Here is an 81,523-nt window from a genome sequence, read left to right on the forward strand (position 1 = left end):
GACATACACTACGTGAAGTTTTAGACATCATTGATAGTTTAGATTTCCAAAGCAGTGACGAGCTATTTGAGTTGTCTCAAGTATACGAAAACCTGCTAAAAAGTATGGGTAGCGATGGAGGAAACTCAGGCGAGTTTTACACACCAAGAGCCATTATTAAAGCCATGGTAGAAACTACAGATATTAAAGTAGGTGATACCATTTACGATGGTGCAGTGGGTTCTGGTGGCTTTTTAGTAGAAGCTTTTGATTTTTTAACTGCTGGTGATAAAAAAGAAAAACTCTCAGCTAAAGATTGGGAAACCATACAAAACGACACCTTTTTTGGACAAGAAAAAACCAGTTTGGGTTACGTAATGGGTATGATGAACATGATACTGCATGGTATTGAAAGCCCAAACGTTTATAAAGGCAATACGCTAACCCAAAACATACGTGATTTTCAAGAAAAAGACAGACACGATGTTATTTTGGCAAACCCACCATTTGGAGGTAAAGAGAAAAAGCAAATCCAACAAAATTTTCCTGTAGAAAGTAATGCCACTGAGATCCTGTTTATGCAGCATTTTATGAAAATGTTAAAATTAGAAGGTCGTGCAGCCATCGTCGTGCCAGAAGGCGTGTTATTTCAAACCAATAACGCTTTTACCAAAGTAAAACAAACCTTACTAGAAAACTATAATGTTCATACCATCGTCAGTTTACCATCTGGTGTGTTTTTGCCCTACAGTGGTGTAAAAACCAATATTTTATATTTTGATAGAAAAGGAGCGACCAATAATATTTGGTATTACGATGTCACACCACCTTACAAGTTAACCAAAAACAAACCCATCACTTACGAGCATATTGCAGAGTTTGTGCACTTATTTCACAACCCTAAAGAGCGTAACCACACCAATACAAAATTAAAAGACGCTGTCACCTCGAGCTCAGTCGAGAGGTCTTGTAACGACTGGACCGTTAATATAAAAGACATAAAAGACAACGACCTAAGTGCCAAAAACCCACACAAAGTAGTAGAGGTAATACATCAAAGTCCAAAAGAGTTGTTAACGGCTATTAAGCAAAATGATACCGAAATAAACACTTTAATGAACCAAATTGAAAGCTTGATTGATGGGTAGTAAACAAATTTACAAACCAATTAAAGATTGTTGTTTACTAGTAACTGATGGTGCTCATAAATCACCTAAGACATTAGATGAAGGATTTCCTTATGTAACTGTAAGAGATATTGGTGATGACGGATCTATTGACACCGCTAATTGTAAAAAAATAAGTCTAAAGGATTTCAATCTTTTAGCAAATGGAAATTGCCAGCCATTATATGGAGATATACTATTTTCAAAGGATGGAACTGTTGGAAAGGTTGCACTTGTAAAAAATGAAAAAGAATTTGTTGTTTTGAGTTCTTTAACAATATTACGACCAGATAGAAAATTAATTGATTCAACATTTTTTAAATATATAATGTTGAGTCCTAATATTCAAGACGAAGCGATTGGTTTGAAAACTGGTGCTGCAATTAAAAGAGTTGTTCTCAGAACTATAAAGGAAATCAAAATCCCACTTCCAGCATTACCAGAACAACAACGTATCGTTGCCAAATTAGATGGTTTGTTTGCCAAAATAGACAAAGCTATTGGGTTGTTAGAAGAGAATATTGCACATACCCAAGCGTTGATGGGTTCTGTTTTGGATGAGGAGTTTAACAAAAGAAAAAAAATAGAATACGTCAAAGCTTCAGAAATTGGTAAAGTAATTAGAGGAAGCAGTCCAAGACCAAAGGGAGATCCGAGATATTATGGTGGCAAAGTACCGAGATTAATGGTTGCAGATGTTACTCGTGACGGAATGTATGTTACACCGAGAATTGATTTTTTAACAGAAGAAGGAAAATTAAAGAGTAGACCTTGTCCAAAGGGAACTCTAACTATTCAAGTTTCAGGTAACCCTGGAACACCATCAATTTTAAATGTTGATGCCTGTATACATGATGGTTTTGCAGCAATTATTAATATTGATGAAAATGTATGGAGTAAAAGGTTTTTATATCACTATTTAATATTAAAAAAAATAGAGTATAGTCAATTAGCAAAAGGTGCTACTTTTCAAAACATAAAAACAGATATTATTAGAGACTTCGATATTCCCTTAATAGATAAAAATGATCAAGAGAAAATTTCAGATAATATTGAAAATAAAAACAGAACTATTAAATTATTAGTAGAAACCCAAACCCAAAAACTAAATCATTTAAAGGCCTTAAAAAGTAGTTTGTTAGATCAGGCGTTTAAGGGTGAGTTGTAATATATGTAAATATGGCAAGTATTATTTCAGGTGAAGAAAATTTTTATAAGGCATTAAAAAATGGGCATATACACGGTGATGGAGATGAGATAGATTTTGAGGTAACTATTAGTTCTTCTATAGTCAATTGGAATTATAGGATAATTGAAAATTTAATTTTTAATAAGCCAGTTAGTATAAATCAAGTAGATATTAAACATGGATTGATTTTTAAACATTGCGAATTTAAATTAGGTTTGGTTTTTAATGAAGTGACTTCTTCAGATGATCAACATACTAATAACCCTTATAATTGTTCAGTTTTAATATCTAAGTGTAAGGGGCAACATATATTTTTAGGTTACAAAAATAAATTACAACGATCTTTTATTATTGACTCTAATTCAGAATTTGATAGAGTGAGTGTTAATACTGCCGTTATAGAGAGAGGTTTCAAAATAAAAGACAGCACAATAAATAACATACTAGATATTACAAGAGGTGATTTTGAATTAGAATTACGCAACACAACTATAGATGGTAACCTAAGGGTAGAAACATTAAAAGGAGATATTTCTATTTTAAGGTGTAAAATAAAAGAATGGAGCAAGTTCTGGAATGTAGAATGTCCAACAAGTTTTACTTTTAACGATAATGTTTTTAATGGAACTTTTAATATAGAGGCTTCTCGAATAAAAGGTCTTTTTATTCATAGAGATGTGTTTAATAAAAAGTTTGAACTAGAAAACAGAGATTTGCATGGTGCAAATAAGGCAAATTGTGATCAAATATTTATAACTGAAGCAAAATTTATTGAAGGAGCAGACTTTAATGGTCTTTGTCTTCCTATCGAGAAAATAACGTTGAGGTTATCGCCAAGTTTTGAAGGAATTGTAAATTTTGACAATTGGAAAGTTGATGACCTACAAGTATCTGGAATCAATCAAAATCTTAAATTATTATTTAAGAGAATGGTCTTTAGATTTGTTTTATTTAACAATTTCACAAACTATAGTGATTTAAGTTTCGATAAATGTTCTGCGACATCAAATAGTCCATTAAACCTTAGTAATAGTGACTTTGGTTCTGCAAGATTTAATGAATTTGATTTAGCATCATTTGACGTTATAAGAATTGATAATATTTCACTGGATAGGATTAAGGCTTCAAATGTTAAGTGGTTTGATAACAACAAACTTGAAATTGTTTCAAATGTATCAGAACAAGATAAACAAAGAGGCATTCGTGAGATTTCAAGACAATTAAAACATGCACTTTCTAGTTCAGGCAATCAAATAGATAGTTTATTATTTAAAGCTCGCGAAATGGAGGCTTATAGAAATGAGTTGAAGAGTAGTGGTAAAGATTATAAGCCTAGCGATAAGATAATAATGACCGTTAGTCAAACCAATAACTTTGGTCTAAGCTGGTGGAAACCAACATGGATTATTTTTCTCATTACTATAGGGTTTTACCTTGTAATGTTACCAATATTCTCAACTAAAATAAACTACACATTAGCATCAAGTTGGCAGGATGTCAGTAGTACTTTATCTGAATGGTTTAATAATTTAGATGTGTTTTGGCAATTATTTAATCCTGTTAGAAAATTTTCTTCTACTTATGGAGAGATTGATAGTGGCTGGCTTCAGTTTTTAGATTTATTTCATAGAATTATTTTAGGTGTTTTTATATATCAAATCATTAGAGGTTTTAGAAAGCTAACAAATAAATAAGGTTTTTATCTAGAAATGGTCATAAAAGAATTAGGTCAAAACTATTCTATTCTCAATCGCTTTTCGTTGTTGGGTAAAAACGAAGTGGCTTTATCTAAAGGTTTTGCATTTGTTCTAGGCAGAGAGCGTGAGGCTATGTTTTCGTTTTTAAGACATCTTGGAGTTAAATTAAAAAATACAGAAAATAACTTTAGTAAAATTAAAGTTGAGATAGAGCGTAAACGCAATAGAAACCGTACAGATATAGAAATTAGTTATCCAAATCGGTTTCACGTTATTATAGAGTGTAAGGTTAGAAAAGGAAAAGTCACAGAACAACGTACGCAATACATTAGGGATTTTAAACCAGAATGTCCACAAAATATTTTATGCTTTATTACACAGGAGCGAGACTCAACCAAACAAAAAGTTGAGAATGTAGACGTAAGTTATTTAGGTTGGTTAGAAATTATAGATTTATATACCTCAAGAAAACATTTAGCTATTCCTTTAATAAAAGAGTTTTCTCAATTTGCATTAAGAACATACAATATGAATGAACAAAAAGAAATACTAATCCAAGATCTATCAGATCCAACAGAGATGAAACGATATAAAACCTTTAGGGTATATATGAGATTCGAAACTTTCGGTATTCCTCTTTATTTCGCACCACACTTTACACGAAAAGCAAAACAAGAAGAAGGTGAAGGTATTAGTTATTTATCTAAAGTGTTGGGAACGCTTACAATGAAGCCTAAAGAAATTGTAAACGCTAGAACAGAATTATTTAAATTTACTAAAGATGAAGAGCTTTTAAAATCATGGGAAGATGGAGTAGGGTTAGATAATGATGAGAGAGTTTATACGTATTACTTTCTTGATGAACCTGTAAGACTGATTAAACCACTTCGTAAAGATCCTGGTATTAAAAAGGGTAGAGGGAAAAACTGGATTGCAGCTTCTGTACCACCAAATAGATGCGTGAGTTTTAAGGAATTTACAAGAAGAATGGCATTGCAAGAATAAACACAAAATTAATCTTAGTTTAAAAATTATGGAACTAATACTAAAAGACGTCACATTCACAGGCGATATTCTGAATCAAATTAGGATTGCTGTTAAGAATGAAAGAACCACAGTTAAAGAGCTAATAGCAGCTAGAGTAGAATCAGAGGTTAAGGCATATAATAACAAACTTCCAGAATATTTTAATGGACTTATCCAGCCTACCAATGCGGAAAAAACTTTGAATGGGTTTAAGCTTAAAGATCGTAAGAAAAAGATAGATGTTGAGAAACAAGTTTTGATTGCTTGGGATGCATTTTATAAGAATGGGTATTTTATTTTAATAGACGACCAGCAGGCAGAAGATTTAGAGCAAGAGGTGTTAGTAAGTAAAACTACCGAGATAAGCTTCGTTAAATTAACACAACTGGTTGGGGGGTAATTATTATGGGAATAAAAGATAGTTTAAAAAGTTTATTTACAAAAAAAGAAAGTGTAGAGTATACTTCGAATAAGCAATTTGAGATATTGCTTGATGAATTAATATCTGAGGGTTATTATAAGAATGAATATGGTAGTTATATTTCCACAAGTTCATTAAGTAAATTAAAAGCATATAATTCCATAAAGGCTCTTGATATCGAAATGAAAAAGGAATTGTTATTTTATTTGATTGAGCCTATAAAAAAATATGAAATCTTATCCTCAAAGCCGGGAAGCCATCAGAGTAGAGAACATGTATGGCAAAAAAGTTATACATATTCAGAGTTATTTAACTTATTAATGCGAAGTAACCTTGATTTTTCTACTGATGAAATTATTAAGATGATTAATGAGTTTATAGAGTCTGATAAAACCAAAAAAAGAAATTTCACTGACTGGCCTATTGGATTTACAGTACAACAAATAGAGCGTATTGTTAAAAAGAATGGCTTAGATGACAAACTGAAAACATTTCTTAAAGGCCTATTGGAATCTCCACAATTTAAGTTAACAAAACATTATTGGGGTGCCGATATAGAAAAGGTAAGAGTTAAAGTTGAAAAAATAGTTTTCGAAAGTGAAAATGAAGAAGGGAGAGTCGCCCCATATAACTTGTCAGATGATAGACTAGCTCAAATAGTTAATCCACAAATAACTAATTTAAAAGAAGAATTAAAAGACCAATGGTATGCATTATTTCATTTATTCATGAAGGCTACAGGTTCAAAACCGACTCAAAAATATTTAAAAACAACCAGTGAAATTATCGATGGTATTGGGTTAGCAAAATATAAGAACTCAACACATGAGTGGTTGAGTTTATGTAGCTCTTTAAAAGCTGTCGATACGCCAAGAGAAATAAAGTATCCAGGAGGTGAAGTTTATAATTATGTGAGTTCAGAATATTTACATGAAAAGAATCTTATTTTTCTAAAAGGACTTATTTGGAGTATGTCCAAATTTCATGATTCAAAAACACTTAGTGTCATTGCTAAATTAACGGAGCGTTGTTTTGAAAAAGTGCCGGGTGTTGGTCCAACGGCTGCTGGTGTTGGTAATGCTTGCATTTATACTTTGGGTAATACTCGAGGACTAGAAGGAATTAGTCATTTGTCCAGATTAAAACTTAAAATCAAACAAAATAACACAAAAAAACTTATAGAAAATTATATAGAATCGTCATCGCAGAAATTGGGCATATCTACTTCAGAAATAGAAGAGTTATCTATTCCTGATTTTGGTTTAGTTGACGGATTTAAAAGCTATGCTTTCGATGACTATACTCTAAAAATAGAAATTGAAGCATTAGGAAAAGTACAGCTATCATGGATAAAACCTGATGGGAGTATTCAAAAAACAGCACCATCATTTATTAAAGAATCTGCAAAACATAAGCAGGTCTTGAAAAAGGCTAAAGAAACTGTTGCTCAAATTAAGAAGTATTTAACTGCTCAAAGGGATAGAATTGATCGATTGTATTTGTATGATAGAATTTGGATTTATGATAATTTTTTAAAGTATTATTTAAATCATGGATTAGTAAGCTTTATAGCTAAAGATTTAATTTGGAATTTTAAAAGTGATAAAAAAGAAGTTTCAGCAACTTGGAGAGAAGGAAAATGGAAAGATGTTGAAAATAATGAATTACAATGGGTTGATAGCCAAACGGAAGTTAGATTATGGCATCCGATTAATGCTAGCGTTGATGAGGTTCTGAACTGGAGGAATAGATTAGAGACATTAGAGGTAAAGCAGGCATTAAAACAGGCTTATAGAGAAGTATATGTTCTAACGGATGCAGAAGTTAATACAAAGACTTACAGCAATAGAATGGCTGCCCATTTATTGAAGCAACATCAGTTTAAAGCGCTTACAGGTATAAGAGGCTGGCATTATTCACTAATGGGAGCTTATGATGATGGGAGAGATGGAGACATTGCTAAGATTGCATTAAAGGAATATAATTTAGAAGCCCAATTTTGGATTAATGAAATCAATGTAGATGACGCATTTAATGATGCAGGAATATGGGATTATATTGCTACGGATCAAGTGCGCTTTATTGATAGCGAAAACGAGGTAAAAGATTTAATCGAAATCCCTAAGATTATCCTTTCTGAAATTATGAGGGATGTTGATCTTTTTGTTGGTGTTGCTAGTGTAGGTAACGATCCCGAATGGAGAGATAATGGAGGATTGCCACAGTATAGAGATTATTGGACAAGTTATTCATTTGGTGAATTAACCGAAGTAGCGAAAACAAGAAAAGATATACTTGAAAAATTAGTGCCTAGATTAAAAATAGGAAAAGTAGCTTCTTTTGAAGGTAAGTTTTTGAAAATAAAAGGGAAGAAAAGAGTTTATAAGATCCATATTGGAAGTACGAATATTTTGATGGAACCTAATGATGAGTATTTATGTATTGTTCCAGCTCGTGGAAAAGCAGTGAATACAGAAAATGTGTTTCTTCCGTTTGAAGGGGATAGAGGACTTTCTTTGGTTTTAAGTAAAGCCTTTTTATTAGCTGACGATGATAAGATAACTGATACTACTATTTTGAGTCAGATTAATAGGTGATTAAAGCAATTTCATGACGTATTTATTTTATGTTAACACCTATTAATACGAATTAATTTGCATCAAATATGGCTGCATTTGCGTTTTCTTTTTTGAAAAAAATACTAGAATATTGTTTTATAAAATAATATTCTAGATTAGAAAAGGATAAAATTGTTTTTTAAAATAATTTTATGTTAAGACATTTTATCTTTTGAATCTTCAGTATAATTTTTCTTGGAAAAATATAAACTAGCTACAATTAAAACTAATGTAGAGGCTAATACTAAATAAAAGAGATGTTTATTATTTTTTGTCAATTCTTCGTTTTGAGCTATTGTGTTCGTTAATTCAAAAGTATTATCAACTACCTGAATTTCTCTAAAATCAATCATAGTTTTATAATTTGGTATAAATCTGTATTAGGGATGTTTCTAAGGGCGTAATTGTAATATGCGGGAAGTGTTCCATAATTGGTATTAGCTTGATGATTAGATGCTGTAAAATCAACTCCTTTGCCCATAAGGAAATGCATATTATGTGATTTTGTTGGATCAATTTCAAATAGTGATTTTAAAACGCTATGACTTTTACGACAAGGTCCATCAAAAAAAGCTCTTTCCTGATTTAATTTGCTTGCTTTTTTATTGTTGTATTTGATTCTATTAGCTGGTGTTGCAAATTTTTGACTTATTTTCTTTGGGATAAATTTCTCTTTTGTAAGAGGATCTGTTTTGTATTTAATTTCCATGTTATAAGCTAATTTTATTATTATTTAAGATATCATTTATGGCTTTGACTTCATACAGATAAACATCACCCAACTTAGTGTAAGGAAGAACGCCAGTTTCTCTGTATTTAATAATAGTATTTGATGAAATACCAAATAGATTTTTTAAATCAGAATTTCGATAATATTTATTCGTTTTTGAATTTAAAGGAGCCTGTGAAGTACAGTTCTTAATTGAATCCAATTTCAATAAAATCGGCTCGAGCAAACTCTCTATTGCTTTTATTGTCGGTATTGTTATTTCTTGTGAATGATCAGACATATTTTTCTGTTTTAATATGTCTCAAAGAAAAAGAGTTGTTTTAAAATAACTTTAGTTTAATAGCGAATTCGCAGCGAATTTAATATTTAAGATTAGCTTTTCTAGTCTGCAATGTTAAAACTAGCTTATCAATTAGCTTATTGTGTCTAATTTTATCCACATCCTCTAGGCGCCAACTTGCTTCTGAGTATTCTCGATTCAATTTATCAATAGCCATTCTTTCCTTTTTCTTATTTTGATAAGTGAAGTTTTTCTCAACAAAACTTTTCATTTCAGTAAGATTTTTTGAATCATTAAATTCATCAAATACAATTAGTTTTTCTTCGATTAGAATTCTAAACAAATGTGCAATATTTTTTTTATCCAGATTAAAATTACAAATCTTAACATTTCTTTGCGTTTGTTTTACCTCATTTGAATTTACTAAGTTTAAACTTTTGAAATCTGTAAATTCTACATACTGATGTAATGATTTGATATATTCAGATAGAATTGATAATGCATGTCTATAAGACTTAATTGAATAAAGTAGTAATCCTTTTTCAAAATCTAATTCGTCTTTGAAGTCATTAAATTCCTTTTTAAATAGTTCTAAAAACCAGAAGATTCGCATTTCAGATGAATTTGGTACTGGAGAATTATTAAAAAATTTTTTAAAACTACTTTTATTTGAATTGCGTGCTGGGAGAAGATAATCGTAATCTGTTTTTTTGATTGAATAGTTTTCGAAAAAAATAGGCAAATTATAGTTGTTTTCAAGCAACCAAATAATTCTCTTATTCAAAATATCTAAGAGGTTTTGTAGATATTCTTTATGATTTAAACCTGCGTTTAATTGAATGTGTAATAGATTTTTAATTCTATCTATTTGTTCATTGTGATACGAGTCAATTTTAATATTTATCCATTGATTATTAAATAAATAGCTTTTGTTTTTTTCACTAAACTCAATGTTAAATTTTGAAAATTCAATTATAGCTTGATCTGTTTTATGTGCGAAATTATAATCCATAATTTTTAAGATATGTAAACAAATATATTATATCCAATCCATAAAACTTATGAGTTTTAAGATTCTAATTGCGATTTTTAGACAAAATCGCAATTATTTTTTATCAGCTATTTATATTTCAATTTTAGTTTTTGCATATCGTCCAATACGTTTGAATCCAGTACCTTAGCATAATGTTGAGTCTGTTTTATATTTGAATGTCCCATCATAGCTGAAACATTTTCCAATCTAACTCCGTTTCCTAAGGTTACTGTTGTTGCAAAAGTGTGTCTTGCGACGTACCAAGTTAAGTTTTTAGCAATTCCACATATATCTGCAATTTCTTTTAAATAAGCATTCATTTTTTGATTGGATATTTTAGGAATTAATGTTTCTTGTTTGTACTTATATTTTTTAATAATTCTTTGAACTGGTGGTAAAACAGGGACGTTAGCTCTAATACCAGTTTTAATTCTATCAGTAATTATCCATAAATCTCCATCATTACTACAGATTAAATTTTCTGATGTTAAGCTTTCCGCATCAATAGGTGCATACCCGGTGTAGCAACTAAAAAGGAATATATCTTTTACTTTTTCCAACCGTTCAATTTTAAATACCCTTTCTTCAATTTTATTCAATTCTTCTTGTGTTAAAAATGTAGCGTCTTTTTTCTGTAATTTGCCGTCATATTTTGAAAACGGGTTTTTAACTATTAAGTCTAGTTTAATTCCGAAATTACATACGGTCTTAAAAGTTTTGAAATACTTCACTACTGAATTGTTTTGTATTCCAACTCTTCCTTTATACTCGCTTTCATACTTTAAAAAGGATTCAAGGTTATGTATAAATGCACCTGTAATTTTTTCCACAGCTATATTATCAATTTTATATTTTTTGCGTAAGAATATTTTAATTAAGTTTTTGGCTCGATCATATTTTTGTAAAGAAGCAGGAGAGCGTTCTCCATATTTCACTTTTCTTTCAAAATCTTTATTATGAATATCAAATATGTCAAGTAAACCTATTTTGGTTTTAGTTTTGACTTGCTTTTTTCCAAGAATGTCAATTTTAATTTCATTAAGATTAATAGTAGCATTGTTTTTAAGTAATAAATTGAATTTTGTTTCAAATAACATAGCCAGTGAGTCTAGAGAAGCTTTAATAACTTTTTCTTTTTGAATCCTTAAAGGTCCTCTTAAATTGCTGGTAAATTTCCAACGCTCTTTACTAATGTATTTACCAGTGCTCATGGTAATACTTTTACCTTGATAAGAAATTTTGGCGTAAATAGGGCATTCGTCATTACTATTTGACTTTTCCGATTTGATAAAATAAATAATTTTAAGCATAGCTTAGTTTTTAAATTAGTACTAATTGATTTAAAAACATTTTGATAGCCTAATGTTTTAGGCGAATTCGCTGCGAATTCTTAAAAAGTAGTTACCCTAAGTTTGGAATCGAACCTAAAATGCGATAGGGTAACCAATAGGGTAACTAAACTATGCGTTTTTATGTGCGATTTGAAAATAGTCAAAAAAAGAAAACCCTTTAAACACTGAGTTTAAAGGGTTTTTGAAATTTTATGTTTCTTTTGAAACATCGTTTCAGCGGAGAACAAGCACCTTTTCCATTACTTTTTTCACTAGAAAATCAAGAAGCAACCTCGAAGAGCTTAACATTTATGCACGCATAAACGTTAACGGTAAAAGAGCCGAAATCAGTCTAAAAAGGTGTGCAAATTCCATACAATGGGATTCCACCAAAAACAAGGGTAGGGGAAATTCAGAAAAAATAAGAGCCCTGAACGCCTATTTAGACCAAGTGTATGGTAAACTACTCCAATGCCACAAACAGCTTGTAGAAGAGGATAAAATAATAACCTCGAATGCCATAAAGTCTCGATATTTGGGAGAAGATGATAATAGTAAAACCTTAAAAGAGTTAATTGCTTATCATAATGGCAATATGATTCACGTTCTAAAAGCAGGAACGATGAAGAATTATTACACAACGGAACGATACTTGCAGAAGTTTTACGGAAGAAAAAGAGACTGAAAGATATCTATTTAAAACAATTGAATTTTAGATTTATCACAGATTTTGAACATTACCTGAGAACCTACAAAAACTACAAAAATGAATTGCTGTTATCTAATAATGGCGTGATGAAACATTTGGAGCGTTTTAAAAAAATGGTAAACCTAGCCATCAAACTAGAATGGATGAACAAAAGCCCGTTTAGCCAATTTCAATTAAAGTATAATAAATACGACAGGCAGTTTTTAAATGAAAGAGAATTGCAGCTAATAGAAGCTACCGAGTTTACAAGCAGCGACCGTTTACAAAAAATCAAAAATTGTTTATGGTGTCATGAAGGAGAAAGTCCAGTATCTTCAAAAAAAGCAATCATATAATCAAGCGTTTCAGAGTGACTGGGACTTGTTTTTTTGAATATTCTTTGAATTTTTCGATGACCTTTTTCTTTAACCGAATCGTATTAAAATCATCCATATTTTATTGAATTGTTACAATGGATCCTTTATTTTACTTGCTTCATTTTTGCGTTAAATTACAAAAAAATAAAATTCTAAAACAGGTGTATTTATTTGATTTTCAGTTAAATACTAGATAAGTAACATCGCTCTGCGTGTTACCCTCTTGCTCTTCTGGCTCTAGTGTCCAGAAAAGATCCAGGGTACATCATATCGCTAACAAAACAATGAAAAAGCAATTGCATATGTGTGCTTTGTCTGCTGTTCGACATGACCCAGAACTTAAAATCTATTATGAAAGAAAAGCCAATGAAGGAAAAAATAAAATGCTCGTACTTAACAATGTTAGAAACAAACTCGTTTTGAGAGTTTGTGCTGTTATTAAACGACAAAAACCGTATCAAAAAAGAGTCGCTTAAATATGCTGTGTTTTTATGACTTAAATTTTTCATTTTTTCTTTGGTTTTAACATAGAAATTCTCCTTAGTTTTACATTAATAGTTTTCATAGAAGTATTTATATGATATTTAGCTCTATTAATTTATAACTTCTTATCGGAGAAATACTCTCTATAATTGTTAACTATGACTAAACTGATAAGAGCGAATTACGCACTAATTTTAATAGCTAAAATAATTAGCATAATTAACTATACTATATTTACTTTGGTCTACATTTGTAGACTTAATAATTATTGTCTACATTTGTAGATGTAAAATAAAAACATGTAGTATGCAACTTCCAAAAGCCGAAGAACAAGTAATGAAATATTTGTGGAAAATCAATAAGGCATTTATGAAGGATTTGCTGAATGAGTATCCCGAGCCAAAACCTGCATCAACAACAATTTCTACGCTTATAAAAAGATTATCCAAAAAAGGTTTTATTGGCTATAAAACTATTGGCAAATCAAGAGAGTATTTCCCAAAGGTTAAAAAATCAGGCTATTCCTCGTATCAAATAAAAGAGTTAATTAAGGGTTTATTCAACGAGAGTACTTCACAGTTTGCATCATTTTTTACAAGAACAACTGATTTTTCAGAAGAGGAGTTAAACCAATTAAAAGATATTCTAGACAAACAACTAAAAAGTAAAAAGTAATGTTAATTTATATTATCAAATCAACACTATGCTTAGCCTTTTTTATTGGGTTATACTATCTTTTTTTAGAAAGAGAAAAGATGCATCAATTCAATCGGTTTTATTTGTTAAGCGCTATTTTTTTATCCCTGTTCATACCAATATTAGATATTTCTATAGATTTTGGATTATCATTTGATCAGTTGTATGTTGAATATTTTTCAAGCCAAGAAACGCTAAAACCTTTGGTGGTTAGTACTGAGTCTAGTTCTAGTTTAGTAACTTCTGGGCAAACTGAAAGAAGTATTAGTAATCTATATTTTTGGATTGGATATTTACTGGTGTTTGTTGTGTTAGTATTCCGTTTTATTAAAAATCTAGCTGCTATTTACAAAACAATTAGAGTTAATAAAAAAGTTGTTTATAAAAATTCCAATTTAGTATTGTTAGAAAGAGAAACCGAATCTCATACTTTTTTTAAGTACATTTTTTTGAATAAATCAAATTACAACAGTAAAAGAGTTGCAGATGAAGTGCTTACTCATGAATTAACCCATGTGAAACAATTACATACACTTGATGTTATTCTAATTGAATTGGTTCATTTGTTATTCTGGTTCAACCCATTATTTATAATATATAAAAAAGCAATCAAATTAAATCACGAATTTATTGCTGATAATAAGGTTGTTGAAAAACATAAGAACGTTTATTCTTATCAGAAAATGCTAATAGGAATAGCCTCAAATTATAGAGTTCATTTGGTAAACAATTTTAATTTTATTGTAACAAAAAAAAGATTGGATATGATGAATATTAGAAAAAACGAACTAAAAATAATAATAAATAAAAGTGGAATAATATTCTTAGTATTTGTATTGATCTTGGTTTTTAGCAAAAATAGTACCTCACAAAACAAAATTAATAAATCTAATTATTTGGAAAATATTACCAATGCTAAAACTGAGATTATTAAAGGTAAAATTGTAAATGAAGATGGAGAAGGCATACAGGCAATCATTATTGTGAGGGGAGTTGATAGTGGAGTTAAGTGTAATATAGATGGTGATTTCGTCATTAGAGCTTTATCAAATCAAATTCTTGATATTTCTCATAAAGGTTATCAATCACAAGAAGTAAAAATAGGTGAAAAAAAATCTTTTAATATTAACCTTATAAAAGATCTTAAAAATTAAAAAGAGTAGTCTTGTTAAAGTTTTTAAAGACACAGTCACTAATAAATATTAAGGAGTAGGTTTAACTAGTACAAATATATTTTTAAAAGGAGCAAACTAGCGGATTTCACTCAAATTAGTAACCTAATATAATTAAAATTAAAAAAATGAAGAAAATATTACTTGTAATAACCTTAGCTCTATTTAACTTTTCCTTACAATCACAAGAAAAATCAAAAATAATTGAGGTTGATGTAAAAAAGAGTACCTCCTTTAGTTTATCTCAAATTGTTGAAGAGATTACAATGGTTACTCTATCAAAACCTAATAACTTGTCGCTATATAAAATAAGTAAAATATTATTAATTGATAATTTTTTGTATGTATTATCTGGAAGTGAGGAGAATAAAGGATTTCCAGAATATGTATTGCAATTTGATTTAAAAGGTAACTTTATAAAAGAATTGGATCGCAAAAATAAAGAAACGGGAGAGCTTATGGAGGTAACAGGGCTTTTTTATAGTGATGATAAAATATATGTTCGGTATAAAAATAAACACAAAAAATATGCTGTATTTAATAGTCAAGGAGATTTTGAATATTCAAAGAATAATAACGACTCATTTATTTGTGCTTTTAATAATGGTTTATGGAATGAAAATGTATCATTTGATTTTGATAAAGGAATTGCTATTCATACGGTAGAAAAAAGAAATAGAACAACTAATAAAGTAAAAACTATATTGAAATATAAAGAAAATTTAAAGCCTAAATTTATTAAAAATAAAATTAAGGGCTCTATTCTTGCAGATTATTCAGTTACAGATAACAAACTATTTATTGCTGTTGATCATACAAAAACAGTATATATTATGGATAATGAAAATAAAATGTCTGCTTTTCAATTTAACTTAAAAAACAACTCTCCTAGCACGTTTAGTATTAAGCCGTTAAGCTGTGGTTTAAATAATTATATAAAATTTGGTTATATGAGTGGTACTACACCATATATTTATCTTTATAATATAAAGGATAACACTGGCAATAATATAAAGATATCATGGGGGAAAAACAGAAAACTAATCTCGGGAATACAAGATGATATACTAAACACAGGTTTTGTGAATTTAAGAAATACCAATGTAAAAGAACTAGGGTATTTCACAAAACGTAAGTATGATTTACCAGAAATATTTAATGAGAGTGATGATTCTGATTCTGTTGTCTTTATTGTAAAACTTAAATAAAAGGCATGAAAATTTTCTATTATTGTGCACTTGTTTTTCTAATTATTTCTTGCAATCAGGAAAAAACGAATGATTTTTTAGTAATTGATGCTCAAACAAATGACAATACATTTAATCTTTCAGAAATAGCTGACGAAATAATAGCTATTCCTTTAGAAACTAATGATGATTGTCTGATATCATTTATTAGTCGTGTAATTATGACTAAGGATTATTATTTTGTATTGTCTTCTGATCTTTATCAATTTAACAAAAAAGGAAAGTTTATAAGGCAAATTGGGGAGAGAGGTCGAGGTCCTAATGAATATAGTCGTATTAACTCAATAGCTGTGGATGGAGAAGAGCAGACTATCTTTATGGCTACAGGACAAAAGTTATTAGCTTATAATTTTGATGGAAAAATAAAACAGGGTATTAAGTTTAAAAAATTTGTTGAATTTATGTCTTTCACAGACGAAGAATTACTGATTATTTCTACAGAAATGGGAATAGAACAAGAAAATAACAAGTTTAAGAATGTAACAAAACTACACAAAGTTAGCCGCAGACTTAATGTCAAAGACAGTATTTTAGTAAAAAGTATTGATTTAAAAAAACAGTCAGGGACATTTTATTCGGGAGCCCAATATATTTCTAACTTTGGGAAACAACTATATTTATATTATCCCGTATTAATGAAAGAGTCTATTATAAGAGATACACTATATAAAATTGATGATGAAAAATTGTTGCCGTTTTTAAAGCTAAACTTTAAAAGAAAAAAAGATAAACACTTATTATTTAAAAATATATACCGTTCAAAAAACTTCCTTTTTTCAGAATATAATTATAACCGCCAACAATATTTCTTTTGTTATGATTTTAAAAGCAATAAGCAAATGAATATGAAAAGTGGGTTTGAAGATGATATTTTAAAAACAGGTGTAGCAAAGTTGATACCATTAGATAAAAAATCTGGTTTAATGCTATTTATTAAAGAAGCCCATCAAGTATCAGAAATTATAGAGGGTGTAGATGAAAATGACAACCCTATTTTAATGCTAGCGCAACTCAAAGAATAGTTAAGCATTACTAAAGTAGAATTCTTGGACTTGTTACTCTTACTCGGACATAAATTTTAAGACTGTTTAATCTATAGAATTCCTCGACACTCTGCGTTGGAGTGAATTGGAAAGCTTGAAAACCTTAAGTTTTCAGCAAACTAAAAATAAACTTTTATTCCGTTTAATACCCCAATGACTCTGCCTCGAGATTCTTTATTAAAAACCAAATATCATAGATAATGAAAAAGCAAGTACCCGGTATATCACAACTCTAAAAGCAGTTAATGACGTTATCTTCATTAATATTAATATAATTTGTACCTTTATATTAACAAAGAGAAACAAATTATATGTTTAAAGTTCTTTTTATAGTTTTAGTGTACAAATAGGTGTGCATAGTTATAGAAGACAGCGTAAATAGCTGTTTAACAGTGTTGTATGAAAAGGGGGTTAATCCTGCCCCCCCGACTTTTTAATAAATCAATTAGTAATAAAAACTTGGTAATCTCATGATTATCAAGTTTTGTCGTTTTAAGGCAATCCATTTTATTTGAATTGATTTGGTAAAATAAGTTACCTATTCGGTTACCTTGTTTTAAAATCACCTAAAAAGGTAACAGAGGCGTCTGATTTGACTTTTGTTTTTGAATGTTTAACTCTTAAAAACAAAATGTATGAAAAATGCTCACACCTTTAGTATCCTGATTTGGTTAAAACTTGCCAATACCAAAAATGAAAAAGCCCACTCTATGCCCGTATTACAGTCAATGGAAAACGAGCAGAACTTTCACTAAAAAGAAAATTAGCCGTTTCAAACTGGGATAGTACTAAAAACCGGTTGAAAGGTTTAAGTCACGAAGTATCCATTATCAATAGTTATTTAAATCAGGTATATTTAAAATTGTTTGAATGCCATCAGCAATTACAACAAGAAAATAAACTAATTAGTGCAGTATGTTTCTTTCTGAATTGAGTTACAAATTCATTATTGACTTTGGACGCTTTTTAAAGTATCAAGAGTCTATGGGAAACAATACAGTTATGAAACATATAGAACGTTTACGCAAAATGATAAACTTGGCTTTTCTATTGAAACTGTTTCTAAGCTATTAGGACATTCTAAAATTACAACCACTCAAATCTATGCGAAAGTCATTGAGAGAAAAGTAAGTCAGGACATGATACGGTTAGAAAGACGAATGTAAATTGCACATAAAATGACCATCTCGATTTGGAATTCAAGATGTGTGCCTGTGGGCACAATCTTGTCTGCTCCCCTTGGTCGCAGAGTTTTAAAGTAAATTATAAATAAGTAACATCGCGTAGCGTGTTACCCTCTTGCTTTTCCCCCTTAGTTTTGTAAACACACTTTATGTAGAGATTCTTTTATGATATTTAGTTTTCTATTTAATTGCTAACTTTTTATCTGGGAATACACTCTATAATTGTAAATAAAACTAATCAACAAAAAACCTCAAGACTTTAGTACCACCAGCAGCTTGATATAATATACTTCTATGCAACTGTGTGCATCTCTATATACATTTTAAGCGTGTCTTTGTTTTAATATATACATTTGTAAGGTGAGTCAAAGCAGATATAAGACTACATGGCATTTTCAATTAGCCATCTAGGTCATTAAAATGTTTTTATTTTAATGAGAAGGATTAAGAACCATTATATTTATGTTCATTTGTAAATATATAAATTTGGTTGACTAAATATTGACTGAAGGAAATTCCTGCTTTTTTTATAATTTTAAACTAAAAGTTGTTTCTTTATTTGGGATTGATGAAACATATAAGCTACCGCCATGAAGCTTCATAATATGTTTAGAAAGGCTTAACCCGATACCTGTTCCTTCTTCTTTGGTAGTAAAAAAGGGAATGAAAATTTGATCTTGAATTTCTAAAGGAATACCAAGCCCATTGTCTGTAACACTTACTATAACATTATTATGTTCATCTTTTTCGCCTTTTAACTGAATAAGCCCTTGATTACTAATTTTATTTATAGACTGGATGGCATTTTTAACTAAGTTCAATAAAACTTGAATGATCTGTTTTTCATCAGCGCAAATTTCTAAATTATCAGGCCTTATAGAGACTTCAAACTTTATATCTTGGAAACCCTTTTTTTGACTAGACAGAATTCGTATTTTATTAAATAGCGTTTCAACAAAGACAATCTCTTTTTCTGGTTTGGGAATTTTAGTAAGCGACCTATATGACTCAACAAAATTGGTTAAGTCTTTACCTTGATCTTTAATTACTTCTAGCCCTTTAATGGTTTTTTCAATGTCTTTTTCGTTTAATTCTGAAGGCTGTATCTCCTTACTATTCTTTGTGTATATCGTAGATAATGTTTCAGATAATGAGGTTATAGGTGCAATAGAATTCATGATCTCATGTGTTAGCACTCTAAAAAGTTTTACCCAAGCATCTGTTTCTTTTTCATCTAATTCGCTATTAATATTTTGAATAATCACTAAAATTAAATTTTCATTACCAACCATTATAGGTTTGGATCGTATGGTTAATTGTATGGTTTCACGCTCATTAGTAATAGAGGTTAGTTTTTGGTCAAAAGGTTTTAATTGAGATATTAAAGTAAATAACTTTTCATCAACACGTTTTAATTGTTCTATATGAGTCAACTGCTCATAATTCAGCAGTGTTTTTGCTGTTTTATTGGCTAATAAAATATGCCCTTTTTCATTTAAAGTGAGTAAACCTATCGCTGCTTGCTCTAAAATAGAATGATAATATTGTTCTTGCTGTTTGTTTTCTATTTTTACTTTTTGGATTAAAAAGTTAAGCTTATTTAAGCTTTTATGTAAATCTTTTACGGATTTATCTTTGGTATGAATAGGAAAATGTATAGCAGAATCATCGTTCTCTACGGCTTCAAAAAAGAAGGCTATTTTGCGATTGGTTTTATTTAAAAATTTAATTAAACCTACAACTTGAAAACATAAAATGACACCAATATAAACTCCATAATCAAGATGCTTATTAATACTAAAATACGCTAACCCGAAAGCTGTAAACGTAATACAGAGCACTCTAACAATTATTCTATAATATATATGTTTACTTGCCATAATTAAATACCATATCGTTTTATTTTATTATATAAAGTTTGTCTAGTAATTCCTAATTGATTGGCTGCTGCGCTAAAATTTTGTTCGTGTTTCACTAGTGCATTTTCAATCATAGTTTTTTCCATATCGTCTAATGTAATGTTCATTTCTTGAGTAGCAGAAAAAGCCTGTTTTTTAAAAACAAAATCGTTTGAAGTAAGGATATTGTGTTCACTTAATATTACGCTTCGTTCTATGGTATGTTGTAGTTCTCTAACATTTCCTGGCCATTGATGATTTAGTAATTTCTTTTTAGATGAAGCATTAAGTTTTAACCCAGATTTCCCATACTTACTAGAATAGCTAGTTAAAAAATATTCAGCTAATAATAAAATGTCATCATCCCGAAGTCGTAATGGAGGAACTTCAATTTGTATGGTATTAATTCTATATAACAAATCCTCTCTAAACAAGTCTTCATCTACCATTTGCTCTAAATTACAGTTTGTAGCACAAATCAATCTAATATCTACAGGTATGGGATCATTAGATCCTACTCTAAAAATCTCTCTGTTCTCTAAAACGGCTAGCAATTTAGCTTGTAAGGTTAAACTAAGATTACCAATTTCGTCGAGAAAAAGTGTTCCACCATTAGCCGTTTCAAACTTTCCTGCACGGTCTTCATGTGCATCGGTAAAAGCACCTTTAGTATGCCCAAAAAGTTCACTTTCAAAAAGGCTTTCAGTAATGGCGCCCATATCTACAGTCACTAAAACTTCATCTTTTCTTAAAGAACCGTTGTGAATTGCTTGCGCAATGAGCTCTTTACCTGTACCATTTTCACCTGTTATTAAAATATTAGCTTTAGTTTTGGCAACTTTTTGGGTAATTTTTAAAACTTGATTTATAGCTTTAGAATTCCCAATAATTGGGGTCTCGTTTTTATTGATTAGCTGCTTTAAATGTTTTGTTTTTTCTTTTAAATGGCTAACCTCTTTTCTGGATTGCTGTAACTGATATGCTGATTGTATGGTACTTAAAAGCTTATGATTGTCCCAAGGTTTTAATATAAAATCTGTAGCTCCTTCTTTTAAGGCACGAACTGCCAATTCTACACCGCCGTATGCCGTCATCATAATAATCGATGTGTTTTGAGTCAACTCATTTATACGTTTTAGCCAATAAAATCCTTCGTTTCCCGTATTTACACCTGCCGAGAAATTCATATCTAACATTATAACATTATAAGTATTTAAATCTGAAATTGAGGTAATACCATTAGGGTTAGCTAATGTGGTTATAGTTTTATATTCAGACTGCAATAATAGCTCTAAAGCACTTAGCACACTTTTTTTGTCGTCTACAATAAGAATTTTTCCTTTATTCATTAGTATAAAAATTGGAACTCAAAACTAAGCATTATAAGGTTCCACTTTTAAAAAGTGTAAAAATATTTTACACTTTTTGTAAATTAATTTTACACTTACATATTAAAAAATGATTCTAAATAAGGATTAAAGTGCTGTATTTCAATGCGTTTTGTTTTATGGCATGTAGTTGGCATATGGAATTATAGAAAATGATTAAAAACATGTGTCAAAAAATAGTGTGGTTTTTAGCTTTGCTACTAATTCCATGTAAAGGGATGTCTCAAAAAATATGGACACTAGATAATTGCATTGCTTATGCTTTAGAACATAATCTTGCACAAGAAACACAAAATTATAATGCCGAAATCAGTAAAGAGCGATGGCGACAAAGCAAACGCGATATGTTACCAATCATAAGTGTTTCATACCCAAGATATAATGTCAGTTTTGGGCGTACCTTAGATCCTGTTACTAATAGTTTCGTAGATACGCGTTTTGTATCTGGTTTAAGTGGCGGGTTATCATCATCTTTAACGCTTTTCGAGTCTTTTAAAAAATGGCACACCTTATCGTACCAAAAGTTGATATATGAATCCAGTAAATTTGATGAGCAGCAAGCACAATATGATTTGGCCTTTAGAATTATGGACTTGTTTAATAGCGTATTGTTTCAAGAGGGTACTTTAGAAATAATTAAAGAACAACAAGCTACCAATTTATTGCGTCAAAAAACTATTGCTAAAAAAGTAGAACTAGGTTTAGTTGCTAAGGCCGATTTTTATGAAATAGAAGCCGCTACCAGTGCTGATGCTTTGGAAGTATTAAAAGCTGAAAACACCCTTAAAGCAGCTAAATTAGCACTTATTCAAGAAATGAACTTAGAAGCTTCAGATATTTCTATTATTCAGGATATGCCTTCGGATAAAGCTTCAGATATTGATTCATCATTACATATAGAAACACTGTTTAATGCTTCGCAAAACATTTTACCTAGTCTTCAAAAGAGTAAAATAAATGTAGAAACTGCTAAAAAAGATTTAGCTATTGAAAAAACAGCACTATTACCTAGTATTCGTTTAGGAGCCAGTATTTTTTCAAGTTTTTCTGATAATTTTAAAGATGCTTCAGGAAGTACTATTCCATTTAATGAACAAATAAAAAACAATCAAAATAAATTTATAGGATTATCCCTTAATTATCCCATTTTTGGTAACGGTAGAATACGTAGTAGTATAAAAATTGCTAAGATAGAATTAGAAAAAGCACAAGCTGAACTAAAAATAGAGGAACAACGTACTTATAAAATTATTCAGGAATTATTACAAAAAAATGAGGCACTTATTGCCGAAGAGCAGTTTAATTTAAAAACGGTAAAAGCTAAAAAGAAAGCTTATGATATTGCTCAAAAAAAGTATGAAAAAGAATTAATAAATCTTTACGAACTACAAATGGCAAGTAATACGTATCTAACAGCAAAAATTGAACAAGTTCGATTAATGGCGCAAATGGCTATTCAAAAGCACACACTAGATTTTTACAATGGTACATTTTCATTACCAGTCATATCACCTTCTAATTAAACAACTATGGACACCAAAATAGAAAAGAAAAAAGGGATTAGGCCAAAACATATAGCTATAGTAAGTGCGGTGTTACTATTTCTTTATTTTATTGGTTATATCGCTTTTAGCGATTCAGGCTCTACACTTAAAGTAGAGAAAGATAAGCTAACCATTTCTACAACAGTTCAAGACAAGTTTAACGATTACATAAGCATTAGTGGCTTAGTGCAACCTATAAGCACGGTGTATTTAGATGCTTATGAAGGCGGTCGTGTACTCGAAATTTTAATAGAAGAAGGTAGCATGGTAAAAGAGGGGGATGTTATTTTAAAGTTAGAAAACAGAGAGTTGTATGGTCAAATTTTAAATAGTGAAACCAATTTAGCTATAAAACAAAATGACCTTAGACAAACCCAAATAAATTTTGAGTCTAAACGAATTGGTGGGCAAAAAAGCTTGTTAGAATCTGAATTCCAGTTAAAAAAGGCAAAGCGAAAGTTTGAACAATACAAAGCTCTATATACAGATGAACTCATTGCTGGTGAAGAATTTTTACAAGCAGAAGAGAGTTATGAGCTCGCACAAAAAAATCACGAGGTAAATAAGTTTCAAGTAAAACAAGATTCATTACTAAGTACCGGAAGTATAAAAGATTTGGTAAAAGATTTAGCCCGTATGAAACAAACTTTGGGTATGGCATACGAGCGTATAGAAAACTTAAATGTAAAAGCACCCATCGATGGCCAATTAGGTATGCTGGATGCGGAAATTGGTAAACAAATAGGTCGCGGACAAAGCATAGCACAAGTAAACGTGCTAACCGATTTTAAAATAGAATCTACTGTTGATGAACATTATACAGACCGTATAAAAAAAGGACTAACAGGTACGTTTGAACGTGGAGATATTTCTTTTGGTATAACATTGAAAAAGGTATATCCAGAGGTTCGAGAAGGAAAGTTTAAAATAGATATGGTATTTTCTGGAGAAAAACCAAACAATATAAGAACAGGGCAGAACTATTACATTAAATTACAATTAGGTGCACCAACCGAAGCCTTGTTGTTACCCCGTGGGGCATTTTTTCAAAGCACTGGTGGTCAATGGGTATATGTTGTTCACAGTACAGGAGAATTTGCGGTAAAACGTTCGGTAAAAATAGGAAAACAAAACCCTAAATATTATGAGATTTTAGAAGGATTACAAGAAGGAGAGCAAGTAATCACCTCGGACTATGATGCTTTTGGTGAGAGTGATAAGTTATTACTAAAATAATAGAGATACAATGGTGCTACTGAAACAAATGAAAAGTTAATAAATATGATTTTTAAAATACTAAAAGAATACATCCGTAGAATAAGTAGAAACTATAAAATCTACGCCATTTCTATTTTAGGAATGAGCATTGCTATTATTGCTTCTTTTCATATTTATCATTTTGTGTATAAGGAGTTAAGTGTTGATGGGTTTCATACGAAAAAGAAAGATATTTACAGAGTGAATTGCAAATGGGGAAATAATTCTAATTTTAGGGTGGCAATAACTCCAAATCCACTTGGGCCTCTATTAAAAGAAAAGCTTCCAGAGGTAAAAGACTATACAAGATTTCAGCATAACTCCCCAATAGAGTTTCATTTTAATAGAACATCTGAATTAAGGCAATTTGCACATGCTGATCCTTCTTTTTTTGAATTATTTAATTTCTCAATTATAGAGGGTAGTCTTAAAAAGTTTAAGGAAACTCCGAATGGTATTTTTTTGACACAAAAAATAGCTAAAGAACTATTTAAAGATGAAAACCCTATAGGTGAAGTGTTAACTATTTCTGATTATAAATCACCAAATAAAAGAACATTAGAAGTAATAGGTGTTATTGAAAACTTTTCTAAAACATCGACTATACAAGCAGAAGCTATTATAAATTTTCAAGATTATGAAAAGAATGTTGGAGGAGGATGGAGTTCATGGTCACCAAGTTTATACTTGCATATTCCTTTATTAACAGATGCTAAACAATTAGCAACTAAAATCAGTAATGAATTATTTGATGAACGAAATAGAGTTGCTAATGGATATACCGTTAAAGAAAAAACACCATTTTATTTACAACGCTTTGACAAAATATATTTTAACTCCAATAATATAAAAGATCAAGAGGAAAAAGGGTCTTTACAATTTATTAAAGTAGTTTCTTTAATAGGTATTTTAGTGTTGCTTTTTGGAGCGCTTAATTATGTAATCATGAACATTGGGCTCAATAGCTCAAGAATTAAAGAGTTTACCACAAAACGCTATTTAGGGGCTTCTAAAAAGACCATTTTAATGCAACTTATTTCAGAATCTATTTTAAATGTTTTAATAGTATTAGTAATTGCTTTTGCTTCTTATCCATTATTAAATACTTATATCTCAGAATTAATCGGGTTTGATTATTTGTTGTCTTTAACATCAGATGTATTTATTCTGTTTACATTCTTTTGTCTTGTTTTAGCTATAGGGTTAGTAATTGGTTTTATTGAGTTTTTAATATCGTACAGTACTATTATCTTAAGCATCAATACTAATTTGAAAAACGCTTTTAATCTTTCTAATAAATATATTATTGGCTTTCAGTTAGTGTTAAGTATTGCTACAATTATATCGATTTTGGCAATAAAAAAACAAGTAGATTATATTGAAAGTAAGGATATAGGCTTCGATATTCATAATATTATAAGTATTCCTACTATGAAATATTCAGATGAGATAAAAGGTTTACTTCAATCTAAAAGTTTTGTAAATTCTATTGCTAGAGGGCAAAATTTATTTAGAACAGATTTTAGAGCTTCAAATACAAAATTAGTTGAGCTTGATAAAGAAATAGATGCTATTGTTATTCAGGGCGATAACAACTATTTAAAAACCCATAAAATAGAATTATTACAAGGTAAAAACTTAAACCCATTAATTCTTTCTAATAATGTTAAAGAGCATTTTGATGGAGAAAGGAAAATGAAGCTTAGGAATAATAATTCTCTAATAGAAGTTTTGGTAAACGAAACTTTTGTTAAAAAAGCTAACCTTAAAAACCCAATTGGTACTGTTTTAACCAACGATTATGCAACTGGAAGTCTTAGAAAAGGGGTTATTGTTGGCGTATTTAAAGATGTTTATAACCTTCCATTGTATTATCCTGTTCAACCAATCATCTTTGGATTTGATTTTACTGGGTATCCGAATATTTTTCAAGTATCCTATAATCCGGAGTATAAAAATCAGTTGCAAAATGACATACTTACATTTTTTAAAAGCAAAGGGTTTGATGACAAAGTCTTATTAAGAAGATTAATTGGTTCATACAATCACAAAGACATCTACAAAAAAGAACTCCAATTAAAACGTTCATTAGAAGCTTTTACCATGATTGTGCTCTTTATTTCACTATTGGGTATGATAGCCATTAGCTTATTTATTACCGAAAGCAAAATCAAAGAAATTGGCATTCGTAAAGTAAACGGTGCTACTATTAACGAAATCATGCTAATGCTTAATAAAGATTTTATAAAATGGGTGGTTATTGCCTTTGTCATCGCTTGCCCCATTGCCTATTACGCAATAAGTAAATGGTTGGAGAACTTTGCATATAAAACAGCATTAAGCTGGTGGGTATTTGTATTGGCAGGTGTATTCATCCTAGTAATTGCATTACTAACGGTAAGTTTGCAAACGTATAGAGCAGCGACTAGGAATCCCGTAGAGAGTTTGCGGGATGAATAATACGGATTAATAAAAAGGAATAGTTAAAACAAATTATGCTTAAACATTATATAAAATTCACTTTAAGAAATTTTAGAAGTAACAAAACCATTCTGTTAGGGAGTTTGTTATCGCTGTGTTTGGGAACGCTTTGTGCATCGTTGTTATTTACATACACCTTTAATGAACTCACTATAGATAACTTTCATGAAAACAAAAAACGTATTTATTTAGAAGTTTTTAAGTTTACCCCAAATGATGAATGGTCAAATCCGCCACCAGCCATCGATATAGATTACAGTTTGTTTCCAGAATTAGAAACTGCAGTCTCCGTGCCCAAGTTAAGTAAAAAGTATAAAAACGCAGTGGTTTACCATAAAAAGGAAGCTTACTATTCTGATATTATTATAGCTGATACTGCATTTTTTAAAATATTCGATTTTAAATTAAAAACAGGTAATAAAGAAACCTTTTTTAATGATCCATACAGTGTTATTTTATCTGAAAAAATTTCTAAGCTATTATTTGGAGATAAGAATCCTGTTGGAGAAAAAATTCGAATTAAGACTAGTTTCGAAGCTACTTACACTATCAAAAACATTATACAAGTACCATCTAACAGTTCTATAACCTTTGACCTTATTTTGCCGGAACCCTCAAAAACTTTTGGTATTAATTATCATCAGGGTGGTATGAAATTTATACTTGTTAATGAAACATTTAATGAAGCTGATTTTATAAAAAAAGTAGAACGTCTAGATATCGTTTCACTTTTTAAAAAGAACTTAGGTTCCCAAATAAATTATCTTCCGTTTAACAAACTATACTATAAAGATATAGCGCTTCGGGCAGACATTTTATCGAGAAGAGGAGACTCTAAAACTTTAAAAATACTTTTTGCAATCATACTGGTGATAATCATTATTCCTGCACTTAACTTTTCCAATGCGCAAATAATCAACATGAATAATAGTGCTAAGTATATTGCTATAACAGCTATAAACGGTGCAAAAAAATCAAATACACTATATCAAAAACTTACTGAGTTCATAATACTTTATGGCATTGCTTTTTTATTCGTTAGTATTCTCTACAAACTTGTACTGCCTTTTTTTAATAATATTGTTAAAATTGAATTACAACCCTCAAATTTAACCACCTATATTATCATTGGTGCTACATTGGTTTTGACCATGATATTGGCTTTTGTATATCCATTGCTAAAAACATATAATAGTTCTGCAATAAGAGGCGTAAAACATGCAATTGCAATCAATACTAATTTAAAGCTTCGCAAAACCATTTTGGTGTTTCAATATGTTCTTACAATGGTTCTCCTTATTTGCTCCATATTGGTTTCCAAACAACTGGATTTAATGTTAGGTAAGGATTTAGGTTTTAAAACCAAAAACATTGTAAGAGTAAAGTTTTACAATAAATCACTTTTATCGCAAGCAGAGTATACGCAACAAAATAATGTAGACTTACAGAAACTTGACTTGATAAATAATGAGTTGTCCACAAACCCTTTGGTAATTAATTTTTCTCAGGGAATGTCACCAATAACATTGGCACCAATTCTTTTCAAGAAAAAAGATAGTGGTAAAGATTTTTCTGGAATGAACTTTTTATCAACCGGTATCAATTATAGAAGTGTTTTTGGGCTTACACTTCAGGAAGGACGATGGTTTGATAACAACACTAGATATTCATACAATAAAGATGAAATTATTATAAACGAAGCCGCCAAGAAATTTTTAGAAGTAGATAATATTAACAATGCTACAATTTTAAGCCCAAATGAAGTCTTTAAAGGTTATAAAATTATAGGTGTAATTAAAAATTTCAATAATGAGCATTTAGCATATAAACCTAAGCCCTTGGTACTATTTCCTTCTGTGCAGCCTGAAGATGACTATTTTATCACATTACAAGAAAATGGTGTTAATGATGCTTTAATTTCACTTGGAAACTTATTTAAAAAAGTGAATCCAAATGAAACTTTTAAATATACTTTTTTAAGTGATGAGATTGTAGCTCGTTACGATAAAGAAAAACGTCTTAGTCTTATCTATATTCTATTTACACTTATAGCTTTATTAATATCGGCTATAGGTTTATTTACCATTGCTTTGTATGACACTCAACGACGTGTTAAAGAAATAGGCATTCGTAAAGTAAACGGAGCTGCCATTAAAGAAGTTATGTTAATGCTTAATAAAGACTTTATGAAATGGGTGCTTATTGCTTTTATAATTGCATGCCCCATAGCTTATTACGCTATGAGTAAATGGTTAGAAAATTTTGCATATAAAACCAGTTTAAGTTGGTGGGTATTTGCTTTGGCAGGAGTGTTTATGTTAGTTATTGCATTACTAACGGTGAGTTGGCAAAGTTATAGAGCAGCATCTAGGAATCCTGTAGAGAGTTTAAGAGATGAGTAAAATAAAAAATAGAAATATCAATTTATTTGCTGAGGTAATCTTTGAAAAAGCAATTGTCAACGAACAAATTATCAAGTCATTAAAGATAGAACTTCGTAATAAAAACAAATAAATATTAATAACAAAAAACAAGTAACTATGATAAAAACTGAAGAACTCACAAAAATTTTTAGAACAGAAGAGATTGAAACTAAAGCCCTTAACAACGTCAACTTACACGTCAAAGAAGGTGAATTTGTAGCCATAATGGGACCTTCTGGATGTGGTAAATCAACCTTGTTAAATATTATTGGAATGTTAGACAATCCTAGCGAAGGCACATATATGTTTAACGGTAAAGAAGTTGGTAGTTTAAAAGAAAGTAAACGCACCCAAGAACGTAAAGGGAATGTTGGCTTTGTATTCCAGAGTTTTAATTTAATTGATGAGCTTAACGTTTACGAAAACGTAGAACTACCATTAATCTACTTAAAAATAAAAGCTAGCGAGCGTAAACGTATGGTTAAAGACATGTTAGAGCGCATGAAAATGGGACATAGAATCAAACATTTTCCACAGCAATTATCGGGAGGTCAGCAACAACGAGTTGCTATAGCTCGTGCCGTAGTAGCAAATCCTAAATTAATATTAGCCGATGAGCCTACGGGGAATTTAGATTCTAAAAATGGAAGAGAGGTTATGAATTTGCTCACCGAACTCAATCAGGAAGGTACTACAATTGTAATGGTAACACACTCCGACCATGATGCAAATTACTCACATAGAATTATAAATTTATTTGATGGGAAAATTGTAACCCAAACCCGTAAAGACCCTGCTTTGGTGTAATACTAATTTCTATGGAAGTAGAATTTCATGAAATAAGAGAGTAAAAATAATCGAAAACGTCATTGCGAATCACGCTTTTTTTCGTGATGTGGCAATTTTTTAGATTCAAAATAAAAAAATTACTAGCAACAAATTTAAATATGCTAAAATATTATATAAAATTCGCCTTTAGAAACTTTAGAAGTAACAAAGTCATTTTTGCAGGAAGTCTAGCGACACTTTGTTTAGGAGCATTGTGTATTTCGTTATTGTTCTCATATATACATAATGAGCTTACAATGGATGATTTCCATGAAAGAGAGAACGATATCTATATGGTGATTATGAAACAATCTCCAAAGAGTGATTGGAGTCACCCATTCAGATTTTCAGTCGAAGAATATCCTGAAATTGAAAGTGCAACAGATTTAATATTTTTTAGAGAGGATGAAACAAAACTTAAATATAACCAGGATATTTATTTACCAAAAGGAATCATTGCAGACAGTAGTTTTTTTAAAGTATTTGATTTCAAATTGTCAATTGGAGATACAAATACGGTTTTAAACGACCCTCAAACCATTATCTTAAGTGAAGACTTTAGCAAGAAACTCTTTGGTGATTCAAATCCTATAGGCCAAGTCATTGATTTTGAAATACGTATGCATCAAGGAACTCATACAGTAAATGGAATAATAAAAATACCACCCAATAGTTCCTTGAAGTTTGATTATATTATTCCTTATGCAAGGAGAACTTACGGTTACGGACGCTCAAGTATTCCCTTTTTTAAAGCTGTAAAAGGTTTTGATAAAAATAAGTTTGAAGAAAAAATAAAGAATTCTAATAATAAAGTTCCAAATTTTTATCCACAATTAACAGAGAGTATAACTTCTACAATAAGTTTTGACGAATTATATTTTAATTCTGAGTTGAGTACTTTAAAGAAGAGAACCCTATTTAGCTCAGGAAATAAAAAAAATATAGACATTCTTATAGTCATTATGCTAGTCATTCTATTGGTGTCTATACTTAATTATTCTAACCTCCAAATAATTAACACCAATGCAGTACTTAAAAATATTGCTATATCTAAAGTAAATGGGGCTTTAAAGCGTCATATTGTTGGGCAAAAAATTATTGAGACCTTAATTGTTATCACCATATCTGTTCTACTTATTACTCTAGTTTACAACTTATTACTGCCATGGTTTAACGATTTTGTTCGAGTTTCCTTAGCACCACCCATTTGGAAAATATTTTTAATTAATGCTATTATTCTTTCCTCTATAACAATTATCGGTTTAATATACCCAATGCTCATTATTAATCGTTTTTCAACCATTAATAACTTAAAGAAAACGAATTCAATCTCTCAAAAATTAAAAGGAAAACAAGTTACGGTGGTTCTACAATATGCTATGGCCTTTTTGCTATTAATATCTTCAATAATAGTAAATAATCAACTAAAATTAATGTTGGATAAAGACCTTGGATTTAACGATGATGGCATTTTAAAAGTCAAACTTTATTACGAACCACCTTTTAATACTGAAAGCCGAAATTGGACACGAGAACGCAGACTGGAAGAACGAGAAAAAGCGATGCAAACACCTAAATATATTAATAATCAGTTAGCGTCATTTTCCATTATAGAGCAATCATCTCAAGGAGGATCTCCTTTAGATGTTTTTCCCATAGACTGGAAACCTAAAGCTGGAGATTTTGAATTTGAAACACTCAATTCTTTAGTTGTAACTCCAAATCATCAGAATTTATTTAATTTTAATTTAATAGAAGGCCGCTTTTTTGAAGAAGGTGTAGACAAACAACGTGGTAAAAAAATAGTTATTAATGAAGCCGCTAAAAAGCATTGGGGTATTGAAGACATAGAAACTACGGTAATTAAAAACAGAAGCTGGGGAGAATATAAAATAATAGGTGTTGTAAAAGATTTTAATTACGAACATCTATCAGCAAAACCTAAACCTCTTATGATGGTTTATTTTGAAGATTTTGAAGCTGAATATTTCATAAGATTCCATAAGAATAAAACACAAGAAGGTATCCAGCATATCGAAGCTTTATTTAAAGAAATAAACCCGAATCAGGTTTTTAAATATTCCTTTCTAAGCGATGAAATTGCTGTACTATACCAAAAAGAAAAACGCTTAAGCATTATTTACATAGCCTTTACCATTATTGCGTTGTTAATCTCAGCAATAGGTTTATTTACCATTGCTTTGTATGATACGCAACGTAGAGTAAAAGAAGTAGGTGTTAGAAAAGTAAACGGTGCTACCATAAACGAGATTATGTACATGCTTAATAAAGACTTTATAAAATGGGTGGTTATTGCTTTTATTATTGCTTGTCCTATTGCTTATTACGCTATGAGTAAATGGTTAGAGAATTTTGCCTATAAAACGCCTTTGAGTTGGTGGGTGTTTGCTTTGGCAGGTGTGTTTACATTTATAATTGCTCTGGTAACAGTTAGCTGGCAAACATATAGTGCGGCAACTCGGAATCCTGTGGAAAGTTTAAGGGATGAATAAAAATAGAATCTAATTAAAAAAATGAACATCACATACTATTTAAAAATAGTTTACAGGAATTTCATAAACCAACGTCCTTATACTTTTTTAAACTTAATTGGGTTAAGTATTGGTTTGTGTATTTCTTTTATTGCATTGCTTTACGTAACAGAAGAAACGGGTTTTGATACGTTTCATAAAAATTCTAAGAATATTTACAGATTATCGAATAAGTATTAAGCGTCTGTTATCAAGTAATTAGGGGGAAATACAGTGATGAAGCGCATTCGAAGACTTCGAATAATAATGACGTAAACCTATAAGATAGGGTGGATAGGATAGAAAAAGATCCATTTCAAAAAGAATCCAAATTAAATTAGACTGGAAACAAAACAGGTTTAATAGAACTTATTTAGGTATTAACAAAACAGCACTTTTGGTGAGTTTTTAAAATAAATTACAAATATTTAACATTTTCTTTTGTTAATAATTTAATAGGTAAATACCTGTTTTTTGGGGGAACAACATTATTTATAATGAAGTTAAATAAAGTTTTAGTACCCTCATAACCTTGAAAAAAAGCATCTTGATCAATTAAGAAGTCAATGGTTTCATTTTTAATTAAATGCACATTTTCTTCATTTAAATCGTAACCAATTAATTTTAAATGTTTCAGTTTATGTTCTTCTACGTAATTGGCGACAACGCTAACTTTACTTGAAGGAATAAACAAGCCTTTAATTTGATGGTTGGTCAATTTTTTATGAAGTAATGTGTTAATCGTTTCTTGGTCTTTAATTTTTGGGAGTATGACTTCATGTATTTGAATAGGTGTTTTCCGAGTATTAAAATACGATTTAAAACCAGAAATTCTATCTTCAATAGTTGAGTGATGGACATTATCCCTCCTAACTTTTACTATAAGAATATCATCTTCCGTATTTATTAGTAATGACATAAGTTTTGCTGCGAGCGCTCCACTGTCGAAGGAATGTTGTCCGATATAAGAAATATTGTTTGCCCCTTCTAATTCTGCGTTAATGAACACATATGGAATCTTTCTTTGGTCTAAATATATAAGCCTCTCTTTGGCTTCATTTAAAAATATAGGAGCTAATAATACAGCATTAAAAGAATTCTCCAACAACTTATCAAATACATCCTTAAAGGAATTTAAATTTAAAGGATCAAAGTGGAAATAATTTACTGAGATCCGATGCATTTCGAATTCTTCAGATGCTTTTTCAATACCTTTTTTTGGAAGATACCAAAAATCGGATGAAGATTCAACAGTAGGCATTAAAACTGCGATATTGTATTTTTTATTTAAAGCAAGTATTCTAGCAGTTTTGTTTATTTGAAAGCCATGTTCCTGAATTATTTTCTCAATACGTTCTTTTGTTTTTTTAGAAACTCCAGATCTATTATGAATAACACGGTCTACTGTTCCAATAGAAACTTTTGCTAAGGCTGCAATATCTTTAATTGTTTTCAATATATATTTTTAAAAAAACCTTATTAACACATAAAGGAACTAATTAGTTAATTAAAGCGTAATAAACGAAAATATAAAATACTGAGCTAAATTTCTTTGTTTTTCAAAACTAAATCAAATAAAATATTTAAATTTGCGTGTACGCACACGTTTTTATAAAGTATATATATAATTATTATAGTATTAAAAAGTTAGCTCATAAAATGAATTTATTTAGCATTAAAGATAAAGTAGTACTTATAACGGGAGGTTGTGGAGTATTAGGAGGAAGTATTTCAGAATATTTATTAAAAGAAGGTGCTACAGTAGTTTTACTGGATTATAAAGAGGATCTTATAGAAAAGACAGTAACAAAATTTAAAGCCATAAGCGAACATGTAGATGGTCTTTTTTGTAATGTAACAGATGAAGAAAATTTACAAAAAGTTTCTGATACTATAATTGAAAAATACGGGCGCATAGATATTTTGTTAAATGCAGCTGGAGGAAATATGCCAGGGGCTACCATTGGACCTACACAAACCATTTTTGATGTAAATATCGATCACTTTAAAAAAGTAGTAGATTTGAATCTTTTTGGTAGTATCTTACCATCTATTGTTTTTGGAAAAGAAATGGCAAAAAAGAAGAAAGGCGTTATTTTAAATGTGTCTTCCATGACAGCAGAAAGAGCCATTACAAGGGTTGTAGGGTATTCAGCTTCAAAAGCTGCTATTGATAATTTTACAAAATGGATGTCTGTTGAATTAGCTTTGAAATTTGGTGATGGATTACGGGTAAATGCGATTGCTCCGGGATTCTTTATTGGAAATCAAAATAGAGATTTACTAATCGATAAAGAAACAGGAAATTATACAGATAGAGGAAATACAATTATTCAAAATACACCAATGAGAAGATTTGGTGATGCTGACGAATTGAACGGAGCCGTACATTATTTATGTTCTGATGCTTCAAAATTTGTTTCAGGGATTGTAGTTCCTATCGATGGCGGATTTAGTGCTTTTAGCGGTGTGTAATATAATAATTAAGAGAAAAGAAGATGAAACAAACATGGCGATGGTACGGACCTAATGATCCTGTGCAATTATCAGATATTAAACAAGCAGGAGCAACTGGCATTGTTTCCGCATTACATCAAATCCCTAATGGCGACGTTTGGACTGTTGAAGCCATAAAAGAAAGAAAGCAAATTATTGAAACTGCGGGTTTAGAATGGTCTGTTGTAGAAAGTATACCTGTACATGAAAATATAAAAACCCGTTCGGGGAATTTCAGCATATACATTGAAAACTATAAGAAAAGTATAGAAAATTTAGCGGCTTGCGGTATCAACATTGTTTGTTACAATTTTATGCCAGTTTTAGACTGGACACGAACATCTTTGGATTATGAAGTAGCCGATGGCTCTAAAGCATTACGTTTTGATGTGGTAGCTTTTGCAGCGTTCGAGTTATATTTATTAAAACGACCAGAAGCAGAAGCTATATATTCTGATGCCGAAAAAGTTGAAGCAAAAGCATATGTAGATGAATTGTCTGAAGACAGAAAGAAAGCATTGGTAAACAATATTATAGCAGGGTTACCAGGAGCAGAAGAAGGGTATACACTAGAGCAATTTCAAACAATTTTAGATACCTATGCTAATATTGATGCTAAGAAATTAAAAGAAAATCTGGTAGCCTTCTTAAAAGAAATTATCCCTATAGCAGCTCAAAATAATGTGTTAATGTGTATTCATCCAGATGATCCACCTTATGCCATTTTAGGATTACCAAGAGTGGTGAGTACCGAAGCAGATTATGCATATATTTTTGAACAAGTACCTCATATATCTAATGGCATTACGTTTTGCACAGGATCTTTAGGCGTAAGGGCAGATAACAATCTGGTACAAATTTTTAAACGCTTTGCAGAACGTGTGCACTTTTTACATTTAAGAAGCACAAAAAGAGACAAAAAAGGAAACTTTTACGAAGCCAATCATCTAGAGGGAGATGTAGATATGTATAGTATTGTAAAAGAAGTTATAGCTGAAGAAGCAAAAAGAAAAGAAGCTGGAAGAGTAGATGCTCTGATTCCGGTACGTCCGGATCATGGTCATCAAATGTTGGATGACTTACATAAAAAAACAAACCCTGGATATTCGGGAATTGGACGTTTACGAGGATTAGCAGAATTGAGGGGATTGGAATTGGGAATTTCTAGAAGCGTAGGATTATGATGTTGACAAATTCAAAGGCATTTATAACAGATAATTTTTTATTGCGATCTAAAGAAGCAGAAATTTTATATCACGATTATGCTAAAGGTATGCCTATAATAGATTATCATAATCATTTATCTGCCAAACAAATTGCCGAAAATAAACCGGTTGGAAATATTACTAAGGCCTGGTTAAGTGAAGATCATTATAAATGGCGTGGAATGAGAGCTCATGGTATAGATGAAGCCTATATTACGGGTACCGCTTCTTTAAAAGATAAGTTTACAAAATGGGGAAAAACGGTTCCATTTACCTTAAGAAATCCGTTATTTCACTGGACGCAATTAGAGTTGAAGCGTTATTTTGATATAGATACCATTCTACAACCCGATACAGCCGATGACATTTATGAAAAAGCCAATACTATTTTAGCTCAAAAGACACCGGCACAGTTGTTAGAACAAATGAAAGTAGAACTTGTTTGTACTACGGACGACCCAACAGATTCTTTAGAATATCATAAGCAAATTGCAGCGGGTAATTTTTACACGAAAGTATTACCTACGTTTCGATCAGATAATTTCTTTTTTATTGAGAATACTGTTACGTTTACAGCCTATTTAGATAAGTTAGATGCTTGTGTTAATTTTTCTATTGATAGTCTTGACAGTTTATTTAAAGCCATTGATGAAAGAATAGATTTCTTCGATGAACATGGTTGCAAATTGTCCGATTACGGTATTACAGGACCTCTCTATGTAGTAGATTATACAGAAGATGAAGTTACCGAAATCTTTAAGAAATTTTTAAGTAAAATAACGTTAACTGAAGACGAAATAGCAAAATACAGAACGTATATTTTATTTTATTTATCTCGTAAATACCATGAAAAAGGGTGGGCGCAACAATTTCATTTAGGACCTATAAGAAATAATAATAAAAGACTTGTAGAACAATGTGGTGCTGATGCGGGATGTGATTCCATAGGAGATTATTCATTCGCAGAATCGATGTCAAAATTCTTTGGGCAGTTAGATTATGAAAACAAATTAACTAAAACAATTTGTTATAATCTAAACCCAGCACATAATGAAGTATTTGCAAGCATGATGGGTAATTTCAATACAGGAGAATTACCAGGTAAGATGCAGTGGGGATCCAGTTGGTGGTATTTAGACCAAAAAGATGGTATAGAAAAACAATTAAACACGCTATCAAATATAGGTCTGTTAAGCCATTTTGTTGGTATGTTAACAGATAGCCGTAGTTTTTTATCGTTCCCGAGACATGAGTATTTCAGACGTATATTATGTGATTTAATTGCTGATGATGTACAAAAAGGATTGGTGCCTAATGATATGGCTTTTTTAGGAAAGATAGTCCAAGACATATGTTATAATAATGCTATGAATTATTTTAAATTTGATAGTAACTAAAAATACTTTATGAAGAATCCATATTTAAAATTCTTGTCAATTAAAACACTGCTTGTTTTAATGATATCATATATGCTAAGTTCATGTGATACTTTGCAAGGTAAAAAAGTTATAAAACTGGCGCACGGTTTAGATATGAGTCATCCAGTCCATAAAGCCATGGTGTTTATGGCTGAGGATTTGGAAAAACGTTCCAATGGGACTATGGGGATTCAAATTTATCCAAACCAACAACTTGGAACCGAACGTCAAGCCTTAGAATTATTGCAAATAGGAAGTTTAGATATGACCAAAGTCTCAGCTGCCGTTATGGAGAACTTTTCTCCTAATATGAAAGTATTTGGACTGCCTTTTTTATTTAGAGACCGAACACATATTTTTAATGTTCTGGATGGAGAGATAGGAAAAGAGCTTTTAGATGGTGGGCAAAAATATTGGCTTAAAGGCCTTGGTTATTATGATTCAGGAAGCCGAAGTTTTTATACAAAAGAAAAGCCTGTAAAATCACCTGAAGATTTAAAAGGGTTAAAGATTCGTGTTATGGAAAGTATTACTGCTATGAATATGGTGAGTAGTTTAGGAGGTTCTCCAACACCAATTTCATGGGGAGAATTGTATACTTCTTTACAACAAGGTGTTGTTGATGGTGCTGAAAATAATCCACCTAGCTTTTACTTGTCACGTCATTATGAAGTCTGTAAGTTTTATTCTTTAGATGAGCATACATCTATACCAGATGTACTGATTATGGGAACACATTTATGGAATGATTTGAATGATGAACAACAAAAATGGGTTCAAGCTTCTGTAAATGTATCTGTTAAGCACCAAAGAAAACTGTGGGAAGAAGCAGAGCAGGAGGCGTTAGAAGAAGTAAAAAAAGCAGGTGTTCAGGTTATTAACCCTGACAAATCAAAATTTCAGGAAAAAGTAGCAGATATGTACGAAAGCTATAAAGATGAAAATGAGATTTATAGTTTGATCAATAGAATTCAAAAAGTAAAATAACACTATAGTTTATAAAATTATGGAAATAAGAAAGAAAATAGATAAGGTTCTAGGCAATACTTTGGTTTTAATTATGGCCGTTATGGTTGTAAATGTACTTTGGCAGGTATTTACCAGATTTATAGTAGGTACGCCAAGTTCGTTTACAGATGAATTAGCCAGATATTTAATGATTTGGGTCGGTGTATTAGGAGCTGCTTATGTTTCTGGAAAGCGAATGCATGTTGCCATAGATTTAATTCCCAGAAAAATTAGTAAACCAAACCAAGTTAAGTTAAAGATTTTTGTAAACATTCTCATCATCATTTTTTGTTTGGCGGCACTTGTTATTGGGGGTGCCAGGTTAGTCTATATAACCTATGTTTTAGAACAATACTCGCCTGCACTTCAAATTCCATTGGCACTCGTTTACTTAGTGATTCCTATTAGTGGGCTCTTAATTATTTTCTATAAAGTTTCAGACATTTTTAATAAACAATTATTCTAATGGAATATATACCAGTAATCATTTTAGTTTTAAGTTTCGTTAGTTTATTGTTAATAGGTGTACCTGTTGCCTGGAGTATCGCTATTTCATCATTATTAACTATGATGGTAAGTATTCCAACGTTACCGGCATTAACAACCGTTTCTCAAAGAATAGGCACGGGACTCGATAGTTTTGCACTTCTCGCCATTCCGTTTTTTGTACTTTCAGGACAACTCATGAACAAAGGAGGCATAGCCCATCGCTTAATAGCTTTTGCTAAAACTTTAGTAGGGGCTCTTCCTGGAGGATTGGCTTTGATAAATGTTGTTTCAGCCATGCTTATGGGGGCTATTGCAGGTTCGGCTATGGCTTCTGCATCCGCAATGGGAAGTATATTAGGTCCGGAAATGGAGAAAGAAGGCTATTCTAAAGAATTTGGAGCTGCTGTAAATATTACATCTTCTACTATAGGACTTGTTATTCCTCCAAGTAATGTGTTAATTGTATATTCTCTGGCTAGTGGTGGTGTGTCTATAGCGGCATTGTTCCTCGCTGGATATATCCCTGGAATTCTAACAGGACTATTTTTAATGATAGTTGCCTCACTTTGGGCTAAAAAGAAAAAATATAAAGTTGGAAAACGTAGTTCTTTAAAGGATGTTGTGAAAACATTTATAGCAGCTTTCCCAAGTTTAATGCTTTTAGTAGTTGTTATAGGAGGTATTGTTACTGGAATTTTTACTGCGACAGAAGCTTCTGCAATTGCCGTACTATATACATTAGTTCTTGCGTTTTACTACAAAGAAATTTCAATTAAGGGCTTACCTCAGATATTTTTAGATTCTTGTGGTACAACGGCTATTGTGATGTTATTAATTGGCACATCCATGAGTATGTCCTGGATTATGAGTTATGAAAATATTCCTCAGGATATTTCTACCTTGCTTTTAGGGGTTAGTGATAATCCTATTATCGTTTTATTGATCATTAACCTATTGCTTTTATTTGTGGGTATATTTATGGATATGACACCTGCTGTTTTGATTTTTACACCTATATTTTTACCAATCATTACAGAGTTAGGCATGGATCCTGTACAGTTCGGAATCGTGATGGTGCTTAACTTATGTATTGGACTCTGTACACCTCCCGTCGGCTCGGTCTTGTTTGTCGGTGTTGGTATTGCAAATACAACCATAGAAAAAGTAGTGAAACCGTTATTGCCGCTCTTTGTTTCTATGATTGTAGCGTTATTTCTGGTAACGTATTTTCCTGAATTAAGCTTGTGGTTACCTAGGTTATTTGGGTTATAATAAAATTAGTATATAAATCTTTAGAAGATGTTATGTAGAGCAATTTTTCAATGATTATTTAAATTTGATTTTTCTAAATTAAGAGCTTCAACCTCCTTTAAAACTTTTTTGATCCATAATTGTAAAGAATAATAATACATTTATACATAGCTTCTAAACAATTTTTTTTATTAAACTTTCGTTCTCAGTAGTTTTACACCCTCACTGTACATAAAAGTATAAAACTATTGCGATTGTATTTTACAACTTGTCTTCAATACAAGCAGTGGCATTTATTTCATCTCGTATTGATTATTTTCTTCAGATTCAACAAAAAAATGTTTTTTGAACGAAATATCATATTTATTTGAACATTTTGAACCCTTTGACATACGAAAAATTGTGGGAAATTTATGAAATAGATATAGTGTGATCAATAAGCTTGAAGTTTAAGGATTTATCTGTCCTTTCTTAAAGATTAATTTTTAATCTAACAAGTTATAGTCTTTTAACCCAAAAACAGTTAAACTTACTTACAGAATGGCAAATGTTAATTTTAAAATTGCTTGTTTCTTTTTTTTAATTTTAATGTGTTTTTTCCAATCTTGTTTAAATAATAGAGACATCCCAATAAATAAAATTGATAGGTTAAGTGAGGACAACGATTATATTATAACAGATTGGCAAATAACAGGTCCTTTTTATTCAGATACACTTTTTTCAAGTGAAATTAAGAAACCTGACTATTATCCCTTGAAAAGTCGTGGGATTGTAGAAGAGTCTAAGTTGAATTCTAAGTTGATTGTGGGTTTAAATAATAGTGAGCGTGATGCCTCTTCCCATGGTTCGAATAATTATACAAATTCTAGATACCATAATGAACAAGGCTATGTCGATTTCGGAAACTATTTTAAGTTAAATAAAACGGCTGTTACGTATATGTCTTGTTTTATTAATAGTCATATTGAACAAGATGTGGTTTTTATGGTAGGTGCCGCAGACGGTTACAAAATGTTTCTAAATGGAGATTCAATATGTAATTCATATAATCTTCGCAATTTTGTTCCGTATTCGGATATAGTACATGCAAAACTAAAAAAAGGGAATAATTTATTAATCATTAAATTAATAAATACTCGCAAAACCTGGATGAAAACTGACTATAACAAGCAATGGAAATTTAATTGTAAACTAACAAACTCAGATCGTTATTATAGTTTTTATCAGAAAATTAAAAATGACTATCTTAAATTTCTTGTCGTTCCAAAATTTTATCCACTTGAATTACAAGATGTGTTTGATTCAATGAATCCTGCTCATAAAATTTCTTTGTTTGACCCTCACCGTAAACGAATAGGTTCAGATAGTTCTAATTTAGGAGTAAAAGAATTTAAATTACCATCTAGCATGAAGCCAGGGTTGTACGAGGCAGAAATCTATACTAAGAAAGATACGTTTTCACAACAGTTTTATTATGGAGATTTAAAAAATGGTATAGAAAACCTTTTAGAGCAAGCAAATAATATCATCAAAAATACTTCTGATGTAAAACTAAAAATTAATTTGCAAGCCTTAGTTAAAAGGCATCAATTAATAGAAGATCATTATACAGATCGTAAAGGAATACATATAGAAACTTCAGAGGATGGAATAAACTATAGTACATTAACAAAATCACTTATAGTGCCCACCAGGTGGTTGAATTTAAACCATAAAAATTTTTTACGATTATCACCTATTGCAGATAAAAGTAGTAAAATTTCGGAAATTAGTTTTTATACTGAGGGGCGTTCTAGCTCAAGGATAAATCCAAAACGAGTTAGCGATACGATACGTTTTTCAGAAATAACAGATAACAATGATGATACATTTACCGTACTAAGAAAGAAAGAAGCTCCCTTAGTAATTGAATTTGATAGTCATAAAAAACCTCTTTTTGCTCGTATAATACCGGATCAACAATGGCATGTATTAGAAAAAAAATACCTGTTTATATATTCTGAACTGTATGATATTTTAGATAAACTAAAAAAGGAAGAAGAACCATTTAAAGATGTATCGGGGAACCATATTAGGAGTTTTATTTCAAGAATAGACAATAAACCGCAACATTATTTTATTCAAACTCCCAAAGAAGACATTCTAAAACAAAAAAAAATGCCATTGATAGTACAATGCCGTTTTTATGAGAAACAACACTTAGATTTCTTAAAAAGTGTTTTTGTGTCTAATATAGAGGTTATTGACCTGTACTCTTATTGGTTAAATGAGAATAAGTGTATTATGGTAACACCATCTGGCAGGACGTATTCAAAAGCTATACAAACTCCTATTGCCGAGGCTGATGTATTGGCTGTTATTGAAGAGGTTAAAAAAGATTATAATATAGATGCATCACGAATATATTTATATGGAATTTGTAGTGGAAGTAAATTAGCGCTTTCACTTGCTAGCAAGTATCCCGATAAATTTGCAGCCGTTGGTATTGCTAGTGGTGCTTTTAAAACCCGAGTAGATAATAAATGGGAGCAATTTAATCTTCCTGCAACGATGACTTCAAACGTTTATAACCTTCCTGTTTATGCCTTTAATATAGAATCTGATAACCATTCACCTATAGAAATTATGAAGACGTATGTAGACGAAGCTCGAAAAAACGAAATAGAAATTGATTTTGATGTGTATAAAAATCACCATTTAAAAGCATTTCCTTTTTGGTATCGTCCAACTAACGTGCTATCAAGTTTTCAAAATAAAACATTAAGCATACCAAAAAAAATAATATATGAAACAGCATATTATAAGTATAACAAGGCATATTGGATAAGTGTATTTCCTGAAAAAACTGGTGACAAAGGAACTATTAAAGCTATTGCCAAAGGAAACAATATTACTGTTGATGCCGATAAAATAAAGAAATTTTCAATTTTAACAAATGAAGCCCCAATCGATAAAAATAAAAAGTTAATAATTAGCTTAAACGGTGAATCCAAAATTTACATGCCTCCTTATCCTAAAGAATTAACAATCTGGCTTTCAGATAAGAATTTAGATACGATTGCTCAAAAAAATGAATTTACAGAAGGGCCAATAATAGATATTTTTAGAAATCATTTTATACTTATTAAAGGAAGTCTGGGGTCAAAATCGCAACGAATTAGTGAAGATAGTCTAGCTAATAAGTTTATAAATATATGGGAGAATAGTTATTATGTAAAACCCGAACTTAAAACAGATTATGAGGTTATGGATACCGATATCCAGAGTAGTAACCTTATTCTTCTAGGAAATCAGTATACTAATAAAATTTTTAAAGCTATTTATAAACAGACACCTCTTAAAGTAGAAAAAGATTATATAGAACTTGATGGAAGAAAATTTAAAGGGAATGCTTTGGGGTATTATATGGTTTATCCTAATCCGCTTAACCCTAAAAAATATATGGTATTGATTGGAGGTAATGATCTTAGTAAAGTAACATTAGATAAGCGAAACTTGGCCGAGGACGGTTTTTTCGATTATGAAATATTTAATTATAGGTATAGAATAGCGGAAATAATCGATAAAGGTTATTTTAATCAGTATTGGAAGCTATCAAATAAGAATAAATAATTTTCCAATGACAAAAAGACTTCATCTATATATTATTTCTATAGCCCTAATAATACTATTAATTGGGTTGCCTCTTGTTAATATAAAAACGTATGCACAATCAACAATTACAAGTAAATTTATCGTGTTTGCTTATAGTTGCTTTGCTATTATAGGGATTCACCTCTTTTTTATAATCTTCTCTAAGGTAAAAGCGATTTACATTTCTAAAATAGATATTATTCTTTTGATCATTATAGGCTATTTAACATTAAATAGATATGTATTTCAAGCCGATTATAGTTTTTCTATGAGGTATCTGGAATTATTAGGGTTGAGCATTTTATACCTTGTTATAAGAGGTCTACCAATTAAAAGTTATACATGGCTTTTGTTGGCTATAATTATTTCTGGTATCATACAAGCCGTTTATGGTAACCTACAATTATTAGGATATTATCCGTCAAATCACTCAGGGTTTAAACTAACAGGAAGTTTTTTTAACCCAGGCCCCTATGCTGGATTTTTAGCTGCTGTATGGCCTGTAGCCTTAGGTATGTATTTGTTTAAGGACCAGGTTATAGTTCATGCATTCGAACAGTTTAGAAACAGATCAAAAACAGTCAATATTTTAATAGCGTATGTTTTTGAATATATACCAGTTCTGGGAATTGCTTGTATCATGCTAGTCATTCCATCAACACATTCTAGAGGAGCTTGGCTATCCATAATAATAAGTAGTATTCTTTTAATAGAGTATAGATACCTATTAATTAGCAAAGTATTAAAAAAACTTAACCATATCAAAAGAGGGATATTAATAACTCTCACCGTGTTAATAATAAGTGGTGGCTTATTTGGAGTATATCATTTCAAAAAGGGGTCTTCAGATGGGCGTTTGTTCATATGGAAAGTTACTACAGAGATTGTTAAGGATAACCCATTCTTTGGTGTTGGCTTCGATCGTTTTAAGGCACATTATATGAATTATCAAGCCAATTACTTTGTTGAGCATGGTGAAACCGCTGAGACCTTGGTAGCAGATAATAGCTATTACACCTTTAATGAGTGGTTACAATATACTGCAGAGAATGGACTTGTAGGTGGTGTGTTGCTATGTGTACTTTTATATTTATTACTTAAGATCTCTATAAGAAAAGAATATAAATACCTATATATTCTTTTGGTGTTTGGGTTATTAGCATGTGCTGTCTTTGCATTTTTTTCATATCCTTTACAAATAGTGCCTATAAAGCTTGTAGCCTTTGTGTTATTAGCATTGTTGGTGAACCTTGATATTAAAAAACACCGAGTTTTTAATACGCAAGAAAAGCCAAAGCCATTCATTCTATTAAAAGCAGGGATATGTATTCTTGGATTAATAGGGGTTGTAAAAGGGGGGCAATATACCAGTGTTTTAGAGCAAAACTTTAAAACTTGGGAAAATGCTCAAAGTAGTTATCAGTATGGCGATTACCGAGGAGCCATACAAGACTATAAAAAGGCATATTCCATTTTAAAAAAAGATGGTGATTTTTTAATGAATTATGGTAAAGCTCTTTCAATTTATAAACGAGATAAAAAAGCAGTAGAAATTCTAACACAAGCTAAAAACTATTTGAACACTACTATTATAGAAACAGCATTAGGGGATGCTTATAAAAACATGAAACAATACAAAGAAGCCGAAATAGCTTATAAGCATGCTGCTAATATGATTCCTTCTAGGTTTTATCCATTATATCTCTTAGCTAAATTATATGAAGAAAGTGGTGAAAAAGAGAAAGCGATTTTAATGGCTAAAACCATATTAAATAAAAAAGTAAAAATAGCCTCAACTGCCATAGAAGAAATAAAAGAGGAAATGAAAGATATAATCACAAATGAATAATTGTTTAACTAAAACTAATGCCAATGATGTAAAGTATATTAAATGATAACAAGGAAATCTATAAGAAAGATTTTGATAGTCTAATGTATTAGGTAATTACATATTTTAAAGTAGTATGCCTTTCCAAACTTAAATGTATAAGTATAATAATTTAAAATTTAATAAAATGAAAAAAATAATAAAATTTACATCAATACTTATGTTTGCTGTACTTTTAGTCTTTAATACTACATCCTTCATTGCTCAGATTGATAATGATGATGATTTAAAATTATCATCATTAATGAACTTAGTTAAAGCAAATGCAGAGAGTCAAAATTGTACTGAATCAGATGGTGAAGTGCTCACTTCAAATAAGGGTTTTACAAGCCCAACAACTATGTGTTATGGTGCTAATGATGTTGTTTGTGGTGTGGCTTTTGGTTGTGAAGAAGACACTGAAGCTAAAGAACTACCACCAAATCAACTAGCTACTTGTTTTGTTACTGTTTGTGCTGATTAGTTTTATTTATAACGATTAAGGAAGGTATTTTAGTACCTTCCTTAATTTAATTTAATACAATAAAATGAAATTCTATATAATAATATTTTTGATTACAATAATTTCTTGTACTAAGGAAAATAGAGAATTAGATGGTAAAGTTATTGATTTGGCAAATACTTATAATCAAAAACCTTTGAAAGTTAATTTAAGCGAAATTGCTTCAGAAATAGAGTATATTCAATTACAAACAAGTGATAAATCATTATTAAATAGAATAGATAATGAATCGAATAATATTAAATTTTTTAATAAAAAAATTTTAATTAAAGATAAGTTGAATAGTTTGTTGTTGTTTAATTTTAAAGGAGAATTTTTATCAAAGATTGGGGCTTTAGGTAAAGGTCCTGGCGAATATTTGAAAATTGACGGCTTTACCATATTGACAGAAGAAGAGTCAATAGTTATCAATTCAAGACAAGAAAAAAAAATGAGGCTATATGATTATAGTGGAATATTTAAAAATGATTTTTCTACTAAATTTCAAACTAATAATATATTTTCATTTAATAACCACTTGATATCTGTAAATAATTTTGATTTTAGAAAATATTCTGGATACAATAATTTAAGTGTTTTTTCAAAAGAAGGGGAATTAAAAAGTCAATTACTATTCAAGTCGTTTGAAAAAAGCTTAGGAAAAAAAAATAAAAACTATATACATTGGTCTTATAATTCAAGAGCAATTAATACTTATAATTTAAAAGGTAAACAGTTTTTTTGGGAATATGGACTTTATGATTCTAAGGATACAATTTGGGAAATTAATAGTGATTTTATACCTAAACCTAGTCATATTTTTCATTTTGGAGGAAAAAAGCCAGCAATGAAATCGTTTTTTAAAGATAAAAAACCATCTATTAATGAACTCTCTAAGTTGACAGGAATTATCGGCTTTATTGATACTAGTAATTCTATGTTTATAGAATTGGGTATGCTAGATAAAAAAATTAAAATCTATAGAGATAAAAAAGTAGATATGAATATTAGGGTCGGATATAAAATACCTTCAACTAATTCTATTAATTTCTCTTTTTATAATGATATAGATGAAGGGATGCCTTTTTGGCCTGATGGGATGGTTTCAGAGAATAAAATCTTTAAACTAGTCTATGGTTATGAAATTAAAAGATTTTTGAAAGAAAATATAGCAGAGGATAAAGATACTATCCATGAAAGAAAAAAAAGATTACGACAAATGGTTGAAAATGCAAAGATATATGATAATCCAATTTTAATGATTGTAACTTTAAAAGATTAAATTTAATGAAAAAAATAAGTTATATACTAATTATTATTTTATTCATTTTCAATGTTGTTTTACTTTTTAATATTAACAATAATGTAGAAGAGGACAAAAAAAACAAAGAATATTTAACCAGTTTACAATCATTTTATGATGATAAATTTATCGTAGAAAAACAAAATGAAAGCCTTAAATTAGATAAAAACCTAAAACTATTAACTATTGAGGGTGATACAATTTTGGTTAAAGATATATTTAAAAGCAATAAAATTGTTTTAAAGTATTCATTGTTTAATTGTGAAGCTTGTATTCAGGCTGAGTATAAAATTTTGGCTGAATTCAATTCAGTGATTATGGATCAAGTATGTATTATTGCTTATTATGATAGAGTAAGAGATTTAATAGGGGATTATAGTAAGTTAAAGCAAATTGGACTCGATAAAATTCCTATGTATCTAATTCAAAATGATAAATTTGGGATTCCAATAGATGAACAGAATACACCATATTACTTTCAAATCAATTCTGATTTAATGATGAGTAATTTTTTTATTCCAATAAAAGAAAAGCCTAAACTATCTGAATATTATCTAAAATTTGGATTAAAGAATTTTTTTAGCAACGACGCTTTAAAAAAGTGAAATGTATATTCATAAAAATAACCGTAATGTGCCGTAATGATTAAATTAAAACGATGTCATCATAAAAGTATAATATGACTCAAGTGTCTATTGCTAATGCAGGAGGAAGATGTTGTGGTGGGAGAGATGAATGAGTGCCACATTCCAGCTATATAGATTCTTAGGTAGTAGGATTTGCTTTGACCCTTAAGGAATAGCTTGTGGTCAGTATGCCTATTGAGAATCAGAGGAAGACAGTTTGTGTAATGCATGGCAATGTGCTGTATTTGTATAAATATAATTAAAGCACTAAAGATTAAATAAAAAGATGAAAGAATTAAGGATATTACTGGTGTCACTAATCATATTTTTTTCTTGTGAAAAAGATATTAAAACCACTAATAATACTATATCTATTGATTTGATTTCTGCTATTAGTAATAAAGAAAGAATTAATTTAAGTAGCATAGCTAAAAGCATAGACTATATCCCTTTACAAACAGATAGTCTTAATTTAATAGGTAAGATAGATAAGCCCAATATAGATGTATTGTTTATTGATAATAAAATATTAATTAATTCTGGGGAATTATTTTTATTTACTGATAAAGGGAGGCTTTTAAACAAAATAGGAACCCAAGGTAGGGGACCTGATGAATATGTTAAAATAGCTGATTTTGCGACAATAAAAAAAGAAAATAACACTTTAGTTGCTATTCATTCTGGAGCTCAACAAAAGGCAATATTATATAACCTTGAAGGAAACCATGTGAAAAGTATACCTATTGATTTTTGGCCAATGAGGATTACTTCGCTATCTGATGATATAGTATGCATTAATTTAAGAGGTGTTAGAAAAGATTCTGATTACTATGCTTTTAGTATAATATCTCCTATTAATGGGAAACTAAAGAAAAGGTTATTATATAAGGGAAATGAAAAAGAAATTGAATCAGGAAATAAAAAATTAGATGTTGAAGGTCGAATTAACTATTACAAAATAAAGGATACACTCAGTTACTGGGAATCTGGTTATGACACTATATGGAGAATTACTGATGACCTAAAGATCTTTCCAAAATATGTTTTAAATATAGGTGAAAATAAAATGCCTATAAATGAACAAATAAATGGTAACTTATTTAACTTTAATAAGATCGTTAAATATAATTCCGTACAAAAATGCTTTGAATCTCAAAAATATTTATTTTTTGAGACTTGTATTAATAAACGTCTTCATAAATTATATTATGATAAAAACAGTCAGGAGGTCAATTGTGTAGAATTTAAAAAACCTTTTGGAAAAGGTATTCATTTTTCTTTTTATAACAATATTGACGGAGGAATGCCTTTTTGGCCACAGGGAAAAATGTCTGATAATAAAATGTTTATGTTAGCTTATGGATATGAAATAAAAGATTATTTAGAACGTATAGACGGTAGTTATAATGCTATAGATGAAGCAAGAGAAAGATTATTAAAATTGGTAAAACATTCTAAAATTAGTGATAATCCTATTTTAATGGTTGTTACATTGAATAAATAGAACTATGAAAAACACAACAGTTATTATTGTTATGTCTGCTTTATTAGGGATAAGTATGATTGGAAAAAAATATTTTGAAAAAGTATCACTAGTATTAGTTTTAATGACTGTATTAACTTTTTCACATTGTAAAGAGGTCGAGTCTAAACTAGATCAAGAAAAAGGCATTGCTAAAAAACAATATCTCCCAGAAAAAAACGAAGTAAATGTCTTGATCTTAAAAAAAGATATTTTCAGAAAAGAATTAGTCAGCAATGGCCGTCTTGTAGCTTTAGAAAAAAGCGAACTAAAATTCAATGTAAGTGAAAAGTTAGAAAAGATATATGTTAAAAATGGAGATCATGTAAAAAAAGGACAGGTATTAGCAACCTTAAATGCCTTTATCTATCGTCAAAAAGTTAATAAAGCCGAAATAGATTTAAAAGAAGCCACTTTTGAGTTTAATGATTTACAAGTGCGCCGTGGTTTTAGCTCTAATACTAAAGATAGTCTTGCCAAAAAAGAATACGATATGATGGCTATTAAATCAGGCTATAAAAATGCATTACATCAATTAGAGAATGCCCGTTTCGATTTAAGGTCAACTAAATTAACAGCCCCCTTTAGTGGTAAAATTGCCAATATAAATAGCAAACAATACGAACAGATCAGCTCGGGAAAAGAATTTATAACCCTTATTAACGATGCCGTTTTTGAAGTGGAATTTTATGTGATAGAATCAGAACTTAAAGATATTAAAATAGAAGATAAGGTCACCATAGTCCCTTTTGCTATTGATAAGAAATACGAAGGCCATATAGCGACCATAAACCCACAAGTAGAGAAAGATGGTACTATTTTAATAAAGGCTCAAGTTAAAAATGATGGTGATTTATTAGAGGGGATGAATGTAAAAGTATTCATTGAAAAAGATATTCCAGATCAGTTTGTAGTACCTAAGACTGCTGTGGTATTAAGAGACAACCAAGAGGTTTTGTTTAAAGTGAAAAACGGAAAAGCCTATTGGACCTATATACAAACAACACTAGAAAATAGTAAGGAATATGCTTTGATTCCACATCCGGATAAAAGTAGTGCTTCTTTAAAACCTGGAGATACGATTATTGTTTCTGATAATTTAAACTTGGCACATGATAGTGAAATATCAATAAAGCCTAAAGATTAACTGTTATAGTAAAGCCCTATGGTCAAGTTTTTAATACATAAACCTATAGCCGTTTTAATGACGGCATTAGGCATTCTTATTTTAGGAATCTATGCTTTTGGCTTTATACCGGTGTCATTAATGCCCGATATAGACATTCCGGAAATTACGGTGCAAATGCAAGCTGATAATATGTCTGCAAGGCAATTAGAGGATGCCGTATTAAAACCACTGCGTTCTCGTTTAATGCAAGTAAGCCATTTAAAGGACATAAAAAGTGAATCTAGTAATGAATCCGGAATTATTAAATTGAGTTTTACACATGGCAGTAATATAGATTACTCCTTTATTGAGGTTAATGAAAAGATTGATAGAATTATAGGGACTTTACCTAAAACGATCAAACGTCCTAAAGTTATAAAAGCCAGCACAACAGATATTCCGGTATTTTATTTAAGTATGACAGTTCAGGAGCCTGTTAAACTCCGTAAAAGTTCTACTATTCAAAATAATAATTTGTATCCTGTTTCTCAAGAATTTATTGATTTTAATCGCTTTACGAATCAGGTGATCCGTAAACGAATAGAACAGGTAAATGAGGTAGCAATGGTAGATGTTAGCGGTTTAATTACTCCGGAAATTCTAATCATACCCCATCAAAATAAATTAGATGCTTTAGGTCTAAGTTTGGATGATTTAGAATCTTCCATAAAGAAAAATGATTTAGATATAGGAAGCCTTTTAATTAAAGATAATCAATATCAATACGATGTACGTCTGGGAACATCTTTAAAGGATATTAAAGATATTGAATCTATCTATATCCATAAAAACAATCGTATTTTTCAGTTAAAGGAGCTTGCCGAAGTTATTGAACATCCCCAAAACAGAACGGGCTTGGTGCTGTCTAACGGTAAAGAAGCCGTTACCATGGCCATTATAAAGCAAAGTGATGCGAGAATGGCCGATTTAAAAACGTCTTTAGATAATCTTTTAGTGCATCTGAAAAAAGACTATCCACATATTGATTTTTCTATTACCAGAGATCAAACCAAATTATTAGACTATGCCATTAACAACTTACTTCAGAGTTTACTATGGGGCATGTTACTAGCTTTTGGGATTATGTTTTTATTTTTAAAAAATGTAAAATCGCCTTTATTAATAGGAATTACTATTCCAACTTCAATTATTGTTTGCCTATTGTTTTTTCATCTTTTAGGCATTTCAATTAATATTATTTCTTTATCAGGATTGGTTTTAGGTATAGGGCTTATGATAGATAATTCTATCATTGTTATTGATAATATTACCCAGTACAGAGCGCAGGGGTATAAATTATCTAAAGCTTGCGTGTTGGGAACAAACGAAGTCTTAAAACCATTACTTAGTTCTGCTTTAACGACCTGTGCGGTATTTTTGCCTTTGGTATTTTTAAGCGGGATCAGTGGGGCTTTATTTTATGACCAAGCTATGGCAATAAGTATTGGCTTGTTTGTATCGCTATTAGTCTCTATTGCTTTATTGCCTGTTTTATATCGATTATTTCATTTAAAAGACACTAAAAAAATAAGCAAAATCAACCGTTTTCTTAACAAAACAAACACGTTAGATTATGGAGCTTTATACGAAAAAGGCTTTCGGTTGGTAATGAAAAAACAACATATATCCTGGGGGATATGCCTATTACTTTTAGTTATTGCGATAGGCATGTTTAGTAGCTTACCTAAATCACAAATGCCAGCTTTAACCAGTACAGAGACTTTATTTAAAATAGATTGGAATGAACAAATAAATGTTGAAGAAAATAAACGGAGAGTCTTAGAGTTACTGGAACCTATACAAGAAAAGGTAGTTAACCATACCACTTTAGTAGGAACACAACAGTTTTTATTAGATAAAGATTCGGAAGCCAAAACATCAGAAACAACTATTTATTTACAGGCTAAATCTCAAGAAGAGTTATCACATATAAAATCACATTTAAATAATTTTTTAACAAGCGAATATCCTGACATTGTTTATAAGTATAATGAAGTTGACAACATTTTTAGCCTGATTTTTTCGAATAAAGAAACACCTTTAGTCGCCAGATTACGACATGTTGAAAATTTAGGAAGCGATCAAAATGACCAATTAAAAAATATTTGGTATCAGGTACAGGCAAATTTAGAGGGGATTGAATTAAAGCCTATAGCATGGCAAGAGCACATAACACTTGTTGCCGATCAAGAAAACTTAATCACCTATAATGTCACGCCTAATGTGTTATTTAACACCCTTAAAAGTGCTTTTAATGAACGTGAAATCATATCTATTGTAGACAATCAAAATTTTGTGCCTGTGATTTTAGGAGGTGATACGAAACATATTGATGACATTTTAAGCGAAACAACTATAAAGTCTCAAGATCATGCTGTTTTTAGGGTGAAAGATTTTATTAAAGTGGTAAAAGCTAAAGATTTAAAAAGTATTGCAGGAGGTACGGAAGGGGAGTATTATCCTTTAGAATTTAATATTGAAGAAGAACATGTTGAAAGTACTATAGCCAATGTAAAACAAATAATAAGCAATAATAAATGGTACGATGTAAATTTTTCTGGAAGCTTTTTTTCAAATCAAGAATTAATGGGCGAATTAAAAATAGTGCTATTAATTTCTTTGGTATTACTCTATTTTATTTTAGCTTCTCAATTTGAGTCTTTCGTTTTACCTCTCGTTATATTGTTTGAGGTTCCTATAGATTTAGCGGGTGCTTTTTTATTTTTAAAACTTTTTGGTATGAGTATTAATCTCATGTCCATGATTGGTATCGTCGTTATGAGTGGTATCATTATTAACGATTCTATTTTAAAAATAGATACCATTATTCAATTACAACGTCAGGGATATTCCTTAATAAAAGCTTTGCTAGTAGCCGGAAAACGCCGTTTAAAACCGATACTTATGACGAGTTTAACTACCATTCTGGCCTTAGTGCCTTTATTGTTTTCAAGTGGTCTAGGAGCAGAATTACAAGCACCTTTGGCAGTCGCTTTGATAGGAGGTATGCTTTTAGGAACGCTGGTAAGTCTTTATTTTATACCCCTTTGTTATTACCATTTTACCAAGAAAATAAGATGAAATATATTAAAATAAAACAAATAAGTGTTGTAATAGGTATCGTATTAAGCTTTACAAAAATAGTGGCGCAACAAAACGATACGTTATCTAATGGTATGCAACAAAGCATTACTCTTGATGCTATTTTAAAACTTGCCAGTAAAAAATCTTTAGATGTTTTTAAAGCTAAACGAAAATATGGCGTTAATTATTGGCAATTTAGATCATTTAAATCGAGTTTGCTTCCTAAAATTGATTTTGAGACCAGACCGTTTACTTTTAATAGAGCTTTAATAGAGCGTTATGACTCCGAACAAAACATAGATGTCTTTAGGCAGCAACAAACTATAAATAGTTTTGCAAACCTTTCCATAAGTCAAAATATTCGGGCTACAGGCACTCGCGTTTTTATTAATTCCAGTTTTAACAGGCTTGAAAATTTTGGTGATCTAGAAGTAGAAAACTATAGTGCAACACCAGTTAGAATAGGTTTGTCGCAACCTATCATGGCATTTAACACCTTTAAATGGCAACAAAAAACGGAGCCCTTAGAATTTCAAAAAGCAAAACAGGATTTTCTATATGAATTACAGACTATTAATTTAAGATCGGTTGATCTATTTTTTAAATGGGCTTTGGCTAGTAAAAAGGTAGAAATAGCCAAAGAAAATAAAGCGTCTGCAGAAAAACTATTCAATATTGGTAAAAAACGTTATGATTTAATTGCTATTGAACGCGATGAGCTTCTAAACCTAGAATTAGATGTATATAATGCGAATACGAACCTAACTCGTAATTTACAAACTTTACAAAAAACAGAAGCAGAATTACAATTGTTTTTAAGAGATCAGTTACCACCACGTATTGTTCCAGAATTACCAGAATTAATTTCTAATTTGAATATAGATTTAAATAGAGCTATAGAATTAGCCTATCAAAACAATCCAGAAATACTCGATTTAAAAATTAGAAAAATTGAGGCTTTAAGAGATTTGGATCGCGCAATAAAAAATAACCGATTTGATCTATCATTAACAGCAAGTTATGGTTTAAACCAGCAGGCCAATACGTTTGTGGATGCTTACGGTAGGTTTTTAGACCAGCAGATGGTTGCTATACAACTTAATGTACCCATATTGGATTGGGGTGAGCGTAAAGGGAGGGTAAAAACAGCCAAGATGAATAAAGATGTGATAGATATAGAATTACAGCAAAATGAAGACACTTATAAGCAGGATATCACTTTAAAAGTTTTAGACTTCAATCTTCAGAAAGAATTGGTATTTGGGGCTTTACGAACCAGTGAGATCTCAAAAGAATCATATGATCTAACTCAAAAACGTTTTTTATCAGGACGTGTCGATTTTTTAAATTTAACAGCTTCCAGAAAAGCATGGCAACTAGCCAATGAGAACTATATACAAGCTTTACAAAACTATTGGACATTGTATTATAAAGTGCAACAACTAACACTTTATAATTTTATTGAAGACAGCCCTCTAATGCAAGATTTTGATACCATACTTGAAGATTAATTAATTTAGACATTAAAGTTAATTATGACCTACGCTGAAAGAAAAGAAAAAGAAACTCATTTGCTATATCTAATAGAACATGAAAGACTTTGTTCATTAAAAAAAGTAGCGAATGATTACAGTTGTAGTATAAGAACCGTAAAACGAATGCTCTCAAATTTACGAGAAGAGGGCTATTCCATCATCTATTGCAGAAAAAGCAATAAATATTTTCTTAAAAAATAGCAAAGTGACAGAATCTGTCCCTCAAACACATTTTATTTGTATGGTACAAATATAAAACCTCTGAGCTATTTAATATGTTAAAAAATATAATCACAAATTGTTTAACTAAAAATTCATGCCAATGACATAAATAAAAAATACCCAGAGGAAGTCTTTAATTTTTTAGGCTAAATAGTTTTAAGTTTAAAACTATTTGATATTCTACAAAGGTAGTATTTCCTATAGACTTTTGTTTAGTATTAAAATATTTTTCAACAATTTAAATTTAACAGAAATGAAAAGAATAATAGGGTTTTTAGGAATAGTAGTGTTTGCAATTGCTTTATCTTTTAGCATGAAGATAAATACAAGCTCAAACACTAAATTAGCTAATTTAATGACTATAAATTATGCCAACGCCGAACCAGGAGGTGCGTGGGATAAAACTAAAAGAACACCATGCGATCCAATATGGAGAACCAATACTTATAGCTATTGGGCAAATTTGGCATCTTTGACATCTATAATTTCAGAAATTGAAAGTAATGGTCAAACAGTTACAGGTACGCAATCATATAATGGGGGTTTTGTAATAACTGCGGAAGCCTATGAAGAAGTTGAACAGGAGAAAAAAGATTGTGTTCAAGGTTGGGGGTTTTGTTTCACAAAGACCCCTTGTGGTGACGTTTAACAATGCAAATAACTAAGTCAAAAAAATACCAATACGATCGTATTGGTATTTTTACATTAGAATATCTAAAGAAATGAAAAAGCTAAACACATTTATACGATTAATTCTTTTATTAACATTGGTAATAGGTTGTGATAAAAACAAGAAGAGCCCCTATAAAACCATTAAAATGGGAGCAATTAAAGACTCCATAAGTATCGAAATAGATAAAAAAATTGCTATTAAAAATTTTTGTTCATTTTTTAAAAAGCAAGAACTTATCAAACTGGAAACCACTGAAGCTTCATTAGTATCTAGCATAGCTAAAATTGTAAAGCATAAAGACAATATATACGTGTTTGATTGGCATACGGATTATAGTGTATTATGCTTTAATGGTAAGGGTAAATTTAAATTTAAGCTCAAAAAACTGGGTAAAGGTCCACATGAATATTTTGACTACAATTATGGAGATATTAATGATTATACTGGTGATATAGAATTATTAGCTAATGGACATCGTCATTTAATAGTTTATGATTCTTTAGGTAATTTTAAGGAGAAAATTAAAATACCTTACAGCTCAAATAGCTTTTGTAGCCTTAAAGACAAACGCTATTTTTATAAAGGCTATATAGAAAATAAAGAAGAAGATTTTAATTTTAGACTTTACAGTACTGATAACAAATGTAAAAATATACTAGCTAAGTATTTACCATATAAAGTATCGAAAGATCCTGAAGCAAGTTCTGGTTATGTTTATGGATTTTCTAAAGTTAAAAAAGGAGAATATCGATTTGTAGAGGCGTTTAATGATACAATATACAAGATAGACACCACTTCTTTTTCATCTTTATATAAGCTAACATTTAATGGATATGAAAGGAATAAACCCTACGATTTTATGTATAATAACAATAAATTTGGAAAAAAAAGAGAGTGGGCTAGAAAATTAAAAATACCAAACCTTAAAACATTTTATGAATTTAAAGACTACATAGCTGGTTCTTATATTACAAATTTAGAGAAGTCTGCTTATATAAAATATTTTATATACGATAAAAAAAACAAAACAACATTATATAATGGCTATGGGGTTAGTTTTTCTAATCAGATAAGTGTGAGTATTTCTGAGATATTACCAAAAATAACTTTAAATGGCATGCCCGCCACCCACATATCTCCAGATAGAATAGAACGTTCCATTAAAAACTTAGCAATAGATTTACTTTATAAGAATAAAAAAGAAGAAGTAAGAGAAACTTTAAGATCTTATTTTGACTATGATGGCAATATTACAGCAAATCCTTATATCATCACTTATAAACCTGAAAAAAATGAGGATAAATAAAAATAATATCTTAATCATAGCATTTATTTATATACTCCTATTCTTCACATCATGTAAAAAGACTGTTCAATCGAAAGAGTTACAAAATAAAAGTATGTATAGTGAAAACACGAATTTAAATTCTAAAATCCTAAAAATGTTACAGCATGATAAGGTCTTTTACAATAAAATTAAAGATTTAACTGAGGAAACATCTAAACTATTCTTTTGTTATTCTAAACATGAATGTAGCACATGTATCGATAATGCCTTTTTGGACATATATACCCTGACTAAAGATCATGCCTTTTTTAATGATGCAATAGTAATAACTCCAGAACTTGAAGAAAAAGAATTACAAAACCTAAACAGACGTTATGATAGTAAAATAGAGTTTATTAATCATAAAGATATTATTTGGGATAACAACTATTTAAATAATGCGAGTAACTTATCTCTTTTCTTTGTTATTAACCAAGAGACCAAAGTAGAAAATGCTTTTATTTACAAAAGACGAAACACTAAATTAAACACTAGGTATTTTAGGCATTTAAAAAACATCTACTAACTTTCTATTTAACAAATGAGCCTGAAAAAAAATCCCCTTTAATTATTCTTTCTTTATTTACTTTAATATTTGGAGAATTCTGGATTGCTATAGTGGTAATGTTAACCGTCATAAGTAGAAAATGCTTATGTCTTTATTATAAAAGAACAATTAGTGAACTGATTAGAACAATTTATACCCCGCAAATTGGTCTGTGAGAATATACTTTTAAACAATGAAAGTTTTATTGCTAAAAACTAGAAATATAGTTAGTCTATGTTATAATAACCAGGACAGCTATAATTAGTAGTAAGATATACAATATATGAACTTACAGAAAAACCTCTGAGTATTAAAAAATTAAAAAAGTATAATCACATATTGTTTAACTAAAAAATGAGCTTATGAAATAAACCCAAACAAACACTCAGAGGAAGAATTTTATTTCGTGCTTGACACGGAATCTATTAAATTGAATCTGAATTTTAAAGATTTATAATTCTTAAAATGACTTAAACAAATATAAGTTATTAATATGTTTTGCAAAGTAGCATATCTCTTTTATAAACTTTGTTAAAGTAAATAAATTTAAGAGGAAAACCCTCATTAACAATTTAAATTAAATAAAATGAAAAAAGTAATTGGAAGCTTTATTGTTTTAGCCTTAGCGGCTGGATTTTATATAAATACGCAAAGTGATAATTTAGAAGCAAATGGTGATTATGTGTTGGATCAATTGTTTACTAAAGCTCATGCGCAAAATGAGGGAGGAGGAGGAATTCCCCCAGGAGGAAACCCTACAGAAGGAACTTGTACTATAACTACAATAATAACGGATAGTAACGGAAAAGAAATATCCAGAACATCAAAGCCTGGTGTTTCTAATGAATGTCCATCTGGATCAAGTGTATGCGAATATTCTTGTACATGATAGCAGATTAATAATAAAGAAAAAATAGAGTATTGTTATATTTTTTTTTAATCAAACATCAACATGGATATTTAAAACATATGTTGATGTTTGATAAAATTAAAGTAAAAAGTTATTAAATAACATTTAACGATTAACACAAAAATGAAGAGTTTTCAATCAAATCTATTATATAAAAAATATAATGTAATTATTTGTATCATAGTTGCAATTATACTGTTTAATTGCAAGGAAGATAAATCTAGAATACCCAGAGAATTAAGGAATGAGCAACAACAAGATTTAACCAATGATGATTTAGATATTATACCAGTAGATTACTCATCTGTAAAAAAAATAGTAATACCAGAAAATTCTTTTTCAAAAGAATTAAAACTAGAAGGTAAAAAAATAATAGATACAGCGTGGTATGTACCTTTGCAAACAACAAGTAAAAGTTTGTTAGGTCAAATTTTAAAAATTGAAATTCATGATGATAAAATATTTGTTTTAGAAAAAACAAGATCTCGTTTATTAGTGTTTTCTAATAAAGGAAGATTTTTAAATCAAATAGGTGCTAAGGGACATGGTCCACATGAATATAATGTTATAAGAGATTTTTGTCTTGATAAAAAAAACAAAAAAGCAATTGTTTATGATGACAGAGCGTCTAAGCTCGCTTATTATAATTACGATGGGAGTTTTAGTAAGAAGGAATCTTTTCCTTTAAGATGTTGGAATTTTTCTTTACATGATGATGTTTTTTTCTTTTATATAGGTGTTAGTGATAATGAACACCTACTGTATGCCCAAGAATACAACTTAGCTATAAAACCTATTAATAGTCAGGTTATAAAAAAGTTTAGTATTCCCGTGGATCCAAATAAAGCAATTTTTGCTAATCAAAATTATTTTAATTCTAACTCAGAATCATTAACATTTTCACTCGGTATAGAAAAAAATATAATATATAAAATTAGTGAAGAAGAAGTCATTCCAGAATATAAAATAATTTTCGACAAACATCAAATTACAGAAGAGCATTTAAAAGATACTGAATTCAGGAATAATTTAGCGAAAACTTCTAAAAAACTAGGGTTAGCTATTTATAGTGGAAATCATTTATTAAGTAATAATTATATCTACCTTAGATATTCGTATAATAATAAGTTTAATCATTTGATTTATAATAAAAAATCTAAAAAAAATATTATATGGAATGAGTATACTTCTAATGATCCATATTCTTTATTCGAGATAAATCCATTATATTTAATTTATAACGAAGATATATTCGTAACAGCAATTGATTCCGATATTTTTCCAAATTTATCCCCGAAAATTGTAGAAGATAAGGACAAAAGATTTAAGAATCTTTGTGCTTCTGTTAAAGAAAGTGATAATCCAATTTTATTATTTTATAAAATAAGAGATATGGATTATGAACAATAGTGATAAAATCATTTTTGGGAGTCAAACGAAAGTAATATTCTTGTCTTTTTTAATTTTAGCCAGTTGTAATAATATTGGGGAAAGAAAAATAACAAAAGAGTTTGAACGAAAAGGTGATTCAATAAGGGGGGATTTTACACTTTCTTCTTTTAATGACTCTATAAAGTTATTTAATGATTTACCCAAGCCTAGTGTTGTTATGAGGTATTCTGAACTTAATTGCAGTGTTTGTATTGATTCAACTGTAGCTTATGTTAAAAAATTAGAACAAGATCTTGGAATTCCTGTAACTTATATTTCAAGCTATTCAAATAGAAGGGATGTCATATTGTTTAAGGAATTAAACGATATTAAAAGTAGTGTTTATAAAACTAATTTTATTTCAAAATATGATTCATTGAATGCCCCTTATTTATATGTTATTGATGATGACCTTGTACAAAAATCAGTGTTTATTCCAAAAAAAGAAGAGATGGGTGAATATATGGACTACCTTAAATACATTGTTAAACATTATTTTGAAGAATCTCTTAATACGTATAAAAGTAAATAAGTTTTTAAAAAGAATTAAATAATTTTAAAATGTATTTGTTGGTAGATAAAAGCTTAAATATCTCACAGATAAAATAGAGTCCTATTTTTTTGTGTAAATTCTAATTTAAGAGTGACTAATTTCTTGATAAACCAAAATTATCTAAAAGTTATTTAATAACTACATCTAGAAATTTACGTAGTAACAATATTATAAATTAATTTAGCCTAACTTATGATAATGAATTGATGAAAAAAAGAATAATAATTGTTCTGTTATTTATAATTGTTCTTCTAATGGACTTATTTTGGTTAGCTTTAGTTTTTATGTTATTTACGATAATATATTTTGGTGTATTAAAAGTAATAACCTCAATAAAGAGTCCTTTAATTAAAAGATTGTTAAAAGTTTTCTTTATTTTTTTACTTACTTTTTCAATAAGTATAAGTGCAAAAATATTAATTTTTGATTTTTTTCTAATACCAAGTACCTCCATGGAGGACACATTATTTACACAAGACGTTATTTTAGTAAATAAACTAAAATACGGTCCTAGATTACCACGTTCTCCTTTTGATATTCCTTGGTTAAACATTGTCTTTTATTTTAATGAGAATGCAAAAAAACGAATAAAAAAAGGCAATTGGTGGGATTATAAAAGACTTTCAGGCACTACAGCTATTAAGCAAGGTGATGTTTTTGTATTTAATTCTACATGGAAAAAACAATTTATAATGGTTAAACGCTGTGTAGCATTATCTGGTGATACACTTTATATAAATGATGGTGAAATCTTTACTAATGACAATCAATTTGTAGAACCTAATACGGTTAAAAATAAATATAGATTTAATGTTAAAAATAAAATGGCTTTATACAAGGCTTTGGATTCTTTAGCTTTAAACGACATAGTATTAAAAAATATTGGTGGAGAAATTAACGAAGCTATACTTTCAGAGTTTGAATTAAATCAACTTAAGAAATACGAGTTTGTTAGCTCTGTTTCAAAACAGATAGATACTTTTATTTCAAATAAAACATTTGTCAAATTACCCGATAAAAAATGGACATTCGATAATATGGGACCTATAATTATTCCCGAAAAAGGGATGCAAATACCATTAAATACTGAAACTTTTGAATTGTATAAAAGTGCTATTAATAGCTCTGAAGGTTTTAAAATTAAAGAGATTGATGGCGTTTATTACATTGATGGTAAAGAAGTAAATAATTATACTTTTAAACAAGATTATTATTTTATGGTTGGTGATAATAGGAAAAGAACGATGGACTCTAGAGCTTGGGGATTTGTTCCAGCATCAAACATTATAGGTAAAGTACAATGCGTATTATTTTCAAATTACCAAGATAGATTTAGGTGGGATCGATTATTAAAAAGTATAGATTAATTAAATTAGTGTAATAATAGCTTAACTAAATAATAATTTTATATAAACTCATATGAACTTTAAGTTTTCTCCATTCTCTATACGTATTGTGTTTGTATGACTATCAATTATTGGAGCTAGCCTTATATCCTTTGTTAAGTGTTAAAACAACTCCAACCAAGACATTGCCATTAATTTAGATAGCTTTTAGTTGGAAAGAAGCTTCCAATAAATTTGTTTAACAATAAGTTACGTCAAAAGTTGAAGACGTTCTTTATACGGTTAAGGATATTACCGAATACTTATTTAATTATACTTGATGGAGCAAGGAAGGCTTTATTCATTAAAAAAAGCGGCTAGCAATTATAACTGTAGTATAAGAACCGTAAAACGAATGCTCTCAAATTTACGAGAAGAGGGCTATTCCATTATCTATTGCAGAAAAAGCAATAAAAATTTTCTTAAAAAATAGCAAAGTGACAAAATTTGTCCCTTAAACGCATTTTATTTGTATGATATAAACATAAAACCTCTGAGCATTTAAATGTTAAAAAATATAATCACAAATTGTTTAACTAAAAAATGAGTCAATGAAATAAACCCAAACAAAATACCCAGAGGAAGTCTTTAATTTTAGGCTAAATAGTTTTACGAAAAAAACTATTTAATATTTTGCAAAGGTAGTATTTCCTCAAAGACTTTTGCAGAAAAGTTAATCATATAATAATTTAAAATTAAAGAAAATGAAAAAATTAATTGGATTAATAACTGCTATGACATTTGCATTGAGTGTTTTTTTTGTATCAAATACAACATCTAACGACATGGATTTAGCGTCTTTAATGAGCTTAAATTCTGCCAATGCTGAGTGTGTGGGCGTAAGCCATACCACTTTTTATGAATGCAATGCATATGATAGGTGTGTTTATATTGGTGCTATAACTAATCACGGTTGTTTATAGTAGTAGGCCACTAATAATCGGAATTTAAATTGTAAATAAGGCAGGTTTGTGGTGTTTTCTAATAAACCTGTCTATTTCATCAAAAATATTAAATAATGAAAATATATCTATCATGTTTTATTGTATTCATCTTTTTTTCATGTAGCGACCAAAAAATAAACATAAAAAATGAAAAAAGCGGACAAATGGCACCTACAATGGAGTTAAGGCAAGTGAATACAAAACCCTTTTTATTAGATACTGATACAGCACCAAAACCGCATTATATTCAGGTAATCAATGACTCATTGGAAAGCAGACAACTTACCTTTTTAAATTATTACAATAACTCTATCTATTTCTATAACTACAAGACTGAAAAATTTATAAAAAAAGTAAGCTTTGACAAAGATGGTCCAAATGCTGTTAAAGAGCCCATGGGCTATCATATTAAAAATAGAGACTCTATTTATATATTTAGCAGTCAGTTAAAGGAAGTATTATTGGCAAATAGCCAAGGTGAAATATTAAATAAAATTTCTTTAATTGGAGGTAAGAGTTCCAAAAGATCGAAAACTGCTTCTTGGTTTTATACCTACCCTAATTATTATGTAGAAACGGTGACTCCTTTTATAGAAACACCTAGAGGGTTATTGCTCACGGGACAATTTGACATAGATATGAATGATTCGATAATTAACAAGTTTAAGTTTACGGCAAATATTGATTTTAAATTTGATAAAATAAATTACACGCACACATACCCACCCTCGTTATATGGCAATGGCACAGTGTGGGGAGGGGGCTTGCTTACAGAAGTATTCCCTCAGTTACACCCAGATGGGAATAAAATAATCTATAGTTTTCCTGTATCACACCATCTGTACATAACCAATATAAATAGTAATACCTATGAAAAAGTTTATGCGGGAAGCAATTTTGCAGGCTCTATTTCTTCTTTGGAGAAAAAACATGGGCGATCAAATGAAAGGATTTTGTCTAATTTTGTCAGGCAAGATATATATGCTGCCGTTATTTATGATAAGTTCCGCAAAGTATATTATCGTTTTCTCCGGAAAGCCATACCAAATGCACCTATAGGTACATCTTGGAAAGAAAAAAATATAGCCATAATAATTATGGATGAAAATTTCAAATATCTAGGAGAGACTGTTCTTGGAATTGAAAGAGAATGTCATTGGCAAAATTCTTTTGTAACAGAAGAAGGGCTAAACATTGAATATCTTGATATAGGTGATATAGAAGAGGTAAATCTTACCTTAAAAATATTTATTCCAAAACGTATTAAAATTTAAAAATATATGAGAAATAGAACTTTAACCGTTACATTTTTCATTTTCATCATATTGTTTTCCTGTAAAAAAGAAGAAAAAACAATTGAACATGATTATTTAGAAACAATCATAGATAAGTTAGATGTAAATGATAGCATAAAGAGGGTTGTTTTATTACCGGGACTTGGCTGTCATGGGTGTATACAAGAAGGTGAAGCCTTTATGAAGCAAAATGTTACAAATAGAAATATCTTATTTATTCTAACACAAATAGAATCTTTCAAAATATTACAAAATAAATTGGAGATTACATTGGAAGAGCATCCAAACGTTTATATTGATAAAAAAAATGAGATCAACTTTCCTACAGATAATAAAGTATACCCTTGCATTGTTATGCTTGATAATGGAAATGTAAAAGGACATGAATTTCAATCTCCTAAAAACACAGCCGCACTTCAAAGGCTCAAAAAGTGTATTGAAATGGAACTATAATTGTTAGCTTGAGTTATCACTAATTTAATGTTAATTCGATGTTTTTAATTATGAGAGCTGATAAAATTTTAAAAGTTGAAAAATTATAAGTAAGTAATTACTAATTTTAAAAAAATGAGATCCCAAAAATCTATTTACAAAGTTTGTTTTTCAGACTGTTATAGCTTTTTATTGGTTTTAAATCTGCTGTTATATTCTTTTCCCGTGCTTTCCCAGGACAAGAATGTTATGGACAATCTCGCCGAACGGTTACACCTCCAAACAACAAATAAGCCAAAACTCTCCGTCTACCTTCAGACCAGCAAAGGTATTTATGAAACAGGGGAGGACCTTTGGTTTAAAGGCTATGTGCTGGATGCACAAAGGCTGCTGCCCTCGGCTTTGGACAAGACCCTGTATGTTCAATTGGAGCGGGAAGACAACAATCAGGTTGTATTACAAGAAAAATTGCAGGTAGGTAACGGTTTTGTAGATGGGCATATCCATATTCAGGATTCATTACGGGCAGGAAACTATAGGTTATCTGCATATTCTTCACGATCCTTTAACGCTGGCTCAAAAGAATTCCACGGATTCCGGAAACTTAAAATAGTCGAGCGCATTTCTACGCAACCAAAAGACACAACATTTTTAGGACAAGGTAGGGCAATAAAAAACGACAGTATACACTTCAGCGTATTTCCAGAGGGAGGCCATCTGGTATCAGGTATATTAAGTACTATTGGTTTTAAGGCGGTTGACGCCAAAGGCCTGCCAAAAGATGTTTTGGGCACCCTGTATGAAAACGACAAGCCCTTATTGACCTTTAAGAGCACGCACGCTGGTATGGGGCGTTTTTTACTAACTCCCAATAGCAATAAACGCTACCATATTAAGTTAAAGGGACCTTCACCCCAACAAGTCTATATATTGTCAGGAATAAAAACTCAAGGTAAGGTTCTGCAACTTCTTAATACCCCAAAAGAAGAACTCGTGTTTAAAGTGTCTCAATCTTCTAGTTTAAAAAAGGAAAGTGTTTATTTAAGGGTTCAGATACGTGGCTTGGTTTATACCATTGCAAAAGCCCTGTTGGATAAAGAAACCATTATAAAAATTCCGTTAAAGGACCTGCCACAAGGTATTGCGGAAGTGACGCTGTTCAATGAAAGCCTAAAACCTGTGGCGGAACGGCTAGTATATGTAAATCACGACCAAAAACTATATATAAAAGCGATATTGGATAAAGGCGAATACCTAACCAAAGAAGAATCCAAATTAAGGTTAAAGGTAACAGACCAAAATGGCGACCCCGTAGTAGCACATTTGGGCTTGAGTGTTTATGACCAGATCTACAAAACCCCAGAAGATTGTAAAACCATAGAAAGCCATTACCAGCTTTCCACACAGCTTAAAGGAACCCTCTACAATCCAGGTTATTATTTTGATGAAAAAAACGAGGACAGAAAACAAGCTTTGAACCTCTTGCTGCTTACCCAAGGCTGGAGGCGCTATGTATGGAACGAACAAAGCCTGAAAGCACAGAAACCTTTGGACAGCCTGTATGTCAAAGACCATGTTGAAGGCGAGCTTGCTTATATCAAAAAAAGAAAAAACACGACGAAACAGAGCATGGTTGTGATCTACAATCCCTTAGAGGAAGGTAACGAGACGTTTATACCATTGGATAGTCTTGGCAGGTTCGCTTTGACCGCAGACCATCTAAAAATGGGGAGGAAATTATATATTAAACATTTTGGCACAGATAGGGATAGGATACAGGTTACCGTTAAAGACCCGTTTAATGCCATCAATAAAATTAAAGAAACTAAGCATTATAGTTACCCTTTAGCCATTATAGCAGAGAAAGAAGCATACAACGAATCTGATGTTAAGGCATGGGCATCAATACAAGAGGGCGTTACTCTGGACGAAGTGGAAATTAAAGGTAAAAAGAAACGTATATATAGGGATAAATATCTAAGTAAGCTCGATAGCCTAGAGAAGTTAAAAATGGTTGAAAGGAATCTTGATTATGTGTGTAAACTAGATAATTATTTAAATTGTCCAATACACCGTAGAAGTAATAGCAGGAAACCAGTAGAAGGAGAAGTTTATTTAGAATTTATGTTTTTTAGTGATGGTGAATGGCTTAAGGGAATAGCACCAGTAGGAGTAGGATATTGGTTTAAAAGCCCACCACTCCCACCATATCATAGTGATCCTTATTTATCAAAGGCTAATCTTATGAGTAGGTATAATTTAATGTGTACTGAAGGGTATTCCCCTAAAAAAGTATTTTATGAACCTGTTTATGATACGATAGAACAAACAAATGGTTTTCCAGATTATAGAAATACTTTATTATGGAAACCAGATATCATAACCGATAAAAATGGGGAAGCCACTATTCGTTTTTATTGCTCTGATATTAATACAAAATTTATTGGTATTGTTGAGGGTGTAGGTATAAGTGACGAAGGGTTTTTAGGAACAAAATCTTTTGAGTTTTTTGTTAGGAAATAGGCTATAATCTTGATGCTATTTCTTTTGTTTATAGTTTTGAGAAGAATGTTGTTGTTCCGAATGCTATCGAAAACAAAATACATTTTGTTAGAAGATAAAAGTGAAGCTTATGAGGAGGAATCTCATCCTTTTGAGATTTCTCGCAAGTTTATACTGAGTACTTCGACTGCGCTCAGTATAAACTAAAGTAGAAAGATGTTGAAATGGTAAAAACATGTTAAATATGTGTTTGCCTAGAAAGGTTACATACATCTTTAGTTTTAATAAACAGTTATGCTTACAATACGAATGTTATTAATTATAACAGCTTATAAAATTTTTAAAACTGAGATTATTAGTGATCAACTACTTAATTTCTTTAATAGATAATTATGGGATCCCAAAAATTTGAAAGATCTATTTATAAAGTTTGTTTTTCAGACTGTTATAGCTTTTTATTGGTTTTAAATCTGCTGTTATGTTCTTTTCCCGTGCTTTCCCAGGACAAGAATGTTATGGACAATCTCGCCGAACGGTTACACCTCCAAACAACAAATAAGCCAAAACTCTCCGTCTATCTTCAAACCAGCAAAGGTATTTATGAAACAGGCGAAGATCTTTGGTTTAAAGGTTATGTGCTAGATGCACAAAGGCTATTTCCTTCGGTTTTAGACAAGATCTTGTATGTTCAATTGGAGCGGGAAGAAAACAATCAAGTTGTATTACAAGAAAAATTGCAGATAGATAACGGTTTTGTAGATGGACATCTCTATGTTCAGGATTCATTACAGGCAGGGAATTATAGGTTATCTGCATATTCTTCACATTCCTTTAATAATGGTGCAAAAGAATTTCACGGATTTCGGAAACTTAAAATAGTTGAGCGCATTTCTGCACAACCAAAAGCTACAATATCTTTAGAACAAGCTAAAGAAATAGAAAATGACAGTATTCACTTTAGTGTATTTCCAGAAGGAGGTCACCTAGTATCAGGCATATTAAGTACTATTGGTTTTAAAGCGGTTGACTCCAAAGGACGACCAAAAGACGTTTCAGGAACCTTGTATGAAAACGACGAGGTCTTATTAGCCTTTAAAAGCACACATGTTGGTATGGGGCGTTTTTTACTAACACCCAATAGCAATAAACGTTACCATATTAGATTAAAGGATTCTTTATCACAACAAGTTTTTAAACTGCCAAGTATAGAAACTAAAGGTAGAGTTCTGCAACTTCTTCGTAGCTCAAAAGAAGAACTGATCTTTAAAGTATCTCAATCTTCTAGCTTTAAAAAGGAAAGCATTTATTTAAGGGTCCAAATACGTGGCTTGGTTTATAGTATTGCTAAAGTCATGTTAGATAAAGAAATTATTATAAAAATCCCGTTAAAGGACATGCCACAAGGTATTGCGGAAGTGACGCTGTTTAATGAAAGCCTAAAACCTGTGGCAGAACGGCTCGTATATGTAAATCAAGATCAAAAATTGTATATAAAAACAATATTGGATAAAAGTGAATACCTTACTAAGGAAGCAGCTAAATTAAAAATAAAAGTAACAGACCAAAATGGTGAGCCCATAGTGGCGCATTTAGGTTTGAGTATTTATGATCAAATTTATAAAAATCCAGAAGACTCAAAAACTATAGAAAGCCATTACTTGCTTTCCACACAACTTAAAGGAACTCTTTACAATCCAGGTTATTATTTTAATAAAAAAAACGAGGACAGAAAACAAGTTTTAAACCTCTTGCTGCTTACTCAAGGCTGGAGGCGCTATGTGTGGAACGAACAAAACTTAAAAGCACAGAAACCTTTGGACAGTCTGTATGTCAAAGACCATGTTGAAGGCAAGCTTACTTATATCAAAAAAAGAAAAAACAGGATCCAACAAAGTGGGGTTATGATTTATAACCCCCTTAAAGAAGGTAATAAGACGTTTATACCATTAGATAGTCTTGGCAACTTCGTTTTAACTTCAGACCATCTAAAAATGGGAAGAAAATTGTATATCAAACATTTTGGCTCAGATAGAGATTGGATAGAGGTTACCGTTAAAAATTCATTTAATGTCATCAATAAAATGAAACAAACCAAAGATTATAGTTACCCTTTTACCATTATAGCAGAAAAAGACGCATACAACGAATCTAGTAGTAAGAGATGGACTTCTATGCAAGAGGGGCTTGTTTTGGATGAAGTAAAAATTAAAAGTAAAAAGAAACATATATATAGGGATAAATATTTAAGTAAGCTGGATAGCCTAGCTAAGCTGGAAATGACAGAAAGAACTTTTGACTTTGTGTGCGAAGACGGTATTTTAAATTGTCCAAACCGAAACCACCTTAAAAAACATAAGAAACCAATAGAAGGTGAAATTTATAAAGAATTGATGGTTCTTAAAAATGGTGTTTGGTATAGAGGAATACCACAATTAGAGGGGGTTATTTATAAAAACCCATCACTCCCACCATATCATTATCCTCATTTATCAGAGGCTAATCTTATGAACAAGTATAATTTAATGTGTACTGAAGGGTATTACCCTAAGCGCGTGTTTTATGAACCTGTTTATGATAAGATAGAACAAGAAAATGGTTTTCCAGATTATAGAAATACGTTGTTATGGAAACCAGATATCATAACCGATAAAAATGGGGAAGCCACTATTAGTTTTTATTGCTCTGATATTAATACTAAATTTATTGGTGTTATTGAGGGGGTAGGTATAAGTGACGAAGGATTTTTAGGAACAAAATCTTTTGAGTTTTTTGTTAGGAAAAGGAAATAGGCTATAATCTTGATGCTATTTCTTTTGTTTATAGTTTTGAGAAGAATGTTGTTATTCCGAATGCTATCGAAAACAAAATACATTTTGTTAGAAGATAAAAGCGAAGCTTATGAGGAGGAATCTCATCCTTTTGAGATTTCTCGCAAGTTTATCCTGAGTACTTCGACTGCGCTCAGTATAAACTAAAGTAGAAAGACTCATTTTTCATTTTGTTGAAATGGTAAAATATGATAATCAATATTTTAAATATGTGTTTGCCTAGAAAGGTTACATACATCTTTAATTTTAATAAACAGTTATGCTTACAACACGAATGTTATTAATTATAACAGCTTATAAAATTTTTAAAACTGAGATTATTAGTGATCAACTACTAATCTCTTTAATAGATAATTATGGGATCCCAAAAATTTGAAAAACCTATTTGTAAAGTTTGTTTTTCAGACTGTTATAGCTTTTTATTGGTTTTAAATCTGCTGTTATGTTCTTTTCCCGTGCTTTCCCAGGACAAGAATATTATGGACAATCTCGCCGAACGGTTACACCTCCAAACAACAAATAAGCCAAAACTCTCCGTCTACCTTCAAACCAGCAAAGGTATTTATGAAACAGGCGAGGATCTTTGGTTTAAAGGCTACGTGCTGGATGCACAGCTGTTTTTTCCATCTGTAAAAAGTAAAATATTGTTTGTTCAATTAATCGAAGATAAAACCAATAAAGCTGTTTGGGAAGAAAAATATGAGATAGAAGAAGGGTTTGTAGATGGACATCTATATTTAAACGATTCTTTACAATCAGGTTCTTATACTTTAGCAGCATATAGTACACATTCATTTTATGAAGGTACAAAAGCGTTCCATGGCATACGCAAATTAGAAATTCTTAAAAATATAAAGAATAAACCAAAACAAGAATCTGTGAAAAATGATAATATCTTAAATTTCACGACATTTCCTGAAGGAGGAGATTTGATTTCAGGAATTCAAAATAGGATTGCTTTTAAAGCTGAAAACTCAAAAGGATTACCTATTGCGGTTTCGGGAATATTATATGAGAATAATATACCAATAGTTGAGTTTAAAAGCACACATGATGGTATGGGGAGTTTTTTATTCCTCCCATTTTCTATCAATAAATACCATATTCAGCTAGAAGAACCTCTAAAAGACAAAATTTATTATTTACCACAAATCTTAACTAGTGGGAAAACATTGCAGTTATTAAGGAGCACTGAAGATCAAGTTATTTTTAAGGTTAGTCAAACTGCCGATTTAATAGAGGGAACTATTTATTTAAAAGTGAGAAACCAGAGGTGTTATTTATAGTGTTGCTATGGGTAAATTAAACAAAGAACTCATCATTAAAATTCCATTAAAAGATATTCCACATGGTATTGCTGAAGTAACACTCTTTAATGAAAGTCTAAAACCAGTAGCAGAACGTTTAATATATGTGAATTCTGGTAGAAAATTAACTATTAAGACAATACTTAATAAAAGTGAATACTCAACTAGAGAAAAGGCTGTTTTAAAGATTAAAGTAACAAACGAAAATAATGAACCTGTAATTGCGCATTTGGGCTTAAGTATTTTCGATAAATTATATCAAAACAAGCTAGACCCTAAGAATATTCTTACTCATTATTATTTGTCTACTCAGTTAAAAGGAAATATTTACAATCCTACATATTATTTTAATGAAGAGTATAAAAATAGGCATGAAGGTTTAAACTTATTATTACTCACTCAAGGTTGGAGACGGTATATAAGTAGTGAATCTGATATAAGAGAATATACTAAACAAATAAAACCACTACTTTCCGATTCAATTACTGGTAAGGTTTATTCAGAAAGAATGACTAAAAAGTCCAAAATACAAGGACAACAATTTGTAATGGTATTTACCTCAGATTCTTTAAAGGGTAAAGACATTATTATGACAGATTCAAAAGGTGTTTTTAGTATAAATTACAAACATCTAAAAGTGAGTGAAAAGGGTTATGTTTACCTAAAGCCCATGACCCCTGAAAAATCTAAATATGTTATTAATATTAAAGATACTTTATTTGATATTATAAATTTAAATAGAAAAAAAATATCAATAAACTATCCGCTTTCAAAATTAAAAGAAGAAACTCTAAAAGATAGAAGAGAACCTTTTATTATATCAAGTGAAGTTAACAAACTGGAAGAGGTAGTTGTGCTTTCTACAAAGAAAAAACAAGTGTTTAGAGATAAGTATTTGGGCGTTTTAGATAGTTTAGCTAAACTAGATTTAAATACGGATTATGTTGGAATTCCTTGTGGAACGTTAAATTGTGAAGTCCACCCAAATGATAAAAGTAAAAAACCTATAGAAGGAGAAGTGTATCAATATATGCAAGGTTTTAAGTGGAATGATAAAAGAGATGCATATACCGTTACCGGACATGGTTATACAAAATATCATTATCCTGAACTAACAGAGGCATATTTATTAGAAAAATTTAATTTACGAATGATAAAAGGTTATTATGGTAAACGAGAGTTTTACCAACCTTTTTATGATGAAGAAACTGTAAATGATCCTTTTCTAGATTATCGAAACACCCTGTATTGGAAACCAGACATAATAACCAATGAACAAGGAGAAGCTATTATAGAGTTTTATTGTTCAGATATAAACGCAAAATTTATAGGTAATATTGAAGGGGTTAGTGGTACTGGGTTAATGGGTACTGAAAATTTTACTTTTCAAGTACGTAAATCAAACTAATTATGGGATCCCAAAAATTTGAAAGATCTATTTGTAAAGTTTGTTTTTCAGACTGTTATAGCTTTTTATTGGTTTTAAATCTGCTGTTATATTCTTTTCCCGTGCTTTCCCAGGACAAGAATATTATGGACAATCTCGCCGAACGGTTACACCTCCAAACAACAAATAAGCCAAAACTCTCCGTCTACCTTCAGACCAGCAAAGGTATTTATGAAACAGGGGAGGACCTTTGGTTTAAAGGCTATGTGCTGGATGCACAAAGGCTGCTGCCCTCGGCTTTGGACAAGACCCTGTATGTTCAATTGGAGCGGGAAGACAACAATCAGGTTGTATTACAAGAAAAATTGCAGGTAGGTAACGGTTTTGTAGATGGGCATATCCATATTCAGGATTCATTACGGGCAGGAAACTATAGGTTATCTGCATATTCTTCACGATCCTTTAACGCTGGCTCAAAAGAATTCCACGGATTCCGGAAACTTAAAATAGTCGAGCGCATTTCTACGCAACCAAAAGACACAACATTTTTAGGACAAGGTAGGGCAATAAAAAACGACAGTATACACTTCAGCGTATTTCCAGAGGGAGGCCATCTGGTATCAGGTATATTAAGTACTATTGGTTTTAAGGCGGTTGACGCCAAAGGCCTGCCAAAAGATGTTTTGGGCACCCTGTATGAAAACGACAAGCCCTTATTGACCTTTAAGAGCACGCACGCTGGTATGGGGCGTTTTTTACTAACTCCCAATAGCAATAAACGCTACCATATTAAGTTAAAGGGACCTTCACCCCAACAAGTCTATATATTGTCAGGAATAAAAACTCAAGGTAAGGTTCTGCAACTTCTTAATACCCCAAAAGAAGAACTCGTGTTTAAAGTGTCTCAATCTTCTAGTTTAAAAAAGGAAAGTGTTTATTTAAGGGTTCAGATACGTGGCTTGGTTTATACCATTGCAAAAGCCCTGTTGGATAAAGAAACCATTATAAAAATTCCGTTAAAGGACCTGCCACAAGGTATTGCGGAAGTGACGCTGTTCAATGAAAGCCTAAAACCTGTGGCGGAACGGCTAGTATATGTAAATCACGACCAAAAACTATATATAAAAGCGATATTGGATAAAGGCGAATACCTAACCAAAGAAGAATCCAAATTAAGGTTAAAGGTAACAGACCAAAATGGCGACCCCGTAGTAGCACATTTGGGCTTGAGTGTTTATGACCAGATCTACAAAACCCCAGAAGATTGTAAAACCATAGAAAGCCATTACCAGCTTTCCACACAGCTTAAAGGAACCCTCTACAATCCAGGTTATTATTTTGATGAAAAAAACGAGGACAGAAAACAAGCTTTGAACCTCTTGCTGCTTACCCAAGGCTGGAGGCGCTATGTATGGAACGAACAAAGCCTGAAAGCACAGAAACCTTTGGACAGCCTGTATGTCAAAGACCATGTTGAAGGCGAGCTTGCTTATATCAAAAAAAGAAAAAACACGACGAAACAGAGCATGGTTGTGATCTACAATCCCTTAGAGGAAGGTAACGAGACGTTTATACCATTGGATAGTCTTGGCAGGTTCGCTTTGACCGCAGACCATCTAAAAATGGGGAGGAAATTATATATTAAACATTTTGGCACAGATAGGGATAGGATACAGGTTACCGTTAAAGACCCGTTTAATGCCATTAATAAAATTAAAGAAACTAAATACAACAGCTACCCTTTAGCCATTATAGCAGAGAAAGAAGCATACAACGAATCTGATGTTAAGGCATGGGCATCAATACAAGAGGGCGTTACTCTGGACGAAGTGGAAATTAAAGGTAAAAAGAAACGTATATATAGGGATAAATATCTAAGTAAGCTCGATAGTCTTGCTAATCTGGAAATGACTGAAAGGACTTCTGATTATGTATGTAAACTAGATAATTTTTTAAATTGTCCATTCCATCGTAGAAGTTCAGAAAGTAAGAAACCAGTAGAAGGAGAAGTTTATAAAGAATTTATGTTTTTAAAAAATGGTGTATGGATTACGGGTGTAGTACCAATAGGAGATTATGTGTTTAAAAACCCCCCACTCCCACCATATCATTATCCTCATTTATCGGAAGCTGATCTTATGAGCAAGTATAATTTAATGAGTACAGAAGGGTATTCCCTTAAAAAAGTATTTTATGAACCTGTTTATGATGAGATAGAACAAACTAACGGTTTTCCAGATTATAGAAATACTTTATTATGGAAACCAGATATCATAACCGATGAAAAAGGTGAAGCTACTATTCGTTTTTATTGCTCTGATATTAATACAAAATTTATTGGTATTGTTGAGGGTGTAGGTATAAGTGACGAAGGGTTTTTAGGAACAAAATCTTTTGAGTTTTTTGTTAGGAAAAGGAAATAGGCTATAATCTTGATGCTATTTCTTTTGTTTATAGTTTTGAAATTAATACAAACAAAGCCTTATAACTTTTGAACAGAACTTTATAAAGGAGAAAGAAAGTGAGAATTTAACATTGGATAAAAATACCAGGTTCCTTGATATTAAAGGAAATTTGATTTTAGCTAAAGATCTGTTTAAAACAAAAAAGATAGTATTAAGATATTCAGAATCTAATTGTGAAGACTGTATAAGTTCAGAGATCAATACAATTTTAAACAATAACAACGAATTAAAGGAGCGTATAATTTTGATAGCTTATTACAAAAACAAAAGAGACTTATTTGTCTACCATAAGGAGTTTAAAAAGAAAGGATTGGATAATATTGAAATGTATTTGTTAACAGAAAATGGCTTAAATGTTTCTATAGAAAAACTAAATATGCCGTTTTATTTTGTATAAATTCTAATTTAGTAATGAATAACTTTTTTATTCCTCAAAAAGATAAATCAAAACTATCAGAAAGGTATTTACGAATAATGTCTAGAAATTTTCTTAATTAGAATTTAGCTGATTACTTAATGCATAAAAAAATAATGTTAAGTGTATTCTTTTTATTGGTTTAATGTCTTTCCTATAATAATAGATTGGTTTTGGTTAGCACTAATGTCATTTTACTCATAATACTGTAGAAGTAATAAATTATCGATTTTTTATTGCAGGAAAAAGTAATAAATATTTCCTAAAAGATAGCAAAGTGACAAAATTTGTCCCTGTCATGGGTGTAATTTGTATGAGAATAAATAATTATACAATTTCTGGTTAAAACCTCTGAGCATCTGAAAAAAATTAAAAAAATATAATCACATATTGTTTAACTAAAAAAAGAGCTTATGATATAAACCCAAACAAATACCCAGAGGAAGAATTATATTCCGTATGTGATACGGAATCTTTTTAAATTGAATCTCTAAATTCTTATAATTATTCAATAATTGTGGCTAGTTATTATGTTCTGTAAAGTAGCATACCTCATTAGACTTTACAATAATAATCAATTTTGTATTTCATAATACAAAAAGAATTTAAATTTTAAAATAAATAAAATGAAAAAAATAATTAGAATTTTTGTTGTTATAACGATTGTAGCTGTTACTTTTTTTAATTTGTCAATGTTAGAAAATATAGATAGGGATTTAGATATGGCTAATTTGATACAATCTGCTAATGCTTTTGGAGAAAGTGGAGAGGGTGTTAAAAAAGGTATAACCCTCAACTTTGATGCTGGAACAGTAACGTAAGAAAAAAAATAGATGGAGTATGGCATGATATTGAATGTACTTATGGTGCCTATACCAGATGCGTAGGAAACGACCAATCACCTTGTACTCCAACACAGCAAGTTATAAATTGTCCAGAACCTGGAGACCCTGCATAACGTAAAGATTCTTCTTGAGAGTATATATTTACATTCTCAAGAAGAATTTGTTAGAAAATGAAATTTTTTTAAAAGAAATGATTATGAAAAGAATTTTATTTACAATTGTGCTATTATTATGCTTTAGTTCTTGTAAAAAAATAGTTAATGAATTAGATAATGTAAATTTAGAACATATAAAAGTTGATATTCAAGAAAAATATCCTGAGGGTGATTTTAAAGAATATTTTTCTTCATCCAAAATCATAGCATTAGAGACTACAGAGCGTTCCATTTTTTCAAAAATAGACAGGATAAGTTTGCATAAGGATAAAATTTTTATTTTAGATAGAAATACAGATGCCGTTTTAATTTTTAGTAATACTGGAAAATTTTTAAATAAAATACAATACATAGGTAAAGGTCCTATGGAATATATAAGTTTACATGATTTTACAATTGATGAAAATAGAGGACATATCATTTTATACACAGATAGACCCTATAAACTTATTACTTATACTATTGAAGGACAGTTTCTCAAAGAAGAAAAAATAAAAGGTTTCTATTTCAATATGGGATTTAAAGATAATAATCTTTTTCTTTTGGTTAAGGAAAAAAAAGATAAAATGTTCTTAGAATATAATTTAGAAACACAAGCAAAAAAAAGGTTTGTTGATTTAAACGAAAAAGACGAGTTTTTTTTTAATCTAGTAATAGAAAGTCCAAATATAATCAGAAGCAAAAATGTTTTTATTAGCCAGCTTTATTCGGAAACGATATATGAATATGATGGAAACGAGGTTAAACCTAAATATTTTGTGGATTATGGAGAGCAGAAAGCGCCAGATAATATTATTAATAAATTTGAAAAGAATTATCAAGGTCTTTATGAATATATAACAGAAAATAATTATGGGTTTGGAATTTCAAACTTTCGAGAAAGTAAAGATTATGTTACGTTTAACTTCTATAATAACATGATAGTAATCTATTCAAAAGTGTTAAAAAAATCTAAAGCTTTTAGTTTTTTTGAAAATGAAAATGATCAGCTTCCATTTTATAATTATTTTGCTCATGATGGCGATGACAATAAAATTATTTCCATTTATCCTGCAATTGAATTTAAAGACCAAATGAGTATCTACAAAAAAGAGATAAAACCTTGGGATAAAATACCTGACTATATTAAAGAGATAGATGAAAAATTATCTAGTAATGATAATCCTTTACTAATTGTTTACACATTTAAAGAGTAAACAGGAAGTTTCTTTTTTTTAATAAACCTTTAGTATTAAGTATTAGAATAAATAATGAATAATGTAAAATATATAGTTTTTATAGTTATACTTTTAATTTTAAATGCTGTTCTAATTTATAAACTTAATAGCTATTCTAAAGGTATAAGTAAAATTAGACCAGTATTAAACCAATATAGGGAAGGCCTTTTAAATTTTGAACAAAATTTTGTAAAAGAGTCCGAAAATGAAAATTTAATCTTGGATCAAAACACTAAATTTCTTGATATCGAAGGAAATTTGATTAAGGCTAAAGATTTGTTTAAATCTAATAGTGTGGTATTGCGATATTCGGAAACTAATTGTGAAGCTTGTATAAATGCCGAAATTAATACACTTTTAAAGAATAATAGCGATTTAAAGAATAGTATAGTTTTAATAGCTAGTTATCGAAATAGTAGAGATTTATATGTTTATTATAAAGAGTATGAAAAAAAAGGAATCAGCAATATTAAAATGTTTTTATTATTAGATAAAAGTTTAAATATTCCAATAGAAAAACTTAATAAGCCATATTATTTTTGTATAGATTCTAATTTACGAATGAGTAATTTTTTTATCCCTCAAGAAAATAAGCCGCAACTATCTGAGAGTTATTTACAAATTATACCTATAAGTTTTCTTAATTAGTTAGTTAAACTCATTATTTGATGAGGAAAAGAATAGTTTTAAATATTTTACTGGTTATAGTTTTTCTAATATTTATAGACTCATTTTGGTTAATATTGATTGTTCTTTTATTTATAGGTATATATTTTGGAGTATTAAAATTAATTTCTTTTGTTAAGAAAAGATTTTTAAGGCAAGTGATTAGGAGTCTTTTTTTGTCTTTATTTGTGCTCTCCATAGCTATTTGTGTAAAATTATTTACTATCGATATTTTTAGAATTCCAAGCTCATCAATGGAAAATACGTTATTTCCTAACGATGTAATTTTTGTAAATAAACTAATATATGGTCCTAGATTACCAAATTCCCCTTTTGAGATTCCTTGGTTAAATCTAGCATTTTATGCTAGTAATGACGCCAGAAAACGGATAAAAGAAACTTGGTGGGATTATAAAAGGCTTTCCGGGACTAGTACCATTAAACAAGGAGATGTTTTTGTTTTTAATTTAGGAACGACTAGAGATTTTTTTGTGGTTAAACGTTGCATGGGTTTAGCTGGAGATACGCTAAAAATTAAAGATGCAGAGGTTTATACCAACAGTGAGTTATTTATATCACCCGGTACAATTAAAAATAATTATAAATTTATAGTTAAAAACCGAGCAAATATATACAATGCTATAGATTCATTAGGTTTTAAAATCACATTAAATCAAAATAGAAAAAATAAATTTAAAAATAAAAGCCTTTCTAAATTAGAGTTTTTGCGACTAAAACAATTAAATGGTATAGATTCTTTACAAAAACAGATTGATACGTTTAATGTTAAAAAAAAGTTTTTTCCTAAGTTTCCTAAAAGCAAATGGACTTTAGATAATATGGGACTTATTATTGTCCCCAAAAAAGGTATGAAAATTGTGTTAGATTTTCAAACTTATTTTTTATATAAAAAAATAATTAATAAGTTTGAAAATACATCTATTACTTATAAGGAAGGGAGTTGTTATTTAAATAATAAAAAAGCAACTACTTATACATTTTCACGGGATTATTACTTTATGATGGGTGATAATAGAAAAGACTCACACGATTCAAGATATTTTGGTTTTCTCCCAGAATCAAACATTATAGGTAAAGTACAATGCGTATTATTTTCAAATTACCAAGATAGATTTAGGTGGGATCGATTATTAAAAAGTATAGATTAATTAAATTAGTGTAATAATAGCTTAACTAAATAATAATTTTATATAAACTCATATGAACTTTAAGTTTTCTTCATTTTCTATATGTATTGTGTTTGTATGTCTATCAATTATTGGAGCTAGCCTTATTTATTAAACAACTCTAACCAAGACATTGTCATTAATTGAGATAGCTTTTAGTTGGAAAGAATCTTTCTATGATTTTGTTTAACAATAAGTTGCGTCAAAAGTTGAAGACGTTCTTTATACGGTTAAAGATATTAACTGAATACTTATTTAATTATACTTGATAGAGCGAAGAAGGCTATATTCATTAAAAAAAGTAGCAAATGATTATGAATGCAGTATAAGAACCATAAAACGAATGCTATCAAATTTACGAGAAGAAGGTCATTTCATAATCTATAGCAGAAAAAGCAATAAATATTTTCTTAAAAAATAGCAAAGTGACAGAATATGTCCCTTTGTAGGCTTAAATTTGTAGTAATTAATTTAATATATAAATGTTAAAAATATAATCACAAATTGTTTAACTAAATAAAAAGCCTATGGGATAGACTAAAAATACTCGGAGGGAATATTTAAAAAGGGAAGTAAAAACTTTTTTTAAATGTTTTTAACCAATAGGTGATCTTATGGTTAAATATTAAAGTAAAGCGATATACCCTAAAATAATCAAGTTAACTTTACAAAAATAAACTTTTAGTCATTAATCTTACTCTAAAATTATATTTTTTTCTTATGAAAACAAAAAGTTACGTATTAATATTTTTTACAAGCCTCTTTATTGGTCTCAAAAATAGTTAAAACTATGCACTTTAGTGCATGTCGCTTTAGCTTCTAAAAATTTCTACCTTTGTAGTATGTCGGAACAACGATCAAATGGACACAGTGTATCTCGCTTATTAGTTCACATAGTTTGGAGCACAAAATATCGTTATCATGTTTTGAAAGGCGACATTCAAAATCGATGTCGTTCCCTTTTGATACAAATATGCGATGCGGAAGATGTACAGATCCTAAAAGGTGTAATA

At 30.2% G+C, this 81,523-nt stretch carries 66 protein-coding genes and 1 pseudogene (1 of these 67 running past the window's edge); 59 read left to right on the forward strand and 8 right to left on the reverse strand.

The genetic code is table 11. The annotated features are described in order from the left end of the window. The 6 genes in view from EM932_RS06890 to EM932_RS06915 are tightly spaced (at most 28 nt apart) and all read left to right on the forward strand, a layout consistent with a single transcriptional unit that may run on beyond the window. Positions 1 to 1,127: the 3' portion of a class I SAM-dependent DNA methyltransferase gene (locus EM932_RS06890; protein WP_135876447.1), read on the forward strand. Its footprint begins 400 nt before the window's first position; only the last 1,127 of its 1,527 coding nucleotides appear in the window; the start codon falls outside the window, past its left edge; the stop codon is at positions 1,125 to 1,127. Next, the gene (locus EM932_RS06895; protein WP_135876448.1) at positions 1,120 to 2,313 is read left to right on the forward strand and encodes a restriction endonuclease subunit S; all 1,194 of its coding nucleotides are present in this window, start codon (positions 1,120 to 1,122) and stop codon (positions 2,311 to 2,313) included. Before EM932_RS06890 ends, EM932_RS06895 begins: the two co-directional genes overlap by 8 nt. Before the next feature lie 11 nt (positions 2,314 to 2,324). After that, positions 2,325 to 4,028 carry a hypothetical protein gene (locus tag EM932_RS06900; RefSeq protein WP_135876449.1) on the forward strand — a complete coding sequence of 568 codons (1,704 nt, stop codon included), beginning with the start codon at positions 2,325 to 2,327 and terminating at the stop codon, positions 4,026 to 4,028. Between the two features lie 15 nt (positions 4,029 to 4,043). Next, complete coding sequence (locus EM932_RS06905; RefSeq protein ID WP_135876450.1) at positions 4,044 to 5,036, forward strand: PD-(D/E)XK nuclease family protein; 993 nt, start codon at positions 4,044 to 4,046, stop codon at positions 5,034 to 5,036. Between the two features lie 28 nt (positions 5,037 to 5,064). After that, positions 5,065 to 5,457, forward strand: coding sequence for a hypothetical protein (locus EM932_RS06910; protein WP_135876451.1), 393 nt, complete (start codon positions 5,065 to 5,067; stop codon positions 5,455 to 5,457). Between the two features lie 5 nt (positions 5,458 to 5,462). Next, entirely contained in the window at positions 5,463 to 8,075 is a 2,613-nt protein-coding gene (locus EM932_RS06915; RefSeq protein ID WP_135876452.1) for a DUF4132 domain-containing protein, read from the forward strand. Between the two features lie 176 nt (positions 8,076 to 8,251). Here the strand turns inward: EM932_RS06915 and EM932_RS06920 are convergent, their stop codons facing one another. The 5 genes from EM932_RS06920 to EM932_RS06940 all read right to left on the reverse strand — a co-directional run bounded on the left by EM932_RS06920 (position 8,252) and on the right by EM932_RS06940 (position 11,449). Beyond that, a complete protein-coding gene (locus EM932_RS06920) occupies positions 8,252 to 8,449 on the reverse strand; it encodes a hypothetical protein (RefSeq protein ID WP_135876453.1) in 198 nt (65 codons plus the stop codon). Continuing rightward, positions 8,446 to 8,805 carry a hypothetical protein gene (locus tag EM932_RS06925; RefSeq protein ID WP_135876454.1) on the reverse strand — a complete coding sequence of 120 codons (360 nt, stop codon included), beginning with the start codon at positions 8,803 to 8,805 and terminating at the stop codon, positions 8,446 to 8,448. Before EM932_RS06925 ends, EM932_RS06920 begins: the two co-directional genes overlap by 4 nt. A 1-nt stretch (position 8,806) precedes the next feature. After that, positions 8,807 to 9,106, reverse strand: a complete 300-nt coding sequence (locus EM932_RS06930; RefSeq protein ID WP_135876455.1) for a helix-turn-helix domain-containing protein — start codon at positions 9,104 to 9,106, stop codon at positions 8,807 to 8,809. A 79-nt stretch (positions 9,107 to 9,185) separates the two neighbouring features. Further along, the gene (locus EM932_RS06935; RefSeq protein WP_135876456.1) at positions 9,186 to 10,118 is read right to left on the reverse strand and encodes a hypothetical protein; all 933 of its coding nucleotides are present in this window, start codon (positions 10,116 to 10,118) and stop codon (positions 9,186 to 9,188) included. Between the two features lie 107 nt (positions 10,119 to 10,225). Continuing rightward, positions 10,226 to 11,449 (reverse strand): site-specific integrase, encoded by a 1,224-nt coding sequence (locus EM932_RS06940; RefSeq protein WP_135876457.1) that lies wholly within the window; start codon positions 11,447 to 11,449, stop codon positions 10,226 to 10,228. 223 nt (positions 11,450 to 11,672) lie between these two features. Here EM932_RS06940 and EM932_RS21185 point away from each other — a divergent pair, with 223 nt between their 5' ends. The 10 genes and pseudogenes from EM932_RS21185 to EM932_RS21465 form a co-directional block, all read left to right on the forward strand. After that, positions 11,673 to 12,155 carry an Arm DNA-binding domain-containing protein gene (locus EM932_RS21185; RefSeq protein WP_246040951.1) on the forward strand — a complete coding sequence of 161 codons (483 nt, stop codon included), beginning with the start codon at positions 11,673 to 11,675 and terminating at the stop codon, positions 12,153 to 12,155. Beyond that, positions 12,152 to 12,514 (forward strand): phage integrase SAM-like domain-containing protein, encoded by a 363-nt coding sequence (locus EM932_RS21190; protein ID WP_369074043.1) that lies wholly within the window; start codon positions 12,152 to 12,154, stop codon positions 12,512 to 12,514. Before EM932_RS21185 ends, EM932_RS21190 begins: the two co-directional genes overlap by 4 nt. 233 nt (positions 12,515 to 12,747) lie before the next feature. Beyond that, complete coding sequence (locus tag EM932_RS06950; protein WP_135876458.1) at positions 12,748 to 13,011, forward strand: transposase; 264 nt, start codon at positions 12,748 to 12,750, stop codon at positions 13,009 to 13,011. Between the two features lie 313 nt (positions 13,012 to 13,324). Then, a complete protein-coding gene (locus tag EM932_RS06955; protein ID WP_135876459.1) occupies positions 13,325 to 13,693 on the forward strand; it encodes a BlaI/MecI/CopY family transcriptional regulator in 369 nt (122 codons plus the stop codon). Beyond that, the gene (locus EM932_RS06960; RefSeq protein ID WP_135876460.1) at positions 13,693 to 14,868 is read left to right on the forward strand and encodes a M56 family metallopeptidase; all 1,176 of its coding nucleotides are present in this window, start codon (positions 13,693 to 13,695) and stop codon (positions 14,866 to 14,868) included. Before EM932_RS06955 ends, EM932_RS06960 begins: the two co-directional genes overlap by 1 nt. Before the next feature lie 146 nt (positions 14,869 to 15,014). Further along, positions 15,015 to 16,094, forward strand: coding sequence for a hypothetical protein (locus EM932_RS06965; RefSeq protein WP_135876461.1), 1,080 nt, complete (start codon positions 15,015 to 15,017; stop codon positions 16,092 to 16,094). 5 nt (positions 16,095 to 16,099) lie between these two features. Beyond that, positions 16,100 to 17,155 carry a 6-bladed beta-propeller gene (locus tag EM932_RS06970; RefSeq protein ID WP_135876462.1) on the forward strand — a complete coding sequence of 352 codons (1,056 nt, stop codon included), beginning with the start codon at positions 16,100 to 16,102 and terminating at the stop codon, positions 17,153 to 17,155. A gap of 739 nt (positions 17,156 to 17,894) precedes the next feature. Then, on the forward strand, positions 17,895 to 18,110 hold the full coding sequence (locus EM932_RS21400) for an Arm DNA-binding domain-containing protein (RefSeq protein WP_135876513.1): 216 nt from the start codon (positions 17,895 to 17,897) through the stop codon (positions 18,108 to 18,110). Beyond that, the gene (locus tag EM932_RS21405) at positions 18,092 to 18,250 is read left to right on the forward strand and encodes a phage integrase SAM-like domain-containing protein (RefSeq protein ID WP_170179748.1); all 159 of its coding nucleotides are present in this window, start codon (positions 18,092 to 18,094) and stop codon (positions 18,248 to 18,250) included. Before EM932_RS21400 ends, EM932_RS21405 begins: the two co-directional genes overlap by 19 nt. After that, positions 18,217 to 18,342, forward strand: a pseudogene (locus EM932_RS21465) (site-specific integrase); the annotation flags it as partial. The gene EM932_RS21405 and the pseudogene EM932_RS21465, both read left to right, overlap by 34 nt. A 545-nt stretch (positions 18,343 to 18,887) precedes the next feature. Here the strand turns inward: EM932_RS21465 and EM932_RS06980 are convergent. Both EM932_RS06980 and EM932_RS06985 read right to left on the reverse strand, forming a co-directional pair. After that, positions 18,888 to 20,240, reverse strand: coding sequence for a sensor histidine kinase (locus tag EM932_RS06980; RefSeq protein ID WP_135876463.1), 1,353 nt, complete (start codon positions 20,238 to 20,240; stop codon positions 18,888 to 18,890). A 2-nt stretch (positions 20,241 to 20,242) separates the two neighbouring features. Continuing rightward, the gene (locus EM932_RS06985) at positions 20,243 to 21,607 is read right to left on the reverse strand and encodes a sigma-54-dependent transcriptional regulator (RefSeq protein ID WP_135876464.1); all 1,365 of its coding nucleotides are present in this window, start codon (positions 21,605 to 21,607) and stop codon (positions 20,243 to 20,245) included. 203 nt (positions 21,608 to 21,810) lie between these two features. Here EM932_RS06985 and EM932_RS06990 point away from each other — a divergent pair, with 203 nt between their 5' ends. From EM932_RS06990 to EM932_RS07020, 7 genes are all read left to right on the forward strand, one after another. After that, positions 21,811 to 23,169, forward strand: a complete 1,359-nt coding sequence (locus EM932_RS06990) for a TolC family protein (protein WP_170179749.1) — start codon at positions 21,811 to 21,813, stop codon at positions 23,167 to 23,169. Positions 23,170 to 23,175: 6 nt separating this feature from the next. Continuing rightward, entirely contained in the window at positions 23,176 to 24,426 is a 1,251-nt protein-coding gene (locus tag EM932_RS06995) for an efflux RND transporter periplasmic adaptor subunit (protein WP_135876466.1), read from the forward strand. A 45-nt stretch (positions 24,427 to 24,471) separates the two neighbouring features. Then, positions 24,472 to 26,907, forward strand: a complete 2,436-nt coding sequence (locus EM932_RS07000; protein WP_135876467.1) for an ABC transporter permease — start codon at positions 24,472 to 24,474, stop codon at positions 26,905 to 26,907. 35 nt (positions 26,908 to 26,942) lie between these two features. Further along, positions 26,943 to 29,330, forward strand: coding sequence for an FtsX-like permease family protein (locus EM932_RS07005; RefSeq protein ID WP_135876468.1), 2,388 nt, complete (start codon positions 26,943 to 26,945; stop codon positions 29,328 to 29,330). Positions 29,331 to 29,468: 138 nt separating this feature from the next. Then, complete coding sequence (locus EM932_RS07010) at positions 29,469 to 30,158, forward strand: ABC transporter ATP-binding protein (protein WP_135876469.1); 690 nt, start codon at positions 29,469 to 29,471, stop codon at positions 30,156 to 30,158. 140 nt (positions 30,159 to 30,298) lie between these two features. Continuing rightward, positions 30,299 to 32,692, forward strand: a complete 2,394-nt coding sequence (locus EM932_RS07015; protein ID WP_170179750.1) for an ABC transporter permease — start codon at positions 30,299 to 30,301, stop codon at positions 32,690 to 32,692. A 21-nt stretch (positions 32,693 to 32,713) separates the two neighbouring features. Continuing rightward, positions 32,714 to 32,911, forward strand: a complete 198-nt coding sequence (locus EM932_RS07020) for a hypothetical protein (protein WP_135876471.1) — start codon at positions 32,714 to 32,716, stop codon at positions 32,909 to 32,911. 217 nt (positions 32,912 to 33,128) lie between these two features. On the opposite strand, the gene EM932_RS07025 is transcribed toward EM932_RS07020, so the two are convergent. Beyond that, on the reverse strand, positions 33,129 to 34,166 hold the full coding sequence (locus tag EM932_RS07025; RefSeq protein WP_135876472.1) for a LacI family DNA-binding transcriptional regulator: 1,038 nt from the start codon (positions 34,164 to 34,166) through the stop codon (positions 33,129 to 33,131). A 203-nt stretch (positions 34,167 to 34,369) separates the two neighbouring features. On the opposite strand from EM932_RS07025, the gene EM932_RS07030 reads away from it, so the two are divergent. The 36 genes from EM932_RS07030 to EM932_RS07205 all read left to right on the forward strand — a co-directional run. After that, a complete protein-coding gene (locus tag EM932_RS07030) occupies positions 34,370 to 35,185 on the forward strand; it encodes an SDR family oxidoreductase (protein ID WP_135876473.1) in 816 nt (271 codons plus the stop codon). Between the two features lie 23 nt (positions 35,186 to 35,208). After that, entirely contained in the window at positions 35,209 to 36,390 is a 1,182-nt protein-coding gene (gene uxuA / locus EM932_RS07035) for a mannonate dehydratase (RefSeq protein WP_135876474.1), read from the forward strand. After that, on the forward strand, positions 36,387 to 37,808 hold the full coding sequence (uxaC, locus tag EM932_RS07040; RefSeq protein WP_135876475.1) for a glucuronate isomerase: 1,422 nt from the start codon (positions 36,387 to 36,389) through the stop codon (positions 37,806 to 37,808). Before uxuA ends, uxaC begins: the two co-directional genes overlap by 4 nt. Positions 37,809 to 37,817: 9 nt before the next feature. Further along, entirely contained in the window at positions 37,818 to 38,816 is a 999-nt protein-coding gene (locus EM932_RS07045; RefSeq protein ID WP_170179751.1) for a TRAP transporter substrate-binding protein, read from the forward strand. A 19-nt stretch (positions 38,817 to 38,835) separates the two neighbouring features. Next, on the forward strand, positions 38,836 to 39,303 hold the full coding sequence (locus tag EM932_RS07050) for a TRAP transporter small permease (protein ID WP_135876476.1): 468 nt from the start codon (positions 38,836 to 38,838) through the stop codon (positions 39,301 to 39,303). Beyond that, positions 39,303 to 40,598 (forward strand): TRAP transporter large permease, encoded by a 1,296-nt coding sequence (locus EM932_RS07055; protein ID WP_135876477.1) that lies wholly within the window; start codon positions 39,303 to 39,305, stop codon positions 40,596 to 40,598. The genes EM932_RS07050 and EM932_RS07055 overlap by 1 nt, the downstream gene beginning before the upstream one ends. 519 nt (positions 40,599 to 41,117) lie before the next feature. Further along, positions 41,118 to 44,189: a PHB depolymerase family esterase gene (locus tag EM932_RS07060; protein WP_135876478.1), complete on the forward strand. Its 3,072-nt coding sequence runs from the start codon at positions 41,118 to 41,120 to the stop codon at positions 44,187 to 44,189. Positions 44,190 to 44,196: 7 nt separating this feature from the next. Next, positions 44,197 to 46,059: an O-antigen ligase family protein gene (locus tag EM932_RS07065; RefSeq protein WP_135876479.1), complete on the forward strand. Its 1,863-nt coding sequence runs from the start codon at positions 44,197 to 44,199 to the stop codon at positions 46,057 to 46,059. Between the two features lie 166 nt (positions 46,060 to 46,225). Then, entirely contained in the window at positions 46,226 to 46,561 is a 336-nt protein-coding gene (locus EM932_RS07070; protein ID WP_135876480.1) for a hypothetical protein, read from the forward strand. Positions 46,562 to 46,625: 64 nt separating this feature from the next. Continuing rightward, the gene (locus EM932_RS07075; protein ID WP_135876481.1) at positions 46,626 to 47,861 is read left to right on the forward strand and encodes a 6-bladed beta-propeller; all 1,236 of its coding nucleotides are present in this window, start codon (positions 46,626 to 46,628) and stop codon (positions 47,859 to 47,861) included. Positions 47,862 to 47,866: 5 nt separating this feature from the next. Further along, entirely contained in the window at positions 47,867 to 48,487 is a 621-nt protein-coding gene (locus EM932_RS07080) for a hypothetical protein (RefSeq protein ID WP_135876482.1), read from the forward strand. Positions 48,488 to 48,794: 307 nt separating this feature from the next. Continuing rightward, positions 48,795 to 50,012 carry a 6-bladed beta-propeller gene (locus EM932_RS07085; protein WP_135876483.1) on the forward strand — a complete coding sequence of 406 codons (1,218 nt, stop codon included), beginning with the start codon at positions 48,795 to 48,797 and terminating at the stop codon, positions 50,010 to 50,012. A 4-nt stretch (positions 50,013 to 50,016) separates the two neighbouring features. Then, a complete protein-coding gene (locus tag EM932_RS07090; RefSeq protein ID WP_135876484.1) occupies positions 50,017 to 51,177 on the forward strand; it encodes an efflux RND transporter periplasmic adaptor subunit in 1,161 nt (386 codons plus the stop codon). 18 nt (positions 51,178 to 51,195) lie between these two features. Then, on the forward strand, positions 51,196 to 54,279 hold the full coding sequence (locus EM932_RS07095; protein ID WP_135876485.1) for an efflux RND transporter permease subunit: 3,084 nt from the start codon (positions 51,196 to 51,198) through the stop codon (positions 54,277 to 54,279). Continuing rightward, complete coding sequence (locus tag EM932_RS07100) at positions 54,276 to 55,793, forward strand: TolC family protein (protein WP_135876486.1); 1,518 nt, start codon at positions 54,276 to 54,278, stop codon at positions 55,791 to 55,793. The genes EM932_RS07095 and EM932_RS07100 overlap by 4 nt, the downstream gene beginning before the upstream one ends. A 499-nt stretch (positions 55,794 to 56,292) precedes the next feature. Then, positions 56,293 to 56,688: a hypothetical protein gene (locus EM932_RS07105; protein WP_135876487.1), complete on the forward strand. Its 396-nt coding sequence runs from the start codon at positions 56,293 to 56,295 to the stop codon at positions 56,686 to 56,688. Positions 56,689 to 56,761: 73 nt separating this feature from the next. Beyond that, entirely contained in the window at positions 56,762 to 58,018 is a 1,257-nt protein-coding gene (locus EM932_RS07110; protein WP_135876488.1) for a 6-bladed beta-propeller, read from the forward strand. Then, positions 58,005 to 58,565, forward strand: a complete 561-nt coding sequence (locus tag EM932_RS07115) for a hypothetical protein (protein WP_135876489.1) — start codon at positions 58,005 to 58,007, stop codon at positions 58,563 to 58,565. The genes EM932_RS07110 and EM932_RS07115 overlap by 14 nt, the downstream gene beginning before the upstream one ends. A gap of 607 nt (positions 58,566 to 59,172) precedes the next feature. Next, positions 59,173 to 59,475: a hypothetical protein gene (locus EM932_RS07120; RefSeq protein ID WP_135876490.1), complete on the forward strand. Its 303-nt coding sequence runs from the start codon at positions 59,173 to 59,175 to the stop codon at positions 59,473 to 59,475. Between the two features lie 144 nt (positions 59,476 to 59,619). After that, positions 59,620 to 60,906: a 6-bladed beta-propeller gene (locus EM932_RS07125; protein WP_135876491.1), complete on the forward strand. Its 1,287-nt coding sequence runs from the start codon at positions 59,620 to 59,622 to the stop codon at positions 60,904 to 60,906. Further along, positions 60,896 to 61,459, forward strand: coding sequence for a hypothetical protein (locus tag EM932_RS07130; protein ID WP_135876492.1), 564 nt, complete (start codon positions 60,896 to 60,898; stop codon positions 61,457 to 61,459). Before EM932_RS07125 ends, EM932_RS07130 begins: the two co-directional genes overlap by 11 nt. A gap of 305 nt (positions 61,460 to 61,764) precedes the next feature. After that, a complete protein-coding gene (lepB, locus tag EM932_RS07135) occupies positions 61,765 to 62,847 on the forward strand; it encodes a signal peptidase I (RefSeq protein ID WP_170179752.1) in 1,083 nt (360 codons plus the stop codon). 722 nt (positions 62,848 to 63,569) lie between these two features. After that, complete coding sequence (locus EM932_RS07140; protein ID WP_135876494.1) at positions 63,570 to 63,788, forward strand: hypothetical protein; 219 nt, start codon at positions 63,570 to 63,572, stop codon at positions 63,786 to 63,788. Positions 63,789 to 63,883: 95 nt separating this feature from the next. Continuing rightward, a complete protein-coding gene (locus EM932_RS07145) occupies positions 63,884 to 65,083 on the forward strand; it encodes a DUF4221 family protein (protein WP_135876495.1) in 1,200 nt (399 codons plus the stop codon). A gap of 6 nt (positions 65,084 to 65,089) precedes the next feature. Continuing rightward, entirely contained in the window at positions 65,090 to 65,557 is a 468-nt protein-coding gene (locus tag EM932_RS07150) for a hypothetical protein (RefSeq protein ID WP_135876496.1), read from the forward strand. A gap of 228 nt (positions 65,558 to 65,785) precedes the next feature. Further along, the gene (locus EM932_RS07155) at positions 65,786 to 68,059 is read left to right on the forward strand and encodes an MG2 domain-containing protein (protein WP_170179753.1); all 2,274 of its coding nucleotides are present in this window, start codon (positions 65,786 to 65,788) and stop codon (positions 68,057 to 68,059) included. 494 nt (positions 68,060 to 68,553) lie between these two features. After that, positions 68,554 to 70,827: a hypothetical protein gene (locus tag EM932_RS07160; RefSeq protein ID WP_135876498.1), complete on the forward strand. Its 2,274-nt coding sequence runs from the start codon at positions 68,554 to 68,556 to the stop codon at positions 70,825 to 70,827. Positions 70,828 to 71,345: 518 nt separating this feature from the next. Then, complete coding sequence (locus EM932_RS07165) at positions 71,346 to 72,152, forward strand: hypothetical protein (protein WP_135876499.1); 807 nt, start codon at positions 71,346 to 71,348, stop codon at positions 72,150 to 72,152. Between the two features lie 7 nt (positions 72,153 to 72,159). After that, positions 72,160 to 73,581 carry a hypothetical protein gene (locus EM932_RS07170; protein ID WP_135876500.1) on the forward strand — a complete coding sequence of 474 codons (1,422 nt, stop codon included), beginning with the start codon at positions 72,160 to 72,162 and terminating at the stop codon, positions 73,579 to 73,581. Between the two features lie 125 nt (positions 73,582 to 73,706). Further along, positions 73,707 to 75,983: an MG2 domain-containing protein gene (locus EM932_RS07175; protein WP_170179754.1), complete on the forward strand. Its 2,277-nt coding sequence runs from the start codon at positions 73,707 to 73,709 to the stop codon at positions 75,981 to 75,983. A gap of 112 nt (positions 75,984 to 76,095) precedes the next feature. Beyond that, complete coding sequence (locus tag EM932_RS07180; protein ID WP_135876502.1) at positions 76,096 to 76,422, forward strand: hypothetical protein; 327 nt, start codon at positions 76,096 to 76,098, stop codon at positions 76,420 to 76,422. A gap of 644 nt (positions 76,423 to 77,066) precedes the next feature. Then, positions 77,067 to 77,261, forward strand: coding sequence for a hypothetical protein (locus tag EM932_RS07185; RefSeq protein WP_135876503.1), 195 nt, complete (start codon positions 77,067 to 77,069; stop codon positions 77,259 to 77,261). 220 nt (positions 77,262 to 77,481) lie between these two features. Further along, the gene (locus EM932_RS07190) at positions 77,482 to 78,636 is read left to right on the forward strand and encodes a 6-bladed beta-propeller (protein WP_170179755.1); all 1,155 of its coding nucleotides are present in this window, start codon (positions 77,482 to 77,484) and stop codon (positions 78,634 to 78,636) included. Positions 78,637 to 78,690: 54 nt separating this feature from the next. Next, positions 78,691 to 79,305 carry a hypothetical protein gene (locus EM932_RS07195; RefSeq protein ID WP_135876505.1) on the forward strand — a complete coding sequence of 205 codons (615 nt, stop codon included), beginning with the start codon at positions 78,691 to 78,693 and terminating at the stop codon, positions 79,303 to 79,305. Between the two features lie 20 nt (positions 79,306 to 79,325). Then, positions 79,326 to 80,492, forward strand: a complete 1,167-nt coding sequence (gene lepB / locus EM932_RS07200; protein ID WP_135876506.1) for a signal peptidase I — start codon at positions 79,326 to 79,328, stop codon at positions 80,490 to 80,492. An 860-nt stretch (positions 80,493 to 81,352) separates the two neighbouring features. Further along, positions 81,353 to 81,523, forward strand: a 171-nt coding sequence (locus EM932_RS07205; RefSeq protein ID WP_211344264.1) for a transposase, incomplete at its 3' end; no start/stop codon positions are given.

Origin of the sequence: Flavivirga rizhaonensis (genome assembly GCF_004791695.1) — a bacterium.
GTDB lineage: Bacteria > Bacteroidota > Bacteroidia > Flavobacteriales > Flavobacteriaceae > Flavivirga > Flavivirga rizhaonensis.

Bases quoted from the DNA above. Each gene is read 5' to 3' on its own strand.
- EM932_RS07165 (WP_135876499.1), top strand. From the start codon at position 71,346: ATGGACAATCTCGCCGAACGGTTACACCTCCAAACAACAAATAAGCCA.
- EM932_RS07095 (WP_135876485.1), top strand. From the start codon at position 51,196: ATGGTCAAGTTTTTAATACATAAACCTATAGCCGTTTTAATGACGGCA.
- EM932_RS06910 (WP_135876451.1), top strand. From the start codon at position 5,065: ATGGAACTAATACTAAAAGACGTCACATTCACAGGCGATATTCTGAAT.
- EM932_RS21405 (WP_170179748.1), top strand. From the start codon at position 18,092: ATGTTTCTTTCTGAATTGAGTTACAAATTCATTATTGACTTTGGACGC.
- EM932_RS06995 (WP_135876466.1), top strand. From the start codon at position 23,176: ATGGACACCAAAATAGAAAAGAAAAAAGGGATTAGGCCAAAACATATA.
- EM932_RS07010 (WP_135876469.1), top strand. From the start codon at position 29,469: ATGATAAAAACTGAAGAACTCACAAAAATTTTTAGAACAGAAGAGATT.
- EM932_RS07155 (WP_170179753.1), top strand. From the start codon at position 65,786: ATGGACAATCTCGCCGAACGGTTACACCTCCAAACAACAAATAAGCCA.
- EM932_RS07105 (WP_135876487.1), top strand. From the start codon at position 56,293: ATGAAAAGAATAATAGGGTTTTTAGGAATAGTAGTGTTTGCAATTGCT.
- EM932_RS07140 (WP_135876494.1), top strand. From the start codon at position 63,570: ATGAAAAAATTAATTGGATTAATAACTGCTATGACATTTGCATTGAGT.
- EM932_RS06990 (WP_170179749.1), top strand. From the start codon at position 21,811: ATGTGTCAAAAAATAGTGTGGTTTTTAGCTTTGCTACTAATTCCATGT.
- EM932_RS07190 (WP_170179755.1), top strand. From the start codon at position 77,482: ATGAAAAGAATTTTATTTACAATTGTGCTATTATTATGCTTTAGTTCT.
- EM932_RS07070 (WP_135876480.1), top strand. From the start codon at position 46,226: ATGAAAAAAATAATAAAATTTACATCAATACTTATGTTTGCTGTACTT.
- EM932_RS06930 (WP_135876455.1), bottom strand. From the start codon at position 9,106: ATGTCTGATCATTCACAAGAAATAACAATACCGACAATAAAAGCAATA.
- EM932_RS07145 (WP_135876495.1), top strand. From the start codon at position 63,884: ATGAAAATATATCTATCATGTTTTATTGTATTCATCTTTTTTTCATGT.
- EM932_RS07115 (WP_135876489.1), top strand. From the start codon at position 58,005: ATGAGGATAAATAAAAATAATATCTTAATCATAGCATTTATTTATATA.
- EM932_RS07050 (WP_135876476.1), top strand. From the start codon at position 38,836: ATGGAAATAAGAAAGAAAATAGATAAGGTTCTAGGCAATACTTTGGTT.
- EM932_RS07120 (WP_135876490.1), top strand. From the start codon at position 59,173: ATGAAAAAAGTAATTGGAAGCTTTATTGTTTTAGCCTTAGCGGCTGGA.
- EM932_RS07000 (WP_135876467.1), top strand. From the start codon at position 24,472: ATGATTTTTAAAATACTAAAAGAATACATCCGTAGAATAAGTAGAAAC.
- EM932_RS07045 (WP_170179751.1), top strand. From the start codon at position 37,818: ATGAAGAATCCATATTTAAAATTCTTGTCAATTAAAACACTGCTTGTT.
- EM932_RS06900 (WP_135876449.1), top strand. From the start codon at position 2,325: ATGGCAAGTATTATTTCAGGTGAAGAAAATTTTTATAAGGCATTAAAA.
- EM932_RS07085 (WP_135876483.1), top strand. From the start codon at position 48,795: ATGAAAGAATTAAGGATATTACTGGTGTCACTAATCATATTTTTTTCT.
- EM932_RS07195 (WP_135876505.1), top strand. From the start codon at position 78,691: ATGAATAATGTAAAATATATAGTTTTTATAGTTATACTTTTAATTTTA.
- EM932_RS07170 (WP_135876500.1), top strand. From the start codon at position 72,160: ATGGGTAAATTAAACAAAGAACTCATCATTAAAATTCCATTAAAAGAT.
- EM932_RS06960 (WP_135876460.1), top strand. From the start codon at position 13,693: ATGTTAATTTATATTATCAAATCAACACTATGCTTAGCCTTTTTTATT.
- EM932_RS06970 (WP_135876462.1), top strand. From the start codon at position 16,100: ATGAAAATTTTCTATTATTGTGCACTTGTTTTTCTAATTATTTCTTGC.
- EM932_RS07055 (WP_135876477.1), top strand. From the start codon at position 39,303: ATGGAATATATACCAGTAATCATTTTAGTTTTAAGTTTCGTTAGTTTA.
- EM932_RS07130 (WP_135876492.1), top strand. From the start codon at position 60,896: ATGAACAATAGTGATAAAATCATTTTTGGGAGTCAAACGAAAGTAATA.
- EM932_RS07030 (WP_135876473.1), top strand. From the start codon at position 34,370: ATGAATTTATTTAGCATTAAAGATAAAGTAGTACTTATAACGGGAGGT.
- EM932_RS07080 (WP_135876482.1), top strand. From the start codon at position 47,867: ATGAAAAAAATAAGTTATATACTAATTATTATTTTATTCATTTTCAAT.
- EM932_RS07015 (WP_170179750.1), top strand. From the start codon at position 30,299: ATGCTAAAATATTATATAAAATTCGCCTTTAGAAACTTTAGAAGTAAC.
- EM932_RS07090 (WP_135876484.1), top strand. From the start codon at position 50,017: ATGAAAAACACAACAGTTATTATTGTTATGTCTGCTTTATTAGGGATA.
- EM932_RS06905 (WP_135876450.1), top strand. From the start codon at position 4,044: ATGGTCATAAAAGAATTAGGTCAAAACTATTCTATTCTCAATCGCTTT.
- EM932_RS07185 (WP_135876503.1), top strand. From the start codon at position 77,067: ATGAAAAAAATAATTAGAATTTTTGTTGTTATAACGATTGTAGCTGTT.
- EM932_RS07110 (WP_135876488.1), top strand. From the start codon at position 56,762: ATGAAAAAGCTAAACACATTTATACGATTAATTCTTTTATTAACATTG.
- lepB (WP_135876506.1), top strand. From the start codon at position 79,326: ATGAGGAAAAGAATAGTTTTAAATATTTTACTGGTTATAGTTTTTCTA.
- EM932_RS07160 (WP_135876498.1), top strand. From the start codon at position 68,554: ATGGACAATCTCGCCGAACGGTTACACCTCCAAACAACAAATAAGCCA.
- EM932_RS06915 (WP_135876452.1), top strand. From the start codon at position 5,463: ATGGGAATAAAAGATAGTTTAAAAAGTTTATTTACAAAAAAAGAAAGT.
- EM932_RS07060 (WP_135876478.1), top strand. From the start codon at position 41,118: ATGGCAAATGTTAATTTTAAAATTGCTTGTTTCTTTTTTTTAATTTTA.
- EM932_RS07100 (WP_135876486.1), top strand. From the start codon at position 54,276: ATGAAATATATTAAAATAAAACAAATAAGTGTTGTAATAGGTATCGTA.
- EM932_RS07075 (WP_135876481.1), top strand. From the start codon at position 46,626: ATGAAATTCTATATAATAATATTTTTGATTACAATAATTTCTTGTACT.
- EM932_RS07125 (WP_135876491.1), top strand. From the start codon at position 59,620: ATGAAGAGTTTTCAATCAAATCTATTATATAAAAAATATAATGTAATT.
- EM932_RS06985 (WP_135876464.1), bottom strand. From the start codon at position 21,607: ATGAATAAAGGAAAAATTCTTATTGTAGACGACAAAAAAAGTGTGCTA.
- EM932_RS07005 (WP_135876468.1), top strand. From the start codon at position 26,943: ATGCTTAAACATTATATAAAATTCACTTTAAGAAATTTTAGAAGTAAC.
- EM932_RS06965 (WP_135876461.1), top strand. From the start codon at position 15,015: ATGAAGAAAATATTACTTGTAATAACCTTAGCTCTATTTAACTTTTCC.
- EM932_RS06920 (WP_135876453.1), bottom strand. From the start codon at position 8,449: ATGATTGATTTTAGAGAAATTCAGGTAGTTGATAATACTTTTGAATTA.
- EM932_RS06895 (WP_135876448.1), top strand. From the start codon at position 1,120: ATGGGTAGTAAACAAATTTACAAACCAATTAAAGATTGTTGTTTACTA.
- EM932_RS06955 (WP_135876459.1), top strand. From the start codon at position 13,325: ATGCAACTTCCAAAAGCCGAAGAACAAGTAATGAAATATTTGTGGAAA.
- EM932_RS07175 (WP_170179754.1), top strand. From the start codon at position 73,707: ATGGACAATCTCGCCGAACGGTTACACCTCCAAACAACAAATAAGCCA.
- EM932_RS06980 (WP_135876463.1), bottom strand. From the start codon at position 20,240: ATGGCAAGTAAACATATATATTATAGAATAATTGTTAGAGTGCTCTGT.
- EM932_RS06940 (WP_135876457.1), bottom strand. From the start codon at position 11,449: ATGCTTAAAATTATTTATTTTATCAAATCGGAAAAGTCAAATAGTAAT.
- uxaC (WP_135876475.1), top strand. From the start codon at position 36,387: ATGATGTTGACAAATTCAAAGGCATTTATAACAGATAATTTTTTATTG.
- EM932_RS07065 (WP_135876479.1), top strand. From the start codon at position 44,197: ATGACAAAAAGACTTCATCTATATATTATTTCTATAGCCCTAATAATA.
- lepB (WP_170179752.1), top strand. From the start codon at position 61,765: ATGTTATTTACGATAATATATTTTGGTGTATTAAAAGTAATAACCTCA.
- EM932_RS07150 (WP_135876496.1), top strand. From the start codon at position 65,090: ATGAGAAATAGAACTTTAACCGTTACATTTTTCATTTTCATCATATTG.
- EM932_RS06935 (WP_135876456.1), bottom strand. From the start codon at position 10,118: ATGGATTATAATTTCGCACATAAAACAGATCAAGCTATAATTGAATTT.
- uxuA (WP_135876474.1), top strand. From the start codon at position 35,209: ATGAAACAAACATGGCGATGGTACGGACCTAATGATCCTGTGCAATTA.
- EM932_RS06925 (WP_135876454.1), bottom strand. From the start codon at position 8,805: ATGGAAATTAAATACAAAACAGATCCTCTTACAAAAGAGAAATTTATC.
- EM932_RS07020 (WP_135876471.1), top strand. From the start codon at position 32,714: ATGAACATCACATACTATTTAAAAATAGTTTACAGGAATTTCATAAAC.